This window comes from Halomonas mongoliensis (assembly GCF_052496345.1).
The window spans coordinates 1,516,883-1,625,596 of sequence record NZ_CP199288.1 but is presented as its reverse complement, the minus strand read 5'-3'; the positions used below and the strand labels follow the sequence as shown (position 1 = coordinate 1,625,596).

Here is a 108,714-nt window from a genome sequence, read left to right as displayed (position 1 = left end):
AAGGTGGCCCAGGGGGTGGGCAGTCGAGAGGCGGCGATGAAGCGAATCGTCACTGGGTACCTCGGTATCAGGCCGCGGGCGGTGCCGCAGAATGGGGCAATAGTCTAACAGGAACCGCGGCGGTGCTCACGGCCGCGTAGAGCCTGTCGAGCTTGGCCTCGGTCAAGCCTCGCGTGCGGCGATGCGCTACAATGGCGCCACATTTCCCGTGGATGACCGCCTGCATGGAACTCAAGAACGATCGCTTTCTGCGCGCCCTGGCGCGTCAGCCTGTGGACCGCACGCCGGTATGGATGATGCGCCAGGCTGGCCGCTACCTGCCGGAGTACCGCGCCACCCGCGCCGAAGCCGGCGACTTCATGGACCTCTGCCGCAACCAGGACCTGGCCTGCGAGGTGACCCTGCAGCCCCTGGAGCGCTATCCGCTGGACGCGGCGATCCTCTTCTCGGATATCCTCACCATCCCCGATGCCATGGGCCTGGGGCTCTACTTCGAGACCGGCGAGGGGCCGAAATTCCGCAAGCCGGTGCGCAGCGCCGAGGATGTGGCGGCGCTCAGCGTGCCCGATGCCGAGCGCGACCTGGACTACGTGATGCGGGCGGTCTCCACCATCCGCCGCGAGCTCAACGGCCGGGTGCCGCTGATCGGCTTCTCCGGCAGCCCCTGGACGCTTGCCACCTACATGGTGGAGGGCAGCTCCAGCAAGGACTTCCGCCACGTCAAGACCATGCTCTACGATACGCCTAGCGTGATGCATGACCTGCTCGACACCCTGGCCACCTCGGTCACCGAGTACCTCAATGCCCAGATCCGCGCCGGCGCCCAGGCGGTGCAGATCTTCGACACCTGGGGCGGCGTACTCTCTACCCCGGCCTACCTGGAGTTCTCGCTGCGCTACATGGAGCAGATCGTCGCCGGCCTGATCCGCGAGCACGACGGGCGCAAGGTGCCGGTGATCCTGTTCACCAAGAACGGCGGTCAGTGGCTCGAGGATATCGCCCTGGCGGGCCCCGATGCCGTGGGCCTGGACTGGACGACGGAGTTGTCCGATGCCCGCTCCCGGGTCGGCCACAAGGTGGCCCTGCAGGGCAACCTGGACCCCAATGTGCTGTTCGCACGCCCGGCGGCGATTCGCGCCGAGGTGGCGCGCATCCTCGACAGCTACGGCGAGGGCCCCGGCCATATCTTCAACCTGGGCCACGGCATCAGCCAGTTCACCAACCCGGACAACGTCACCGCCTTCATGGAGGCGCTGCACGAGCTGAGCCCGGCCTACCACCGCCGTATCCAGCATGGCTGACAGGGGTCGCCCGACCTGGCTGAAACGCCTGCATGACCAGCGCCGCCTGTGGGCGGCGCTGGCCGTTGTGGGGGCAGTGGCGATTGCCATCGGCAGCCTGACCCCGGGCAGCCAGATGCCTTCGAACCTGCCCTGGGACAAGCTCAACCACTTCCTCGGCTACGCGGGGCTGGCCGGCCTATTGGGCCTGGCCGGGCTGCGCCTGCCGCTCGCCTTCCTGGCTGCCGTGTTCTACGGCCTCGCCATCGAATACGCCCAGATCCCGGTGCCGGGCCGCAGCGGCGGCGACTGGGCCGATATCCTCGCCAACACCCTCGGCGCCGCCTGCGCGGTGCTGGTGCTGGCCGGGGTGCGGCGAGGGCTGGGTCTGCGCTGAAGGGAGTGGCCGGCGCCCCCGAGATGCCGCGACAGGCTGCCTAGAGGCGTGGCTCCCGGGATGGCGGGGTCTCTGTCTGGTCGCTGGCCATGTCCAGCGAGGGCTCGCGGGGGCGCAGCCGATCGGCCGGGCGCCTTACCCGGGGGCTGCCCACTACGCTGTCGTCGGGGTCCAGGGCGCGGGCATCGCTGGTCCAGGCCGCCTGGGGATCATGCACCGCTGGGCGGCGCTCGTAGGAACGCGTGATCACCGGGCCGGCCCCGGCGGCATTCGCCAGGTGGTGAGGCAGCAGCCACAGCTCGGCGAGCAGGCGCAGGGCCACGGCGGCCAGCAGCCAGAGGCCGCCGCCGAGTGCCAGCGGCGGCCAGGCCTCGGCCCAGCTCAGGGGCGCCAGCCATGGCGTACGCGGGGCGAGCCAGAGGGCGGCACCGGCGACGAGGCCAAGCTGCAGCAGCAGATGACAGAAGAGCAGGGTGCCGCGGGACAGTGGGCGGCGGGGAAACAGGAACTGACGCATCGGGCTCCTCCCGGAAGCACATCGTGGAGATGAGACGTGCCGGCATCCCTGCCGGTCATGGGCGGATGCTACCCCAGATCAAGCTCCCGTGCAGTTTCCCCATGTCAGGACGTCATTCGGGTTGACCGGGTCCGGACGGCTTGCCACTGTTGAGTAAGTAGTGCCGCCGAGGCCCAGGGCCCGGTTTCATGACAACCTGCATCAAGGAGTGGCTATGACGACCTATATCGTGGTGGCAGACGCCGCGCGGGCCAGGATCTTCACCCGCGACGCGCTCAAGCTGGTCGAGCAGGACAGCCTGGTGCATGCGGCCAGCCGGCTGCATGAGGGGGATCTGGTCACCGATCGCGGCGCCGACGTGCACGAGTCGACCTCGGTCACATCGCGTGCTTCCGGCGGCGAGAACACGGCGCGCACCCATGAGGAGCTGATCTTCGCCAAGGAGGTAGCCGAGCGCCTCTACCGGGCGCGGGTCGACAACTCCATGGAGAAGCTGATTCTGGTCGCTCCCCCGCGTTTCCTGGGCCAGCTGCGCGACAAGCTCGACGGCCCCACCACCAAGCTGGTGATCCACTCCCTCTCCAAGGACCTCTCCAAGGCCAGTCTGGAAGACATCCAGGAGGCGGTCAGCGATATGCGTTGACCCCGCTCCCCGGCGCACCCCTACCGGCGGGCCCGGCCATCATGGCCGGGCCCGCTGCCGTTCCGCTCCTGCGGGCTCAGGGCACCGGCGGCAGGTCGATCTGGTCGCTGCGCGTCACCCCTTCGGTCATCTGCCGGCAGAGCTTGAGGAACTCGCGCATGCCGGTGGCCATGTACTTGTGGCGGTGCCAGATGAAGGCGAACTGGCGGCTCAGGTCCAGCTCCGGCGTGGGGATCGCCACCAGGCTGCCGCGGCGGAAGGCGTCGCGCAGCGCCAGCTTGGAGACGCAGCCGATGCCGAGCCCCGACTCCACGGCGCGCTTGATCCCCTCGGTGTGCTCCAGCTCCAGCAGAACATTGAAGCGGCCGCGGCGGTGTCGAGCGGCCTGCTCCAGGGTCAGGCGGGTGCCCGAGCCCTCCTCGCGCATGATCCAGGCCTCGCGCAGCAGCCGTTCCAGCGCCACCGGACCGCTCCCTGCCAGGGGGTGGTCCGGTGAGCAGAATACCGCCAGCTCATCCTCTACCCAGGGTTGGGTCGTCACGTCCTCCGCTTCGCAGTGCCCCTCGATCAGCCCGAGGTCCAGCTCATGGTGGCGAACCCCCTCGATGATGGCGCGGGTGTTGCGCACCGCCAGCCGCACGCGACTGCCGGGAAAGCGCTGCATGAAGTCGCCGATCAGCAGGGTGGCCAGGTAGTTGCCGATGGTCAGGGTGGCACCCACATCCAGGGTGCCGACCCCCTGCTGGCCGCGCAGCAGCTCCTCGATCTCCTCGGCGCGATCCAGCAGGGCCACCGCCTTGGGCAGCAGCTGGAAGCCCAGGGCATTGAGCTTGAGGCGCTTGCCGATGCGATCCAGCAGCTGGCAGTCGAACTGGCGCTCCAGTTCGGCCAGGGCCGTGCTGGTAGCGGACTGGGAGAGCGACAGGACCCGGGCGGCCCGGGAGACGCTCTCGTGCTGGGCGACGGCGACGAAGACCTCCAGCTGGCGCAGGGTGAAACGCATGGGGCTGAGCTCCTGTGATCTATATCAAGGACGCGGATAAGTCTTATCCATACAATCCATTTAACAGATAACGCCCCTTCTCTTAGAATTCAATGCAAATATCCATTGCCCATCTATTCCTTTTGGGAATATGTGGCCTGCGCTATCTCAAGGAGTCGGCATGAGCAAGTTCGCCCTGGAAGAGGTCCTGAGCGTTCACCACTGGAACGACACCCTCTTCAGCTTCCGTACCACCCGCGACCGCGGCCTGCGCTTCAAGAATGGCCAGTTCGTGATGATCGGACTGGAGGTCGACGGCAAGCCGCTGATGCGGGCCTACTCCATCGCCAGCCCCAACTACGAGGATCACCTCGAGTTCTTCAGCATCAAGGTGCCGGACGGCCCGCTTACCTCGCGTCTTCAGCACCTCAAGGTGGGCGATCAGATCATGGTGAGCCGCAAACCCACCGGCACCCTGGTGACCGACGACCTGCTGCCGGGGCGTAACCTGTACTTCCTGTCGACAGGCACGGGGCTCGCTCCCTTCATGAGCCTGATCCAGGACCCGGAGGTGTACGAGCGCTTCGAGAAGGTGGTGCTGGTGCACGGCGTGCGCAGCGTCAGCGAGCTGGCCTATGCCGACTTCATCCAGCAGGAGCTGCCTGCCCACGAGTACCTGGGCGAAGAGATCGCCGAGAAGCTGGTCTACTACCCCACGGTAACCCGGGAGGCGTTCCACACCATGGGGCGTCTCACCGACCATATCCGCACCGGCAAGCTCTTCGAGGATACCGGCCTTGCGCCCATGGACTCCAAGCAGGACCGCGCCATGATCTGCGGCAGCCCGGCGATGCTCGACGAGACCAGCGCCCTGCTCGACGACCTGGGCTTCAAGATCTCCCCGCGCATGGGCGATCCTGGCGACTACGTCATCGAGCGCGCCTTCGTCGAGAAATAAGCTGGAAGCTTGAAGAGCGCCGCTTCGCGGCTGGAAGCTGGAAGAAAAACCGCCCCCATGGCTCTTGCCACGGGGGCGGTGTCATTAAGGCTGTCTTCCAGCTGTCAGACCGCGTCCTTGCCCGTCTCGCCGGTACGGATGCGGATCACCTGCTCCAGCGGGGTGACGAAGATCTTGCCGTCGCCGATCTTGCCGGTATTGGCGACCTGGGTGATGGCGTCGATCACCTTCTCGGCCATGTCGTCGTCCACGGCCACCTCCAGCTTCACCTTGGGCAGGAAATCGACCACGTACTCGGCGCCGCGGTAGAGCTCGGTGTGCCCCTTCTGGCGGCCGAATCCCTTGACCTCGGTGACGGTGATGCCCTGAACCCCGATCTCGGAGAGGGACTCCCTCACGTCGTCCAGCTTGAAGGGCTTGATGATGGCGGTCACCAGTTTCATGGTCGAATTCCTCGTCTGTTCGCAGCGGTGGCCGGGCCACCCGAGTGTGCCTGATTGCTCTCTAGCATACACCGCGGCGAGCAGGATGAAAAAAGGCCCCCGAAGGGGCCAGGAGGAGCACGCCAGCTCACTCGGTGGGCGTTGCCGTCACTTACTTCTTGGCGACGCTGAACTCGGGGTAGGCCTCCAGACCGCATTCGGCCAGGTCGACGCCCTCGTACTCTTCTTCCTCGCTGACGCGGATGCCCATTACTGCCTTGAGGATCAGCCAGACGATCAGGCTCGCCGCGAAGACCCAGGCGAAGATGGCGATGATGCCGAGGAGCTGGGCACCGAAGGTGGCGTCGCCGTTGGTCAGAGGCACCGCCAGCAGGCCCCAGATGCCGACCACGCCGTGCACCGAGATGGCGCCGACCGGGTCGTCGATCTTCAGCTTGTCCAGGCCCACGATGGAGGCCACCACGATGGCGCCGCCCACGGCGCCGATCAGGGCGGCACTCAAAGCGGAGGGGGCCAGCGGCTCGGCGGTGATGGCCACCAGGCCGGCCAGGGCGCCGTTGAGGGTCATGGTCAGGTCGGCCTTGCGGAACCAGATCTTGGCCAGGATCAGGGCGGCGATCACGCCGCCGGCGGCCGCGGCGTTGGTGTTGACCAGCACCTGGGCGACGTTGTTGGCGGAGTCCACGTCGGAGACTTTCAGCTCGGAGCCGCCGTTGAAGCCGAACCAGCCCATCCACAGGATGAAGGTGCCCAGGGTGGCCAGCGGCAGGTTGGCGCCGGGGATGGCGTAGATGCTGCCGTCCTTGCCGTACTTGCCCTTGCGGGGGCCGAGGATCAGCACGCCGGCGAGAGCCGCGGCCGCACCGGCCATGTGGACGATGCCGGAGCCGGCGAAGTCGGAGAAGCCGGCGGCGTCGAGCCAGCCTTCGCCCCAGGTCCAGTAGCCGGAGACCGGGTAGATGAAGCCGGTCATCACCACGGCGAAGGCCAGGAAGGCCCACAGCTTCATGCGCTCGGCCACGGCACCGGAGACGATGGACATGGCGGTGGCCACGAAGACGACCTGGAAGAAATAGTCGGCCCGCATGGAGTAGTAGGGGGCGTCATCGCCGCCGGCCAGCACCGCATCGACGCTGTTCTCGCCGCCCAGCAGGAAGCCCAGGTTGGGCAGGAAGCCCCCCTCGGCGCTGGAGTACATGATGTAGTAGCCCACCAGCAGGTACATGGTGCAGGCGATGGCGAACAGGGCGATGTTCTTGGTGAGGATCTCGGCGGTGTTCTTGGAGCGCACCAGGCCAGCCTCGAGCATCGAGAAGCCGGCGGCCATCCACATCACCAGCACGCCGCAGATCAGAAAGTAGAAGGTATCGAGCGCATAGCTCAGCTCTGTCAGTTCACTCATGGCAGTCTCTCCAGAGGCAGGAAACGATCAGACGGCGTCGGGGCCGCGTTCACCGGTGCGGATGCGAATCACGTCCTCCAGCGGCGTGACGAAGACCTTGCCGTCGCCGATCTTGCCGCTGTTGGCCGCGCTGCAGATGGCATCGAGCACCGTCTCCAGGCGAGAGTCATCCACGGCGACCTCGACCTTGACCTTCGGCAGGAAGTCGACGACGTACTCGGCGCCGCGATAGAGCTCGGTGTGGCCCTTCTGGCGGCCGAAGCCCTTGACCTCGGTGACGGTGATGCCTTGAACGCCGTTGTCGGCCAGCGCCTCGCGGACGTCGTCGAGCTTGAACGGCTTGATGATGGCGGTGATGAGTTTCATCCCTTGTCTCCCCGGTTGCGTTGGGTATCGGCGCGGTGGCCGCATGCCCTGACATGGCCATAATCGTGCCATCGACACTTTGCAGTCTTTTAAATCAAATGGTTGGGGTCGCTTTCGAGGCTGGTCGGACGAGGTGGTTGCAGCGCAGCAAAGGCTTCTGCACCGTCTTGGTGCCGGCTGTCGGTGCAGGCGCGCCATCCTGGCGCAGCGGTGGGGCATGCGCTCGCGGCGGGGCATGCGTATCCTGTAGCCGGCATTCCCACGTTCAGGAGAGACCCATGGTGAGCCATGACCGTATCGGCCGACTGGCCCAGCAGATCGGTGAGCGCCTGCAGGGCGCGTCCCAGGCGCCGGAAGAGGTGCAGAAGGGCATTCAGCAGGTGGTGCGCGGCGCCTTCGACCGCCTGGAGCTGGTGTCCCGGGAGGACTTCGACATCCTGATGGATGTGCTGCAGCGCACCCGGGCCCGGGTCGAGGCCCTGGAGCAGCAGGTCGCCGGGCTCGAGGCGCTGCTGGAGCAGCGCACCGGCGAGGCGCCGACCGACGCCCCGGCGGCCGCCGCCGAGGGCGACACGCCCCGCCCCGAGGAGGACGCCGGCGGCGGCGAAGCCGGCCGCTGATCCGACGCCGGGCAGGGGGGCCGGCTCTGGACTAGCCTTGGGGGCATGACTCCAGGCGAGGGAGCGCCCATGACGCTGGCGATCGTCCATACCCGAGCGGGCCTCGGCCTCGAGGCCCCCGAGGTCCAGGTGGAGGTCCACCTGGCCAACGGCCTGCCGGGGGTGACCCTGGTGGGCCTGCCCGAAACCGCCGTGAAGGAGAGCCGCGAGCGGGTGCGCAGCGCCCTGGTCAACGCCGGCTTCGACTACCCCCTGCGTCGCATCACCCTCAACCTGGCCCCCGCCGACCTGCCCAAGGAGGGCGGGCGCTTCGACCTGCCCATCGCCCTGGGGCTGCTGCTGGCTTCGGGCCAGCTCCCCCCCGATGCGCTGAAGGCCACCGAGAGCGTCGGCGAGCTGGCGCTGGATGGGCGCCTGCGCCCGGTTCACGGCGTACTGCCCCTGGCCATGGCCACCCGCCGGGCCGGCCGGCGACTCATCGTGCCTCGGGCCAACGCCGATGAGGCGGCACTGGCCGGCGATCTCGAGGTGCTCCCCGCCGACCACCTGCTGGAGGTGGTTGGCCATCTGCTGGGGCGAGCGCCCATTGCGCCGCACCGGCTCTCCCGCCCGCCCGAGGCGTCGGTGGCGCTCCCCGACCTGGCCGAGGTGCGCGGCCAGCACCAGGCGCGCCGCGCCCTGGAGGTGGCCGCCGCGGGTTCCCATAACCTGCTGCTGGCCGGCCCTCCCGGCACCGGCAAGACCATGCTGGCCAGCCGCCTGCCGGGCATCCTGCCGCCGCTTACGGACGAGGAGGCGCTGGAGGTGGCGGCGGTGCGCTCGGTGAGCGGCCTGCCCCTGGCCGCGGAGTGGGGCCGCCGCCCCTTCCGGTCGCCCCATCACACCGCCAGCGCCGTGGCCCTGGTGGGCGGCGGGGCCAAGCCCCGCCCCGGCGAGATCTCGCTGGCCCACCACGGGGTGCTCTTCCTCGACGAGCTGCCGGAGTTCTCCCGCCATGTGCTGGAGGTGATGCGCGAGCCCATGGAGTCGGGGCGGATCCATATCGCCCGGGCCAGCCATGAGCGCCGCTATCCGGCCCGCTTCATGCTGGTGGCGGCCATGAACCCCTGCCCCTGCGGCCATCTGGGCGATCCGCGCCAGGCCTGCCACTGCACCGCGGCCCAGATCCAGCGCTACCAGGCGCGCCTCTCGGGGCCGCTGCTCGATCGCATCGACCTGCAGGTGGAGGTGCCGGCGCTGCCGCCGGAGCAGCTCACGGCGGCGGCCGAGAGCGAACCCTCGGCGGCGGTGCGGGCCCGGGTGGTGGCGGCCCGGGAGCGGCAGCTGGCGCGGGGTGCCCTCAATGCCCACCTGGCCGGGCGGGAGCTGGAGGCGGCCTGCGGCCTCGCCGCCGCCGATCGCGCCTGGCTGGCCGGTGTGCTGGAGCGGCTCAAGCTCTCGGCCCGGGCCTACCACCGGGTGCTGCGGGTGGCGCTGACCCTGGCGGACCTGGCCGGCGAACCGAAGCCGGCCCGGGAGCAGCTGATCGAGGCGGTGGGCTACCGCCAGCTGGATCGGCTGCTCAAGGGGTAGGCAGGGGCTGGCCTAGAGCGCCGTGGCGTCCAGGGCGCCCTGCAGGCTCTCCTCCCACTGGGGCGAGTCGCTGCCGGGGCGGCGCAGCACCAGGGTCAGCCGGTAGGGCAAGAGCTCCCGGTCCGAGAGCCGCAGCCGCGGTCCGTCGGCCATCAGCCGACTCTCCAGCCGCCACTGATTATCGCCGGCGCCGTCGCCCATGCTATCGCTCCAGTCGAGCACCTGGGGGCCGTCGCTCACCGCCAGCAGCGCCCGGGTCAGGCTCTCCAGGAAGCGCTCCTGGCCGATGCTGAGCTCCCCGTTGACCTCCGGGGCGGCCAGCAGCAGCACCTGGTCGCCGGGCGGTTTCGGCAGGGGAGGCGCCTCCATGACCCGATCGGCGGCGCGCTCGCCCAGGTTGAACATTGCCTGGCGCAGTGTCTCGGGGCGGTCGGGGGCCGCGGCGCAGCCGGCGAGCAGCAGAGGCGCGAGGAGCAGGGGGGCAAGCAGCGGGCGTGGCGTGCGGCTGGCGTTCATGGGGAGTCGGTCTCCGGGTGGGCAGCGACAGGCGCCAGGTCGTCGATAAAGCGGTCCAGGCTCTCGAAGAGCGCCAGGCGGATCGGCTCGGCCTCGTTGACCAGGTGGTGGCGCGCCTCGGGGTGGCGGTGAATCTCGGCATTGGGAAACTTGTGGGCCAGCACGCCCAGATTCCACTCCCAGTCCACCGTCAGGTCCTGCTCCCCCTGGAGAATCAGGGTGCGCACCGGGTTGGGAGGCAGCGCCAGCAGGCGCGGCATCCAGCGGCGCATGGCGCTGACCCAGTCCACGGCGACCCGGTCGGCCTGGAGGGGATCCTTGTCGCGCAGGAAGGCGGCGAACTCCTCGTCGGTGGAGTTGGGTCGGAACTTGCGCGGGACGGAGCTCAGGAAGGGACCGGCCAGCAGGTGCAGCCAGCTGGCCTGGCGCCAGCCCCAAGGACGCACCAGAGGGGCCAGCAGCGCCAGCCCCGCCCAGTGGCTGTCCTCGCCGCGGGTGAGGGCGTCGGTGGCGAGGATGGCCGCCCCGGTGCTCTGGCCGACGCCCAGCCAGGGGCGCGGGGCCAGCTCCTCCTGCTGCAGGTGGGTCTGCAGCGCCTCCAGGCAGCCGCCGTAGTCGGCGAAGTCCTTGATCGAGGCGCGGGCCCCGCTGGAGAGGCCGTGGCCGGGCAGGTCCCAGAGGACCACCCGCCAGCGGCGCTCCAGCAGGCGTTCCAGCAGATGACGATAGAGGCCCAGGTGGTCGAAGTAGCCGTGCACCACGAAGGCGGTGCCCACCGGCTCGGCGGGGCTCCAGACCTGGGTCCAGAGGCGGAAGCCCTGGGCATCCACATAGCCCACGTAGAGGCCGACATGCTCGGCCAGCAAGGGGGCCAGGCCATAGTGGCCCAGGTAGCGTTCCAGGTGGTCGCCGCCGGGCACCGCATCGAGTGATTCGATCAGCCGAACCGGGCCCAGCGCCTGTAGGGGGGTGAAGTCGCTCATCGTGTCCTCCGCGGCGCCCGGCTATGCTAGCGTCAAGCCAGGCGGTGCACCACGAGCAAGCCACGCCTGCCCGGTCTCACCTTATCTTTTGGTCTAGCTGGCCGCCTTACCGAGGCTTTTCGGGTTTACACATGGAAGTATTTTCCACAAAATCGAGGCCAGAGCAGTCACACAACCCCTGTCCCGGCAGACTGGCACGCGACACGCCGGCTGCCAAGCACGAGGAGATCCACCATGACCCAACGTGTTACCCGCCATCGCCTCCAGGTGGCCGCCGAGCTGGACCGCTTCATCAATGAGCAGGCGCTTCCCGGTACCGGCGTAGATGCCGAGGCGTTCTGGGCCGGCGTCGATGCCCTCTTCCATGATCTGACCCCGAAGAACCGCGAACTGCTCGCTGAGCGTGAGCGTCTGCAGGAGCAGCTCGACGGCTGGCACCGCGAGAACCCCGGCCCGGTGGGTGACATGGCGGCCTATCGCGCCTTCCTGAAGGAGATCGGCTATCTGGCCGAGGCCCCGGCCAGGGTCGAGGTGACCACCGGCAACGTGGATCGCGAGATCGCCGTCCAGGCCGGTCCCCAGCTGGTGGTGCCGGTGAGCAACGCCCGCTATGCGCTGAACGCCGCCAATGCGCGCTGGGGCAGCCTCTACGACGCCCTCTACGGCACCGATGCCATCTCCGAGGAGGACGGCGCCGAGAAGGGCACCAGCTTCAATCCCAAGCGCGGCGAGAAGGTGATCGCCTACGCCCGCGGCCTGCTGGACCGCGCCGCGCCGCTGGCCACCGGCTCCCACCGCGACGCCGTCAAGTACGCCCTGCGTGACGGCCATCTGGTGGTGACCCTGGAGGGCGGCCGCGAGACCGGTCTCAAGGAGCCCGGCAAGCTGGTGGGCTATACCGGCGAGGCGGCGACCCCCGAGTCGGTGCTGCTGGTCAATCACGGCCTGCACCTGGAGATCCAGATCGACCCGAGCCACCCCATCGGCAAGACCGACCCGGCCGGCGTCAAGGATCTGGTCGTCGAGGCGGCGCTGACCACCATCATGGACTGTGAGGACTCCGTGGCCGCGGTGGACGCCGAGGACAAGGTGGGCGTCTACGCCAACTGGCTGGGCCTGATGAAGGGTGACCTGGAGGAGCAGGTGGAGAAGGGCGGCAAGACCATCACCCGCCGCCTGCACGCCGATCGCCAGTTCACCACTCCGGACGGCGGCAGCCTGACCCTGCCCGGCCGCTCGCTGATGTTCGTGCGCAACGTCGGCCACCTGATGACCAACCCGGCGGTGCTCGACGCCGAGGGCAATGAGCTGCCCGAGGGCATCCTCGACGGCATCGTCACCGGTCTGATCGCCCTGCACGACCTGAAGAAGGGCGAGGGTGAACCGCGCAACTCCCGCGAGGGCTCCGTCTACATCGTCAAGCCGAAGATGCACGGTCCGAAGGAAGTGGCCTTCTCCAACGAGCTCTTCGGCCGCGTCGAGGACCTGCTGGGCATGGCCCGCGATACCCTCAAGATGGGCATCATGGACGAGGAGCGCCGCACCACGGTGAACCTCAAGGCGTGCATCAACGAGGCCGCCTCCCGCGTGGTCTTCATCAACACCGGCTTCCTGGACCGCACCGGCGACGAGATGCACACCGCCATGGAGGCGGGCCCGATGATCCGCAAGGGCGACATGAAGGGCGCCGCCTGGATCCAGGCCTACGAGAAGAACAACGTCCAGATCGGCCTGGCCTGCGGCCTGCGCGGCCGCGCCCAGATCGGCAAGGGCATGTGGGCCATGCCGGACCTGATGGCCGCCATGCTGGAGCAGAAGATCGGCCATCCCAAGGCCGGCGCCAACACCGCCTGGGTGCCGTCGCCCACCGCGGCCACGCTTCACGCCCTGCACTACCATCAGGTGGACGTCACCGGCATCCAGCGCGAGCTGGAGGCCCAGGGCGAGCCGGACTACCTGGACGAGCTGCTCAGCGTGCCGGTGGCCGCCGAGGCCAGCTGGTCCGACGAGGAGATCCAGCAGGAGCTCGACAACAACTGCCAGGGCATTCTCGGCTACGTGGTGCGCTGGGTGGAGCACGGCGTGGGCTGCTCCAAGGTGCCGGACATCCACGACGTGGGCCTGATGGAGGACCGCGCCACCCTGCGGATCTCCAGCCAGCACATCGCCAACTGGCTGCACCACGGCGTGGTCGACGCCGCCCGGGTCCAGGAGACCCTGGAGCGCATGGCCAAGGTGGTGGACGAGCAGAACGCGAACGATCCGGCCTACACGCCGATGAGCGCCGACTACCAGGGCTCCAGCGCCTTCCAGGCGGCCAGCGACCTGATCTTCAAGGGCCGCGTGCAGCCCTCCGGCTACACCGAGCCGCTCCTGCACCACTGGCGCGCCGTGCACAAGGCCAAGTAAACCAGAGGCCAGGCAAGCCAGCGCGGTGTCACCGCTGAACCAGAAGCGCCCCGGGTACCTGCCCGGGGCGCTTTCGGTTATGTTGACGCCAGCGTCAATTCGCCCCATTCACTGCAAGGAGCCCGCCGATGACCGTGATGACCGCCGCCACCATCGAGGATTTTCTCGACGAGGTGTTTCCCCAGCGTATCGGTACCATCGAGGCCGTGGACCATATGCGCGCCACCATGAGCCTGGCCATCGATGACGAGCACCTGCGCCCCGGCGCCAGCGTCTCCGGCCCCACCCTGATGGGGCTGGCCGACGTCTGCCTCTACGTGGCGATCCTGGCCCAGATCGGCCCCGAGCCCATGGCGGTCACCAGCGACCTGCACTGCCGCTTCCTGCGCCGTCCCCGGGGCGACCGCGACATCATCGCCACCGCGCGCATCCTCAAGCTGGGTCGCCGCCTGGCGGTGGGCGAGGTGCAGCTCTTCTCCGCCGGCGACGAGCAGCCGGTGGCGCTGGTGACCGCCACCTATGCCCTGCCCGACCGGGACTGAGCCGGCTCAGGCCCGCGGGGCGCGCAGCACGGCAGCGGCCAGGGCCAGCCAGCCGGCGATCAGCAGCACCCCGCCCAAGGGGGTGATCATGCCCAGACCGCCGGCGCCGGTCAGCGCCATGGCGTAGAGCGAGCCCGAGAAGAGCCCCATGCCGGCCGCCCATAGCCCCATGGCCAGCCGCTGCCCGGCCAGGGGCATCGCGGCGCGCCAGGCCAGCACGGCGAGCAGCGCCAGGGTGTGCCACGCCTGATAGCGCACCCCGGTCTCGAAGGCCGCCACCAGGCGCGGCGTCAGGGTTCCCTCCAGGGCGTGGGCGCCGAAGGCCCCCGCCATGACCACCAGGGCGCCCGACAGTGCCGCCCCCAGCCACCAGCCTCTATCCTGCATGTCTGCTCCTCCCGTTGCGTCCAGGGTCGCTACCGTACCCCGGCCGGGCGGACTCGGCTACAATGGATGCCCGCGATTGGCGCCCGCCCGGCGGGCCCCGCGGTCCATGACGACAGCAACGACAAGCGCAGAGAGAACGCCATGCAGATCCAGCTCAATGGCGAGGCGCATACCCTGGCGCCCGACCTCACGCCGGCCCCGACGATCGCCGCGCTGATCGAGTCCCTGGGACTCGCCGGCCGCCGCATCGCCGTGGAGGTGAACGAGGAGATCGTGCCCCGCAGCGAACACGCCGCCACTCGCCTGGCCGAGGGCGATCGGGTCGAGGTGGTGCACGCCATCGGGGGCGGCTGAGCATCCCGCGCCCCCACACCGTGAAGACAATCACAGTAAGGCAGACTCGATGACAGACTTCTTCCAGGACCAGCCCCTGCGCGTCGCCGGGCGCGAATTCTCCTCCCGCCTGCTGGTCGGCACCGGCAAGTACAGGGACTTCGACGAGACCGGCGAGGCGATCGCCGCCTCCGGCGCCGAGGTGGTCACCTTCGCCGTACGGCGCACCAACCTGGGCCAGGAGGCGGGGGAGCCCAACCTGCTGGACGTGGTGCCGCCGGAGCGCTTCACCCTGCTGCCCAACACCGCCGGCTGCTACACGGCGAAGGACGCGGTGCGCACCTGCAAGCTGGCCCGGGAGCTGCTCGACGGCCACAGCCTGGTGAAGCTCGAGGTGCTGGGGGACGACTCGACCCTCTATCCCAACGTGGTGGAGACCCTGGCCGCCGCCGAGGCGCTGATCAAGGACGGCTTCGACGTCATGGTCTATACCAGCGACGACCCCATCGTGGCCCGTGAGCTGGAGCGTCTGGGCTGCTGCGCCATCATGCCGCTGGGCTCGCTGATCGGCTCCGGCCACGGCATCCAGAACCCCCACAACATCCGCCTGATCATCGAGCAGGCCAGCGTGCCGGTGCTGGTGGATGCCGGCATCGGCACCGCCTCCGATGCCGCCATGGCCATGGAGCTGGGCTGCGACGGCGTGCTGATGAACACCGCCATCGCCCATGCCCGCCAGCCGGTGCTGATGGCCAGCGCCATGAAGAAGGCGGTGGAGGCGGGGCGCGAGGCCTTCCTGGCCGGGCGCATGCCGCGCCGCCAGAGCGCCGACCCCTCTTCGCCCTTCGCCGGCCGCATCAACGGCTGAGCTCCCGAGACCCGACAAGAGCCCCATGATCCATGAGTGACCAATCCCGCGACGATACCGCCACCACCGGGCCGGAAGGGCCCGATGCCCCCCTGCACCGCCGCGGCATCAAGAGCTATGTGCTGCGCGCCGGGCGCATGACCCAGGCCCAGACCCGGGGCCTCGAGGAGGTGTGGCCGCGGCTGGGGCTGACCCTGGCCGAGGGCCGCCAGGACCTGGATGCCCTGTTCGGGCGCCGCGCGCCGCGGGTGGTGGAGATCGGCTTTGGCATGGGGGCCTCCCTGGTGGAGCAGGCGGAGACCCACCCCGATACCGACTTCATCGGCATCGAGGTGCACGCCCCCGGCGTGGGCAAGCTGCTTGACGAGGCCGACAAGCGCGGCCTCACCAACCTGCGGGTCTATCGGGAGGATGCGCTGCGGGTGCTCGAGGAGTGCCTGCCCGAGGGAAGCCTCGAGACCCTGCAGCTCTTTTTCCCCGACCCCTGGCCGAAGAAGAAGCACCACAAGCGGCGCATCGTGCAGCCCGCCTTCGTCGAGCTGGTGCGCACCCGGCTCAGGGTCGGCGGCACCTTCCACATGGCCACCGACTGGGAGGCCTACGCCGAGTGGATGGCCGAGGTGATGGACGCCGCCCCGGGCTATGCCAATACCGCGGCGCCGGAGACCGCCCCCTATGTGCCGCGGCCCGAGTTCCGTCCGCTGACCAAGTTCGAGGCCCGCGGCGAGAAGCTGGGCCACGGCGTCTGGGACCTGATCTACCGCCGCGCCGACTGATCACGCCCCTCCCACGCTCCTCGAAGCCCCCGCCCATGCGGGGGCTTCGTTGCTTCTGCGATACAAAAAGATTCTTCGCAGACTGGCGTGACATTGCCCAGTAGGAGCTCGGGTTCCCCGAGCGAATGGCGCCGCAGGCGCCCCGGCGGTATTGCAGGCGCTGGTGCCTGCCGCCGGAAGTCCTTCGGCCTCCATTCGTCGAAGCGTCGAACCGCCACCAAAAAAAGCCGCCCTCGATGGGGCGGCGGCAAGACCCTGGGGTGGTAAGGAGCAGCAATGAGGAGGGACCCTCCAGACCAAAAAAAGCCGCCCTGGTGAGGGCGGCGGCAAGACCGTGACTAGCAATGAGGAGGGAGAAACCATGGCAGGTGACTGGCGGTACCTGCGATGGCCGTGGCGGCTCATCAACGCCACTGGAAACAAGAGTAATCATTCTCATTTGCGGCGTCAACAGTAATGCGAATATTTTTTATTTGCGTTTGTCCTGGCGGCGCCCTTAGCCGGCCAGGCGCAGCCAGAGGGGCAGGGTGGCCATGGCCAGCAGGGTCTGGGCGGTGATCAGGGCCGCCATCATCTCGGCGTCGCCGCCCAGCTGGCGGGCGAGGATATAGGCGGAGGTGGCGGTGGGCAGGGCGGCAAACAGCAGTGCCACGTCGCGGCTCACCGGGTCGAGCCCCAGCGCCAGGGCGAGCAGCAGTACCAGGGCGGGCATCAGCCCCAGCTTGATGGCGTTGGTGGCCCAGATGCCGCGGTCGAGGCGCAGCAGCGCCTCCGGGCGCAGCGCCACCCCTACCGCCACCAGGCCCAGCGGCAGGGCGGCGCGCCCCAGCAGCTCCACGGTATCCGCGCTCCAGCCGGGGAGGCCGATGCCGCTCACGTTCAGGCCGATGCCGATCAGGCAGCCGAGGATCAGCGGGTTGCGGGTCAGTGCGGTCAGGCTCTTGCCGAGGCTGCCGGCCCCCAGGGTGCCGGCGGCGATAAAGCTCGCCACGCACATGACGTTGACCACCGGTACCATCAGCGCCACGGCCACCGCCGCCACGGTGGCACCTGGGGCACCGTGAAGCGCTGCGGCACCGGCCACCCCCACATAGGTGTTGAAGCGTAGCGCCCCCTGGAAGGCCGAGGTGAAGGCGGCAGGCTCGAGGCCCAGCCAGCCTCGCAGCCTCCAGAGCAGGGCGCCGAAGAGTCCCATGGCGCCGAGCAGCGCCAGGGCGACCCGGCCCACCGGCACCTGGCTGACGTCGGCGGTGGCCAGGGTCGAGACCAGCATGGCGGGAAACAGCAGGAAATAGATCAGCCGCTCCAGCTGCGGCCAGAAGTCCCCTCCCGGCTGGCGCAGGCGGCCCAGCACGGCGCCCAGCAGGATCAGCAGGAAAAGGGGGCCCAGTGCATTTGCCACGCCCGTCATCGCGATCTCCTTGGTCGAGTTGCCCTGCGACATCCTTGCGCACTCTGCCACAGGCGAATGCTGATAAGCTTAACCCGACATTTCCTTTAGTGAATGCCCTCACACGCTGCCATGACAACGCCTGCCTCCACCGAACCGGCCGTTTCACGCCCGCCGCTGCTGCGGCTGCTGGTGCTCTTTACCCTGGGGACCGTGGCCGTGGCGCTCTGGTATCTGGCCAGCTACAGTCTTCGCGGAGACGACAATATTCTCTGGTATCCGGAGGAGGGTGGCTGCGACCTGGCCCAGGGTGCCTGTCGGGCACCCCTTGGGGAGCGAGGAAGCCTGACGCTGGACCTGGGCGCCGACGGTGAGATCCGCGCCCTGGAGGTCCTGCCGATGACGGTGGCCCTGGAGGGCATCGAGGCGGAGGCGGTGGTGGTGGACTTCGTCGGCCGCGACATGGACATGGGGCTGCATCGCTATCCGCTGACGCGGCAGGACGATGGCCTGTTTCGCGGCGACGGGCAGATTCCGATCTGTACCGAGCAGGTCATGCCCTGGCGGGCACGAGTCATCGTGAGCCAAGGCGAGGAGCGCCTGGGCAGTGGATTCAACTTCGACGTGGAGAGAAGTCAGCTATGAAACGACAGGGGCTGCTGGCGGGTATCGCGCTGCTGGTACTGATGCTGGGGGTGGCAGGCTATGGCCTCTTCCAGCAGCAGATGAACACCGGCGGCAGTGGCAACGGACTCAGTGGTGGCCCCATCGAGCTGCCTTCCACCCGGGGTGACTTCTCCCTGACCCAGCTCGAAGAGGACCAGGTGGCGGTGGTCTTCTTCGGCTATACCTACTGTCCCGACGTCTGCCCCATGAGCCTGGCCGTGGTGCGCCAGGCGCTGGCCGAGCTGGACGAGGCGGAGCGCGAGCGGGTGGTGCCGCTGATGATCTCCGTGGACCCCGAGCGCGACACCATCGAGCGCCTGGCGGAGTACACCGGCTATTTCGGCGAGGCCTTTATCGGCGCCACCGGCAGCGAGGCCGAGCTCGAGGAGCTGGCCGGTCGCTACGGCGCGGTGTGGCGGCGAGTCGAGACCCCGGAGTCGGCCATGGGCTACACCATCGACCACAGCTCCTCGCTCTACCTGGTGGATCGCGATGGCGACATCCTGCGGCGCGTGCTCTATTCGCCGGCCCCCCACGCCCTGCTCTCCGCCCTGGACGAAGCGCTGTGACCCGCCAGGTCCGCGTCAGCTGAACCTGCGACCCCGCCTCAGCGCGGGGTCGCTGCTTCCTGGAGCCGGTCGATCATGCCCATCAGGGCGCGAACCTGGGTGCCGTCGCGGCTGTCATGGAGCGGGTCGAGCTGCCAGGTGCTCTCCGCAAAGCCCCACCAGTCCCAGCACCCCTGGGGGTTGGCCAGGCTGGTCTCGGCCTGGGGGTAGAGCACGACCCTGTCGTTGGCGGCGGCCCACTCGTTGAGGCCGCTGTGGCGCACGAAGAGCTCGCCGATCTGCTCGGCGCCCATGGCGCAGCCGTGGAGGGCCACGGTGAGCTCACAGCCGCCCTCGTGGCAGGCATCGGGCACGAAGAGATAGCCCGAATCATCCAGCCCCTTGACCGCGAAGTCGCGCTGATCGAAGTGGATCAGCTCGCCTGACCCTTGCCCGTCCCCTCCTCCGTCGTGCAGCCAGTTCATCGCCTCGTCGGCGATCTCCAGCCCGCAGCTCAGCAGGTGGGTGCCACCGCCCTGTCGGCAGTCGCCCAGCTCCGTGGCCGGGGGTGGGGTGTCGCGGTGGCCGATGGGCCAGCCGTGGCCGATGCCCTCGCTCTCGACGAAGCGCAGCTGCTCATCCGGCGCTTCCAGCCAGGTGCCGAGCTGCTCGGCCAGGGCCGCCCCCAGGGCCGGGGCCACGGTCTCGTCGGCGCTGCCGTGCCAGACGAAGGCGCGCAGCGCTGAAAGCGCCTCGGCGCTGCCGGCGCGATCGAGCTCCCGGTAGCCCGCCAGGCGCTGCTCCAGTTCGGCGAGGTCGGGGGGGCCGAGCCGGGTGGTCATGCACTGGCCCAGGGCGCGGCGCAGAGTCCCCTGAGCGCAGGACCAGGGGCCCGCCCCCAGCACGGCCAGGCCGCTGAAGCGCTCCGGCCAGGCCACCGCCAGCTGGGTGGCCATGTAGCCCCCGGAAGAGACGCCGATCACGCTGGTATCGGCCCGGGAGAGGTCAAGGGCGGGCAGGTCGGGAAGGCGGTCGGCGGCCGCCGGCGACGCGATGACCGCCAGCATCACGCCGGCGGCCAGGAAACGAGGTGGGGTCATGGGGCGCAATCAGTCGGTGGTGACGTCGAGCAGCTCGACGCGGAAGATCAGGGTCTCATGGGGACCGATGGGGCCCTGGCCCTGGGCGCCATAGCCCAGCTCGGCGGGAATCACGATCTCCCAGCTGTCACCGACGCTCATCAGCTGCAGGGCCTCCTGCCAGCCGTCGATCACCTGATTGACGCGAAAGCTGACCGGCTCGCCGCGCTCATAGGAGCTGTCGAAGACGGTGCCGTCGATCAGGGTGCCCTCGTAGTGCACCTCGACGCCGTCCTCGGGGCCCGGGGAGGCGCCGTCGCCGGACTCCAGCACGCGATACTGAAGACCCGACGCGGTGACCTCGACGCCCTCCGCCTCGGCGTTGGCGGCCAGGTAGGCCTCACCTTCGGCGCGGTTGGTCTCGGCCCTCTGCTCGGCCTCGGCCTGCCGGGCGGCCATGGCCTCCTGCTGGAAGCGCATCAGCGCCTCGGCCATCTCCTCGTCGCTCATCGCCAGCTCGCCGCCGGCGAAGACGTCCTGGACCGCCTGGGTGAAGGCGTCGACGTCCAGATCGCGCACGTCCTGCTGGATGCTCTGCCCCAGGGTCACGCCGAGGCTGTAGCCGAGGCGCGCCTCATCGGTTTCCGGGGCGGCCAGCGCCAGGGGGGCAGCGCCCAGCAGGGCGGTCAGGGAAGCGGTGGTCAGCAGTCTCTTCATGAACGAGCCTTGTGGTTAGGCGCTTGGCGCCATCGATGTGTGGAGATCATGGGACTCCGGTGGAACCTTGCCGGTTCCCCGGCACGGGGCCCGGGAACCGGCGCGGCTATCATACCACCAGGGTCGGGCAGTGGGCGGAGCCGGCCACCCGCTGGGCCACGCTGCCCAGCAGCAGGCTCTTGTCGCCGTTGGTGCCCTGGGAGCCGATCACGATCAGGTCGCACTCCCGCTTGCGGGCGAAGCGCACTATGGTGCGCGAGGGGCGCCCCCCCTTGACGAAGGCGCGCAGCTTCTCCGCGGGCACCCCCAGCTCCAGGGCGTGGGCCTTGGCCTGAACGGCGATCTCGGTGGCGTACTCCTTGAGGGCGTCGTCGGGGATCTCCAGCTTGTCCGGGCGCACCATGGAGAGCGACGCCTCAAGCAGGCTGTGATGCTTGAAGACGCACAGGACGTAGAGCTCCGAGCCGGTCAGCAGCGCCAGGCCGACGCCCTTCTCGAGGGCCTTCAGGGCCCCCTTGGAACCGTCCACCGGTACCAGTATCCGATTGAACATCGTCAATGCCTCCTTGGATCAGCGGAACGCCAGGTCGCGCAGGAACAGGGCGATCTGCGGGAACATGATGATCAGTACCGCCGCCAGCACCAGCATGAAGACGAAGGGCGGCGTGCCGCGGATCACCTCCCAGTAGGGGCGCTTGAAGATGGCGATGGCGGTGAAGATATCGCACCCGAAGGGGGGCGTCGCCGAGCCTATCGCCACCTGCAGGGTGATCAGCACGCCGACATGCACCGGGTCGAGGCCGGAAGCGGCGATGGCCGGGGCGAAGATCGGCGTCAGCACCAGGATCACCACGATGGGGTCCACGAACATGCAGGCCACGAAGAAGGCGATGGAGATGGCGATCAGCACGCCCACCGGGCCGGCCTCGTTGATGCCCACGGCGCCGAGCACCGCCTGGGGGATCTGGGCGAAGGAGATGATCCAGGAGAAGCCGTTGCCCACCGCCACCAGAATGAAGACCACGGCGGTGATCAGGCCGGTGGACTTGGCGATGGCGTAGATGTGGTGCAGCTTCAGCGAGCGGAAGACCGCGAACTCCAGGATCACCGCGTAGAGCACGCAGGCCGCGGCGGCCTCGGTGGGGCTGAAGATACCGCCGTAGATGCCGCCCACGATCAGCACCGGGAAGCCCAGCGGCCAGAGGGCATCCTTGACCGCCACGGCGCGCTCTTTCCAGCTGGAGCGCGGCTCGGTAGGGACCTTATTGATGTAGGCGTAGGCGATGCAGTAGGCGGAGAACATGGCCAGGATCAGCAGGCCCGGGCCGATGCCGGCAATGAACAGCTCGCCGATGGAGGTGCCGGAGATGACCCCGTAGATGATCATGCCGATGCTGGGCGGGATCAGGAAGGCGATATCGCTAGAGTTGATGATCAGCGCCAGGGTGAAGGGGTCCTTGTAGCCCGCCTTGAGCATGCGCGGGCGCAGCGGCGAGCCCACCGCCACCACGGTGGCCTGGGTAGAGCCGGAGACGGCGCCGAACAGGGTGCAGGAAGCCGCCGTGGAGACCGCCAGCCCCCCCTTGATATGGCCGACGAAGCTCATGACCATATTGATCAGGCGGTTGGCCGACTGGCCTCGGGTCATGATGTCGGCGGCCAGGATGAACATGGGCACGGCGATCAGCGCCGTGGGGCGGATGCCGCCCATCATCTGCTGGATCAGGGTTTCCATCTGGCCCAGGCCGCCGAAGGTCATGTAGAAACCAACGAAGGCCGCCGTGGCCAGGGGAATCATCATCGGGAACCCGAGCAGCAGGAGCACGATCATGATGGAGAGAATAATGGCTGTCATGGGAATGTGCCTCGCTCGGGATCAGACTTCCGTTTCCGTGTCCTTGTAACCGTCCACCACGTGGGTCGAGAGGTAGACGTCACGGGAGGTCAGGTTCTTGATGGCGGTCAGCAGGTACTGGATCCCGGTGATTGCGAAGCCGATGGGCACCCAGACGTACATGATCCATACCGGCATGCTCAGGGAGGGCAGCACCCGCCCGCGGGAGTAGACGGTGTTGATATAGCCGATCGAGTAGTAGCAGAGCACGAACATCACCAGGGCGGTGAACAGGCAGATGAAGATCATCATCCAGCGGCGCCCGCCGGTAGGCACAGCGTCATAGATGGCCGACATGCGGATATGGCGCCCATGGCGGGCCGCATAGCCGATGCCGGCGAAGGTGATCATCACGATCAGGATGCGATTGATCTCCTCGGAGAAGTGCAGGCTCTCGCCGAGGATAAAGCGGCTCAAGACGTTGGCGATGGTGTTCACCGCCATCAGGATGACCCCCATGGCGAGGATCACCGCCTCGATGCGGCTGATCCAGGTATCGATGGGGCCAAGGGGGCCGGGAAGGGTCGAGCGATAGTTCTTCTCGGCAATGTCGTCTTCGTTCATTTCCATGTCGGCTGACTCCTGTCGTTCCCCGTGCGTTGTGTCGCGTCGCGAGCGCCTGTGGGGCGCCTCTTCCCCTGAGGTTAACGCCTGGGGTGTGGCGTTGCTGCGCTGGCTTCAACGCTGCATGGCCGGATGCAGCGGGCCGCTGCGCCATCCGAAGAGAAGGGGGGCAGCCTTTCGGCCACCCCCCGGTGTGATGCAGCAGGCACTAGCGGCCGGCTCAGTCGTTGGACATCACGGCTTCCAGGTCGGCGTGGAACTGGTCGAGCAGTTCACGACCGCGGTCGCCGGTCATCTCGATGAAGCGCTCCTCGACCTGGGGCGCACGGGCGCGGAAGGCCTCGATCTGCTCCTCGGTCAGGCGGGTCACGGTGACCTCGTCGGAAGACTCCTGAATCCTGGCCAGGGAGTCATCGGCCAGGCCCGAGATGTGCTCGATGATCACCTCGTAGGCGTGGTCGGAGGCATCACGGACCAGCTGCTGCTCCTCCTCGGAGAGCCCGTTGAAGAAGTCCTGGTTGGCCATCATGGCGGTGGTGAACCAGCCGTGGCCGGTATAGACCAGGTTCGGGGAGACCTCGTAGAGACCGCCGGACTCGATCCAGAAGATGGGGTTCTCCTGGCCGTCGAGGATGCCGGTCTGCAGGCCGCCGTAGACCTCACCCCAGGGCAGCGGGGTGGGGCTGGCGCCGAAGGCGCGGTAGGTGGCGGAGAGCAGCGGGTTGGTCATGGTGCGGATGTTCTTGCCGCGCAGCTCTTCCGGCGTGGTGAAGGGCTCGTCCAGGGTGACGACCATCTCGCCTTCCGGGTACATCTTGAGCAGCTCCAGGCCCTGCTCGGCGTAGAGCTCCGGGAACATCTCGTTGATGGCCACGCTGGTGTTGAAGAACTCGATGACGGTCTCTTCATCGGTGGGCAGCAGGTAGGGCACGAAGAAGATCTGCGCCTCGGGGATCAGCGAGCCGGTAAAGCCGGGCGACTGGTTGACGAACTGCAGGATGCCCGCCTGGGTCTGCTCCATGATGTCGTCGGACTCGCCCAGCTCGCCGAAGCGGAAGATCTGGACGGTATTATCGGAGTTCTCTTCGATATAGTCCTTGAAGGCGTGGGCGAAGACGTCCTGGACGTCGTCCTGATACTCCTCGTGGGCGTAGCGCCAGTTGGCGGAATGGGCCGCCGCGGACATCCCGAAAAGCAGGGCGCCAACGGTGGCCGTGGTCATCAGCTTGGTTGCCTTCATTCTTGTAGTCCCCTCACGATTTACCTGGTCAATATCGGGTGAAATTGACAGCGTCATGGCAGGCGACTCGCCTGCCCGAGTAAATTCAGGCTAGCGTGGGCCCGGGGGAGGGTCAAGCTGAGCTATCAGCGTTGCGAGCGTTGAAAGGTCGGGTTTTTTCTGTGATGTCAGGCGCGAAGCGAGCACTTTTTCGGCATCCGAGCCGCCGGTCGTGCAGAGCGGAAAACCCTCCGAGGTGGCGAGCCGCTCCAGCCGGCTCAGCGTCTCCCGCTCGGCCTGCAGTTCGGCGTGCTTGAGGGTCTCGCGCAGCTCGGCCACGCCGCCGGCGGTGGCCGCCTCGGCCTTGAGACGGCGGCGCAGGGCGCGCAGGGGGGCGGTGACCTCCTGCTGCCAGGCCAGGGCGGCGGGCAGCGCCGCCTCGAGTGCCCGGGAGGGCCTGGCGCCGTGCCGCAGCAGCCAGCAGCGCCAGAGCAGCTCGCAGACGTCCACGCCGGCCTCGTCCTGGAGCCGCAGGCAGGCCGCCTCTACCCCGGGCCTGGCGTAGAGGGCCAGGGCGAACTCCCATAGGGGGTGGTCAAGCAGGCGAGCCCGCAGAACGGCCATCATTTCGGTAGAATCAGCGCTCATCATTTCCGCCGCCGCTTTCACGGCGGCCCTGTACGCCCGTGGAGCCCGCATGATCGCACTGCGCCAAGTTTCCCTGCAACGCGGCACCCAGGCCCTGCTGGAGGGCGCCGACCTGACCCTGCACGCCGGCCACAAGGCGGGGATCGTCGGCCCCAACGGCGCCGGCAAGTCGAGCCTCTTCAAGCTGCTGCTCGGCGAGCTGGCCCCGGACCGCGGCGAGGTCGAGATGAGCGGCGGCCAGCGCATCGCCCATATGGCCCAGGAGGTGGAGGCCCTGGAGCGCGCCATCGTCGACTACGTGCTGGATGGCGACCGGGAGCTGCGTGCCACCGAGGCGGCCCTCGCCGCGGCCCGGGAGGCCCATGACGCCCATCGTGAGGCGGAGCTGCACGGCGTCATCGAGGCCCTGAACGGCTACAGCGCCCCGGCCCGGGCGGCCCAGCTGCTGGTGGGGCTGGGCTTCAGCCAGGCGGACCTGGCGCGTCCGCTGTCGGACTTCTCCGGCGGCTGGCGGATGCGGGTCAACCTGGCGCGTACCCTCTTCATGCCTTCGGACCTGCTGCTGCTCGACGAGCCCACCAACCACCTGGACCTGGACGCCCTGCTGTGGCTGGAGCAGTGGCTGACCCGCTATCCCGGCACCCTGCTGCTGATCTCCCACGACCGGGACTTCCTCGATGCGGTGTGTGACCACATCGTCCACTTCGACCGCCAGAGCCTGGTGCTCTACCGCGGCAACTACTCCACCTTCGAGCGCACCCGGGCCGAGAAGCTCGCCCTGCAGCAGGCCGAGGCGGCCAAGCAGCAGGCCAGGCGCGAGGAGATCGAGCGCTTCGTGGCGCGCTTCCGGGCCAAGGCCACCAAGGCGCGCCAGGCCCAGAGCCGCCTGAAGATGCTGGAGCGCATGGGGGATATCGCCGTGGCCCACGCCGACTCCCCCTTCCACTTCACCATTCCTGCCGCCGACAAGGCCTCCCACCCGCTGCTGGTGCTGGACGAGGCGCGGCTCGGCTATCGCGACGAGGCGGGGGAGGAGAAGGTCCAGCTCGACCAGGTCAAGCTGACCCTGCTGCCCGGACAGCGCATCGGCCTGCTGGGGCCCAACGGCGCCGGCAAGTCGACCCTGATCAAGTCGCTGACCGGCGAGCTGCCGCTGCTGGGCGGGGCGCGGGTTCCCGGCGAGCACCTGGCCATCGGCTACTTCGCCCAGCACCAGCTGGAGGGGCTCGACCTCGCCTCGACCCCCTTCATGCACGTGCAGCGGCTCTCACCGAAGGCCAGCGAGCAGGAGATCCGCAACTTCCTGGGCGGCTTCGGCTTCCAGGGCGATGACGCCTTCGGTGAGGTGGGGCGCTTCTCCGGTGGCGAGAAGGCGCGCCTGGCGCTGGCCCTGGTGGCCTGGCAGAAGCCCAACCTGCTGCTCCTCGACGAGCCCACCAACCACCTGGACCTGGAGATGCGCGAGGCGCTCACCGAGGCCCTGGCGGCCTTCGAGGGCACGGTGATCATCGTCTCCCACGACCGCCACCTGCTGCGCGCCACCGTGGACGAGTTCTGGCGGGTGGCCGACCATCGGGTCGAGCCCTTCGACGGCGACCTGGAGGACTACCGGGCCTGGCTCAAGGCGCGCCTCGAGGGGGAGCGGCGCGAGGCCCGGGCCGAGAAGGGAGAGCGCCAGGCCGAGAGCGCGGCGCCGAAAGAGGATCGCAAGGCAGCCCGGCGCGCCGCCGCCGAGCTGCGCGAGAAGCTGCGCCCGCTCAAGAAGCAGCGCGACCGCGCCGAGCAGGCCATGGAGAAGGTCCAGGCGGAGCTCGCCGCGGTGGAAGAGACCCTGGGCAACGCCGAGCTCTATACCGATGCCGGGCGCAAGGAGGAGCTTACCGCCGCCCTAGCCCGCCAGGGCGAGCTCAAGTCGCGCCTGGATGGCCTTGAAGCTGAGTGGCTTTCCGCCGAGGAGGCGCTGGAGGCCATGGAGGCGGAGCTCAGCGGTAGCTGAGGTAGCGTGCGTCAAGCACCGCCGGGCAAGCGCGAAAGCGACATATACCCCGGGTTGCTGGCGCAAGCGAAGCGACGTCCGGCGCTCGCCAGGGATGGCGAGCGAGGGTCACTCGTGAGGGATTATGTTGTGACCCGACGGACAGGTCGCGAGCGCAGAGCCAGGGTTTCAACCCGGGGGCGCGACTCGTGCTTGCCCGGCGGGCATGGGCTGTGCGGCCGTACCCTCAGCTCTCCAGCAGAAAGGTCACCGGTCCGTCATTGACCAGCGAGACCTGCATGTTGGCGGCGAACTCGCCGCTCTCCACCTTCGGCCAGGCCGCCTCGGCCCGCGCCAGCAGGAGGTGGAAGAGGCGGTCGCCCTCGGCGGGCGGCGCGGCGCTGGAGAAGCTGGGCCTGAGCCCCTTGCGGGTGTCGGCGGCCAGGGTGAACTGGGAGACCAGCAGCAGCCCGCCGTCGACCTGCTGCAGGTTGAGGTTCATCTTGTCGTCGGCATCGGCGAAGACCCGGTAGTGCAAGAGCTTGTGCAGCAGCCGGTCCACGGCGGCCTCGTCGTCCCCCTTCTCCACGCCCACCAGGGCCAGCAGCCCGTGGTCGATGGCGCCCACGGTGCTCCCCTCCACGGCCACGCTGGCCCGGGTGACCCGCTGAATCAGTGCCTTCATCTCTGTGCTCCCTCGCTGTCACTGGCGGCTCGCTCTCGAGCGGCGCCAAGGGTAGCACGTTCCAGGCCCGGCTCAGCGCCGCCCCAGCAGGGCGTCCCGGAAGTCATCCCGCAGCGGCTGGTCGCCGAGCCAGAGCCCGAACAGGGCGCTGGCCAGGGCCGGGTCGTCACCGGTATAGAGCGTCTCGCCGTTGAGGGCCAGGGAGAGGGTGTCGTGGTGCCAGGTCAGGGCGTAACGGTCGCCGGGCTCGACGCTGCGGTAGGCCCGAGTGAAGGCGTTGAGCGCCGGCAGCAGCTCCCGGTAGGCGGTCTCTCCCAGGCGCTCGCGGACGCTGTCGCGGGTGACGCCGGCGAAGTCCTCGGCGGCGATGGCGTGGAAGTACTCCAGCTCCAGGCGCCTGGGTACGGTGGCCAGGGGCGCCGGCTCGGCGGTCTCCGGGGCCTGGTAGTAGGCCCCGGCGTAGGCGGTCCAGATCAGGTAGCGGAACAGCCCGTGGCCCACCAGGGCCAGGGGCTGGCCGTCGAGGTCCAGCTGGGTGGCGAAGCGTGCGCCACGCACCTCCACGCTCTCGGCGGCAGGCGCCAGAGGAGCGACGAGCAGGAGCAGGGCGGTCGCCAGGGTAGCAAGGGAAAGGGGCACGGGGTGAACCTCCACGCGGGGATCGGGTATTGTGCAGACCGATATTTTGCGTGAAGGTTCTGTATAGGTATCTACCAGGCGCGGCAGAGCATGATGTCGCAGTGGGGCTCGGCCAGCAGCTGTTCGGTGATATGGCTCTGGCGCCCCAGCTGGCCGCGGCTGCCCAGGGCCAGCAGGTCCGGGGGCTGGCGGCGCAGCCGGGTCATCAGCACCTCCAGGGGGTCGCCCTGCTCCAGCACCAGCTCCAGCTCCGGCACGTCGTCGAGCTCGGCCATCAGCTGCTCGGTCTCGCGCTCGAGCTGGGTGCGCAGCCGCGCCACCTCGCGGTCCCGCCAGCGGGCGTAGTCGCCGTCGGAGCCCAGCTCGCGCTCGCCGGGAATGTCCCAGGCGTGGAGCAGGGTGAGGCGCGCCTCGGGGAAGCGCTTGAGGGTCTCGCGCAGGGTGTGGCGGGAGGTCAGCGAGAAGTCCACCGGGACCAGGATGTCGCGCCACTCCTGGCTGGCCAGGTGGCTCACCGTGAGCACCGGGCAGGGGGCGCTGCGCAGCACCCGGGCCAGGGTGGTGCCGGCGACGAGATCGGGCTGGCCGCGCTTGCGGTGGGCGCCCAGCACGATCATGTCCACGCTGCGCTCATGGGCCTCGCGGATGATCTCGGCATAGGGGGAGCCTGCCACGGTCTGCAGCAGCACCTGGGGCTCCGGCAGGGCGTAGTCCTCGCGGATATCGGTCAGCATCGCCTGCATGTCCTCGACCACGGCCTCCTCCAGGTCGCGGAGCACCCGGCGCGGCAGATAGGGGTCGAGGACGTGGATCACGTCCAGGCGGGCGCCCTGCTCGCCGGCCAGGCGGAGGGCCCGGGCGAAGGCGGCACGGTTCTCGGCCGAGAGGTCACAGGCGAACAGCAGGGTCTGAGTCATGGTGGCGGTCTCCGCTTCCCGTAAGTGGGACCTTCAGGATGGGAGGCCGACGCTCCCCCTGCAAGGGGCAGGCGCCGGAAAGGCGCTACCACCAGGCGTGGAAGTGGTGAACCGGGCCGCGCCCTTGACCCACATCAAGGCGCCGGCTCGCCTCCAGCGCCGCACCGAGCCAGCGCTTGGCCCGGGTCACCGCCTCGGGGAGGTCATCGCCCAGGGCCAGGCGGGCGGTGATCGCCGATGAGAGGGTGCAGCCGGTGCCGTGCAGGTTGGCGGTATCCACCCGGGCCCCCTCCACCCAGAGCGCCGCGTCGGCGGTGATCAGCAGATCGGGGCACTCCTCGCCGGCGAGGTGGCCGCCCTTGAGGAGGGTGGCGCCGGCGCCCAGGGCGCGCAGCGCCGGGGCCAGGGCGACCATGCTCTCCCGGTCGTTCGGCTCCGGAGCGCCGAGCAGCACCGCGGCCTCCGGCAGGTTGGGGGTGATCAGGTCGGCCAGCGGTACCAGCACCTCGCGCACCGCACGGATGCCGGCGTCGTCCACCAGGATATCGCCGCTCTTGGCCACCATTACCGGGTCGAGCACCACCCAGCGCGGCCGGCGCCGGGTCAGCGCCTCGCGAATCACCTCGGCCACCTCCCGGCTTGCCACCATGCCGATCTTCACCGCGTCGATGCGCACGTCGTCGAGCAGGGTCTCGAGCTGGGTGGCGATGAACTCCGCCGGCACCGGGTGCACGCCGCTGACGCCGCGGGTGTTCTGGGCGGTCAGGGCGGTGATCACGCTGCTACCATAGGCGCCCAGCGCCGAGAAGGTCTTGAGGTCGGCCTGGATGCCGGCGCCGCCGCTGGGGTCGGAGCCGGCGATGGTCAGCGCATTGGGTATCGCGGGTCTGGCAGTCGATGAGGAGTCGTTCATGGCATTACCTGGCAGGATGAGTTCATGCTGAGTCTGTTTCTGGTGGCCCTGGTCAGCGCCACCCTGCTCCCCGGCGGCTCCGAGGTCTGGCTGGCACGCCTCTGGTGCCTGGGCGAGCCGGCCCTGATGCTGTGGGCGGTGGCTACCGCCGGCAACACCCTGGGCAGCCTGATCAACGTCTGGATGGGGCGCTATGCGCGCCGCTTCCAGGACCGGCGCTGGTTTCCCGCCTCCCCGGCGGGGCTGGCCCGGGCCGAGCGCTGGTACTTCCGCTTCGGCGAGTGGAGCCTGCTCTTCTCCTGGGCGCCGGTGGTGGGTGACCCGCTCACCGTGCTGGCCGGCGTCTTCCGGCTCCCCTGGTGGCGGGCCATCCTGCTGATCACCCTGGCCAAGGGGGGGCGCTATGCCCTGGTGCTGCTGCTCGCCCACCAGTGGCTGGCGCCCCTCTGCCAATAAACCGTCCCCGGGCCAGTAGGCCGCTGAGGGGCCACCCTACATGATCGAGGGCAGCCAGGTGGCGAGCCCCGGCATCAGCGCCAGCGCCAGCAGCATGCAGAGCTGCATGGCGATAAAGGGGATCACCCCCCGGTAGATCGCCGAGGTGGGCACCGAGGCCGGCGTCACCCCGCGCAGGTAGAAGAGCGCGAACCCGAAGGGCGGCGTCAGGAAGGAGGTCTGCAGGTTCACCGCGATCATGATGCCGAGCCAGATCGGGTCGACCCCCATGGCCAGCAGCACCGGCCCCACGATGGGCACCACCACGAAGGTGATCTCGATGAAGTCGAGGATGAAGCCGAGCAGGAAGATCACCACCATCACCACCAGGGTGGCGCCCACCACGCCGCCGGGCAGCGCCTCGAACAGCTCGGTGACCAGCTCCTCGCCGCCGAAGGCGCGGAACACCAGCGAGAAGAGCGCGGCGCCGATCAGGATCAGGAACACCATGCTGGTGACCTGGGCGGTGGACTGCACCACCTCCCGCAGCACGGGCAGGTTCAGGCGACGGTTCACCAGGGCCAGCAGGAAAGCGCCGAAGGCCCCCACCGCCGAGGCCTCGGTGGGGGTAGCGAAGCCGCCCAGGATCGAGCCCAGCACGGCGACGATCAGCAGTACCGGCGGCACCAGCCCCTTGAGCAGCAGCGGCCAGAGGCTGCCGGTGTGGCCCAGCTCCTTCATCAGGGAGTCGCGGTTGGCGGGCGGTGCGGCCTCGGGCTTCACCCAGGCGGTGATCACCAGGTAGAGGATATAGGCGCCCACCAGCAGCAGGCCCGGCACCAGGGCGCCGATGAAGAGGTCGCCCACCGAGAGGGTGCGCGGGCTCCAGACCCCCATGGAGAGCTGGGCCTGCTGGTAGGCGTTGTTGAGCACGTCGCCCAGCAGCACCAGGGCAATGGAGGGCGGGATGATCTGGCCCAGGGTGCCGGTGGCGCAGATGCTGCCGGTGGCAAGCGACGGCGCGTAGCCGCGCTTGAGCATGGTGGGCAGCGAGAGCAGACCCATGGTCACCACGGTGGCGCCGACGATGCCGGTGGAGGCCGCCAGCAGCATGCCTACCAGCACCACGGCGATGCCCAGGCCGCCGCGCAGGGCGCCGAAGGCCAGCGACATGGCGTCGAGCAGGGTCTCGGCGATGCGCGACTTCTCCAGCAGCACCCCCATCAGCACGAAGAGCGGCACCGCCAGCAGCGTCTGGTTGGTCATGATGCCGTAGAGGCGATTGGGCATGGCGCCCAGGTAGCGGGTCTCGAAGGGCACCGGCACGCCCATCTGGATCAGCGCATAGCCGATGCCGGCGAAGATCAGGGCGGTGCCGGCCAGCGACAGCGCCACCGGGTAGCCCAGCATCAGCACGCCGCAGACGGCGGCGAATATCACCAGCGGCATGAACTCGAGGAGAGTGGCCAGCATTACAGGAGTTCCTCATGCTGCGGGGTGTCGTTGGGCAGGCGGTGACGGATGATCAGTACCTGGCGGATCAGCTGGGCGATGCCCTGGATCAGCAGCAGCGCCATCATCACCAGGATCAGGGTCTTGAGCAGGTAGACGCCGGGAATGCCGCCGTCCGGCGAGCGCTCGAGGATGGCCCAGCTGCTGCGTACATAGGCGAAGCTGCCGATGGCGATGAAGAGCACCACCGGGATCAGCAGGAAGAGGGTGCCGAAGAGGTCCACCCAGGCGCGGCCCCGGGCGGTGAGTCGCCGATAGAAGATATCCACACGCACATGGCCGTCGCGGCGCAGGGTCCAGGCGGCCCCCAGCATGAAGACGGCGGCATGCATGTACATTACCGACTCCTGCATCACGGTGCTGTGGATGCTGAAGACGTAGCGCATCACCACGATGGCGAACTGCACCAGCATCATGATGATGACCAGCCAGGCGACGGCGGTGCCGACGCGGTCGGTCAAGGCGTCCAGGCCCCGTAGCAGGGCCGGTTCGCGGGCGGGGGTGGTCATGGGAGCTCTCGTGCTGAAGCGGAAACGACGGGCATCATCGCCGATTAGACGCTGATCGTCATCCCCGTGGCCTCAACGGCGCCTAGGCGTCCTCGTTTCTCAGCCTGGCGGTAATGACCTGCAGGCAGGCGGGGGGGAGCTGAAGGTCCACGGCGATCGGCAGATGGTCCGAGAAGAGGTGATCCAGCACCCGTACCTCGGCGGCCTCCAGGGAGTTGGAGAGCAGGATGTGGTCCAGCGCCCGACGCGGCTGCCAGGAGGGGTAGCTGAGCAGTGGGCGTACGGGATGCAGCGGCAGCGAGGCGCAGAAGCGCTGATGGCCGTGGAGCTGCTCCGGCGTGCAGTTGAGGTCACCCATCACCACCACGTGGCGCAGGGGCTGGATGATCTCGGAGAGGTAGTCGAGCTGGCGCACCCGGGTGCGGTGCCCCAGGGCCAGGTGGGCCACGAAGAGGTGCAGCGCATCGGGGCCGTCACCGAAGCGGGCGTGGATGGCGCCGCGCCCCGGCAGGGTGCCGGGCAGGCGGTGCTCCTCGATGCGGTCCGGCGTCAGCCGCGACAGCAGCCCGTTGCTGTGCTGGGCGATGCGGCCCAGGTTGCGGTTGAGCTGCTGGAAGTGGTGGGGAAAGCCCCCGCGGCTGGCCAGATACTCCACCTGGTTGACGTTGCTGGAGCGGAAGCTGCCGCCGTCGACCTCCTGGAGACCGACGATATCGAAGCGCCCCAGCACCTCGCTGACCATGTCCAGACGCCGCAGGCGCTTGGGATGGGGGAGCAGGTGCTGCCAGCTGCGGGTCAGGTAGTGGTGGTAGGCCGAGGTCTGGATGCCCACCTGCATGTTGAAGGTGAGCAGCTTCAGGTGGCCGCCCTCCAGGGGCGGCGTCCTTGCCTCGGCCAGGTGCGACATCTCAGCTGTCACCACGCTCTTCGCGCACCTTCTCGATCAGGGCGTCGGCAATCTGCGGCATGTTGGAGAGGCTGCCGGCGCTGCTCGGGGTGACCAGGTAGCGGCCGTCGATGATCAGGGCCGGCACGCCCATCAGGCGCATGGCGCGCAGCCGCGAGTGTGCCTGGTTGACCTTGCTCTTCACCGCGAAGGAGTTCAGCGCCTGCTGTGCCTCCTCCTCGCTGACGCCGTAGCCGCTGAAGAAGGCGGCCAGCTCGCCCGCCTCGGTCAGGCGGCGGTTCTGCTGGTGGATGGCCGCAAAGAAGTCGGCGTGGACCGCCTCCGCGATGCCCAGCTCCTCGGCGGCATAGTAGGCCGCCGCATGCTTGTTCCAGTCGCCGCCCATGGTGCCGGGCAGGTGCACCACGCTGACGTCGTCATCCAGGGTCTCGTACCAGGGGGTCACATGCTCCTGGAGGTTGTAGCAGTGGGGGCAGCCGTACCAGAACGCCTCGGTGACCTCGATCTGGCCTTCGGCGACGCGGGTCTCCACGGGCTGCGGCAGCACCTCGTAGTGCTGGCCCTCGACCAGCGGGGAGGCGGTGGCCAGGGTCGACAGGCCGAGGCCGGCCAGGGCAAACAGCAGGGGCTTGAACATCGTTGACTCTCTCCTTGAATGGCGTCGTCCCGGGGCGGGCGTCGCTGCCTTTGAGCGCACCTTTCGCCGAGGGTTCCCGCAGCGCTGCGGGTGGGCCGGGTCAGTACAGATACGGCTCGGTACAGATACGACAAGGGCGGCCTCGGGGCCGCCCTGGCGTGTCGCTGATGCGGTGGCGATGCTCGCCTCGCGTCAGGCTCAGTGCAGGCCGTAAAGGTAGTTGGCGACGGCTTCCATGTCGGCATCGCTCATCTTGGCGGCGATATCGCGCATCATGTTGGCCGGGTCGTTGGCCCGCTCGCCGGCGGCGAAGTCCTGCAGGGTAGAGACGGTGTAGTCCACGAACTGGCCGGAGAGGGCCGGGTAGGCCGCGCTGCCGATGCCCACGCCGGTGGGGCTGTGGCAGGCCGCACAGGCCGGGATGCCCTTGGAGAGGTCGCCGGCACGGTAGAGCTCCTCGCCGCGGGCGAGCTGCTCGGCGTTGTCCGGGTCGACCTGGCCCAGGTTGGCGTCCTGCTGGGCGTAGAACTTGGCGACGTCCCAGGCGTCCTGGTCGGAGAAGTTGTCGACCTGCCCGGCCATCTCGGGCACCAGGCGGTGGCCGTCACGGATATCCATGATCTGCTTGGCCGTATAGGAGGCCTGCTGCCCTGCCAGGTGCGGGAAGGCCGAGGCGGGGCTGACGCCCGTCGGGCCGTGACAGGCGGCGCAGGTCTGAGCCTTCTCGCGGCCCGCCGCCGCATCGGCGTCGGCCTCCAGGTCGGCGTGGGCGGCGCCGACGGCGCCCATGGTAATTGCCAGGCTTGCCAGTAACTTTCTCATCGCTAATCCACTATGCCGTTACGTTGTTGACCGGTACGTACCCTGGGTGCCGCCCGGATCGCGAGGCCGCTCGACCCCTGCCAAGGTGCCGGTGGTTCGCGGACGTCGAGGGCGCGGTGGTACACTAGCGTGCCCCGGGTCGCAGACAAAAGACACTGCATTATACCGAATCACCCCGGCCGCGGGAATGCAAGCCGCGCCCCGTCCCCCTTCGACCATCGTCAGGATGTCATCGCCATGGCGCGACTCAACTACCAGACCGCCCGTTTTCTCATCAGTGCTCCCACCCTGGCCCAGTGCCCCGCCGACAGCGGCGCCGAGGTCGCCTTCGCCGGGCGCTCCAATGCCGGCAAGTCCAGCGCCATCAATGCCCTGACTCGCCAGAAGGCCCTGGCGCGGACCTCCAAGACGCCGGGGCGCACCCAGCTGATCAACCACTTCTCCCTGGGCGAGAACGCCGAGCTGCGCCTGGTGGACCTGCCCGGCTACGGCTACGCCAAGGTGCCGGAGAAGGTGAAGCTGGAGTGGCAGCGCCATCTTTCCGACTATCTGCAGCGGCGCGCCTCCCTGCGCGGCCTGGTGCTGGTGATGGACGTGCGTCACCCGCTGACCGAGTTCGACCAGACCATGCTGGGCTGGGCCGATGACCAGGAGATGCCGGTGCATATCCTGCTGACCAAGGCCGACAAGCTCAAGCGCGGCGCGGCGGCCAGCGCCCTGCAGCAGGTGCGTAGCCGGCTGCGGGAGTGGGAGGACCTGGTCAGCATCCAGCTCTTCTCGGCCCTCAAGGGCCAGGGCATCGATACCCTGGAGCAGCGCCTGGACGCCTGGCTGCTGGACTAGTCTCCGGCACCTTTCGCTATCGGAGCATGTCGTTATCGCTGCCTTTCCAGCCAGCGGATCAGCGCCGGCAGCTCGCGCACATGGTCCAGGCGGTGGATGCCGCCGGGGAGCGGGCGGTCGTCGGGGCCGATCCAGGCCGCCTGCATGCCCAGCCGCCGGGCGGCCAGGGCGTCGTCCTCCCAGTGGTCCCCCACGTGCAGCGCCCGTGACGGGGTGGTGCCGAGCCTGGCCAGGGCGGCCAGGAAGGGGCGCGGGTCGGGCTTGGGAGCGAGCAGCTCGCCGGCGGCGATGGCCACCGGGAAGTGGCGCCCCAGGGGCAGGCGGGCGATCTCCACGTTGCCGTTGGTGATGCTGGCCAGCCGGTAGCGCCGCCCCAGCGCCTCGAGCAGCGCCTCCACTTCCTCGAAGGGTACCACCTCGTGGCGCAGCGCCATGAAGCGCTCCATGGCGCGCCTGGCCCAGTGCGCGGCCTGCTCCGGGGGCAGGCCGTAGGCCTCCAGCAGCTCGCCGAGCGCCCGGTGGCGCAGCCAGGTGAAGTCGCCGCGGCGCAGCGGGTGCTCGGCGGCGAGGCGCAGGCGATGGGCGATAAAGGCCTCCAGGGGGAAGCGCTCGGCGAAGCGGCCGGCGGCGTCCGCCGGTGGCGCTCCGCCACCCTGCTCGCCGAGCCGCCCCTCCCGCCATTCGTTCAGCGCCTGATCCAGCCAGGCGTAGTGCCCGGTCTCGGTGCGCTGCATCACCCCGCCGTTGTCCCACAGGGTGTCGTCCAGGTCGAAGGTGATCGCCTCGAGTCTCATGTCGGGGCCTCGTCGTCGCGGCCGCGCGCCCGGCGTGCCCTGGGGTGGGCGGCGTCGTAGCTGGCGGCCAGGTGCTGCCAGTCCAGGCGCGTATAGACCTGGGTGGTGGAGAGGTTGGCGTGGCCGAGCAGCTCCTGGACGGCGCGCAGGTCCTGGCTCGACTCCAGCAGGTGGCTGGCGAAGGAGTGGCGCAGGCGGTGGGGGTGCAGGTGCTCGTCGAGGCCGCGGCGGCGGGCGACCAGGGCCAGGCGCTGCTGAATGGCGCGATGGCCGAGGCGGGCGCCCCGGGCGCCGACGAAGAGCGCCGCCTCGCCGGGGGCGGCCAGGGTGCCCCGCACCACGAGCCAGAGGTCCAGCGCCTGAAGGGCGCGGCGACCCAGGGGCACCTGGCGGGGCTTGCCGCCCTTGCCCTTCACCCGCACCCGCTCCGGCTGAAGGTCGCCGAGATCGAGGCCGGCCAGCTCGGCCAGGCGCAGGCCACAGGAGTAGAAGAGCTCCAGCATCGCCTGGTCGCGCACCGCCAGGGGGGAGCCGTCGTGGGGGGTGTCCAGGAACCGGGAGAGACGATCCACGTCCACCGGGCTCGGCAGGTGGCGGGGCTGGCGCGGGGCGCGCACCAGGGCGACCGGGTTGTGGTCGAGCAGGCCGCGCCCCACCAGGTGGTCGGCCAGCCGCGAGAGCGCCGAGCGGCGCCGGGCCAGGCTGCGCGGCGCCAGGCCCCGGGCGCGCTCGCTGCCCAGGAAGCGGCGCACCAGGCCGACATCCAGCGCCGGCCACGCCTCGACCCCCTGGGCCTCGAGGAAGGCCAGCAGGGCGGCCAGGTCGCGGCGGTAGGCGTCCAGGGTGGCGGGGCTCGCCGTGGGGGCGAGCCCCGCCAGGAAGGCGTCGACCTCGCCGGTAAGGGAAGCTGCGGCGCCTCGTTCAGCCATGGTGCGACACCTAGCGCACCAGCAGCCGGGCCACCACGTCCCCGACGTACTCGGTGAACAGGGTGTCCATGCTGGCCCGGTAGTGGTCGGCGTCGGGGCTGGCCAGCACCAGGTAGCCCAGGGGCTCGCCCAGGGTCAGCCGGGTGATGGCGCAGGAGCCGGAGCGGCGCGGTGCGGTGGCGTGGGGCAGCAGCCGCTTCCAGTCGGTGGGGGTGAGCCGGGCGCAGCGGCTGGTGCGGCCGTCGAGCAGCGCCGCCAGGCGAGAGCCGGCGTGTTCGTCGAGCACCTGGCGGGGCGCCTGGGGCGGCCGGGGCTCGGCGTCGGTGAGGCTGGCGGGGCACCAGAGCGCCACCGCCGGGGTGGCGAAGTGCTCGCTGAACTGGCTGGCCAGGGCCTGGCCCAGGGCGTCGTTGTCCTCGGCCTCCAGCAGCGCCAGCACCAGCGCCCGGGTACGCCGGTACTGGGCCTCGTTGTGGCGGGCCGACTCCAGCAGCTGCTCAAGGCGCCATTCGGCCTGCTCGGCCCGGGTGCGCAGGTCGTGGACCAGGCGCTCCAGCAGCGAGGTGGCGCCGCGTGCCTCGGGATGGGGCACCTTGAGCTGCTGGAGCAGCCCCTCGCGCCCGACGAAGAAGTCCGGGTGGGTGGCCAGCCATTCGGCCACCCGGTCCGGGTCGAGGGTCTTGCGCGGTTCGGGAACGGCTCGTGACATCACAACTCCTCGGGCGGTGGTTCCTGGCGGGTCAGAACAGGACGATGCGTCCGTCGAAGACCCGTTCGGCGGGGCCGGTCATGGCCAGGGGCGTGCCGGGGCCTTCCCACTCGATGGAGAGGTCGCCCCCGGGCAGGTGCACGGTAACCGGGCTCGTCAGCAGCCCCTGGCGGATGCCGCTGGCCACGGCCGCGCAGGCGCCGGTGCCGCAGGCCAGGGTCTCGCCGCTGCCCCGTTCGAATACCCTGAGACGGATCTCATGGGGCGACACCACCTGCATGAAGCCGACGTTGACCCGCTTCGGAAAGCGGGGGTGGGCCTCGATGGCGGGCCCAAGGCGCTCCACCGGGGCGCTCTCGACGTCCTCGACGCGGAGCACCGCATGGGGGTTGCCCATGGAGACGACGCCGATCTCGAGGCGCTCGCCGTTCACTTCCAGGGCGTGCAGCGGGCGATCCTCGGCGGCGTCGCAGGGCTCAGGCGTGAAGGGCAGGGCCTCGGGGGCGAAGCGCGGCTCGCCCATGTCGACGCGGATGCGGCCGTCGTCCTCCACCAGCAGCACCAGGGGGCCACCGGCGGTCTCCACCCGGATCTCGTGCTTGTGGGTGAGGCGCTGATCGCGGACGAAGCGGGCGAAGCAGCGGGCGCCGTTGCCGCAGTTCTCCACTTCGCTGCCGTCGGCGTTGAAGATGCGGTAGCGGAAGTCCAGGTCTGGATCCCGGGGCGGCTCGACGATCAGCAGCTGATCGAAGCCGACGCCGAAGCGCCGGTCGGCCAGGCGACGGATCTGCTCCTCCTGCAGGCGCGCCCGCTGGGTGACCAGGTCGACCACCATGAAGTCGTTGCCGAGGCCATGCATCTTGGTGAAGTGCAGCAGCATCAGTCGGCGTCCTCCGGCAGCAGCGCCTCGCCGGCCCACAGCTCCTCCAGGCGCTCGCGGCGGCGCACCAGATGGGCTCGGTCGCCGTCCACCATCACCTCGGCGGGGCGCGGGCGGCTGTTGTAGTTGGAGGCCATCACGAAGCCGTAGGCCCCGGCGGAGCGCACCGCCAGCAGGTCGCCCGGGGCGATGGCGAGCGTACGCTCCTTGCCCAGGAAGTCGCCGGTCTCGCACACCGGGCCCACCACATCATAGGTGGCGCTCTCCCGGGGGCGGCGGGTATCCACCGGCAGGATCGCCTGCCATGCCTGGTAGAGGGCGGGGCGGATCAGGTCGTTCATGCCGGCATCGATGATGGCGAAGTTCTTGGTCTCGCCGGGCTTGAGGAACTCCACCCGGGTCAGCAGCACCCCGGCATTGGCGGCGATGGAGCGGCCCGGCTCGAAGAGCAGGGTCAGCCGCTCGCTGCCCTCCCAGGCGGCGAGGCGCTCGAGCAGGGCGGAGGCGTAGTCGAAGGGGGCCGGCGGGCGCTCGTCCCGGTAGGGCACGCCGAGCCCGCCGCCCAGGTCCAGGTGCTCCACCTCGATGCCGCGGCCGCGCAGGGTCTCGAGCAGCACCAGCAGGCGGTCCAGGGCGTCCAGGAAGGGGGCGATCTCGGTGAGCTGGGAGCCGATATGGCAGTCAAGGCCGGCCACCTTCACATGGGGCAGGCTCGCGGCCAGCTCGTAGACGGCCAGGGCCTCGTCCACCGGGATGCCGAACTTGTTGTCCTTGAGCCCGGTGGAGATGTAGGGGTGGGTGCCGGCGTCCACGTCCGGATTGACCCGCAGCGATACCGGCGCCACCTTGCCGAGGCGCCCGGCCACCTCATTGAGGCGTTCGAGTTCGGGGCGCGACTCCACGTTGAAGCACTTTATGCCCACCTCCAGGGCCCGGGCCATCTCGGCCTCCTGCTTGGCGACGCCGGAGAAGACCACCCGGGCGGGGTCGCCACCGGCGGCCAGCACCCGCTCCAGCTCGCCGACGGAGACGATATCGAAGCCGGCGCCCATGCGGGCCAGCAGCCCCAGCACGGCCAGGTTGGAGTTGGCCTTCACCGCATAGCAGATCAGGTGGGGGTGGTCGCCCAGGGCTTCGGTATAGGCGCGGAAGTGCCGCGCCAGGGTGGCCCGGGAGTAGACGTAGCAGGGCGTGCCGAACTGCTCGGCGATACGGGTGAGGGGCACCTCCTCCCCGTAGAGCACGCCGTCGCGGTAGTTGAAGTGATCCATGGCTTAACCGTTCTCGTTGTCCTGGGGAGCCGCCTCAGGGGCGTCGTGGCGCTCGGCGGCCCGCTCGTCGTCGGGCAGGGTGAGGGGGCCCTTCTGGCCGCAGCCGGCGAGGCCCAGGGCCAGCGCCAGGGCCAGCATCGGGGCCAGGGAAGCGGAGAGGCGGCGCATCAGGCGCCGGCTCCCGGGGTGCTCGCGAGAGCGGCCAGGGCGTCTCGGGCGCGCTGGGCGGCGGCGCGCACCTGGTCCGGGGCGGTGCCGCCGATATGATTGCGGGCCGCCACCGAGCCCTCCAGGGTCAGCACCTCGAAGACGTCCGCCTCGATGACGTCGGAGAACTGCCGAAGCTCCTCGAGGCTCATCTCGGAGAGATCCTTCTGCTGCTTCAGGCCGTAGGCCACGGAGAGGCCGACGATCTCGTGGGCGTCGCGGAAGGCGACGCCCTTGCGCACCAGGTAGTCGGCCAGGTCGGTGGCGGTGGAGAAGCCGCGACGGGCTGCCTCGGCCATCTGGGGCTTCTTCGGCTCGATGGCGGGCACCATGTCGGCGAACGCCTTGAGGCAGTCCTTGACGGTATCTACGGCGTCGAACAGCGGCTCCTTGTCCTCCTGGTTGTCCTTGTTGTAGGCCAGCGGCTGGGACTTCATCAGGGTCAGCAGGCCCATCAGGTGGCCGTAGACCCGACCCGACTTGCCGCGCACCAGCTCAGGTACGTCCGGGTTCTTCTTCTGCGGCATGATGGAGGAGCCGGTGCAGAAGCGGTCGGGCAGGTCGATGAAGTCGAACTGGGCGCTGGTCCAGAGCACCAGTTCCTCGCTCATCCGCGACAGGTGCATCAGCAGCAGGCTGGCGAAGGCGGTGAACTCGATGGCGAAGTCGCGATCGCTCACCGCGTCCAGGCTGTTCTCGGCGGGGCGCTCGAAGCCCAGCAGCTCGGCGGTGACGTGGCGGTCGATGGGGTAGGTGGTGCCGGCCAGGGCCGCGGCCCCCAGGGGCATCACATTGACTCGCTTGCGGCAGTCCAGCAGGCGCTCGTGATCCCGGGCCAGCATCTCCTGCCAGGCCAGCAGGTGGTGGCCGAAGGTCACCGGCTGGGCGGTCTGCAGGTGGGTAAAGCCGGGCATGATGGTATCGGCCTCGCGGTCGGCCAGCTCGATCAGCCCGTGGCGCAGGCGGCCGAGCTCGGCGGCGACCTGGTCGATCTCGTCGCGCAGGAAGAGGCGGATATCGGTGGCCACCTGGTCGTTGCGGGAGCGGCCGGTGTGCAGCTTCTTGCCGGTGATGCCGATCTTGTCGGTGAGTCGCGCCTCGATGTTCATATGCACGTCCTCCAGGGCCACCGACCACTGGAACTCGCCGCGCTCGATCTCGTCGCGGATCTCGGTGAGCCCCTCGACGATGGCGTCACGCTCCGCGTCGCTCAGCACGCCGACCCGGGCCAGCATGGTGGCGTGGGCCACGGAGCCCTGGATGTCGTGGAAGGCGAGGCGCCGGTCGAAGTTGACCGAGGCGGTGAAGCGGGCGACGAAGGCGTCGGTGGGCTCGCTGAAGCGGCCGCCCCAGGACTGGTTGGTGCCGTTGGTGGTGGAATCTGCGCTCATCGGGCTTGGCATCCTGCGTGACTGATTGCGGTGAAACGGGCCGCGAGGGCGGCCCGGCGCCGCCGTGGCGGCACCTCTGGACATGCCCGGCAGTGTACCAGAGTCCATCGGCCTGGCGAGCGGCGGACCCGCCGGGGCCGGCGCCGATTTCTCCTGCCCCGCCGGGTGCTTTATGATGGCAGCCTATATGCTGTGAAGAACGCCATTAGCACCGGGCGCCGGCACCGCTGGACGCCGGCAGGGGAACCGGGACAGGGAGAACCTCGTGCAAGCCATCAACAAGCTGCGTATCGCCACCCGCAAGAGTCAACTGGCCCTGTGGCAGGCCGAACACGTTCGCGACCGCCTCATGGAGATTCATCCCGGCCTCGAGGTCGAGCTGGTGGCCATGTCCACCCGCGGGGACAAGATCCTCGACACGCCCCTGGCCAAGGTGGGCGGCAAGGGGCTGTTCGTGAAGGAGCTCGAGGAGGCCATGCTCGACGGCCGCGCCGATATCGCCGTGCACTCCATGAAGGACGTGCCCATGCACTTTCCCGAGGGGCTCGGCCTCTCGGTGATCTTCGCCGGCGCCGAGGCCACCGACGCCTTCGTCTCCAACCACTACAAGAGCCTCGACGAGCTGCCCGAAGGGGCGCGCATCGGCACCTCCAGCCTGCGCCGGGGCCTGCAGATGCAGGAGGCGCGCCCGGACTTCGAGATTCTCTCCCTGCGCGGCAACGTCCAGACCCGCCTGGCCAAGCTCGACGCCGGGGAGTTCGATGCGATCATCCTGGCCACCTCCGGCCTGAAGCGCCTGGGCCTCGACGACCGCATCGCCATGGAGCTGCCCCCCGAGGTCTGCCTGCCGGCCTGCGGCCAGGGCGCGCTGGGCATCGAGTGCCGCCTGCACGACCCCGAGCTGATCGGCCTGCTGGCGCCCCTGGACGATCCCGATACCGCCACCCGGGTGCGCGCCGAGCGCGCCATGAACACCCGCCTGGAGGGCGGCTGCCAGGTGCCCATCGGCGGCCATGCCATCTTCGAGAACGACGGCCAGACTCTCTGGCTGCGCGCCCTGGTGGGCACCCCGGACGGTACCCGAGTGCTGCGCGCCGAGGGGCGCGGCTCCATCCATGAGCCGGAGGCGCTGGGCATCCGCGTCGCCGAGGAGCTGCTGGAGATGGGCGCCGGCGAGATTCTCGCCGAGGTCTACGGCGCCGGCTGATGGGGGCCCAGCCGGTCGTGATCACCCGCCCCGGTGAGCGGGGCGACGTGCTGGCGGCGGCCATCGAGGCTCGCGGCCTGCCGGTGGCGCGCCTCGAGTCGATGCGCGTCGAGGCGCTGCCCGAGACCCCGGCGCAGCGCGCCGCCTGGCTCGATTTCGACCAGTTCCGGCGGGTGGTGGTGGTGAGTCCCTTCGCCGCCGAGTGCCTGGAAGCGGCGCTGGACCGCTACTGGCCCCAGCTTCCCGTCGGCATCGACTACTATGCGGTGGGCGCGGCCACCGCCGAGGCGCTGCACCGGCGCCTCGGCGTACGCGTCCATGTGCCGCCGGCGGAGGCCGGCGAGGACACCAGCGAGGCGCTGCTGCGCCTGGGCTCCCTGCGGCGGCTCGACGACGAGAAGGTCCTGCTGGTGGCCGGTGAGGGGGGGCGCACCCTGCTGGCCGAAACGCTTACCGAGCGCGGCGCCCGGGTCACGCGCCTGGCGGTCTATCGCCGCACCCCTCTCCCTCCTTCCCCCGACATGCAGCACCGCCTGGCCCGGGGCGACTTTCGCGCCCTGGTGGTCAGCAGCGGTGAAATCCTCGAACATCTGGCAAGATGGTGCACGGGCGCCGCCTTGAACCAACCGCTAATCGTTTCCAGCACCCGGTTGGCTACACTGGCCGGCAAGCTGGGGTTCCGTGCCCCCGTCGTGGCGTCCGGCGCCACGCCGGCTGCGCTGACGGCGGCGTTGGCCACCGCCTGTGACCCTCAGGAAGCCGATGTCGATCAAGACGATCTCGAAAAGGGCTAGCGACAAGATGAGCAAGCAACCACAAGAGCAGGACGAACAGAAGGCGTCTGACGGCGCGCAATCGGCGACCTCGGGAGGCGACGCCGGCAAGGGCGGCCACCAGGGGCGGCGACGCTCCCGGCGTTACGACAAGGCGAACCCGGGCGCTGCAGCCCAGGGCAAGCCCGAGACGACCGCCCAGGCCGCCAGCAGGGCGGAGAGCGCCGGTTCAGGCGCGGCTCCTGCCGGCGAGAGCGGCGCCAAGGCGGCCGAGAGCAAGCCCGAGCCTGCCGCCCAGCCGAGCAGCGGCGCTGCCGGCAAGCCTGCCGGCGAGAAGGGCGGCGCTGACAAGGGCGGTGCCGACAAGGGAAGCCCCGCGCCGAAGCCGGCCCCGGGCAGCGACAAGCCGGCCGCCACGCCTCCGGCCGGCGGTGGCGGGGCCTCTCGCCCGACCGGCGGCGGTGACGGTGGCAAGGGCGGCAAGGCGGGTCTCGCCGCTATCGTGCTGGTGATCCTTCTGGCCGTCGGCGTGGTGCTCTTCGGCTGGCAGGCCTGGCAGAAGCTCGACGCCCAGCAGGCGCGCATCGCCGAGCTTGAAAGCGCTACCGGCCAGTTCGCCAGCGCCTCCGAGCAGTTTGCCAGCGCCGCCGACCTGGCGGACCTGGCGCAGCGTCTGGAAGAGGGCGAAAGCGAGCGCGACGCCGCCCTGGACAGCGCCCTCGAAGGCCTGCAGGGCGAGTTCGCCAGCTACCGCGGGGAGGTCAACCAGACCCTCGACCGGGTGCTCGACGAGCTCTCCAGCGAGCAGGAGACCGACGAGCGCGACTGGCTCCACGCCGAGGCCGCCTACCTGCTGCGCCTGGCCAACCAGCGCCTGCAGCTGGAGCGCGACGTCATGGGGGCCGCGGCCCTGCTGCGCACCGCCGATGACCGCCTGCGCGAAGCGGACAATCCCGCCCTGGTGCCGGTGCGCCGCGAGATCGCCAGCGAACTGGCCGCCCTGGAGGCCGTGCCGCGGGTCGACCGCACCGGCCTGTGGCTGGCCCTGGACGCTCAGCAGCGCCAGATCGCCGGCCAGCCGCTCTCCCAGGAGATCGAGGAGCTGGCGGCGCGCTCCGGCATCGAGGAGGCGCCCACCGGCACCTGGCAGCAGCAGCTCTCCCGCTTCGGCCAGGAGCTCAAGGACCTGGTCACCATTCGCCACCATGATGCCGAACTGGAGGCGCTGATCACCCCCGAGCAGGAGTCCTACCTGCGCCAGAGCGTGCGCCTGGTGATCGAGCAGTCCCAGCTGGCGCTGCTCAAGGAGGAGCAGGAGCTCTTCGAGGCGAGCCTCGACAAGGCCCTGACTCTGATCGAGGGCTACTACGACACCTCCGCCTCCGGCGTGCAGTCGGTCGTCGAGCGCCTGGGGGAGCTCAAGGCTGCTGCGATTCGCCCGGAGCTGCCGGACATCAGCGGCTCCCAGCAGGCCCTGGCCACCTTCATCGAGCGCCGCTTCGAGTCGCGCCGGGGAGATGACGCATGAGAAAGCTGATCCTACTTGTCGTTCTGGGCCTGGCGCTCGGCGCGCTCTTCGGCCAGCTGATGATGGCGGTGCCCGGCTACTGGCTGGTGCGGGTCGGCGACACCTCCTTCCAGACCTCCTTCTGGTTCGGCCTGGTCATCCTGCTGGCCGGTTTCCTGGTGCTGCACTTCGTCCTGCGCCTGCTGGTGCATCTGCTCCATCCGGTCTCCAACTTCAAGACGTGGAACGGCCGCGCCCGCAACCGCAACGCCATGAAGCGTACCGTGCGCGGCCTGGTGGCCCTGGCCGAGGGGCGCTGGAAGAAAGCGGAGAAGTCCCTGGTCAAGGCCGCCGACGACTCCAGCACGCCGCTGGTCAACTACCTCTCCGCGGCCCTGGCGGCCCACTACCAGGGCCGTTTCGACCAGGCCGATACCCTGCTCAAGCGGGCGCATCTGAGCACCGAGGGGGCCGACACCGCGGTAGGCCTGATGCAGGCCCAGCTGCTGCTGGACCGCCAGCAGTACGAGGAGGCTCTCGCCATCCTCACTCGCCTGGACCGCCAGCTGCCCAACCACCCCCAGGTGCTCAAGCAGCTCAAGCAGGCCTACCTCAGCGTCAGCGATTGGGATGGCCTGCGCCGCCTGATGCCGCGGCTGGGTGCCCAGCAGCTGATCTCCCGGGAGGAGCGCGACCAGCTCGAGCAGCGCGCCTACCGCGAGCTGATCGTGCGCGAGGCCCGCGAAGGCACCGATATCGAGAAGGTGCGCGGCCTGTGGGCCGACATGCCCGACCACCTGCGCGGCAATATCGAGCTGATCGTGCTCTACGCCGAGGCGCTGGTGCGCGGCGGCCAGGAGCCCATCGCCGAGCGGCTGCTGCGCCACTCCCTCAAGGAGGGCTGGGACAGCCGCCTGGTGCTGCGCTACGGTCTGCTCGACGTGGACGCCGCCCGTCAGCTGGTCACCGCCGAGAAGTGGCTGCAGGAGCGGCCCAACGATCCGGACCTGCTGCTCACCCTGGGTCGCCTGTCGCTGCGCAACGCCTACTGGGGCAAGGCCCAGGAGTACTTCGAGGCGAGCCAGCGCCAGCGCCCCAGCGGCGTGGTCTGTGCCGAGCTGGCCAGGCTCTATGCCAACCTGGGCGAGCACAACAAGAGCCAGCTCTTCTACCGCCAGAGCGTTGAGCTGCTCGACAAGTCGCTGCCCTCCCTGCCCCAGCCCCGTGAGGACAAGGACGTGCTGGCCGAGAAGACGCCCTCTCACGCCAGGAGCAAGGGCAAGGATGACGGCAAGGCCGCCGGTGGTCAGCCGCAGGAAGCGAAAAGCGGTGCCGCCGCGGAGAAGGTCAGCGCCGCCGAGAAGACCGAGAAGAAAGCCGACGAGAAGAAGTCGGCCTGAGGCCAGGCGGCCCCGGCCGCCTCGCCATCATTCAGTAAGGGGGCGCCATCCGGCGCCCCCTTCGCGCTTCTGGCGAGGCATCCTACGGCCTGCATTCGCCCAGCAACGCCAGGCTCCCTCTGAGCACGTCTTGCCGCACAGGCTCACGCCGAAGTGCGATGAACCAAAAAAGCGGGGCTGCCGATGGCAGCCCCGCTTGGGTATTGAGGAGAGAGCCGGCGGCTCAGTCCTCGTCGTCGAAGTCCCCCTTGAACTCGGGGTTGGGCTTCGAGCGAGGGTCCTCGGAGCCGGCTCGGCTGCTCTCGCCGGAGCGGGGCTGGCCGCCGGGGCGCCCGTCGATATCGAAGGGCTGCTGCATGACGCGCAGATTGGCCGGGGGCGCCTCGCCCTCCTTGCCGACACCGAAGTAGAGAGTGGTGTGGGGGAAGGGAATCTCGATGCCCTTGGCGTCGAAGTGCAGCTTGACCAGGCGGTTGAAGGCGCGGCCGGTGGCCCACTGGGTGCCCGGGGTGGTCTTGATGCGTACCCGGATGTTCACCGAGCTGTCTGCCAGGGCGACGACGCCGGCCACCTCCAGGGGGGCGAGGATGTTCATCTTGTGCTCCTCGTCGGCCGCCAGCTCGTCGAAGGCCTCGCGCATGGCCACGATGGCGTCATCGATGCTCTCGCGGTAGGCGATGCCGTACTCGCCCACGTGGTAGCCGAACTCGCGCATGTAGTTGGAGACGGTGTCCACGCTGGAGAAGGGCACGATATGGTAGGTGCCGTTGAGGTCGCGGATGCCCACCGAGCGGATGCTCAGTCGCTCGGCGGTGCCGGTGATGCCGCCTACCGTGACTACATCGCCGGTGTTCATGGCGTTCTCCACCTGGATGAAGATGCCGGTGATGATGTCCTGGACCAGCTTCTGGGCGCCGAAACCGATGGCCAGGCCCAGCACACCGGCACCGGCGATCAGCGGGCCGATATTGATGCCGATCTCCGCCAGCACGATCATGGCGGTGATGGTGACCAGGGCGATGGCCAGGGCGTTGCGGAACAGGGTCAGCAGCGTCTTGGCCCGGGCGTCGGGCTCGCCGGTGCCGGTATCGGGGTTGAGCTTGTGCTCGATCAGGCTGGCCAGCGACAGCCAGAGTCCGATGGCGAAGGCCAGGATCACCGCCACGCTGACCAGCTTGCCCACCAGGCCGCTGCCCGCCTCGGAGGCGTACCAGGCGGCCAGGTCGAAGGCGCCCCAGGCGTCCAGCACCAGCATGATCACCAGCACCACGATGACGGTGCGGATCAGCCGCAGGGCGTTGGGTACATAGCTGTTGAGGCGCGGCTCCAGCAGCGGCAGCTTGAGACGCAGGTCATCGGAGAGCCGGATGCGCCGGCCGATGGTCTGGGTCAGGAAGCTGGAGACCAGCAGGCCCACCACCACGGCGGCGATGGTCTTCAGGGTGGCGAAGAGCACGAAGGGCAGGGCGTCCACCGGGCGCGTTAGGGTCACCGTCAGCACCATGACGAAGTAGGCCAGGGCGAAGAGGTGCCAGGTGCGCGCAAAGAGCTGCAGCGAGATGCGGCTGGCGGTCATGGTGGTCTGCGCCGCCTTGGCGTTGATGGCATCGCGCAGGCGCCGGCGGTTCTTGAGCACCACGATCACCGCGTAGAGGAAGGCCCCCACCATGATCAGGGTGCCCAGGCCCTGGCCCACGGCCGGCGAGACATAGGCGTTGACCAGGGGCACCACCACCATCAGGCCGTAGCCCACCAGGCCGATCAGGCGGGCGATCCAGCGGTTCCAGTAGGAGGCCTCTTCCGCGGAGATCGGCAGCAGGCGAAGCCCCTCGTAGCGGGAGGCGAACAGCATGCGCACCGCCGCCTTGAGCAGCTCGATCACCAGGAAGGCGTTGAGGAAGAGCGAGGCGCGGGTGGAGAGCTCGCCGGTCTCGCCGATGGCGAAGGTGGCGATCAGGTTGCCGCCCAGGTAGGCGAAGGCGACGATCAGCACATCGACCACCGCGGCCAGCGCCACGCAGATCACCAGGCGTAGCACCGGCGTCAGCCCCTCGCCGTTCTGTGACCACTGGCTGACGCCGGTGAACAGGGGCCGGGCCAGGCGGCGGAAGGCCATGAACAGCACGAAGGTGGCGAGGATCACCAGGCCCAGGTTGATGGCGGCGCTGGTGAAGGCCTCCACGTCGAAGGTGCTCTCCAGGTCGCTGTCGAACATGCCGCCGATGGCACCGACGATGGCCGTGAACTGGCTGCCGATATCGCTGGCCACGTGGCTGGTGATCTCGGCCAGCTGGCGGGGGAGGGATAGCTGGGCCTGCTCCGGCGGCGGCTCGGCGGCCGTGGCATCGGCGGCGCCGCGCAGCTGGTCGATCAGCTGCTGGCGGCTCTGCTCGTTCTCGAGCAGGTCGGCCAGGGCGGCATTGGCCGAGGGTTGGCCGTCCGGTGCGGCGGGCTGGGCCTGCGCCGGCCCGGCGAGCGCCAGCAGGGCGATCAGCAGCCAGCCGAGCATCAGGGGTAGGGCTCGCATGGGATTCACGCTGTGACCTCCGTCTCGTGCGTGTGGAAGATGCTTGTTGAATAGAACCTGGGATGTTGCCTGCGGCTCATGATACGGACTTTGCCCCATGACCACGAGCCGCCCTTGTTACCATTCCGTTGCCATGTAGAAGGGCTGTATACCCATGTGGGTGGGGTGTCCCGGGCTCAGAATCCGGGAATCGTCCAGCGCTCCGGGCATTCGGCGGCAGGATAGAGGCGCTGGGCAGTGGCGGGGGTGCTCCGCTCGACCAGCGCTCTCCTGCCGGCGTCGAGGGCGGTCATCAGCGCCTCACCGGGGTGGCGCACCGTCAGCAGGGACAGCCCCTCGCGGTGTGTCACTGCTCCGCACGCCCCGAGCCGCGCCAGCAGGGGTGCGAGCCTTTCCCCCTTGTGGTCCACCACCAGTCGCAGGCGCTGAGCCTCCATCTCGAGCAGGTTGGCATTGAGCCCCTGCTCGGCCAGGGCGGCGAGGGCCTCGGCCATCAGGCCCGCCTCGATAAAGCCCGCCTCGCGGGGACTGACCTCCAGCAGCACCTGGTCGTCGCGCAGGATCAGGGCGGGCCGGCGGTCGCCGTCCCCCGGTGCCGGGCCGATGGTGCTGGGTGGGGCCTCGGGCTCCAGGAAGGAGCGTACCGTCAGCGGAATGCCGGCGCGCTGCAGCGGCGCCAGGGTTCGCGGGTGGATCACCTTGGCGCCGTGCCAGGTCTGCTCCAGGGCCTCGGCGTAGCTGATCTGCCGGATCTGGCGGGCGTTGGGGAAGCGCCGCGGGTCGGCGTTGAAGAGTCCCGGCACGTCCTTCCAGACGGTCAGCGCCTCGGCGCCCAGGGCCTCGGCGAGGATGGCCGCGCTGAAGTCCGAGCCTTCACGCCCCAGGGTGGTCATGGCGCCCCCTGGGGTGGCGCCGATAAAGCCCTGGGTCAGCAGCAGCTCGTCGCACTCGGCGGCAAGGGAGGCGATACGCTCGCGGGTGGCCGCCCAGTCGATCTCGGCGGCCTGGTGGCGGTCGTCGGTGATGATCAGCGAGCGGGCGTCGCACCAGCGGGTCGCCACGCCTTTCTCGTTGAGCCAGGCGGACAGCAGGGTGGTGGAGAGCAGCTCGCCCATGCCCACGGTCTGGTCGTAGTGGAAGGGGTAGGGGGCCTCGCGGTGGGCGGCATGGGCGGCATCCAGTTCGGCCAGCCGCTGCTCCAGGGCGTCCGCCACGGGGGAGTCCGGGCCGAAGAGGTCCTCGGCTACGGCCAGGTGGTCGTGGCGAATCGATTCGAGCCACCGGTGATAGTCCGCCGCGTCATCGCGACGGGCCGCCGCGTCATCGCGACGGGCCGCCGCGAGGAGCGCCTCCAGGGCGTTGGTGGTCTTGCCCATGGCCGAGACCACCAGGGCCCGGGGGCGCTCGCGCTCATCTGCCAGCAGCGCCGACAGGCGGCGAATGGCCTCGGCGTCCTGGATCGAGGCGCCGCCAAACTTGTAGACCCTGCATCTTGCGACCTGCGTCATCACGCACTCCCTCCACGATGGCTTTCCTCCACCTTAGAGGCCGGGGCCGCCGCGGGAAAGGGCGGCTTTCGCGCCTTGCGCTCCGGGCAGCAAGGCGTGCGAGTGCCAGAACGAAGTGAAGCCCCGCGAGGGGGCTTCAGGGTGGTGCGGGCCGTGCGGCAGTCGGCTCAGCTGAGCCGCTGCATATAGTCCACGTAGCCGAAGGTCCTGACCGTGCGCACCTCGCGGCTCGCCTCGTCGATGCGGCAGATCGACGGCAGGCGGATGCCGTTGAAGGTGGTGGTCTTGACCATGGTGTAGTGGGCCATGTCGGTGAACACCAGGCGGTCGCCGATCTCGAGCGGCGCATCGAAGGAGTAGTCGCCGATCACGTCGCCGGCGAGGCAGGTCATGCCCCCCAGGCGGTAGGTGTGGGCCTTCTCGTTCGGTTCGCCGCCGCCGATGATGTGCGGGCGGTAGGGCATCTCCAGCACGTCGGGCATGTGCGCGGTGGCGGAGGTGTCGAGGATGGCGATGGGGCCCTGGTTCTCGACGATATCCAGCACCGTGCAGACCAGGTAGCCGGTGTTGAGCGCGATCGCCTCGCCCGGCTCCAGATAGACGGTCAGGTGCGGATGGCGCTCCCGGAAACCGCGAATCACCCTCACCAGGCGCTCGACGTCGTAGTCGGCGCGGGTGATATGGTGGCCGCCGCCGAAGTTGACCCACTTGAGGCCGGCGAGGTAGTGGCCGAAGCGCTCCTCGAAGGCCGCCAGGGTCGACTCCAGGTCGTCGCTGTTCTGCTCGCACAGGGTGTGGAAGTGCAGCCCCTCGAGCCCCTCCATCACCTCCGGGGTGAGGTCGGCCGCCCTTGTACCGAGCCGGGAGCCCGGCGCGCAGGGGTCGTAGAGCGGCACCGAGCCGGTGGAGTGCTCAGGATTGACCCGCATGCCGCAGGAGACTCGGCGGGGCGCGCCCGCGATGGTCTCGCGGAAGCGCCGCCACTGGCCCGGGGAGTTGAAGCTGAGGTGGTCGGCGTAGCGCAGCACCACCGCCATCTCCTCCTCGGTGAAGGCCGGCGAGTAGCAGTGCACCTCGCCGCCGAAGGTCTCCGCCCCCAGGCGCGCCTCGTCCTGGCCGCTGGACGTGGTGCCCACCAGGTACTGGCGCACCAGCGGGAAGGTGTCCCACATGGCGAAGCCCTTCAGGGCCAGCAGGATGCGCGCGCCGCTGCGCTCCTGAACCTGGCCGAGCAGCTCCAGGTTCTTGCGCAGCAGGGCGTCTTCCACCACATAGGCCGGTGAGGGGCAGGCCTGGACATTAAAGTCCAGGCCCTGCTCGCGTGCGTTCGCCATGGCTCAGGCCAGGGGGTCGTGGTCGGGGTCGAGCTCGACCACCTGCCAGGGCAGGCCCATCTCGCCGATGCGCGCCATGAAGGGGTCGGGGTCGAGCTGCTCGACGTTGAAGACGCCCGCGCCCTTCCAGACCCCTTCCAGCATCAGCATGGCGCCGGTCACCGCCGGCACGCCGGTGGTGTAGGAGATCGCCTGGGACTTGACCTCCTCGTAGCACTTCTCGTGGTCGCAGATGTTGTAGATGTACACCTTGCGACGCTTACCGTCCTTGATGCCGTCGGCGATGATGCCGATGTTGGTCTTGCCCTTGGTGCGCGGGCCCAGCGAGGCCGGGTCGGGGAGCACCGCCTTGAGGAACTCCAGCGGGGCGATCTCGGTGCCGTTCACCGTGATCGGCTCGATGCTGGTCATGCCGACGTTCTCGAGCACCTTGAGGTGGGTGATGTACTTGTCGGAGAAGGTCATCCAGAAGCGGATGCGCTCCAGGCCCTTGATGTTCTGGCACAGGGACTCGAGCTCCTCGTGGTAGAGGAGGTAGATGTCCTTCTCGCCGATGCCGTCGAAGTCGAACTTGCGCTTCACCGCCAGCGGGTCGGTCTCTTTCCACTCGCCCTGCTCCCAGTAGCGACCCTTCGCGGTGATCTCGCGAATGTTGATCTCCGGGTTGAAGTTGGTGGCGAAGGGGTAGCCGTGGTCGCCGCCGTTGGCGTCCAGGATGTCGATGCGGTGGATCTCGTCGAAGAGGTTCTTCTGGGCGTAGGCGCAGTAGATGTTGGTCATGCCCGGATCGAAGCCGCAGCCCAGGGTGGCCATGTTGCCCGCCTCGGCGTAGCGATCCTGGAAGGCCCACTGCTCCTTGTACTCGAACTTCGCCTCGTCGGGATGCTCGTAGTTGGCGGTGTCGAGGTAGGGCACGCCGGTCTTCAGGCAGGCCTCCATGATGGTCAGGTCCTGATAGGGCAGGGCCACGTGGATCAGCACGTCGGGCTTGAAGGACTCGATCAGCGCGACCAGGTCATCGACGCTGTCGGCGTCTACCTGGGCGGTCTGGATCGGGCGATCCAGCTGGGCGGCGATCGCCTTGCATTTCGCTTCGTTGCGGCTGGCCAGCAGGATCTCGCTGAAGACCTCGGGATGCTGGGCGCACTTGTGGGTCACGACGCCGCCGACGCCGCCGGCGCCGATAATCAGGACTTTGCTCATGGGGTTTCGAATCCAGATCGGGAAATGTCAACAGTGGTAGGGTCTTATCGGTAGTGAAGCGCCTCGGCGCCCCCGACCCGATGCCACCCCGGTCTTGGCCTCGCCCGGCTCCCCGCAGGGGGGTAGACGAGTGGGCGCTGATAATGGCGCCCCCTGAGGCTGGTATCAAGTGGTTTTCGCGTCAAGGGCGCGACCAAAGTCGCAACAGGGGCTGCGGCGACCCGCCTGCGCTCGCGGTGGGGCGCCGCCGGAGGCCCCGGGGTGGTGGCATAAGGGAGTCGGCTAGAGGCAGAAACGAAAAAAGCACCCGTAGGTGCTTGATTCGTCGACTTGTTTGGTGGAGGCGGCGGGAATTGAACCCGCGTCCGCCAGCACTCGCCCATTGGCTCTACATGCTTAGATTCCGTTATTTGATTTAACGCCTCTGGCTCCAACGGTCAGGATCCAGCGACGCGATTCCTCTTAGATTTAGCAACCGGCATGAGGACGCTACCGATTGCGATCCCATCAGTCTTGGCTCATATCCCCTCGGCGATGAATGGGCACATCGCGTTGGGGCCGGACAAGAAGCTAACAGCGTTTAAGCTGCCAGCGCGCCCTGAGCGTAGTTGTCGTCGTTTGCGACTATTTAGTCGTGATGTTGGATTTACGAGATACATCACGCTCTCGGCATGCACCGCAGGGGTTGTCACCGGCGTCGAAACCATGTCGCCCCCTTGATCGCGCATCCTATCAGGATGTGCAGCCTTATGACAGCCTACCCCCGGTTTTGTTCCCGCATCACGCGTCCCTTCTGGCGCTGCCAGTCGCGGTCCTTCTCGGTGGCTCGCTTGTCGTGCAGCTTCTTGCCCGTCACCAGGGCCAGCTCGCACTTCACGCGATTGCCTTTCCAGTAGAGCTTGAGGGGCACGCAGGTATGCCCCTTGTCCTGGGTGCGCGAGAAGATCCTGGCGATCTCCTTCCTGTGCAGCAGCAGCTTGCGGGTGCGCGTCGGGTCGGCCACCTCGTGGGTGCTGGCGGTGTTGAGCGGCATGATATGGCTGCCCAGCAGCCAGGCCTCGCCGTCCTTGACCAGGATGTAGGTGTCGGTGAGCTGGGCCTTGCCGGCGCGCAGGCTCTTCACCTCCCAGCCGGCCAGCACCAGGCCTGCCTCGAACACCTCATCGATGTGATATTCGAAGCGCGCCTTCTTGTTCAAGGCGATGACGTTGCTGCCGGGGCCCTTGCCCTTGCCTTTCTTGTTGGCCATGAAACCTCGTGTCTGTCCGTGCCCGTGGCGGCTTTCCCTTCGATATGGGGGGAAGCGTGATACCATTCAAGGCCTGAAATAACGGCTCATGATACGCCCTGGGCACTGTGAAGTCAGCGGAGAGCTCAATGCCAACGGTCAACCGAACCGCCATGGTGCGACACACCCCCCAGCAGATGTTCGATCTGGTCAACGACTTCGAGCGCTATCCGGAGTTCCTGCCCGGCTGTCGGCGTGCACGCCTGATCGAGCGGGATGACTCCCACCTGATCGGCGAGATGACCCTGGGTCGGGCCGGCATCGAGCAGAGCATTGCCACCCGCAACGACCTGATCGAGCCGGAGCGCATCGAGATGTCGCTGGTCAGCGGCCCCTTCAAGCGCCTGCGCGGGCGCTGGATGTTCATCCCCATGGGAGAGAACGCCTGCAAGGTGTGCCTGGAGATGGAGTTCGAGTTTGCCAGCCGGCTGCTCGGCATGGCCTTCGGCAAGCTGTTCCAGCAGGTGGCGGGCCAGCTGGTGGAGGCCTTCACCCGCCGCGCCGATGACCTCTACGGGCGCTGAGCCATGGCCGAAATCCCGATCGAGATCGCCTTTGCCCTGCCCGAGCGGCAGGCCGTGGTGGCGCTGAATGTGCCTCTGGGCACCACGGCCAGCGAGGCGGTCGCCCTGGCCGACCTCCCCGCACGCTTTCCCGACTTGCCGGCCGAGACCCTTGCCGGGGCCGACCTGGGCATCTTCGGAAAGCGGCTGCGCGAGCCTCAGGCGCACCGCCTGCGTGCCGGCGATCGCGTCGAGCTCTATCGTCCACTGCTCATCGACCCCAAACGGGCGCGGCTGGCCCGGGCGGCCGAAAAGCGCTGACGCCTCGCCCGGGAGGGGCGAGGCGTCAGGGGAGCCGGACGTGATGTCTCAGAAGCCCTGGGCTGGCTCGCCGCCCATGGGCACGGTAGCGCCCCCTTCCGGCTGCGGTTCCTGGGTGGGCGTGGTCTCGAGGGGCTCGGCGCCCTCCACCTGGGGGCCGGCGCCTTCGATGGAGCGCAGCTCGATGTCACGCTCCAGGTCGCCCTCGCGCTGGATGTCCGCCAGCCGGTTGCCATCGAAGGTCAGGGTGACCCGGCGGCGCTCCACGCCGCCGTAGGCCTCGTCGAGGCGGAACACATAGTCCCACTGGTTCGAGTCGAAGGGAGCCTCCAACAGCGGACGGCCCATCACATAGACCACGTCGTCGCGGGTCATGCCGGGGCGCAGCTGTTCCACCATGTCGGCGGTCACCAGGTTGCCCTGGGGGATGTCGCGCTTGTAGACCCCGAAGTAGCTGCAGCCGCTGACCATCAGCAGAGCGGCCGAAAGGGTGACGATTCTTGTCAACTTTTGCATTTGCGCCTGTTCTTCACTATCGTGGTTTCGGTCGATAATACCCGACCCTACCTGATACTGCGAAGAGCGACCATGGCCGACCAGAACCATGAACTACGCAAGGCCGGTCTGAAGGTGACCCTGCCCCGCGTAAAGATCCTGCAGATTCTCGAGAACGCTCAGGGTGAACATCACATGAGCGCCGAAGATGTCTACAAGACCCTGCTGGACGCGGGTGAAGACGTAGGCCTGGCCACCGTGTACCGCGTGCTGACCCAGTTCGAGTCCGCGGGGCTCGTGGTGCGCCACAACTTCGACGGCGGCCACGCCGTCTTCGAGATCTCCCAGGAGGACCACCACGACCATATGGTGTGCCTTGAGAGCGGTGAGATCATCGAGTTCTTCGATGAGACCATCGAGCGGCGCCAGCAGGAGATCGCCGAGGAGCACGGCTTCGAGCTGGTGGACCACGCCCTGGTGCTCTACGTGCGCCCGCGTGGCTCCAGCGTGACCCGCCAGGATGGCACGTCAAGGAAGTAGCGCCACCTCGCCCCTTGCCAGAGCGTGAAACGGCCCCGATCCATGATCGGGGCCGTTTGGTCGTGGCCGCCATGCGGGCCCAGGTGGTGGGGTATGCGAGGTCCCTCAGTGGTGGGGGCGCTGGCTGGCGTCGAGCATCTCCCGGGCGTGGGCCAGGGTCTGATCCGACAGGTTGACGCCGCCCAGCATGCGCGCCAGTTCGCCCACCCGCCCGGCCTCATCGAGCAGCGCCATGCGGGTCAGGGTGGTGTTTCGCTTGGCGCGCTTCTCGATATGCAGGTGCTGATGGGCCTGGGCGGCCACCTGGGGCAGGTGGGTCACGGTCATCACCTGGCCCTGTTCGCCCAGCCGGCGCAGCAGCTGGCCGACGATCTCGGCGGTGGCGCCGGAGACGCCTACGTCCACCTCGTCGAAGACCAGGCTCGGGATGGTGGAGTGGCGCGCGGCGACTACCTGGATGGCCAGGCTGATGCGGGAGAGCTCGCCGCCCGAGGCGACCCGGGCCAGGGGGCGTGCCGGCTGGCCGGGGTTGGCGCTGATCAGGAAGCGGACGCCCTCCAGGCCTTCGGCGGCCGGTGTCTCCCGCGTCACCAGCTCGGCCTCGAAGCGCGCCTTGCCCATGGCCAGGAAGGCGAGCTGCTCCTGCACCGCCTGACCGAAGCGAGCGGCCGCCTGGCGGCGTGCCTCGCCGACCTGGCGGGCCTGCTCCCGCCACCGCTCGCGCAGGGCGTCCACCTCGGCTTCCAGGGCCTCCAGGCTCTCCTCGCCGCCCTCCAGCCCCGCCAGCTCGTCATGCAGCTGGCGATGGCGCTCGGTGAGCTCTTCCGGCATCACATGGTGCTTGCGGGCCAGGCGGTGCACCTCCCCCAGGCGCTCCTCCACCCGGGCCAGGCGCTCCGGGTCGAGCTCGGTGGCAGCGGCGAAGTGGTGCAGCTCCCGGGCCGCCTCCTCCACCTGGATGCGCGCCTCGCTCAGCATGCCGAGCGTCTCGGCCAGGCGGCCGCGATCGCTGCCCGGCAGCGCCGAGAGGCGGTTGATGGCCTGGGTCAGCAGCGTCATGGCGCCGCCCTCGTCGCTGTCGCAGCACTCGGCGGCGAACTGCGCCTCGCGCAGGCGCTCCTCGGCGTGGGCCAGCGCCTCCTGCTCCTCCTCCAGCGCCTTGAGCTCCCCTTCTGCCAGGGCCAGCTGGTCAAGCTCCTCGACCTGGTAACGCACCAGCTGGCGGCGGGCGGCGAGCTCGTCGCCGTCCTCGGCCAGCCGCTTGAGGCGGCGGCGCGCGGCCTGCCAGGCGCGGAAGGTCTCGGCCATCTCGCCTACCGCCTCCCGGTGACCCGCGAAGTCGTCGAGCAGGCGCAGGTGCGTCTCCTCGCGGAGCAGCGCCTGGTGCGCGTGCTGGCCGTGGATCTCGATCAGCCGTTCGCCCAGCGCCTTGAGGTCGCCCACGGTGGCGGGCTGGCCGTTGATCCAGGCCTTGGAGCGGCCGTTGGCGGCGACCACGCGTCGCAGCAGGCAGTCGTCGTCGGGGAGCTCCCTGGCGGCCAGCCAGGCGCGGGCCTCGGGGAGCTGGCGGATATCGAAGCGGGCGGAGAGGTCGGCGCGCTCACGGCCGTGGCGGACGCTGGTAGCGTCGGCGCGCTCGCCCAGGCAGAGGCCCAGGGCCCCGAGAAGGATCGACTTGCCGGCGCCGGTCTCGCCGGTGATGGCGGTCATGCCGCCACCGAGCTCCAGCTCCAGGTGGTCGACGATGGCGAAGTCGCGAATGGCAAGCTCTGTCAGCATGGTGCCTCCCGGGAAGTCTGCGGCCCTGGCCGGGCAACTGGGTATCCATCCAATATGTGTGCGTTTATACAGTAGTCGAGGTTGGCCAGCAATGCACGTGCGCCACCCGCCTTGAGTTCCGCGCGCCTGTCCCCATATACCCGGCAGCCCCTTGCGAACCGTCATTCAATGCCGAGTCGGCGGCCCGTGCCGCCGCCTACCCGATCAGGAGAGACCCATGGCCAAAGACCCACAGACCCCGCTGGACGATGAGCTGGCCCGCCGCGAGCAGGAGGCCGACGCGCAGCCGGTGGAGGGGGAGCTGGAAGAGGCCCTCGAGGCGGCCGAGCAGGCCGAGACCGAGGTGAGCGACAACCCCGAGGCCGAGCTGCTGGCCGCCCGGGTCGAGGAGCTGGAGCAGGGCCTGGCCGACGCCAAGGACCAGGCGCTGCGCGCCGCCGCCGAGGCCCAGAACGTGCGTCGCCGCGCCGAGCAGGAGGCCGAGAAGGCCCGCAAGTTCGCCCTGGAGAAGTTCGTCAAGGAGCTGCTGCCGGTGGTGGACAGCCTGGAGAAGGCCCTCGAGGCCATGGCGGACGAGGCCACCGAGGCTCACCGCGAGGGCGTCTCCATGACCCTCAAGATGCAGCTCGATGCCATGGCCAAGTTCGGCGTCGAGGCGGTGGAGCCCGCCGGCGAGCCCTTCGACCCCCAGCTCCACGAGGCGATGGCCATGGTGCCCAACCCGGAGCTGGAGCCCAATACCGTCATGGAAGTGATGCAGAAGGGCTACCTGCTCAACGGTCGCCTGGTGCGCCCGGCCATGGTGGTGGTCAGCCAGGCCGCCGGTTGAGCAATGAATTCCGGCCGCTGGACTTGAAATGGTGACGGCGGCCCCCAGATAGACGTCAACTCCGCGGCCCAGGCCGCTGAACACGACTCCCGGATACAACCGCAACCACTTCGAGGATTTCCTATGGGACGCATCATCGGAATCGACCTTGGTACCACCAACTCCTGCGTGGCCGTGCTGGACGGCGACAGCGCCAAGGTGATCGAGAATGCCGAAGGCGGCCGCACCACGCCTTCCATCATCGCCTACACCGAGGATGGCGAGATCCTGGTGGGCCAGTCGGCCAAGCGCCAGGCGGTCACCAACCCGACCAACACCCTCTACGCCATCAAGCGCCTGATCGGCCGTCGCTTCAAGGACGAGGTCGTCCAGAAGGACATCAAGATGGTGCCCTACACCATCTCCGAGGCCGACAACGGTGACGCCTGGGTGGAAGTGAAGGGCAAGAAGCTGGCGCCGCCCCAGGTCAGCGCCGAAGTGCTGAAGAAGATGAAGAAGACCGCCGAGGACTACCTGGGTGAGCCCGTCACCGAGGCGGTCATCACCGTGCCGGCCTACTTCAACGACAGCCAGCGTCAGGCCACCAAGGACGCCGGCCGTATCGCCGGCCTCGAGGTCAAGCGCATCATCAACGAGCCCACCGCGGCGGCGCTGGCCTACGGCATGGACAAGTCCCGGGGCGACAAGACCATCGCGGTCTATGATCTGGGCGGCGGCACCTTCGACATCTCCATCATCGAGGTGGCGGACGTCGACGGCGAGACCCAGTTCGAGGTGCTGGCCACCAACGGCGACACCTTCCTGGGTGGCGAAGACTTCGACATGCACCTGATCAACTACCTGGTCGATCAGTTCAAGGCCGACAGCGGCATCGACCTCTCCGGCGACAACCTGGCCATGCAGCGCCTGAAGGAAGCCGCCGAGAAGGCCAAGATCGAGCTCTCCAGCGCCCAGCAGACCGACGTCAACCTGCCCTACATCACCGCCGACCAGACCGGTCCCAAGCACCTCAACGTCAAGGTGACCCGGGCCAAGCTGGAGTCGCTGGTGGAGGATCTGGTGCAGCGCTCCCTGGCGCCCTGCAAGATCGCCCTGAAGGATGCCGGCCTCTCGGCTTCCGAGATCGACGACGTCATCCTGGTCGGTGGCCAGACCCGCATGCCCCTGGTGCAGCAGAAGGCGGCCGAGTTCTTCGGCAAGGAAGCGCGCAAGGACGTCAACCCGGACGAGGCGGTGGCCGTGGGCGCTGCCATCCAGGGCGGCGTGCTGGGCGGCGACGTCAAGGACGTGCTGCTGCTCGACGTGACCCCGCTGACCCTCGGCATCGAGACCCTGGGCGGCGTGATGACACCGCTGATCGAGAAGAACACCACCATCCCGACCAAGAAGACCCAGACCTTCTCGACCGCGGATGACAACCAGACCGCCGTGACCATCCATGTGCTGCAGGGCGAGCGCAAGCAGGCGGGCGGCAACAAGTCGCTGGGCCGCTTCGACCTGGCCGACATTCCGCCGGCGCCCCGCGGCGTGCCGCAGATCGAGGTCGCCTTCGACCTGGACGCCAACGGCATCCTGAACGTCTCCGCCAAGGACAAGGCCACCGGCAAGGAGCAGTCCATCGTCATCAAGGCCTCCAGCGGCCTCTCCGACGACGAGATCGAGCAGATGGTCCGCGACGCCGAGGCCCACGCCGACGAGGACAAGAAGTTCGAGGAGCTGGTCCAGCTGCGTAACCAGGCCGACGGCATGATCCATGCTGCACGCAAGACCGTCCAGGAAGCCGGCGATCAGGCCAGCGACGAGGAGAAGGAAGCCATCGAGAGCGCCGCCAAGGAGCTCGAGGAGGCGATCAAGGGCGACGACAAGGATGACATCCAGGCCAAGCTCGACAAGCTGACCGAGGCCTCCGGCAACCTGGCCCAGAAGATGTATGCGGCCCAGGCCGAAGCGGCCCAGCAGGGCGGTGGCGAAGGCCAGGAAGCCGGCGCCAAGCAGGAAGATGACGTGGTCGATGCCGAGTACGAAGAGGTCAACGACGACCAGAAGAAGCAGTAAACCACGCATCTGAACTGCGCATATAAGCCATGGATGACACCAGCGCGGGGGCCTGACTCCCGCGTTGGTGTTTCCGAGGGACCGCGACGGAGGCGGACAGACCCATGTCCAAACGTGACTATTACGAGGTGCTGGGCGTAGAGCGTGGCGCCGACACCAAAGAGATCAAGAAGGCCTACCGGCGGCTCGCCCAGAAGTTTCACCCCGACCGCAACCCGGATGACGAGACGTCGGCGGAGAAGTTTCGCGAGGTGTCCGAGGCCTACGAGGTGCTCTCCGACGGCGAGAAGCGCGCCGCCTATGACCAGTTCGGCCATGCCGGCGTGGACGGTCAGGCCGGCGGCTTCGGGGGCGGCGGGTTCGGCGGGGGAGGCCCCGGCGGCTTCAGCGATATCTTCGGCGATGTCTTCGGCGACATCTTCGGCGGTGGCGGCGGGCGTCGTAACCCCAATGCCCCGGCCCGGGGCAGCGACCTGCGCTACAACCTCGAGCTCGACCTCGAGAGCGCCGTGGCCGGCACCACCGTGGATATCCGCGTGCCGCGCCACGTGGAGTGCGAGCGTTGCGACGGCTCAGGCGCCGAGCCGGGCTCCAGCAAGGAGACCTGCCCGACCTGCCACGGCCACGGCCAGGTGCGCATGCAGCAGGGCTTCTTCGCCGTGCAGCAGACCTGCCCGACCTGCCACGGCTCCGGGCAGCACATCAAGGTGCCCTGCCACAAGTGCAACGGCGAGGGCCGGGTGCGCGAGACCCGCACCCTGTCGGTGAAGATTCCCGCCGGGGTGGATACCGGCGACCGCATTCGCCTCAACGGCGAGGGCGAGGCCGGTATGAACGGCGGCCCGCCCGGGGATCTCTACGTCCAGGTGCACATCAAGCCGCACCATATCTTCCAGCGCGACGGCAAGCACCTGCACTGCGAGGTGCCGATCAACTTCGTCGACGCCGCCCTCGGTGGCGAGCTGGAGGTGCCGACCCTGGACGGCCGGGTCAAGCTGAAGATCCCGGCGGAGACCCAGACCGGCAAGCTCTTCCGCCTGCGCGGCAAGGGCGTCAAGCCGGTGCGCGGCGGCGCCCCCGGCGACCTGCTGTGCAAGGTGGTGGTGGAGACCCCGGTGAAGCTCAACGAGGAGCAGAAGGAGCTGCTGCGCCAGTTCCAGGAGAGCCTCGGCGGCACCAACAGCGCCCACCACTCGCCCAAGAAGAGCGGCTTCTTCGACGGCGTGAAGAAATTCTTCGAGGATATGAAGCCCTGACGCTATCACCTTAGCGGCATCACGCCTCGCAGCGCCAGACGGGCCCCGGCATCGCCAGATGCCGGGGCCCGTCGCGTTCATGGCCGCCTCAGCGCTGCAGGTGATCCAGCCGCCAGGCTGTGTCTCGATAGACCTGGCGCTACGTTATCACGGCGGCTGCTATCGAATGCGGGGCAGCGTGTAGAGGCGCCCGCTTGGCTTCGACGGTGCGGCGGCATAGTCTGGTGGCTCGATGAAACTGCCAGGAGATCTGCGATGCCCATTTCACGCGCCGAGCTGCCCGCCGAGGATGCGGCGGCCCTGATCGACCAGCTCTGCGAGCGCTGGTCCGATGCCAAGGCGATCGATCGCGCAAGCGACCCGGTCCGGATCGATTTCGCCAGCGGCAGCTGCTACCTCCAGGCCCAGCCGGACAAGCTGCTGGTGGTGGTGGAGGCGGTCGATGACGAGGCTCACAACCAGCTGGAGGGGGAGGTGGACAATACCCTGGACGCTCTCAAGGGCGTCGAGCTCGATATTGTCTGGGAGGCCTGACCCATGGAATCAGGCGTAATCGGTGCAAGGGCGCAGATCGCCACCGAGTCCGGCGAGAAGCTGATCCGGCGGCTCTGCAAGCACTGGGCCCATAAGCTCGAGGTCCACTACACCGAGCGGGAGGGCCGGGTGCGCTTCGAGGGCGGTAGCTGCCGGATGCTGGCCGAGCCCGGTGCCCTGACGGTGGTGATCGAGGCGCAGGATGCACAGCGGCGCGAGCGCCTGGAAGAAGTGGTCGCCAGCCACCTCGAACGCATGGCCGGCGGTGAGCCGCTCGATATCGCCTGGATCCGTTGAGCCAGTCGGTCTCGGCCCGCAGCGCCCACCTGGGCATGCTGCTCTGGGCGTCGTTGGTGGGGCTCTCCTTTCCCGCCGTGGGGCTGATGAACGAGCTGCCGCCGCTTTCGCTCACCGCCCTGCGCTTCTTTATCGCCTGCGCCGGCCTCTGGTGGCTGGCCAGGCGCTCGCCGGACTTCCTGCCCGCGCCGGGCCTGCTGCCCCTCTACGCCCTGATGGGGCTCTGCCTGGCCGGCTTCTTCGGGGCCATGTTCTGGGCCGCCCACCACGCCACGGCCCTCTCCATGGCGACCCTGCATGTGAGCGTGCCGCTGCTGGCCTTCCTGCTGGGGCTGGGCCTTGGGGTGGAGCGGTCTGGCTGGCGGCTGCCGAGCATTCTCGCCCTGGGAGCGCTGGGGGCCCTGGGTCTGGCCGTCGCCGAGGGGAGCCAGCAGGGTGGCGGGCCGGCCTTCGGTCGCGGCGAGGCGGTGTTCTTCCTCGGCTGCATCGCCACGGCCTGCTATCCGGTGCTCAGCCGCTGGGGGCTGGCCAGCGGGCGGCTGCCGGAGTCGGCGGCGGTGCGCACCTTCTGGAGCCTGGGGGCGGGCGGCGTGCTGATCGGCCTGGCCGGGCTCGCCGTGGAGCCGGTGGGGCGGCTGGCGGCCATGACGGCCCTGGATCTCGCCCTGCTGGTCTATCTGGGGCTCTGCTCCAGCGCGCTCACCTTCTGGCTGATGCAGCGGGCCACCGCGGCGCTGACGCCGGGGGCGGTCACCGCCTACGGCTATCTGGTGCCCTTCGTCTCCATGCTGCTGCTGTTCGTGCAGTCGCCGGACCGCATCGGCTGGGTCTGGCTGCCGGGCAGCCTGGCCGTGCTGCTGGCCATGGGGCTGCTGATGCGCGGTGACGGCAGGGCGGGCGGCTGACGGGGTCTCGCCTCTGGTATACTGCCGCCCATTCCCGAACCGCTACCGCTTTCACAGGAGTCCACATGACCCGTATCGCCATCGTCGGTGTCGCCGGCCGCATGGGCCGCACCCTGGTCAACGCCGTCCAGCAGGATGACGGAGCCACCCTGGCCGGCGGCATCGTCGAGCCGGGCAGCTCGCTGGTGGGTGCCGATCTCGGCGAGCTGGCCGGCGCCGGCCGGGTGGGCGTGGCCGCCGTGGATTCGCTTGCGGCCATCGTCGACGACTTCGACGTGCTGATCGACTTCACCGCACCCCGGGTGACGCTTTCCAACCTGGCCTTCTGTGCGGCCCACGGCAAGCGCATGGTGATCGGTACCACCGGCCTCTCCGATGACGAGCTTGCCGAGCTCGACGGCTTCCGCGAGCGGCTGCCCTTCGTCTTCGCGCCCAATATGAGCGTGGGGGTCAACCTGACCCTGAAGCTGCTGGAGACCGCCGCCAGGGCCCTGGGCGACGAGGGCTACGACATCGAGGTGATCGAGGCCCACCATCGCCACAAGGTGGACGCGCCCTCCGGCACCGCGCTGAAGATGGGCGAGGTGGTGGCCGAGAGCCTGGGGCGCACCCTCAAGGAGCACGGCGTCTTCGAACGCGTCGGCCAGTGCGGGCCGCGCACCGACAAGGAGATCGGCTTCGCCACGGTGCGCGCCGGCGACATCGTCGGCGAGCACACCGTGATGTTCGCCACCGAGGGCGAGCGCATCGAGATCACCCACAAGGCCTCGAGCCGCATGACCTTCGCCAAGGGAGCGGTGCGCGCGGCGCGCTGGGTGGCCGACCAGGACAAGGGGCGCTACTCCATGCAGGATGTGTTGGGTCTCACAGGCTCGGTCTGACAGTTCGTGTCTGACAACCGTGTCTGACAGACCGTGTCTGAAGTGGCCGGGCCTGGACTGGCCGGGCCTGGACTGGCCGGGGCGCCTCGACCAAAGGGGTAGTCGAGGGGCGGCAGATCCTGTAATATCCCCAAAATTTTGGCCGGGCGCCTGGGCGAGAGCCCTGACACAGCGCTTGTTGCTTCGGCCCCCAGTGTTCTGATGTTCTGAGCGAATCAGTTCCGAGCGAATGACAACAAGCGGGATGAAACCGGTCTCAATCGGCTTTCGTCCCGCTTTTTTGCGGGCGTGCCACCGGTAGCACTATTCCTGACGAGCTGTTGTTACATGGCTGTCGTTACATAAAGATGGGAGGACGTTGCATTGAACAGACCCGCGATACTGGCCCTGGAAGACGGAAGCGTATTTCACGGCACGGCGATCGGCGCCGATGGACAGACCAGCGGTGAGGTGGTGTTCAATACGGCCATGACCGGCTATCAGGAGATCCTGACCGATCCCTCCTACACCCGCCAGATCGTCACCCTGACCTACCCCCATATCGGCAACACCGGCGTCAACGCCGAGGACGTGGAGTCCGGGGGCATCGCCGCCGCGGGCCTGGTGATCCGCGACCTGCCGCTGCTGGCCAGCAACTTCCGCTGCGAGCAGACGCTCTCCGACTACCTCAAGAGCCAGAACGTGCTGGGCATCGCCGATATCGATACCCGCCGCCTGACCCGCATCCTGCGCGACAAGGGCTCCCAGAACGGCGCCATCCTGGCCGGCGCCGAGGCCGAGGGCGAGGACGCCGTGGAGCGTGCCCTGGCCGCCGCCCGCGCCTTCCCGGGCCTCAAGGGCATGGACCTGGCCAAGGTGGTCTCCTGCCAGGCGCCCTACAAGTGGAGCGAAGGCGAGTGGAGCCTGGGCGAAGGCTACGCCGATACCACCCAGGGCGAGCGTCCCTACCATGTGGTGGCCTACGACTTCGGCGTCAAGCGCAACATCCTGCGCATGCTCGCCTCCCGCGGCTGCCGCCTCACCGTGGTGCCGGCCCAGACCCCGGCCGCCGAGGTGCTGGCCATGAACCCGGACGGCGTCTTCCTGGCCAACGGCCCCGGCGACCCCGAGCCCTGCGACTACGCCATCAAGGCGATCCAGGAGATCCTCGAGACCGAGCTTCCGATCTTCGGCATCTGCCTGGGCCACCAGCTGCTGGCCCTGGCCAGCGGGGCGAAGACCGTGAAGATGAGCCACGGCCACCACGGCGCCAACCACCCGGTGCAGGATCTCGACAGCGGCAAGGTGATGATCACCAGCCAGAACCACGGTTTCGCCGCCGACGAGGCGAGCCTGCCGGCCAACGTGCGCGCCACCCATCGCTCGCTGTTCGACGGCACCCTGCAGGGGATCGAGCGTACCGACCGCCCGGCCTTCAGCTTCCAAGGGCATCCGGAAGCCATGCCCGGCCCCCAGGACGTGGCGCCGCTGTTCGGCCGGTTCATCGAGATGATGAAGGCCCGCCAGGCCTGAGCCCGGCGCAGTAGCCCGAGACACGTCGCCCCTCGTCACCACATTCTGCGGGAAGCACCATGCCCAAGCGTACAGACATCCAGAGCATCCTGATCATCGGCGCCGGCCCCATCGTCATCGGCCAGGCCTGCGAATTCGACTACTCCGGCGCCCAGGCCTGCAAGGCGCTGCGCGAGGAGGGCTACCGGGTCATCCTGGTGAACTCCAACCCGGCCACCATCATGACCGACCCGGCCATGGCCGATGCCACCTACATCGAGCCGATCACCTGGCAGGCGGTGGAGAAGATCATCGAGGCCGAGCGCCCCGACGCCATCCTGCCCACCATGGGCGGCCAGACCGCGCTCAACTGCGCCCTGGACCTGGACAAGCACGGCGTGCTCGAGAAGCACGGCGTGGAGATGATCGGTGCCAACGCCGACGCCATCAACAAGGCCGAGGACCGCGACCTCTTCGACCAGGCCATGAAGCGCATCGGCCTTCAGTGCCCCAAGGCCGAGGTGGCCCACAGCATGGAGGAGGCCTGGCGCATCCAGTCCACTCTGGGCTTCCCGGTGATCATCCGCCCCTCCTACACCATGGGCGGCTCCGGCGGCGGCGTGGCCTACAACAAGGAGGAGTTCGAGGAGATCTGCACCCGCGGCTTCGAGCTCTCCAACAACCACGAGCTGCTGATTGACGAGTCGCTGCTGGGCTGGAAGGAGTACGAGATGGAGGTCGTTCGTGACAAGAACGACAACTGCATCATCGTCTGCTCCATCGAGAACTTCGACCCCATGGGCGTGCACACCGGTGACTCCATCACCGTGGCCCCGGCCCAGACGCTGACCGACAAGGAGTACCAGATCATGCGCGACGCATCGCTTGCGGTGCTGCGCGAGATCGGCGTCGAGACCGGCGGCTCCAACGTCCAGTTCGGCGTGGACCCGGATACCGGCCGCATGGTGGTCATCGAGATGAACCCGCGGGTGTCGCGCTCCTCGGCGCTGGCCTCCAAGGCCACCGGCTTCCCGATCGCCAAGATCGCCGCCAAGCTGGCGGTGGGCTATACCCTGGATGAGCTTTCGAACGATATTACCGGCGGGCGCACCCCGGCGTCGTTCGAGCCGGCCATCGACTACGTGGTCACCAAGATCCCGCGCTTCACCTTCGAGAAGTTCCCCCAGGCCAACGACCGCCTGACCACCCAGATGAAGTCGGTGGGCGAGGTGATGGCGATCGGGCGCACCTTCCAGGAGTCGCTGCAGAAGGCGCTGCGCGGCCTGGAGACCGGCAACGACGGCCTCGACCCCAAGTTTCCCGATTTCAAGCCCGGCGACTTCTCCGCCGAGGCCATGGCGCACATCAAGGCCGAGCTGCAGGCCGCCGGCGCCGATCGCATCTTCTACGTGGCCGACGCCATGCGCGCCGGCATGAGCCGCGACGAGATCTTCGCGCTGACCAAGATCGACCCCTGGTTCCTGGTCCAGCTCGAGGACCTGGTCGCCACCGAGGCCGAGGTGTCCCGGCGTTCGCTCTCCGAGCTCGACGCCCGGGAGCTGTTCCGCCTCAAGCGCAAGGGCTTCTCTGATGCTCGTCTGGCGAGCCTGCTCGGCGTCTCCGAGAAGGAGTTCCGCAAGACCCGCCAGAAGGCCGGCATCCGCCCGGTCTACAAGCGCGTCGACACCTGTGCCGCCGAGTTCGCCTCGGATACCGCCTACATGTACTCCACCTACGAGGAGGAGTGCGAGGCGGAGGTCTCCGGTCGCCAGAAGATCATGGTGCTGGGCGGTGGCCCCAACCGCATCGGCCAGGGCATCGAGTTCGACTACTGCTGCGTCCACGCCGCCTTCGCCATGCACGACGACGGCTATGAGACCATCATGGTCAACTGCAACCCGGAGACCGTCTCCACCGACTACGACACCAGTGATCGCCTCTACTTCGAGCCGGTGACCCTGGAGGACGTGCTGGAGATCGCCGACAAGGAGCAGCCGGTCGGCGTCATCGTGCAGTTCGGCGGCCAGACCCCGCTGAAGCTCGCCCGGGAGCTGGAGGCCGCCGGCGTGCCGATCATCGGCACCACCCCCGACGCCATCGACCGCGCCGAGGACCGCGAGCGCTTCCAGCAGATGATCGACAAGCTGGGCCTCAAGCAGCCGCCCAACGCTACCGCGCGCAGCTTCGAGGAGGCCTTTGCCAAGGCCGAGACCATCGGCTACCCGCTGGTGGTGCGCCCGAGCTACGTGCTGGGCGGTCGCGCCATGGAGATCGTCTACTCCGCCGACGAGCTGGAGAACTACATGACCCACGCGGTCAAGGTCTCCAACGACTCCCCGGTGCTGCTCGACCACTTCCTCAATGCCGCCGTGGAGATCGACATCGATGCGGTCTCCGACGGCAAGCAGGTGGTGATCGGCGGCATCATGCAGCACATCGAGCAGGCCGGCGTGCACTCCGGCGACTCCGCTTGTTCGCTGCCGCCCTACTCGCTGCCCGCCGAGGTGCAGGACGAGATGCGCGAGCAGGTGCGCCAGATGGCCGTGGAGCTGGGCGTCAAGGGCCTGATGAACGTGCAGCTGGCCTGGCAGGACGGCGAGATCTACGTCATCGAGGTCAACCCCCGGGCCTCGCGCACCGTGCCCTTCGTCTCCAAGTGCATCGGCACTTCCCTGGCCCAGATCGCCGCGCGCTGCATGGCCGGCACCAGCCTCGAGGCGCAGGGCTTCACTCGGGAGATCGTGCCGCACTTCTTCAGCGTCAAGGAGGCGGTCTTCCCGTTCAACAAGTTCCCGGGCGTCGATCCCATCCTGTCGCCGGAGATGAAGTCCACCGGCGAGGTGATGGGCAGCGGTGACACCTTCGCCGAGGCCTTCTACAAGGCGCAGCTGGGCGCCGGCGAGGCGATTCCTGCGCTGACCGGCGAGCGCAAGGCGTTCCTCTCGGTGCGCGAGCCGGACAAGGCGGGTGTTATCGAGGTGGCCCGTTCTCTGGTAACATTGGGCTTCACGCTGTGCGCGACCCGCGGTACCGCCGCTGCCCTTGAGGCCGCCGGACTCGACGTCGAGGTCGTGAACAAGGTCTTCGAAGGCCGCCCGCATATCGTCGATCTGCTCAAGAACGACGACATCGCCTATATCGTCAATACCACCGAGGGTCGCCAGGCGATCCAGGACTCCTCGGTGATCCGCCGCACCGCGCTTGCCCGCAAGGTTCCCTACGCCACCACGCTGGCGGGGGCCAACGCCGTTTGCATGGCGCTTGAATACGGCAACGAGATCACGGTGCGGCGGCTTCAGGAACTGCATGCAGGAGCTGCACAATGAACAAGGTCCCGATGACCGTTGCCGGAGAGGCGCGCCTGCGCAAGGAGCTCGAGCAGCTCAAGGGCGAGGCGCGTCCGAAGGTGATCGCCGCCATCGCCGAGGCTCGTGAGCACGGGGATCTCAAGGAGAACGCCGAATACCATGCTGCCCGGGAGCAGCAGGGCTTCATCGAGGGGCGCATCCAGGAGATCGAGGGCAAGCTCGGCAGCGCCCAGGTGATCGACGTCACCAAGCTGCCGCGTACCGGCAAGGTGATCTTCGGCGTCACCGTGGAGCTGCTCAACCTCGATACCGACGATGAGGTGACCTACCGCATCGTCGGCGAGGACGAGGCCGACATCAAGCAGGGGCTGATCTCGGTGACCTCGCCCATCGCCCGCGCCCTGATCGGCAAGGAGGAGGGCGACGTGGTGGTGGTCAAGACCCCCGGCGGCAACGTCGAGTACGAGATCGCCGGCGTCGAGCACTTGTAGGCGCCGAGCCTGTAGGAGCCCGATTCATCGGCGGTGCGACGCTTCGCCGAATGGCGCCGGCAGGCGCCCCCGCTGCTGCGCAGCGGATCGCTCAGCGGAGCTGAGCTCCTACAAAGTGCCAATTAAAAGGCCCGCGGCAGTGTGAACTGTGCCGCGGGCCTTTTGCTTTCTAGGCTGGGTAGGGCTCGGCGCTCAGTGCCGGCCGTGGTGCCCCTCGAAGCGCTGCACGTTGGAGAGCTTCGGGTTGGCCTGGGGATTGCGGCGATAGAGCAGCGCCATCTTGCCGATCTTCTGCACCAGCTCGGCGCCGCTGGCGGTGACCAGCTCGTCGAGGATGGCGGCGCGGTCGTCGCGTTCCGGCAGGGCCAGCTTGACCTTGATCAGCTCGTGGTCGGAGAGGGCTCGCCCCAGCTCCGCGAGGACCCCTTCGGAGATGCCGTTCTCGGAGACCGTCACCACCGGGTTCAGGTGGTGGCCGATGCTGCGAAATGCTTTCTTTTGTGCCTGTGACAAGCTCATGGTATCTTGCGTCTTCCCGGTTGCGCGCAGCCATCCATGGTACGCGGAAAATGCCATGGGCGAAACGTCGCGCAGTGAAAGCACGGGGCATTCGGCCAGCGTCGAAGTGGCCGGTCAGCACTCTTCAGTTCTGCGTGCCACTCCCGCACTCCGCTCGACCGCCTGTCTGTCCCTTCACCCGTCCCCTTACCACAGGTGATGCCGTGGCGCGTTCCCGCACTTCATCTCCCGCTTCCGGCAAGGCGCCGGCCAGCAAGAGTGCCGCCAGCAAGGCCAGCCCATCCAGCAAGACCAGCAAGGGCTGGCTGAAGGAGCACTTCGACGACCAGTACGTGCAGCGCTCCTGGCAGGACGGCTATCGCTCCCGGGCCAGCTACAAGCTGCTCGAGCTGGACGACAAGGATCGCCTCTTCAAGCCCGGCATGACGGTGATCGACCTGGGAGCGGCCCCCGGGGGCTGGAGCCAGGTGGCCGCCGAGAAGGTGGGGCCGGAGGGGGTGGTGATCGCCTCGGATATCCTCGAGATGGACGCCCTGGCCGGCGTCGACTTCATCCAGGGCGATTTCACCGAGGAGAGCGTGCTCGAGGCGATCCTGGCGGCGCTGGGCGAGCGGCCGGTGGACCTGGTGATGTCCGACATGGCGCCCAACATGAGCGGCATGGCCGCCATCGACCAGCCCCAGGCGATGTACCTGGTGGAGCTGGCGCTGGACCTGGCCGGCCAGACCCTGCGCCCCGGCGGTACCTTCCTGGCCAAGGTGTTCCAGGGCGAGGGGTTCGATGAATACCTGAAGACCCTGCGCGAGCGCTTCACCCGGGTGGTGACGCGCAAGCCGGAAGCCTCCCGGGCGCGCTCCCGGGAGGTCTACCTGCTGGCCCAGGGGTTTCGCGGCTGAGCGAGCGCTCGGCTCGGATAACGTGGCGGCAGGCGCAATCAATAGCCCCAGACTAATGGGCTGATTGCCGGACAGCAGGCGCCAAAGTGTGTCACAGTGCCCCCTGCGGTGGACCGTCCGGGATGGGCGGTGGCTGAACGCGGCGGGCTTCTGTAGTGTCCTATACAGAGCGTATACAAGGCGCCAGGCCATGGCGGCCGACAGATTTCTGACATTGAGGGTAGTCCCTTGAACGATATGGCGAAGAACCTGATCCTCTGGTTGGTCATCGCGGCGGTGCTGCTGACGGTGTTCAACAACTTCAGCGTCGACAGCTCCCCCCAGTCGATGAACTACTCCCAGTTCGTCCAGCAGGTGCAGAACCAGCAGGTGCGTAGCGTCACCATCGACGGCTACCGGATCTCCGGCGAGCGCACCGACGGCTCGTCGTTCCAGACCATCCGCCCCGCGGCGGAGGATCCCAAGCTGATCGATGACCTGCTCTCCAACAATGTGACCGTGGTGGGCAAGGAGCCGGAGCAGCAGAGCCTGTGGAGCCGGCTGCTGATCGCCAGTTTCCCGATCCTGCTGATCCTGGCCATCTTCATGTTCTTCATGCGCCAGATGCAGGGCGGCGGGGCCGGCAAGGGCGGCCCCATGAGCTTCGGCAAGTCCAAGGCCAAGCTGCTCTCCCAGGACCAGATCAAGACCACCTTCGCCGACGTGGCGGGCTGCGACGAGGCCAAGGAGGAGGTCGAGGAGCTGGTCGACTTCCTGCGCGACCCCACCAAGTTCCAGCGCCTGGGCGGGACCATTCCCCGCGGGGTGCTGATGGTGGGCCCGCCGGGTACCGGCAAGACCCTGCTCGCCAAGTCCATCGCCGGCGAGGCCAAGGTGCCCTTCTTCTCGATCTCCGGCTCCGACTTCGTCGAGATGTTCGTGGGTGTGGGTGCCTCTCGCGTGCGCGACATGTTCGAGCAGGCCAAGAAGCAGGCGCCCTGCATCATCTTCATCGATGAAATCGACGCCGTGGGCCGCTCCCGCGGGGTCGGCATGGGCGGCGGCAACGACGAGCGCGAGCAGACCCTCAACCAGCTGCTGGTGGAGATGGACGGCTTCGAGGCCAACGAGGGCATCATCGTCATCGCCGCCACCAACCGCCCCGACGTGCTGGACCCGGCGCTGCTGCGTCCGGGCCGCTTCGACCGCCAGGTGGTGGTGCCGCTGCCCGATATCCGCGGCCGCGAGCACATCCTCAACGTGCACCTGCGCAAGGTGCCGCTGGCCGACGACGTCAAGCCGTCGCTGATCGCCCGCGGTACCCCGGGCTTCTCCGGCGCCGACCTGGCCAACCTGGTCAACGAGGCCGCCCTGTTCGCCGCCCGTCGCAACAAGCGCCTGGTGGGTATGGAGGAGCTGGAGCTCGCCAAGGACAAGATCATGATGGGCGCCGAGCGCCGCTCCATGGTCATGACCGAGAAGGAGAAGCTCAACACCGCCTACCACGAGTCGGGCCACGCCATCATCGGCCTGGTGATGCCGGAGCATGACCCGGTCTACAAGGTGACCATCATCCCTCGCGGCCGCGCCCTGGGCGTGACCATGTTCCTGCCCGAGCAGGATCGCTACAGCCTGTCGCGCCAGCAGATTCTCAGCCAGATCTGCTCGCTGTTCGGCGGCCGCATCGCCGAGGAGATGACCCTGGGGCCCAACGGAGTCACCACCGGCGCCTCCAACGATATCAAGCGTGCCACCGAGCTGGCCCACAGCATGGTCGCCAAGTGGGGCCTCTCCGAGGAGATGGGCCCGATCATGTACGACGAGGACGAGTCCCACCAGTTCCTCGGCGGCCCGGGCCAGGGCGGCGGCAAGATGAAGTCCGGCGAGACCATCTCCAAGCTCGACAAGGAGGTGCGCAAGGTCATCGACGACTGCTACGAGCAGGCGCGTGTCATCCTCGAGGAGAACCGCGACAAGCTCGACGCCATGGCCGAGGCGCTGATGAAGTATGAGACCATCGACGCCGACCAGCTCAAGGACATCATGGAGGGCCGCGATCCGCGTCCGCCCAAGGACTGGGAGGACGGTGACTCCTCCGGCCCCGGCGCGCCGGTGACCGAGGCGCCCGAGGCCGAGGCGGCTCCGGAAGCCCCCGACGAGGCCGACGGTGGCGAGGAGGATGACGACGAGCCCCGTCGCCGGCCCTCCGACCCGCTGGGCGGCCCGGCCGGCTCCTGAGCCCGCTGCGTTCCTCCCTGCCAGGCGCCCCACTTGGGGCGCCTGCGTTTTTCTGAGTCCTGCAAGGCGGCAAGCTCCGCAACGCCTCCCGCAACCTCTCCCATAACAGCCCGACGCTTCGAGTGATGATGACTTCCACCTCTGCCTTCCTGACCTGCGGCCGCCATCGGCTGGACCTCTCCTTCCCGAGGGTGATGGGGATCCTCAATGTCACCCCCGACTCCTTCTCCGACGGCGGCCGCCATGTGGCCCTGGATGACGCCCTGCGCCATGCCGAGCGGATGCTGGCCGAGGGGGCGGCGATCATCGACGTGGGCGGCGAGTCGACCCGGCCCGGCGCCGAGCCCGTCTCGCCCGCGGCGGAGCTCGACCGGGTGGCGCCGGTGGTGGAGGCCCTGGTGCGCGAGCTCGATGCCCTGGTCTCGGTGGATACCAGCTGCCCCGAGGTGATGCGAGAGGTGGCCGGCCTGGGGGCGGGCTTGCTCAATGACGTGCGCTCCCTGGACCGCGAGGGTGCCCTGGCGGCGGCCATCGGCACCGGTCTGCCGGTCTGCCTGATGCATCGTCAGGGCGAGCCCCGCGACATGCAGCAGGCGCCCCGCTATGATGTGCCTATCGAAGAGGCCGTGGTCGACTACCTCGCCGAGCGGGTGGCCGCCTGTGAGGCCGCCGGGCTGCGCCGCGAGCGCCTGCTGGTGGATCCGGGCTTCGGCTTCGGCAAGACCGTGGAACACAACCTGCGCCTGCTCAACCGCATGGAGCGCCTGGCCGAACTCGAGTTGCCGCTGCTCGTCGGCATGTCCCGCAAGAGCATGATCGGCAAGGTGCTCGAGCGCCCGGTGGAGGAGCGCCTGCCCGGCGGCCTGGCGCTGAGCGCCCTGGCGGTGGAGCGCGGCGCACGAATCCTGCGCGTTCACGATGTGGCCCCCAGCGTGGATGCGGTGAACATGACCTGGGCCGTTCTCAAGGAAGGATGCTGAATGACACGACGCTACTTCGGCACCGACGGTATCCGCGGTACCGTCGGTGAACCGCCGATCACCGCCGACTTCATGCTCAAGCTGGGCTGGGCCACCGGCCGGGTGCTGGTGGCACGCCACGGCCAGCGGCGCCCCCGGGTGCTGATCGGCAAGGACACGCGGATCTCCGGTTACATGTTCGAGTCGGCCCTGGAGGCGGGGCTCTCCGCCGCCGGCGTCGACGTGGCCCTGCTCGGCCCCATGCCGACCCCGGGCATCGCCTACCTGACCCGTACCTTCCGTGCCGATGCCGGCATCGTCATCTCCGCCTCCCACAACGCCTTCCCCGACAACGGCATCAAGTTCTTCTCCACCGCCGGTGCCAAGCTGGGCGATGAGCTGGAGGAGGAGATCGAGGCGATGCTGGAGGAGCCGCTGACCACGGTGGCGGCGGACAAGCTGGGCAAGGCGACCCGCATCAATGATGCCGACGGGCGCTATATCGAGTTCTGCAAGTCCACCATTCCCGACCGGGTCAGCCTGAACGGCCTCAAGGTCGTGCTGGACTGCGCCCATGGCGCCACCTACCACATCGCGCCCAGCGTGTTCCGGGAGCTGGGCGCCGAGGTGGGCCTGGTCGGGGCGAGCCCTGACGGCCTCAATATCAACCAGGGTGTCGGCTCGACCCATCCCGCGGCGCTGCGCGCGGCGGTGATCCAGCAGGGGGCCGATCTCGGCGTGGCCTTCGACGGCGACGGGGACCGCGTCCTGCTGGTGGACAGCGACGGCCGGGAGATCGACGGTGACGACATCCTCTACCTGATCGCCCGGGATCGTCACGCCCGGGGCGAGCTGGGCGGTGGCGTGGTGGGCACCCTGATGTCCAACTTCGGCCTGGCGGCGGCCCTGGAGCAGCTGGGGGTTCCCTTCGAGCGGGCCAAGGTGGGCGACCGCTACGTGATGGAGCGCCTGGCGGCCAACGGCTGGCAGCTGGGCGGTGAGTCCTCGGGGCACATCGTCTGCGGCCATGTCCAGACCACCGGCGACGGCATCGTCTCGGCGCTGCAGGTGCTGGCGATCATGGTGCGCGAGGAGAAGCCGCTGCAGCGCCTGCTGGCGGGGCTTGAGAAGGCGCCCCAGGCGCTGGTCAATGTACGCCTCACCCCGGGCAGCGACGCTCGGGCGGTGATGGAGATGCCGGCGCTGCAGGCGGCGGTGGCGGAGGTCGAGACCGAGCTGGGCGACGAGGGCCGGGTGCTGCTGCGTCCCTCGGGTACCGAGCCGCTGATCCGCGTCATGGTCGAGGGGCGGCCGCACCTCGACGTCGATGGCCTGGCGCGCCGCCTGGCCGGCGAGGTCGAGGCGCTGCTTGCCTGAGCCTGATACCCGGACTCGGGAGTCGTCCTGCGGTTGTCTTGACAGGGCCGCTCCTATACCATTTCGCAGCCTTTTTGAAGAGGACACGCCATGCGTACCCCGCTGCTTGCCGGCAACTGGAAGATGAACGGCTCGGCCGACCTGGTCGAGGCGTTTGGTCGTGCCTTTGCCGAGGCGGAGCTGCCGAAGGGGCTCGAGGTAGTGATTTTTCCGCCGTTTCCCTACCTGGAGGCGGCGCAGCGCGTCTTTGCCGGCACGCCGTTGCGCCTCGGTGCCCAGACCCTCAATCCGCTCCACTCCGGCGCCCATACCGGCGAGGTGAGCGGGCGGATGCTCTGTGAATTCGGGGTGCGCTATGCCCTGGTGGGGCACTCCGAGCGTCGCCAGCTCTACCGCGAGGGCGACGAGCAGGTCTTCGACCGGCTGCTGGCCGCCCTCAGCGTCGGCCTCACGCCGGTGCTCTGCGTGGGCGAGACCCTCGAGGAGCGCGACGCCGGGCGTACCATGGAGGTGGTGCTGCGCCAGGTGGGTTTCGCCATGTCGCGCCTGGAGCCCGAGCAGCGCCGGCTGATCGTCATCGCCTACGAGCCGGTATGGGCCATTGGCACCGGCCGTACCGCCACGCCGGAGCAGGCCCAGGAGGTGATGGCCGCCATTCGCGCCTATCAGGCGGAGTATGACCGCGAGCTGGCCGCCGAACTGCGGCTGCTCTACGGGGGGAGCATGAATGCTGGCAACGCCGCCGAGCTGCTCGCCCAACCCGATATCGACGGCGGCCTGGTGGGCGGTGCCTCGCTCAAGGTCGACGATTTTCTAGCCATCTGTCAGTCAGCAGGTTGATTCCATGCAAGTTGCCATTCTCATGATCCATGTGGCGATCGCCATCGCCCTGGTCGTCCTTATCCTGCTGCAGCAGGGCAAGGGCGCCGAAGCCGGTGCCGCCTTCGGTGGCGGTGCCTCCCAGACCGTATTCGGCTCCCGCGGCAGCGGTGGCTTCCTGTCGAAGTTCACCGCTATCCTGGCGGCCGCTTTCTTCGCCACCTCCCTGACTCTGGCCTACTACGCCTCCCAGGCGGGCCAGGCGCCGGAGGCCGGTATTCCCGATTCGCGGCTGATCGAGCAGCAGCGCGGCATTCCAACCCTTGACGACACCCCCTCGGGTATGGATAATGCAGCGCCAGTGCTGGAGGGAAGCGACGACTAGGTCGCTTGGTAGTTTCCAGCCTCCCCTGATGCCGAAGTGGTGGAATTGGTAGACACGCTATCTTGAGGGGGTAGTGACCTTACGGTCGTGCGGGTTCAAGTCCCGCCTTCGGCACCATCTGATACACCGCCTTGCCGTCGGCAAGGAGAGGTCCTTCAGAAAGCAGGATTGGCATAGCGGTGAAGCTCCCTTGACGAAAGTCTCGGCGATGCGTAGAATCACCGACCTAGATTGATGCGGGGTGGAGCAGTCTGGTAGCTCGTCGGGCTCATAACCCGAAGGTCGTCGGTTCAAATCCGGCCCCCGCTACCATCTTCCGGTCAGGCGCCTTTCGAGCCGCAGCAGCAAGCTGGGGGGTCGAGCAGAAGGGGCAGCCAGATCTGCCGGAGTGGTCTAAAGGTTTCATGTAAAAGCCCCTTCCTGTGAAGGGGCTTTTTGTTAGCAGCTTGCCCAGGGCGCCAGGCGCCGGGGCACTGTTCCGGGCAACGCCAATCAGCCACCTGACTTTCCTGTTCACTCCCGGCCAGGTGCCTGATGCAACGGCTGTAGGAGCGATATTTCCGTGGCTATCAAGGATGCTGCACTTCACGCAATGATCGAACCCGTGGTGACCGCCATGGGCTTCGAGCTGTGGGGCATCGACTATCAGTCCCAGGGCAAGCACTCACGCCTGGTGATCTATATCGATCACGAGAACGGCGTCAGCGTCGATGACTGCGCCGATATCAGCCGTCAGGTAAGCGCCGTGTTCGACGTCGAGGATCCGATTCGCGGCGAGTATCGCCTCGAGGTCTCCTCGCCGGGGATGGATCGTCCGCTCTATACCCTCGACCACTTCAGCCGCTACCGCGGCCACGAGGTAGCGCTCAAGCTGCGCGTGCCCTTCGAGGGGCGGCGCAAGTTCCAGGGGCTGCTGGCCGGCGTCGAGGGCGACGAGGTGCTGCTGCAGCTGGACGGCGAGGAGTACTGCTTCCCCATCGACAGCATCGATCAGGCCCAGGTGGTACCGAGGTTCGATGATCAGGATTGACGATCCGGCCGCCGCTTGGCACGGCGCAATGAGCGTGAGGCTCGAGGACAGGTTTTCTGGCGAGGCAATGGCATGAGTAAAGAGATTCTGGCGGTCGTTGACGCGATCTCCAACGAGAAGGGAGTCCCCCGCGAGGTGATCTTCGAGGCCGTCGAGGCGGCCCTGGCCAGCGCGTCCCGCAAGCGCTTCGAGGACGAAGAGGCCAGCGTGCGGGTGCATATCGATCGCCGTACCGGTGAGTACGAGACCTTCCGCCGCTGGACGGTGGTGGAGGACGACGACTTCGACGGCCCCGACCACGAGATCAAGCTCTCCTTCGCCGAGCGTCGTGACCCGCCTCTGGGGCTGGGTGACGTGGTGGAGGAGAAGATCGAGAACGCCGACTTCGGTCGTATCGCCGCCCAGACCGCCAAGCAGGTGATCGTGCAGAAGGTGCGCGAGGCCGAGCGGGCCGAGGTGGTGCGCCTCTACGCCGAGCGCGAGGGCGAGCTGGTCTCCGGCATCGTCAAGAAGACCACCCGCGACGGCCTGATCATCGACCTGGGCGAGAACGCCGAGGCGTTCCTGCCCCGCGGCGAGATGATCCCCGGCGAACGCTATCGCATGAACGAGCGGGTGCGCGCCCTGCTGACCAAGGTCGACCCGGAGGCGCGTGGCGCCCAGCTGATCCTGTCGCGGACCTGCCCGGAACTGATCATCGAGCTGTTCAAGATCGAGGTGCCGGAGATCGCCGAGCAGCTCATCGAGATCAAGGGCGCCGCGCGCGATCCGGGCTCCCGGGCCAAGATCGCGGTCAAGACCAACGACCGCCGCATCGACCCGGTAGGCGCCTGCGTCGGCATGCGCGGCTCCCGGGTCCAGGCGGTCTCCTCGGAGCTGCAGAACGAGCGCGTCGACATCGTGCTGTGGGACGACAACCCCGCCCAGCTGGTGATCAACGCCATGGCGCCGGCGGACGTCGCCTCCATCCTGGTGGATGAGGATGCCCACGCCATGGACGTGGCCGTTGCCGAGGACAACCTGGCCCAGGCCATCGGCCGCAGCGGCCAGAACGTGCGCCTGGCCTCTGAGCTCACCGGCTGGCGGATCAACGTCATGACCGAGGACGAGGCCGAGGCCAAGCGCGAGCAGGAGATCGACAGCCTAGTCGAGCACTTCATCCAGCACCTGGATATCGACGATGAGGTCGCCCGCCTGCTGGTGGAGGAGGGCTTCACCTCCCTGGAGGAGATCGCCTACGTGCCGGTGGAGGAGATGCTCGAGATCGAGGAGTTCGACGAGGAGACCATCGAGGAGCTGCGCGCCCGGGCCAAGGATGAGCTGCTCAACCTGGCCATCGCCTCCGAGGAGGAGCTCGACGGCGCCCAGCCGGCCGAGGACCTGCTCGAGATGGAGGGTATGGAGCGCCACCTGGCCTTTATCCTGGCCAGCCGGGGGATCGTCACCATGGAGGATCTCGCCGAGCAGTCCGTCGATGACCTGCTGGACATCGAGGGAGTGGACGAGGAGCGCGCCGCGGCACTGATCATGACCGCCCGTGCGCCCTGGTTTGAAAGCGAATAGTTCGAAGGCGCAGCGCGCAACAGGCGTATGACGCCCGGTGGATGCCGGGCCGCAGCATTCGAAGCGAACAGATTTGGGGTCACGGGCTCAGGAGGGTCGTAATGTCAGACATGACCGTTAAGGATTTTGCAGCAAAGGTGGGGCGCGATGTGCCTCGTCTGCTGGAACAGATGAAAGAAGCCGGACTCGAGCACAAGTCCGAGAGCGATGCCGTGTCCGAGGAGGACAAGCGTCAGCTGCTCGACTACCTCACCAAGAGTCACGGCGGTGACACCAGCGCGGCGGCGCCCAAGAACCGCATCACCCTGACGCGCAAGACCCGCAGCCGGATCAAGACCGGCGAGCGCGGCAAGACCATCGAGGTGCAGGTTCGCAAGAAGCGCACCTACGTGAAGCGGGAGGAGCCGGCCGCCGAGGAAACCAAGGTCGAGGATACCGGTCCGCGCCAGCTGGTCGGCGACATGGCCGACTCCCAGCAGGCCCAGGCCGAGCAGGAGGCCCGTGAGGCCGAAGCGGCCAAGGCGCGCGCGGCGGAAGAGGCCGCCCGCGAGGCGGCGGCCAAGCTGGAGGCCGAGAAGGTGCCCGAGGTGCCGGACATCCCGGTGCCGGAGCTGGTCGAGCAGCCGGCCGGCGACGAGCCGCCCGCACCGCCCAAGGAGGGTCGCACCGACCGTCGCACCGCGCCGCCCAAGAAGGCCGCGGCCAAGAAGGGGCGGCACGAGCGTGACGACGACGATCGCGACGAGCGTCGTCGCGGCGGCGGCAAGAAGGCCAAGCGCGCCGAGCGTCGCGGTGGCCGCCGCGGTGGCTCCCAGGGTGGCGGCAAGCACGGCTTCCAGAAGCCGACCCAGCCGATCGTCCGCGAGGTCTCGATCCCCGAGTCGATCAGCGTCGCCGACCTGGCCGACAAGATGTCGATCAAGGCCAACGAGGTCATCAAGGCCATGTTCACCATGGGTGCGGCGGTGACCATCAACCAGACCATCGACCAGGACACCGCGGCCATCGTGGTCGAGGAGATGGGCCACAAGCCCAAGCTGGTCAAGGACGATGCCCTGGAGACCGAGGTCCTCGAGGGAATCTCCTACGAGGGCGAGGAGCTGACCCGGGACCCGGTCGTCACCGTCATGGGTCACGTCGACCACGGCAAGACCTCGCTGCTCGACTATATCCGCAAGGCCAAGGTGGCGACCGGTGAGGCCGGCGGCATCACCCAGCACATCGGCGCCTACCACGTCGATGCGGCCAAGGTGAACGGCTCCCACGGTGTCACCTTCCTGGATACCCCCGGCCACGCGGCCTTTACCGCCATGCGTGCCCGCGGTGCCAAGGCCACCGACGTGGTCATCCTGGTGGTGGCGGCCGATGACGGCGTCATGCCCCAGACCATCGAGGCGGTGGAGCACTCCAAGGCGGCCGGCGTGCCGATGGTGGTGGCGGTCAACAAAATCGACAAGCCGGCGGCGGACCCGGACCGGGTCAAGAACGAGCTCTCCCAGCACGGCGTCATCTCCGAGGAGTGGGGCGGCGACACCCAGTTCGTCCACGTTTCCGCCAAGAGCGGCGAGGGCATCGACGAGCTGCTGGAAGCGGTCCTGCTGGTCTCCGAGGTGCTCGAGCTCAAGGCCGTGCCGGAAGCGCCCGGCAAGGGCGTGGTGGTCGAGTCCCGCCTGGACAAGGGCCGCGGCCCGGTGGCCACCGTGCTGGTCCAGAACGGCACCCTGAAGAAGGGCGACATCGTCCTGGCCGGCCTGCACTATGGCCGCGTGCGGGCCCTGACCAACGAGCTGGGCAAGCAGGTCGACGAGGCCGGTCCCGCCATGCCGGTGGAGATCCAGGGCCTCGGCGGCACCCCGGACGCCGGTGACGACTTCATGGTGGTGGCCGACGAGAAGAAGGCCCGCGAGGTCGCCAACTTCCGTCAGGGCAAGTACCGCGAGGTGCGCCTGGCCCGCCAGCAGAAGGCCAAGCTGGAGAACATGTTCAGCCAGATGGGGCAGGACGAGGTGGCCAAGGTCAACATCGTGCTCAAGGCCGATGTGCAGGGCTCCCTGGAGGCGATCAAGGGCGCTCTCGAGGAGCTCTCCACCGACGAAGTGCAGGTGGCCGTGGTCTCCTCTGGCGTCGGCGGCATCACCGGCACCGACGCCAACCTGGCGCTGGCCTCCGAGGCCATCGTGGTCGGCTTCAACGTGCGTGCCGACGCCGCTGCCCGCGAGATCATCGAGCGGGAAGGCCTGGACCTGCGCTACTACAGCGTCATCTACCAGCTGATCGACGAGGTCAAGCAGGCGATGACCGGCATGCTGGCGCCGGAGTGGAAGGAGGAGATCGTCGGCGTGGCCGAGGTCCGCGACGTCTTCCGCGCGCCCAAGATCGGCGCCGTGGCCGGCTGCATGGTGGTCGAGGGCACCGTCTTCCGCAACAAGAAGATCCGCGTGCTGCGCGACAACGTGGTCATCTACGAAGGCGAGCTCGAGTCGCTGCGCCGCTTCAAGGACGACGTCCAGGAAGTGCGCAACGGCATGGAGTGCGGCATCGGCGTGAAGAACTACAATGACGTCCAGGTCGGCGACAAGATCGAGGTCTTCGATCAGGTCAAGGTCGAGCGGACGCTCTGAGCGTCAGGAGCCAAGCATGCGCGAGTTCAAGCGGACCGACCGGGTAGCCGACCAGCTCCAGAAGGAGCTGGCGGTGCTCATCCAGCGCGAGGTCAAGGACCCGCGCCTGGGCATGGTCACGGTCAGCGGCGTCGAGGTCAGCCGTGACCTCGGCTACGCCGATGTCCATGTGACCCTGCTGGGTGAGGACACCCCGGAGCGGATCAAGGAGAACCTCAAGGTTCTCAAGCAGGCCGCCGGCTTCCTGCGCGGGCAGATTGCCAAGCGCATCAAGCTGCGTCACGTGCCGGAGCTGCGTTTCCACTACGACGAGAGCGTGGTGCGCGGCCAGCGCCTCTCCTCGCTGATCGAGGAGGCGGTACAGAGCGACCGCGCCCGCTCCGGCGAGCAGGGCGACGACGAAGGCGGCGACGGGGACGAGAGCCGCTGATGGCGCGTCGTCGTCGCGGCCTGCCGGTCAACGGGGTGCTGCTGCTGGACAAGCCCGGCGGCATGTCCAGCAACCACGCCCTGCAGCGGGCCCGGCGGCTCTTCCAGGCCCAGAAGGCCGGTCATACCGGTACCCTGGACCCCATGGCCACCGGCCTGCTGCCGGTCTGCTTCGGCGAGGCCACCAAGTTCTCGGCCCACCTGCTGGCGGCGGACAAGGTCTACCGCACCCGGGTGGAGCTGGGGGCGGTGACCGACACCGGCGACGCCGAGGGTGAGATCATCGAGCGCTGTACGGTGCCCGCACTCACCGCGGCCGACGTGGAGGGCGTGCTCGAGCGCTTTCGCGGCGAGATCGAGCAGATCCCGCCGATGTATTCAGCGCTCAAGCACCAGGGGCGCAAGCTCTACGAGCTGGCCCGGGAGGGCAAGTCGATCGAGCGTGCAGCCCGGCGCGTGACGGTGTATGATGCCCGGCTTCTCGCCTTCGAGGGCCACGCCTTCGAGCTGGAGGTGAAGGTCAGCAAGGGCACCTATGTGCGCACCCTGGCCGAGGATATCGCTCGGGCCCTGGGCAGCGGCGGGCATATCAGCATGCTGCGACGCCTGGCCACCGGCCCCTTCGACGGCGACAGCCTGGGGGGGGAGGGAATGCTGAGCCTGGAGGCCCTCGAGGCGCTGCCCGACCAGGCCGCCCGGGAGGCCGTGCTGCTGCCGGTGGACGTGCTGGTCGAGCACCTGCCGCGGCTCGAGGTCGATGCGGCGGCGGCGCAGCGGCTGACCCACGGCCAGTCCGCTCGCCTCGATGCCGCAGGCATGGCGGTGGGCGAGACGCCAAGACTCTACTGCGACGGGGCCTTCCTGGGCCTCGGCGCGGTGACGTCGCCACAGGAGGTGGCGCCGAAACGGCTGCTGAGCACCGCAGCCGATTGAAGGGAGCAACGCCGAGACTGCAAATATGCGTGGTCTCACACACTCATCATTCAGGCATATTGCTTACTGGAGAGACAGATGGCACTGACAGCCGAGCAGAAGTCCGCAATCGTCAGCGAATTCGGTCGTGGCGACAACGACACCGGTTCCCCCGAAGTGCAGGTAGCCCTGCTGAGCGCCAACATCGATGGCCTGCAGGACCACTTCAAGACCAACAAGCAGGATCACCACTCCCGTCGTGGCCTGATCCGCATGGTCAACCAGCGCCGCAAGCTGCTGGACTACCTGAAGCGCAAGGACTTCGAGCGCTATCAGGCGCTTATCCAGCGTCTCGGCCTGCGTCGCTAAAGTAAAGGGTAATTCGCTACTGCGCTCGATAGCCTGGCCGCCGGCGGTGCCGGTGCGCCGGCCCGATCGCCCTCCTCATGTAGCGGGCTACACTCCGGGAGCTGCGCTCCGGCGGCGACCAGCCTCTCATCGCTCGCAACGCGAATTCCTCCTTTCCTTGTTCTCGACGTGTCAACGGGCAGTCCCCTCAGGGGGCTGCCCGTTTTGCGTCTGGTGGGTGGAAATGTCGCTATCCGGTGGCCGCGGGGCGCGTCAACCCCTAAAATGGTCGCCGAGTCGAAACGACCCCAACACAGAAAAGTAGATATGAAGGAAGTCGCCGTGAATCCGGTCAAGAAGACATTTCAGTACGGTCGCAGCACCGTCACCCTGGAAACCGGGCGCATCGCCCGCCAGGCCTCCGGTGCCGTCATGGTCACCATGGACGACACCGTGGTGCTCTGCACCGTGGTGGCCCGCAAGGAAGCCAACCCCAACCAGCCGTTCTTCCCGCTCTCCGTGCACTACCAGGAGAAGACCTATGCGGTCGGCAAGATTCCCGGCGGCTTCTTCAAGCGCGAGGGGCGTCCCACCGAGAAGGAAACCCTCACCTCGCGGCTGATCGATCGCCCGATCCGCCCGCTCTTCCCCAAGGGGTTCATGAACGAGGTGCAGGTGGTCTGCTCGGTGCTCTCCACCGACCGCAACCATGACCCGGACATCGCTGCCATGCTCGGCACCTCCGCGGCCCTGGCCATCTCCGGGGTGCCCTTCAACGGCCCCATCGCCGCGGCCCGCGTCGGCTTCGACGAGGAGAAGGGCTACTTCCTCAACCCCACCGTCGAGGAGCTCGTCGGCTCCGAGCTCAACATGGTGGTGGCCGGCACCGAGAAGGCGGTGCTGATGGTGGAGTCCGAGGCCGCCGAGCTGCTCGAGGACGAGATGCTGGGCGCCGTGCTCTACGGCCACCAGGAGATGCAGGTGGCCATCCAGGCCATCAATGAGCTGACCGCCGAGGCGGGCAAGCCGAAGTGGGAGTGGCAGGCCCCGGCGGAGAACACCGAGCTCAAGGCCGCCGTGGCCGGCGCCTTCGAGGCCAGGGTGGGTGAGGCCTATCGCATCACCGACAAGATGGCCCGCCAGGATGCGCTCTCCGCGCTCAAGGCCGAGGCGGTCGAGCAGCTGGCCGGTGAGGAAGAGGGCAAGTTCGACGCCGATGAGGTCAAGGGCGCCTTCGCCGGCCTCGAGAAGCGGGTGGTGCGCTCCCGGGTGGTCAAGGGCGAGCCGCGCATCGACGGCCGCGACCACAAGACGGTGCGTCCGCTGGCCATCGAGGTGGGCGCCCTGCCCAAGACTCACGGCTCGGCGATCTTCACCCGTGGCGAGACCCAGGCCATCGTGGTGGCGACCCTCGGCACCCTGCGCGACTCCCAGCTGATCGAGTCCCTGGAGGGGGAGCGCAAGGATCGCTTCATGCTCCACTACAACTTCCCCCCCTACAGCGTGGGCGAGGCCGGCTTCATGGGCGGCCCCAAGCGTCGCGAGATCGGCCACGGCCGCCTGGCGCGCCGGGGCGTGCAGGCCATGCTGCCCGATGAGGCGGAGTTCCCCTACACCATCCGCGTGGTCTCCGAGATCACCGAGTCCAACGGCTCCAGCTCCATGGCGTCCGTGTGCGGTGCCTCCCTGGCGCTGATGGACGCCGGCGTGCCGATGAAGGCGCCGGTGGCGGGCATCGCCATGGGCCTGGTGAAGGATGACGACGGCTTTGCCGTGCTCACCGACATCCTGGGCGACGAGGACCACCTCGGCGACATGGACTTCAAGGTGGCCGGCACCAGCGAGGGCGTCACCGCCCTGCAGATGGACATCAAGATCGAGGGCATCAACGAGGAGATCATGGAGCAGGCGCTCCAGCAGGCCCTGGAGGCCCGCCTGAGCATCCTCGAGCAGATGAACGCCGTGATCGGCCAGAGCCGCGCCGAGGTCTCCGAGAATGCGCCCTCCATGGCCACCATCAAGATCGACCCGGAGAAGATCCGCGACGTCATCGGCAAGGGCGGCTCCACCATCCGCAAGATCTGCGAGGATACCGGCGCCTCCATCGATCTGGACGACGACGGCACCGTGCGCATCTACGCCGAGGACAAGAAGGCGGCCAAGGCGGCCATCGACACCGTCCTGGCGATCACCGCCGAGGCGGAGATCGGCAAGCTCTACCGCGGCAAGGTGGTGCGTATCGCCGACTTCGGCGCCTTCGTCAACATCATGCCCGGCACCGACGGCCTGGTGCACATCTCCCAGATCGTGCCCGAGCGGGTCAACGACGTGCGCGACTTCCTCAACGAGGGCGACGAGCCCGTCGTCAAGGTGCTCGATATCGATAACCGCAACCGGGTGAAGCTCACCATCAAGGAGATCACCCCGGAAGAGAAGGCGGCGTTCGAGGCCGAGGAGGCCGCCGAGCCCGAGCTGTAAACCGCCTTCGGCGAGCTGAAAGCCGGAAGCTTGAAGCTGGAAGACAAACCGCCCCCATGGCCTGGCCATGGGGGCGGTTTTCTATGCGAAGTAGCGTAGTAGGCCGAAAAAGACGTGCCCCGGGAGCCGGTCCCGGGGCACGCTGTAGAGCTTCTAGCTTCTAGCTTCTAGCTTATCGCTCGATGGCGAGCGCCACCCCTTGCCCACCGCCGATGCACAGCGTCGCCAGGCCCTTCTTGGCGTCCCGGGCGATCATCTCGTGGAGCAGGGTCACCAGGATACGGCAGCCGGAGGCGCCGATCGGGTGGCCCAGCGCGATGGCGCCGCCGTTGACGTTGACCTTGCTGACGTCCCAGCCGAGCTCCTTGTTGACGGAGAGGGCCTGGGCGGCGAAGGCCTCGTTGGCCTCGACCAGGTCCAGGTCATCCAGGCTCCAGCCGGCCTTGTCCAGGCAGCGGCGGGTGGCCGGGGCCGGGCCGATGCCCATGATGGCCGGGTCGACGCCGGCGTTGGAGTAGGCGGCGATGCGCGCCAGGGGCGTAAGGCCGAGCGCCTTGGCCTTCTCGGCGGAGCAGAGCATCACCGCGGCGGCGCCGTCGTTGAGGGAAGAGGCGTTGCCGGCGGTGATGGTGCCGTCCTTCTTGAAGGCGGGACGCATGCCGCCGAGCTTCTCGGCGCTCACCTCGCGGGGGTTCTCGTCGGTGTCGAACACCACCGGGTCGCCCTTGCGCTGGGGGATCTCCACCGGGACGATCTGGCCCTTGAACTTGCCGTCGCGGATGGCGGCGGCGGCCTTCTGCTGGGAGGCGGCGGCGAACTCGTCCATGGCCTCGCGGGTGATGGCGTACTTCTCCGCCAGGTTCTCGGCGGTGATGCCCATATGGTAGTTGTTGAAGGCGTCCCAGAGGCCGTCATGGACCATGGTATCCACGGCCTTCCAGTCGCCCATGCGCTGGCCGTTGCGGGAGTTGGGCAGCACGTGGGGTGAGGCGGACATGTTCTCCTGGCCGCCGGCGATGATCAGCTCGGCGTCGCCGCAGCGGATCGCCTGGGCGGCGAGGTGAAGGGCCTTGAGGCCGGAACCGCACACCTTGTTGATGGTCATGGCGGGAACGGCATCCGGGAGGCCGGCCTTGATGGCGGCCTGGCGCGCCGGGTTCTGGCCGACGCCTGCGGTCAGCACCTGGCCCATCAGCACCTCGTCCACCTGGTCGCCGGCCACGCCGGTGGTGGCGAGCAGGTCCTTGATCACCAGGGCGCCCAGGTCGCTGGCGGGAATGCCGGCCAGGGAGCCGCCGAAGGAGCCGACGGCGGTACGACGTGCGGCAACGATCACCACTTCTTGCATGGGAGAGTTCTCCTGAATGGAAGACGACGGGCTTGCGGCCTTGCCGCTCAGCTAGGGAGGCAGGGCCGGGTCTGTCCAGCATAGGTGACTCTTGTGCGACGCGGCAATGCTTCCATGGGCGCAGGAGGGGAGAAAACGCGGAGCGAGGAGGGGCAGGGTGGCCGGGGAAGGTTAAGGCGAGGCGGCCGGCAGGGTCGCCGGCCGCGGCTCGACGTCAGGATCAGGCCATCTGCACGGGGATGGCGTTGCTGGTGTGGCTGACCGCGTTGCCTTCCTGCAGGTAGACCAGGGCGGGCTGATGGTTCTCCAGCTCGGCATCGCTGTAGTGGGCATAGCTGCAGATGATCACGCGGTCGCCGGGGCCGGCCAGGTGGGCGGCGGCGCCGTTGATGGAGATCACCCTGGAGCCCTCCTCGGCGCGGATGGCGTAGGTGGTGAAGCGCTGGCCATTCTCCACGTTGTAGATCTGGATCTGCTCATTCTCGCGAATGCCGGACATGTCGAGCAGCTCGCCATCGATGGCACAGGAGCCCTCGTAGTTGAGCACGGCGTGGGTGACGCGGGCCATGTGCAGCTTGGCCTTGAGCATGATGGTGTACATGGAAGCGGGTTCCTCCGGGTGTGCCGATTCAGCGCGGCAGGGTAAGGGTCAGGTTGTCGATCAGGCGCGTAGTGCCGAGTCGGGCGGCGACCAGCAGCACGGCCTCGCGGGTGGCGGGCGTCACCGCTCCCAGGTCGACGGCGCGCAGCTCCAGGTAGTCCGGCACGAAGCCGGCCTCCTCCAGGCGCCGGGTGCCAGCGGCCAGCGTGGCCTCGATGTCGGCATCGGCCTCCAGGGCGTCGCGCAGCTCGCAGAGGGTCTGGTAGAGCCGCGGTGCGGTGGCACGCTCCTCGGCGCTCAGGTAGCCGTTGCGGGAGGAGAGCGCCAGGCCGTCCTCGGCACGCACGATGGGCACGCCAAGGATCTCGATGGGGAAGTGCAGGTCGGCCACCATGCGGCGGATCACCGCCAGCTGCTGGTAGTCCTTCTCGCCGAAGCAGGCCAGGTCGGGCTGCACCAGGTTGAAGAGCATGCCGACTATGGTCGAGACGCCGTCGAAGTGGCCGGGGCGCGAGGCGCCGCACAGCCCCTCGGTGACCTCGGGGACCAGAATGCGGGTCTGGGCCTCCAGGGGACGCGAGTAGACCGTGGCGACCTCGGGGGCGAACAGCAGGTCGCAGCCTGCCGCCTCCAGTCGAGCCTGGTCCTCCTCCAGGGTTCGCGGGTAGGCGTCGAGGTCCTCGCCGGCCCCGAACTGCATGGGGTTGACGAAGATGGTGGCGATCACCACCTCGGCCCGCTCCCGGGCCGCTTCCACCAGGGCGAGGTGCCCCGCGTGGAGGTTGCCCATGGTGGGCACCAGGGCGATGCGGTCGCCGCGACGGCGAGCGTCCGCCAGCGCCTCGCGCAGGGCGGGAATCTCTCTGAGAGTGCGCATTGCGGGCTCCGGGGCTAGAAGCAGTGTTCCTCGGCGGGGAAGCGGCGAGCCTTGACGTCCTCGTGGTAGCGCCGGAAGGCGCCGTGGATGTCCTCGGCCTCGGCCATGAAGTTCTTGACGAAGCGCGGCTTGCGGCCCGCCGTGACGTCGAGCATGTCGTGCATCACCAGTATCTGGCCGTCGGTATCGGGGCCGGCACCGATGCCGATCACCGGGACGTCGAGGGCCTCGGTGATGGCGCGGCCCAGGCTCGCCGGCACGCACTCCAGCAGGATGATGGAGGCGCCGGCCTCCACCAGCACCCGGGCGTCCTCGAGGATCTGGGTGGCGCGCTCGGCATCACGCCCCTGCACCTTGTAACCGCCCAGCTGATAGACCGTCTGGGGGGTAAGGCCCAGGTGGGCGCAGACCGGCACGCCGCGGCGGGTCAGCTCGCGGATGCCGTCGGCCATCCAGGCCTCGCCCTCCACCTTGACCATCTCGGCGCCGGCGCGCATCAGCTCGCCGGCGTTCTCCAGCAGGCGTTCGGTACTGGCGTTGCCCATGAAGGGAAGGTCCACCATCAGCAGGCTGGCGCCCTTGCCGCGGGCCACGCAGCGGGTGTGGTAGCAGATCTCCTCCAGGGTCACCGGCAGGGTGCTGGCGTGGCCCTGGAGGACCATCCCTAAGGAGTCGCCGACCAGCAGCACCTCGATGCCGGCATCGCTGGCGGCACGGGCAAAGGAGGCGTCGTAGGCGGTCAGGCAGCTGAAGGACTCACCGGCGCGCTTGAAGGCCTGCAGCGTGCTCAGGGTGACGGTTTTCATGGCGTGCTCTCGTCGTTATGGCGCATCGGGAACGGGCTAGCCGATCCGGCGTGTAACCTGCAATTGTTACCCGAACCCCGGTGGCGTGTCGATAGGTAACACTTGCGGCGATGGGCTCAGGTGCGGGGTAACAGTGCCCTCAGGCCGCTCGTCTCCAGGGTCTCTGCCAGCGCCGCCAGGCGGCGACCATCCGGCAGGATGGCCTGCGGCGCCAGCTCCAGCAGGGGCACCAGCACGAAGGGGCGCCGCGTCATCTCCGGGTGCGGTACCGTCAGGCGGGGCAGTGCCAGGCGGTTGTCATCGAACAGTAGCAGATCCAGGTCCAGGGTGCGGGGCCCCCAGCGGCACTGGCGGATCCGGCGGTGGCGCTGCTCCAGGGCCTGGAGCTGGTCGAGCAGGGCCAGCGGCGAGAGGTGCGTCTCGAGGAGCGCGACGGCGTTGATGTAGTCGGGCTGGTCCTGGGGGCCTACCGGTCGGCTGGCATAGAGTCCCGAGGCCGCGATTTGCCGGGTCAGCGGAAGCCCGTCGAGCTCAGCCAGGGCGCGCTCGACGTGGCCGCGGGGGTCGTCGAGGTTGCTCCCAAGCCCGACCCAGGCCCGATGCTGGCTCATGCGTTGCCGTTGCCGCCGTTGCCGCCGTTGCCGCCGTTGCGAGGCTTGCGGCGGCGGCGCTTGCGCTTGCGCGGGGCGCCGCTGCCGGCGGGATTGGCGCCGGCCTTGTCGAGCAGGCGGCGCTGCTCGTGCTCGTCGGCCTCCTGGAAGGCGGTCCACCAGTCGCCCAGGCCCGGGGCAAGCTCGCCGGCCGCTTCCCGCAGCAGCAGCAGGTCGTAGGCGGCCCGGAAGCGGGGGTGTTCCCGGGTCTGGAAGACGCGGCGGCCGCGGCGCAGGGGCAGGCGCTGCTGCAGGTCCCAGATGTCCCGCATCGGCAGGCTGAAGCGCTTCGGAATGGAGATATGCTGCAGCTGGCGCGAGACCACCTGCTGGGAGGCGGCCTGCAGTGCGGGGATCGGCGGCAGCCCCTGGGCCTCCTGTTCGGCCTGGCGCAGGACCACCGGGCCCCACAGCAGGGCGGCGAACAGGAAGGCCGGGGTGACCGGGCGCTCCTCGGCGATGCGCCGGTCGGTGCTGGCCAGCGCCGCCTCCACCAGGGGCTCGGCCCAGGGCAGCTCCTCCATGGCCTCGGCGGCTTCCGGGAAGAGCATCTCGAAGAGCCCGTAGTGGCGCAGCAGGCGGAAGGTCTCGACGCCGTGGCCGCCCATGAAGAGCTTGAGGATCTCGTCGAACAGCCGGGCCGGCGGGATCTGCAGCAGCAGCGGGGCCAGCTCGTGGATCGGCGCCTCGGTGCTGGGCGCCAGGTGGAAGTCGAGCTTGGCCGCGAAGCGTATCGCACGCAGCATGCGGACCGGGTCCTCCCGATAGCGGGTGGCCGGGTCACCGATCAGGCGTAGGGTGCGCGCCTCGATGTCCGGCACGCCGCCGGCGAAGTCGTGGATCGAGAAGTCGGCGATGCTGTAGTAGAGCGCATTGATGGTGAAGTCGCGGCGCAGGGCATCCTCCTGGATGTTGCCCCAGACGTTGTCGCGCAGCAGCAGACCCTCGTCGGACTGCTGGGCGATATGGTCGCCGTGGTCGTCGCCGGGCTTGCCGCGGAAGGTGGTGACCTCGATCACCTCGCGGCCGAAGCGCACGTGCACGATGCGAAAGCGTCGGCCGATGATCCGCGAGTTGCGGAACAGCGCCTTGACCTCCTCCGGCGTGGCGTCGGTAGCCACGTCGAAGTCCTTGGGCATGCGGCCGAGCAGGGAGTCGCGAATGCAGCCGCCCACCAGATAGGCCTGGTAGCCGGCGTTGTGCAGCCGGTAGAGCACCTTGAGAGCGGCATCGCTGAAGTGCTGGCGCGACACCGGGTGCTCCTGGCGGGGAATGATGCGCAGCTCGGGCGTGCCGGCGGCGGCGCTGTCGGGGCCGAAGAGGGACTTCAGGCGTTCGCCCGGACTCTGCAGGAAACGGGTAAATCCTTTGAACATGCGTCGATATCGACTCGCGGGGCGGAAAAAGGGTGCGAAAGGGATTGAGTGTAGCCGACGCCCGGGACCTTGCATAGCGTGATGCCGGCCGAGGTGGGCCCACAGTAGAAGGGGGAGACCTGTCGGCCTCCCCCTCAAGCGTTCATGCAGCGTCCTTGCTGCTGGTTCTTCTTCGTGATGGCACATCGCCTTGAATACGCACCGCAGTCACCAGGGTAGTGATCAGGCTAGCTGTGTTGTTGTCCTTGTTGGCGCCCCTGGGGGGTGACCGCCTCGTATTCAAAACAATAATCCAACCACGACGGCAGCTAATCTGCCTCCCCCCGGCTTGTTGGTGTTGTTGCCGGGGGTGCATCTTCGACGGCGCTTGTTCTTGTTGTTGGCCGTACCGATGCGTCGCGTCCTGGGTCTTCCGGTACCTTGCGACGGCTTGTTGTTGTTCTTGGGCAAGGGGCCGGGCGTGTCGGCTGTTGTTCTTGTTGGTCGACTGCGCCTGTGCTGCTCTGGCCCGCTGACTTGTTGTTGTTGGCTAGCGGGTCTGGTCACGTCCGGCTGCGGTGTTGTTCTTGTTGTTGCGCTAGGGCAGCGGGTGACACCGGAACTTGTTTTTCTTGCCCAGATATACTGCACCCCGCGTGCCACCTTGTTTTTATTCCATATGGAACAGTGGCTTATGGATATGGTGCGGCCTGTGCTCCGGGCGCTTCTGGAGAAGTGTTACCCGTCAGGCACCATCTGAGCGCACAGGCTGTGTGGGACGGTAACAAATGGGGCAGAGTGGGTAGCCGGTGCCCAGACGACAGCGCCCGCGGCCTTGGCCGCGGGCGCTTGCACTATGGTCGTAGAGCCAGCTACTCGCTCTTGCGCCGGGGGCTCTTCTTGCGGGGAATGCCGAGGCGCTGGCGTCGCTCCCATAGCGACTTGCGGCTGATGCCGAGCTTCTGGGCCAGCTCCGTCTCGCTCATCTGGTCCTGGTGCTCCAGGACGAAGTGCTGGAAGTAGTCCTCCAGGGAGAGGTCATCCTCACCGCCCTCGGCCGTGGCAGGCTTGGCGGGCTCCTCCTGGGCGGGGGCCGGCGGGCGGGCGGCGGGGGCGGCAGCGCTGGGGGGGGAGAGTCCCAGGTCGTCCGGATGGATCAGGTGGCCCTCGGCCAGAATCACGCCGCGCTCCAGGGCGTTCTCCAGCTCGCGCACGTTGCCGGGCCAGGGGTAGTCGTGGATCTCGCGGCGGGCGGCCCGGGAGAGGCGCAGCCCTTCGCGGTCATGGCGCCGGCACGCCTTCTCCAACAGGGTGTCGGCGATCAGCAGGACGTCATCCTCGCGCTCCCGCAGCGGCGGCAGATCGATCTGCATGACGTTGAGCCGGTAGTAGAGGTCGAGGCGGAACTCGCCGGTCTTCGACAGGGCGCGTAGGTCGCGGTGGGTAGCGGCGATCAGGCGCACGTCCACGTGGCGGGTCTCCACCGAGCCTATCTTGCGGATCTCGCCCTCCTGGAGCACGCGCAGCAACCGGGCCTGGGCGTCCAGGGGCAGCTCGCCGATCTCGTCGAGAAAGAGGGTGCCACCGTCGGCGGCCTCCACCAGGCCGGTGCGCGCCGCGCTGGCGCCGGTGAAGGCGCCCTTCTCGTGGCCGAACAGCTCCGACTCGATCAGGGTCTCGGGAATCGCCGCGCAGTTGACGCAGATCAGCGGGGCCTGGGCCCGCCTGCTCTGCTGATGAAGGGCCCGGGCCACCAGCTCCTTGCCGGTGCCGGACTCTCCCTGGATCAGCACGGTGACGTCGGCGGGGGCGGTCTTGCGGATGCGCGAGTAGACCAGCTGCATGGCCGGGCAGTTGCCGATCATCGGCTGGGCCTGGCCGCCGGGCTCGGTGATGTCGGGGGGCTCCGCCCGCCGCGAGGCCTGCAGGTGCAGCACCCGGGCCACGGTCTCGAGCAGCTCGTCGTGGTCGAAGGGTTTGGCCACATAGTCCACCGCGCCCTGCTTCAGGGCATCCACCGCCGAGCGCATGCTGGCGTAGCTGGTCATGATCAGTACGGGGACCGGTGCCGCCCGGGGAATCAGCTCGGTGCCGGGGGCGCCGGGCAGGCGCAGGTCGCTTATCACCAGGTCGAAGCGCTGGGGGTCCAGGGCCAGGGCCTCATCCACCGAGCCAGCCTCCTCGACGCGGTAGTCGTGGCGCTCCAGCAGGCGGCGCAGGGCGCTGCGGATGATGGCTTCATCTTCTACGATCAGGATCCGGCTCATCGCGGTGTCTCACCCTCCTGTGGGTTCAGCGGCAGCCAGAGGCTGATGCGGGTGCCGTGCTCCTGGCCCGGCAGCGGCGACTCGATATCGATCTGGCCGTGGTGCTCGGCGACGATGCTGTAGACCAGCGGCAGGCCGAGCCCGGTGCCCTCCCCGGGCGGCTTGGTGGTGGTGAAGGGCTCGAAGAGGTGGTCGCGGACCCGCTCGTCGATACCGTGCCCCTGATCGGTGACGGTCACTCGAAGCCCGCTCCCCTCCGGGGCCGCCTCGATGATGACGCTGTCGCCGGGCTGGCTGGCGTCGCGGGCGTTGCCGAGCAGGTTGACCATCACCTGAAGCAGCCGCTGGGCGTCGCCCTGTACCCGGGGCGCGTCGGGACAGCGATTCTCGAAGCGCACATCCTCCCCCGAGCGGGCGAGGTGGATCAAGTGGATGGCCTCGTCGACCACCTCGGCCAGGGAGACCGGCGCAAAGGCCTGCCCGCCCAGGTGGCGGCCGCCGTGGGCGAAGCCCACCAGGGAGGAGACGATGCGCGAGACGCGGTCGGTGAGCTGCTGGATCTGGGCGGCGGTGGCCAGCACCTCGGGGTCGTCGGTGTCGTAACGCAGGTTCTGGGCGAGCGACGAGATGCCGGTGATGGGGTTGCCGATCTCGTGGGCGACGCCGGCGGCGAGCTGGCCGATGGAGGCCAGGCGGGCGGCATGTACCAGCTCATCCTCCAGCCACTTCATCTCGCTGTGGTCCTCCACCAGGACCACCAGGCCGCCGGGCTCGCTGTCGTCACCGGCCAGTTCGGCCTTGTGCAGGCTCAGGAAGCGGACGCCGCCTTCCAGGGGCACCGGCTGCTTGTAGAGCTGGTTCTGGGGCTCGGCCAGGATACGCCCCAGCAGCTCGCCCCAGGGCGCGGGGAGGCTGTCGCGGCGGGCGCCGATCACGCTGGCGCCATCGATGCCGCTGAGCTGGGCCAGGGCGTCGTTCCACATCAGCAGCTCGCCATCCTCGCCGAAGGCGCAGAGCCCGATGGGCAGGCGGGTCAGGGTGCGGCGATGGTAGCGGCGCAGGCCGTCCAGCTCCCGGGCCAGGCCGGTGAGCCGCGAGCGGTAGGCCTCCAGGCGGCTCTCCACGAAGTGGATGTCGTCGGTAGCGCCCGGCACGTCGTGCCGGTAGGGCAGGTGGCGGTCGACGATGTCCTGGGCCACCGAGGGCCCCATCAGCCCCGAGAGGTTGGCCTGCAGGCGATCGCGCAGGCGGCGCAGGGCGTAGGGGCGGCCATCCAGGGGCGAGAGGCCCAGGTCATCCAGGGCGCGGTCCACCTCGCGGTGCGCCACCTGCTCGCCCAGGGCCCGGGCCAGGTACGCCTTGAACTCCTCGCCGTTGGTGGCCTCCAGGGGGAGCCGCTTGGGCCGGATCACGGCATCCACCGAGCAGGCCTCGGCGGCGGCACGCTCTCCCTCGGAGGTGGGGGTGGCCAGGGAGACCAGGATGAAGACCAGGGCGTTGCCGGCCAGGGAGACCAGGGTCACCACGAACCACTCCGGCTCGCCGGCCAGCCCCTCGAGCCCGGGGGGGACCAGCAGCAGTGCCGGCAGGCCGGTGAGCAGCGGGAGCCAGAGGCCGAACAGCCACACCAGCAGGCCCACCGACAGGCCGGCCACCATGCCCTTGCGGTTGGCGCCGGGCCAGTAGAGCAGCGCCAGCAGGCCGGGCAGGCACTGGGCCATGCCCACGAAGGCGGCCAGGGCCAGGGTCGAGAGGTCGTGGTGAACGCTGACGGTGCGGTAGAAGAGCCAGCCGCCCAGCACCACGGCCCCGACCAGGGCGCGGCGCAGCCAGAGCAGCCAGCGGTAGAGGTCGAGCTGGGCCTCCGGGGGGTGGGCCACCAGCAGCACGTGGTTGAGGATCATGCCGGCCAGGGCCAGGGCGATCATCACCATGGTGGCGCTGGTGGCGGCGAGCCCGGCGATGAAGGCCAGCGCCTGCACCCAGGGAGCGTCGGACAGCGCGAAGGCCAGGTAGGCGGAGGGCAGCTGCGCCTGGCCGCCGAGGCTCTGCCCGGCCCACAGGATCAGCGGCACCGGCAGCGCCATCAGCAGCAGGAAGAGCGGCAGCGACCAGCTCGCCTGGAGCAGGGTGTGGCGGGTGTGGGTCTCGGTAAAGGTGATATGGAAGATATGCGGCATCAGCAGTGCCGCGGCGAAGAAGAGCAGCAGCAGGGTGCGCCAGTGGGCAGGGTCGGGCTGCACGACGCCGGCCTGGAAGGCCTGGCCGGGCCCGTCGATCCACGCCTGGAGGTCGGCGGGGCCGTCGAAGACCACGAAGAGGGCGAAGGCGCCGAGGCTCAGCATGGCCACCAGCTTGATCAGGGAGGAGAGGGCGAGCACCGCCAGCAGGCTGTCATGGTGGCCATCCACATGACGGCGGCGGGCGCCGAACAGCATGGCAAACAGGGCGATGATGGCGCAGAAGGCCAGCGCCAGCAGCGAGGGCGAGGCGGCGCCGGTCATCAGGAAGATGGCGTCCCCCATGGTCTGCACCTGCAGGGCCAGCAGCGGCATCACCGCCAGCAGGCTGACCAGGGTGATCAGGGTGCCGACCCAGCGCGAGCGGAAGCGGAAGGCGAATAGGTCGGCCAGGGAGGCAAGCTGGTAGGTGCGCACCATACGCTGGATCGGCACCAGCAGCACCGGGGCGAGCAGGAAGGCGCCGGCCACCCCCAGGTAGTAGGCCAGGTAGCCGTAGCCGGAGGTGGAGGCCATCTCCAGGCTGCCGTAGATCGCCCAGGCGCTGGCGTAGACACCCAGCGCCAGGGTGTAGACCACCGGATGGCGGGTGATCCGCGGGCCGATCAGGCCGCGCTCCACGGCCAGGGCGCAGAGAAAGAGCACCAGCAGAAAGCCGATGCCCAGGGCGAGCATGCCGGCCAGGCTAGCGTTCATCGAGCTTCCTCTTCTGTTCCAGCCAGAGGGTCAGGGCGATCAGTACGCCCCAGATCATGAAGGGCCGGTACCAGGCGACCCCCGGGCTGGCCCAGCCGCTCATCATCAGCGGCGAGAGCAGATAGCCGCCGAGGACCAGGAACAGCAGGATGCGGTAGACGTACATGGCATCTCTCAGTCGGGAAGGGCGGCGTCCGCCCCGTGGGTGCGGTGCGGCTCGGCACTCAGCCGTGCCACCTGCCAGTGGGCGATGGCCCAGGCCAGCTGCTCCGCCACCGGCGCCGCGCGGAGTTCGGCCGGCGGGGCCTGGTCCAGGGCCGTCAGCGCGCCATGCAGCAGCGGGCGCACGGCCTCGTCTTCGGTGGGCAGGGCCGGCGCCAGATTCTGCTTGGAGAGCTTCTGCCCATCCTCGCCGAGGATCAGCGGCAGGTGCAGGTAGCGCGGCTCCGGGTAGCTCAGGGCGTGCTGCAGCTGGCGCTGCCAGGGGGTGTTGTCGAGCAGATCGAAGCCGCGCACCACGTCGCTGATGCCCTGGTCGGCGTCGTCCACCACTACCGCCAGCTGGTAGGCCCAGAGCCCATCCTTGCGCTTGAGCACCACGTCGCCGAGGTCGGCCGGGTCGAAGCACTGCTCGCCGAACAGCCGGTCCTGCCACACCACCGGGCGCAGGCCCAGGTCGCTGCGCAGCCGCCAGGCCACCGGCCTGCCGGGCTCGCGCACGCCCTGACGGCACCAGCCGGGATAAACGGGGTAGTCGCGCCACTGCTTTCGCGAGCAGCTGCAGGGGTAGGCCAGGCCCTGGTCGACCAGCCGCGTCAGGGCGGCCTGGTAGGCGTCATGGCGATCGTGCTGCCAGAGCGCCGGCCCGTCCCAGTGCAGGCCGAAGGCCTCGAGCTGGCGCTGGATGGCATCGGCGGCCCCGGCGGGGCAGCGTGGCGGGTCGATGTCCTCGATGCGCAGCCGCCACTCGCCGCCGGCGCGGCGGGCATCCAGGTAGCTGGCCAGGGCGGCTACCAGCGAGCCGAAGTGCAGCGGGCCCGAGGGGGTCGGGGCGAAGCGTCCGCGATAGAACGTCATGCAGGGCTCCGGTTGTCAGACACGCAAACGGGCACCCTGAGGTGCCCGTTGCAGCGCGATGGAAAAGGCATCGGCACGCCGACTCAGCCGCCCAGCTGCTTTTCCTTGAGCTCGGCCAGCGTCTTGCAGTCGACGCAGAGGGTGGCCGTGGGGCGGGCCTCCAGGCGACGGATGCCGATCTCGACGCCGCAGGCCTCGCAGAAACCGTAGTCGTCCTCGTCGATCTTCTCGAGGGTTTCATTGATCTTCTTGAGCAGCTTGCGCTCGCGATCCCGGGTGCGCAGCTCCAGGCTGAAGCCCTCTTCCTGGGTGGCGCGGTCGGCCGGGTCGGCGTAGTTGTTCGCCTCTTCCTGCAGGTGACGTACGGTGCGGTCCACCTCTTCCATGAGCTCCTGCTTCCAGCCCAGCAGGATCTGTCGGAAGTGCTCCAGCTGCTGCTCGTTCATGTACTCTTCACCCGCCGCCGGCTCGTAGGGGGTGAACTTCTTGGGAGCTTCCGCTTTCTTGTCGGCTACTGGCATGGGACTGCCTCGTTACTTGAGTGACTGCTGATCAATACCCGCCGTGATGCAAGGTATCTCACGCCAAAGGCATGCTTGTTTAGCGGAAAAACCGAGGCTTTGCAACCTCATGCCCCCCGCCGGCTGCGAACCTGCCACCAAAGTCGCTACACTGGCACGTTTCGAGGCGATGACCGTTCGACCACGGCGGGGAGTCCGCGCTCCCCGTGCGTAGGATTATTCCTCCGGCAGGCATGATGTCATGCCCGCCGACAGCTGACAGGAGTCTTGCCATGGCGTGGAGTCCACGCATCGACCGGGTCGCTCCCTTCCGGGTGATGAGCCTGCTGGAGACCGCCCAGGCCCGTGAGGCCGCGGGCCACGACGTGATCCATCTGGAGGTGGGCGAGCCCGACTTCGCGACCCCCGAGTCGGTGGTGGCGGCCGGCCAGGCGGCGCTGTCGGCGGGGCATACCCGCTACACCCCGGCGGCGGGGCTGCCGGCCCTGCGCGAGGCGATCGCCGGCCACTATGCCGAGTACTTCGGTGCCGAGGTGGACCCGCGGCGCATCCTGGTCACGCCGGGGGCCTCCGGGGCGCTGCTGCTGGCCAGCCAGCTGCTGGCCGGCCCCGGCGATCGCGTGCTGATGGCCGATCCCAACTACCCCTGCAATCGCCACTTCATGGCTCTGGCCGGGGCCGAGGTGGATGCCGTACCGGTGGGCCCCGAGAGCGGCTGGCAGCTGGATGCGGGCCTGATCGAGGCCCACTGGCGCGATGCCACCCGCCTGGCGATGCTGGCCACCCCCTCCAACCCCACCGGCCATATGCTGGATGCCGACCGGCTCGCGGCGGTGGCGGAGACCGTGGCGGCCAGGGGCGGGCACCTGCTGGTGGACGAGATCTACCAGGGGCTCTGCTTCGATCTCGAGCCGCTCTCGGTGGCCTCGCTCACCCCGGACGCCTTCGTGGTCAACAGCTTCTCCAAGTACTTCGGCATGACCGGCTGGCGACTGGGCTGGCTGTTGGCGCCGGAGGCGGCGGTGGAGCCGCTGACCCGGCTGGCCCAGAACGTCTTCCTGGCCGCCCCTACCCTCGCCCAGCATGCGGCGCTGGCGGCCTTCACCCCCGAGTGTCGCGGGATTCTCGAGGCCCGTCGCAGTGAGCTGGCGCGCCGTCGGGACGCCCTGCTGGCGGCCCTGGCGCCCCTGGGGCTTGCGCCCTCGCTGCCGCCCCAGGGCGCCTTCTACCTGTGGCTCGACATCTCCCGCTACAGCCACGACAGCCAGGCCTTCTGCCGGCGCCTGCTGGAGGAGGAGAACGTGGCGATCACGCCGGGGGTCGACTTTGCCCTCGAAGGGGGCGAGCACCATGTGCGCATCGCCTTTACCACCGGGGTCGAGCGCCTGGAGGAGGCGGTGAGCCGCCTCGCACGCTTCCTGGCCAGGCGGTAGGCGGATGGAGTATCCCGACCTGGTGCCGGGCACCCTGCTGCGGCGCTACAAGCGCTTTCTGGCCGACGTGCGCCTCGACGACGGCCGCGAGGTGGTGGCCCACTGCCCCAATACCGGCTCCATGCGGGCCGTGAACGTGCCGGGCTGCCGGGTGTGGCTCTCGCCCAGCGACAACCCGAAGCGCAAGCTGGCCTGGACCTGGGAGCTGATCGAGCTGCCCCAGCCCGATGGCGGCGTGGCGCTCGCCTCGGTGCAGACCGGGCGGGCCAACCGCATCGTCGAGGAGGCGCTTCGCGAAGGGCGGGTGGTGGAGCTGGCCGGCTATGCCGAGCTGAAGGCCGAGGTAAGGGTGTCGATTGGCGACGAGAAGGCATCGCGCCTCGATTTCCGCCTCGATGACCCCGAGCGCGGCAGCGCCTTCGTGGAGGTCAAGCAGGTGACGCTCCGGGAGGCCGACGGCCACGGCTACTTTCCGGACGCGGTGAGCGAGCGGGGCAGAAGGCACCTGGAGGTGCTGTCGGCGCTGGCCGAGCGCGGTGAGCGGGCGGTGCTGCTCTTCTGCGTGGCCCATGAGGCCATCCCCGACGTGGCGCCGGCCGAGCACCTCGACCCGGCCTATGCGGCGGCGCTGAGGGCGGCGGCGGCAAGCGGCGTGGAGGTGCTGGCGCGGCGCTGCGAGGTGGGGCGCCGCGGTGAGACACCGGTGGCGATTCGCCTCGGGCCGGTGCTGCCGGTGGCCCTCGAGCGACGTTTCAACGACTGATCGCCGGCGCCGGGCAGGCCCGGCGGAGACTCAGCGGTCGATGTAGAAGCGCTGGATAAAGCTGACCCGGGCCGGTTCGGCGTTGCGGTCGTGGAGCACTTCCAGGTCGAAGCGCATGGGCTCGTCGTCGTGGATGCGGAAGACCGCCACCTGGGAGGGGGCGTCGCCACTGCGCAGGGTGCGGAAGCTCAGTGGGGCGCTCGGATCGCTGCTGTTGAGTCCGCCTACCGTGCCGTTGACGCTGACCGGCAGGGCGCGGGTGGTGCCATCCTCGCGCTCTTCGAGCACGCTGACGTTGAGCAGCGCCATCACCTGGCTGCGCTGGATATTGTGTTCCCGTGCCACCTCTTCTGGCAGGAAGCTGGTGTTCACCGCGCTGTAGTGGATCTGATAGTTGCCGACCTGCTCATACTGCTGGGCGACGGCGGTGCCCGCCAGCAGCATCATGCCGGCGGCGAGCAGCCCGCTCAGGAAGCCTTGCCTCATCGTGAACCCTCTTGTGCCGTTGCCGGGTCAACCGCGGGCGACCCGGAAGATCGCGATTTCGCCGAACAGGTTGGGCCACAGCCGCGAGGTCCAGTGGCCCTCGTGGTCGCCGATGCCCACCGCTCGGTCGACGATAATGAGACCCTTGTCCCGGCAGAGTTGTTCAAAGTCGTTGAAGGTCGAGAGGTGGATGTTGGGGGTGTCGTACCAGGCGTGGGGCAGCGACTTGGAGACCGGCATGTAGCCGCGAATGCCCAGGTGCACCCGATGGCGCCAGTAGGCGAAGTTGGGGAAGGTGATGATCGCCTCACTGGCCACCCGCAGCATCTCGTCCAGAGCGCGGTCGGGGCGACGCAGGGCCTGCAGGGCCTGGGTCATGACCACCAGGTCGCAGGCGTCATCCTCGAAGTTGGAAAGCCCCTCGTCGAGGTTCTGCTCGATGACGTTGACGCCCCGGGCGACGCAGGCCGTGATGCCGTCGGGGTCGATCTCCAGACCGTAGCCGGTGACGTTCTTGTCCCGGGCCAGGGCCGCCAGCAGGGAGCCGTCGCCGCAGGCCAGGTCGAGGATATGGGCGCCCTCGGGGATCCAGTCGTGGATCAGCTTGAAGTCGGGCCGGTTCATCATGGGCGGGTCTCCAGGCCGATGTCGCGGGCGACGCGATCCATGAAGGCGGCGAACACCGCCTGGTAGCGAGGCTCCGGCATCAGGAAGGCATCGTGGCCATGGGTCGAGTCGATATTGGCATAGCTGACCGCCTTGCCGGCGCGCACCATGGCGTTGACCAGCTCCCGGGAGCGCGAGGGCGGGAAGCGCCAGTCGGTGGTGAAGCTGACCACCAGGAAGGGGCACTGCGCCGGGGCCAGGGCCCGGGCCAGGTCGCCCTCGTGGGCCGCGGCCGGGTCGAAGTAGTCCAGGGCCTTGGTCATCAGCAGGTAGGTGTTGGCGTCGAAGGAGGTGGAGAAGGTGTCTCCCTGGTAGCGCAGGTAGGACTCCACCTGGAACTCCACGTCGAAGCCGAAGTTGAGGTCGTCGCTGCGCAGGTCGCGGCCGAACTTGCTGCCCATGGCATCTTCGGAGAGGTAGGTGATATGCCCCACCATGCGCGCCAGCTTGAGGCCGCGCCGCGGCACGGTGCCGTGCTCGGCGTACCAGCCGTCGTGGAAGTCGGGGTCCGAGCGAATGGCCTGGCGGGCCACCTCGTTGAAGGCGATGTTCTGGGCCGACAGCTTGGGGGTGGCGGCGATCACCGCGGCGCTGGCGACCCGCTCGGGGTAGGCCAGGGCCCACTGCAGCGCCTGCATGCCGCCGAGGCTGCCGCCGATCACCGCGGCGAAGCGCTCGATCCCCAGGCGGTCGGCCAGCCGGGCCTGGCTGTTGACCCAGTCGCTGACCGTCATCATCGGGAACTCCGGCCCCCACAGCCGGCCGCTCTCGGGATTCTCGCGATTGGGGCCGGTGCTGCCGTGGCAGCCGCCCAGGTTGTTGAGCGAGACCACGAAGAAGCGCTCGGTATCGATGGACTTGCCGGGGCCGATATGGGTATCCCACCAGCCCGGCTTGCGCTCGTCGGCGCTGTGGTAGCCGGCGGCGTGATGATGCCCGGAGAGGGCGTGGCAGATCAGCACCGCGTTGGAGCGCTCGGCGTTCAGGGTGCCGTAGGTCTCGTAGACGAGGTCGTAGGCCGGCAGCGTCCTGCCGCAGGCCAAGGCCAGGGGGTCGTCGAAGTGCGCCGTTTGCGGCGTCACCAGGCCGACCGAGTCACCAGGGAGCTCGGGCATCAGTGGTTCCGTGTCCAGTCGTTGTGGTGGGGCTGAATGGGCGCGTCGGGCATCACAGCCCGACCAGGGCGCCGGCCACGCCGGCGGCGCGGGTCAGCGAGCCCACCACGATACCATCGATCATGCTGATGGCGATGAACGCCACGATGGGCGAGAGGTCGATCATGCCCAGGGGCGGGATCACCTTGCGCAGCGGGGCCATGATCGGCTCCACCAGCTGCATCACCAGCAGCGCCCCCGGATGGCTGGCGTTGGGCGCCACCCAGCTGAGGATGATCATCACGATCAGCGCGAAGAAGTAGATCTTCAGGATGGCATTGGCCAGCGCCGCCACGGCGCCGATGGCCACGCCGGCAATCGGCGCCATGCCGAAGCCGGCGATCTGCAGGATGATGACGATGCTGACCGCCTTGATCACGAAGCCGGCGGCTAGGGTGGCCATGTCGAAGCGACCCATCACCGGGCCCAGGAAGCCCTGGAAGGGGCGCACCGCCGGCTGGGTAATCTTCACTACCGTCTGGCTGATGGGGTTGTAGTAGTCGGCCTGTGACGCCTGCAGCAGGAAACGCAGCATCAGCAGGAAGATGTACAGGTTGACCAGGGTGTTGACCAGCAGCAGGCCGGCATTGCCCATGAGGATTCCTCCATGTCGTGGCTGGCCGCATCGGGCGGCCAGCCGGTAGCGGTGTGTGCTAGCGCTTGCCGAGCTCGGCGGCCATCTCGCGGGCGCGTTCGGCGCACTCTTCCATGGCCTCGGCCATCAGCTGGCGCAGGCCACCCTGCTCGAGGCGTGACACGGCGCGCTCGGTGGTGCCGCCCGGCGACATCACGTTGCGGCGCAGCTCCTCCGGCGGCTTGTCGCTGGCCATCGCCATCTTAGCGGCACCCAGGGCGGTCTGCATGGCCAGCCGGCGGGCGGTCTCGGCGGGCAGGCCGAGCCTGACGCCGGCCTCCTCCATGGCCTCGAACATCAGGAAGAAGTAGGCAGGCCCGCTGCCGGAGACGGCGGTGACGGCGTCGAGCAGGGGCTCCTCCTCGACCCAGGCCACCAGGCCCACGGCCTCCATCAGCTCGGTTGCAAGCGTGCGCTGCTCATCGCTGACCTTGGCGTTGGCGTAGAGACCGGAGGCGCCGGCGCCCACCAGGGCCGGGGTGTTGGGCATGCAGCGCACGATGGCCAGGTCGCCGCCGAGCCAGGCTTCCAGGGTCTCGGCGTCCAGGCCAGCGGCCACCGAGATGAGCAGCGGACGGCGCTGCTGCACCACGCTGGCGAGCCCCTCGCACACCTCTTTCATGATCTGGGGCTTTACCGCCAGCACCACCACGTCGGCCTGGGCCACGGCGGCGACGTTATCGGTATTGGTGTGGATGCCGTAGCGCTCATGGACCGGCGCCAGGAAGGCGTCGCTGGGCGAGGTGGCGGTGATCGAGGAGGGGGAGTGGCCGCTCTCGATCATTCCGCCGATGATGGCGCTGGCCATGTTGCCGGCGCCGATGAAGGTGACTCTGGTGGCCATGGGGGGTGTCCTGTATCGCTCGACGATGGGGCGCCGCGGGGTATCCGGCGGCGGCGTTGTTCGTTGGTGGCTCAGCGGGGCGGCTCGCGCTCCCCGAAGATGGCGGTGCCGACGCGTACCAGGGTAGCGCCTTCCCGCACGGCGGCTTCGAGGTCGCCGGTCATGCCCATGGAGAGGGTATCCAGCGGGGCCTCGGGGAAGCGCTCACGCAGCGCCTCCAGGGCCTCGCGCAGGCGGGCGAAGGGCTTCCGCTGGGCTTCCCGGTCCTCGGCGGGGGCCGGGATCGCCATCAGGCCGCGCAGGCGCAGGCGCGGCATCGAGAGCACCGCTTCGGCCAGCGCCGGCAGCTCGGCCAGGCTGGCGCCGGACTTGGTGGCCTCGTCGCTGATATTGACCTGCAGGCAGACCTCCAGCGGTGGCAATCCTTCGGGGCGTTGATCGTTGAGGCGCCGTGCAATCTTCTCGCGGTCTACGCTATGTACCCAGGCGAAGTGTTCGGCGATGTCGCGGGTCTTGTTGGACTGCAGCGGGCCGATGAAATGCCAGACGATGCCGTCGAGGTCGGCCAGCGCCGCCTGCTTCTCCAGGGCTTCCTGGACGTAGTTCTCGCCGAACTCGCGCTGGCCGAGGTGCCAGGCCTCGCGCACCAGTGCCGCCGGCTTGGTCTTGCTGACCGCCAGCAGGCTGGCCTCGGTGGCCGGGCGACCGGCGTCGTTCAGGGCCTCGGCCAGTCGAGTGCGCACGGCGGCCAGGGACTCGGCGAGCGGACTGTGAGCAGAAGAGGCCGTCATGTGGCAAGCTCTGTCATACTGTTCATTACAAGATGTCACCAGGGCTTCGGGAGCAAGGGAAAACGCATGGATATTACCGAACTGCTGGCGTTCTCGGCAAAACAGAAGGCCTCGGACCTGCACCTGTCGGCGGGCCTGCCGCCGATGATCCGAGTCGATGGCGATATACGCCGCCTGAACGTGCCGGCCATGGAGGACCGCGAGGTCCGCAAGCTGATCTACGACATCATGGCCGACCGCCAGCGCCGTGACTACGAGGAGTTCTACGAAACCGACTTCTCCTTCGAGGTGCCGGGCGTGTCGCGCTTCCGTGTCAACGTCTTCAACCATGCCCGTGGCGCGGGGGCGGTGTTCCGGACCATCCCCTCCGAGGTGCTGACCCTGGAGGATCTGGGGCTCGGGCAGGTGTTCCGTCAGCTCTCCATGCTGCCCCGGGGCCTGGTGCTGGTGACCGGCCCCACCGGCTCGGGCAAGAGCACCACGCTGGCGGCGATGATCGACTACGTCAACGACAACCGCTACGAGCATATCCTGACCATCGAGGACCCGGTGGAATTCGTCCACCGCAGCAAGCGCTGCCTGATCAACCAGCGCGAGGTGCACCGCGATACCCACGGTTTTGCTCCGGCCCTGCGCAGCGCCCTGCGCGAGGACCCGGACGTGATCCTGGTCGGCGAGATGCGCGACCTGGAGACCATTCGCCTGGCGCTGACCGCGGCGGAGACCGGTCACCTGGTGTTCGGCACCCTGCACACCACCTCGGCGGCCAAGACCATCGACCGGATCATCGACGTCTTCCCGGGTGATGAGAAGTCCATGGTGCGTTCGATGCTCTCCGAGTCGCTGCAGGCGGTGATCTCCCAGACCCTGCTCAAGCGCATCGGCGGGGGGCGCGTGGCGGCCCATGAGATCCTTGTCGCGACGGCGGCGGTGCGCAACCTGATCCGCGAGGACAAGGTGGCGCAGATCTACTCGGCCATCCAGACCGGCGGCAATCTGGGCATGCAGACCCTGGATGCCTCGCTGGCCAAGCTGGTGGCCGACAACGTGGTGGCTCGCGACGAGGCCCAGGCCAGGGCCAAGGGTGTGCTGCAGAGCCTCTGATACGACAGCGATGACAGGAGCAGGGACATGACGGCGAAAGAGTGGCTCTATCAGCTGCTGGACATCATGGTGCAGAAGGAGGCGTCGGACCTGCTGATCTCGGTCAATGCGCCGCCGACGCTGAAGATGGCCGGCAAGCTCACTCCCATGGGTGACCAGGGGCTCACCGTGGAGCAGGTCAACGAGCTGGTGAGTGCCGCCATTCCCGAGGGGGGGGGGACGGAGCGCTTCCGGGTCGAGCGGGAGGCCAACTTCGCGCTCAGCCTCAAGGGCAAGGGGCGCTTTCGCGTCAGCGCCTTCCAGCAGCGCAACCAGAAGGCCATGGTGATCCGTCGCATCGCCTTCGATATCCCCCACCTGGAGGAGCTCTCGCTGCCGCCGGTGCTGGGGGAGCTGGCCAATATCAAGCGCGGGCTGGTGTTCGTGGTGGGCGGTACAGGCACCGGCAAGTCGACCACCCTGGCCTCGATGATCCAGCAGCGTAACGAGACCCTGGGGGGCCATATCATCAGCGTCGAGGACCCCATCGAGTACGTGCATCCGCACAAGAAGGCGATCATCAACCAGCGCGAGGTGGGTATCGATACCGACTCCTTCGAGGTGGCGCTGAAGAATACCCTGCGCCAGGCGCCGGATGTGATCCTGATCGGCGAGGTGCGAACCCGGGAGACCATGGAGCACGCGCTGACCTTCGCCGAGACCGGCCACCTCTGCCTGGCGACCCTGCACGCCAACAACGCCAACCAGGCGCTGGATCGCATCATCCACTTCTTCCCCCACGAGCGGCACGAGCAGGTCTGGCTGGACCTTTCGCTCAACCTGCGGGCCATCGTGGCCCAGCAGCTGCTCCCCACGGTGGATGGCGGCCGCTGCCCGGCCATCGAAATCATGCTCAAGTCGCCGCTGATCGGCGACCTGGTACGCAAGGGGGAGGTCAACGAGGTCAAGAACGTCATGGCCCGCTCCCGGGATCTGGGCATGCAGACCTTCGACCAGGCGCTCTACGACCTCTTCCGGGCGGGTAGGATCACCGAGGAGGTGGCGCTGGTGCACGCCGATTCGGCCAACGACCTGCGCATGATGATCAAGTACGGCGATGAGGGTAGCGAGGGGCTGGCCCAGGCGCGCAAGGCGGCGAGCCAGCTCTCGCTCAAGCGCGACGAGGACTTCTGATGTGGCGGCTGCCCCCGGCTCAGGGGGCGTAGACCCCGCCCAGCACTCGGGGGCCCGCCGCGCCGGTCACCGAGGGGAGGTTGCCCGGCAGGCCGCGCAGCCTTCGCCAGGCCAGCCAGGCGAAGGCGCCGGCCTCCAGCCAGTCGGCGGGCCAGCCCGAGTCGGCGCTTGAGACAAGCGTGGTGGTGGGCAGCCGGCGGGCCAGCCGGGCCAACAGGTCGCGGTTGTGGGCGCCGCCGCCGCAGGGAATCAGCCGGGCCGGTTCGGGGGCCTGCAGCCGCTCCCGCGCCATCTCCACGGCCAGGGCCACGCTGGCCGCCGTCAGCTCGGCCAGGGTGGCCTGGACGTCCTCGGGACGCTCCCGGCCGCTCAGCCGTTTCTCGAGCCATTCCAGATGAAAGAGCTCGCGGCCCGTGCTGCGCGGCGGGGGCAGGTGAAAGAAGGGCTCCGTCAGCAGCCGGCCGAGCAGGGCCTCGTCGACTCGCCCCGAAGCGGCCCAGGCGCCATCGACGTCGAAGTGGCCGCCGCGGTGGCGTGAGTGCCAGGCGT

Annotated in this window: 109 protein-coding genes, 2 tRNA genes and 1 other RNA gene (2 of these 112 only partly in view); 52 read left to right on the top strand and 60 right to left on the bottom strand. The window is 68.6% G+C overall.

What is annotated here, in order from left to right:
• Window positions 1-53: the 5' portion of a GTP cyclohydrolase II gene (gene ribA / locus ACRYRV_RS07645; RefSeq protein WP_444985504.1), read on the bottom strand. It extends 583 nt beyond the left edge of the window; only the first 53 of its 636 coding nucleotides appear in the window; the start codon lies at window positions 51-53; the stop codon falls past the left edge of the window.
• 171 nt (window positions 54-224) lie between these two features.
• On the opposite strand from ribA, the gene hemE reads away from it, so the two are divergent.
• Window positions 225-1,301 carry a uroporphyrinogen decarboxylase gene (gene hemE / locus ACRYRV_RS07640; RefSeq protein WP_309637411.1) on the top strand — a complete coding sequence of 359 codons (1,077 nt, stop codon included), beginning with the start codon at window positions 225-227 and terminating at the stop codon, window positions 1,299-1,301.
• Window positions 1,294-1,677, top strand: a complete 384-nt coding sequence (locus ACRYRV_RS07635; protein WP_444985505.1) for a VanZ family protein — start codon at window positions 1,294-1,296, stop codon at window positions 1,675-1,677. The genes hemE and ACRYRV_RS07635 overlap by 8 nt, the downstream gene beginning before the upstream one ends.
• 40 nt (window positions 1,678-1,717) lie before the next feature.
• Here the strand turns inward: ACRYRV_RS07635 and ACRYRV_RS07630 are convergent, their stop codons facing one another.
• A complete protein-coding gene (locus tag ACRYRV_RS07630; RefSeq protein WP_444985506.1) occupies window positions 1,718-2,194 on the bottom strand; it encodes a hypothetical protein in 477 nt (158 codons plus the stop codon).
• A gap of 214 nt (window positions 2,195-2,408) precedes the next feature.
• Here ACRYRV_RS07630 and ACRYRV_RS07625 point away from each other — a divergent pair, with 214 nt between their 5' ends.
• A complete protein-coding gene (locus tag ACRYRV_RS07625; protein WP_253447599.1) occupies window positions 2,409-2,837 on the top strand; it encodes a host attachment protein in 429 nt (142 codons plus the stop codon).
• A 76-nt stretch (window positions 2,838-2,913) separates the two neighbouring features.
• On the opposite strand, the gene ACRYRV_RS07620 is transcribed toward ACRYRV_RS07625, so the two are convergent.
• The gene (locus tag ACRYRV_RS07620; RefSeq protein ID WP_253447602.1) at window positions 2,914-3,840 is read right to left on the bottom strand and encodes a LysR family transcriptional regulator; all 927 of its coding nucleotides are present in this window, start codon (window positions 3,838-3,840) and stop codon (window positions 2,914-2,916) included.
• A 160-nt stretch (window positions 3,841-4,000) separates the two neighbouring features.
• Between ACRYRV_RS07620 and ACRYRV_RS07615 the strand changes: the two genes are divergently transcribed.
• Window positions 4,001-4,777 carry a ferredoxin--NADP reductase gene (locus ACRYRV_RS07615; protein WP_444985507.1) on the top strand — a complete coding sequence of 259 codons (777 nt, stop codon included), beginning with the start codon at window positions 4,001-4,003 and terminating at the stop codon, window positions 4,775-4,777.
• A 104-nt stretch (window positions 4,778-4,881) separates the two neighbouring features.
• On the opposite strand, the gene glnK is transcribed toward ACRYRV_RS07615, so the two are convergent.
• The 3 genes from glnK to ACRYRV_RS07600 form a co-directional block, all read right to left on the bottom strand.
• On the bottom strand, window positions 4,882-5,220 hold the full coding sequence (gene glnK / locus ACRYRV_RS07610; RefSeq protein ID WP_110069051.1) for a P-II family nitrogen regulator: 339 nt from the start codon (window positions 5,218-5,220) through the stop codon (window positions 4,882-4,884).
• Between the two features lie 151 nt (window positions 5,221-5,371).
• On the bottom strand, window positions 5,372-6,622 hold the full coding sequence (locus ACRYRV_RS07605; protein WP_253447608.1) for an ammonium transporter: 1,251 nt from the start codon (window positions 6,620-6,622) through the stop codon (window positions 5,372-5,374).
• A gap of 27 nt (window positions 6,623-6,649) precedes the next feature.
• Entirely contained in the window at window positions 6,650-6,988 is a 339-nt protein-coding gene (locus tag ACRYRV_RS07600; RefSeq protein ID WP_253447610.1) for a P-II family nitrogen regulator, read from the bottom strand.
• A 278-nt stretch (window positions 6,989-7,266) separates the two neighbouring features.
• Here ACRYRV_RS07600 and ACRYRV_RS07595 point away from each other — a divergent pair, with 278 nt between their 5' ends.
• Both ACRYRV_RS07595 and ACRYRV_RS07590 read left to right on the top strand, forming a co-directional pair.
• Complete coding sequence (locus ACRYRV_RS07595) at window positions 7,267-7,608, top strand: accessory factor UbiK family protein (protein ID WP_253447613.1); 342 nt, start codon at window positions 7,267-7,269, stop codon at window positions 7,606-7,608.
• A 69-nt stretch (window positions 7,609-7,677) separates the two neighbouring features.
• Window positions 7,678-9,180, top strand: a complete 1,503-nt coding sequence (locus ACRYRV_RS07590) for a YifB family Mg chelatase-like AAA ATPase (RefSeq protein ID WP_444985508.1) — start codon at window positions 7,678-7,680, stop codon at window positions 9,178-9,180.
• Between the two features lie 12 nt (window positions 9,181-9,192).
• On the opposite strand, the gene ACRYRV_RS07585 is transcribed toward ACRYRV_RS07590, so the two are convergent.
• Both ACRYRV_RS07585 and ACRYRV_RS07580 read right to left on the bottom strand, forming a co-directional pair.
• The gene (locus ACRYRV_RS07585; RefSeq protein WP_444985509.1) at window positions 9,193-9,696 is read right to left on the bottom strand and encodes a hypothetical protein; all 504 of its coding nucleotides are present in this window, start codon (window positions 9,694-9,696) and stop codon (window positions 9,193-9,195) included.
• Window positions 9,693-10,679, bottom strand: a complete 987-nt coding sequence (locus ACRYRV_RS07580; RefSeq protein ID WP_309637407.1) for an alpha/beta hydrolase — start codon at window positions 10,677-10,679, stop codon at window positions 9,693-9,695. Before ACRYRV_RS07580 ends, ACRYRV_RS07585 begins: the two co-directional genes overlap by 4 nt.
• Window positions 10,680-10,913: 234 nt before the next feature.
• On the opposite strand from ACRYRV_RS07580, the gene ACRYRV_RS07575 reads away from it, so the two are divergent.
• Complete coding sequence (locus ACRYRV_RS07575; RefSeq protein WP_253447626.1) at window positions 10,914-13,088, top strand: malate synthase G; 2,175 nt, start codon at window positions 10,914-10,916, stop codon at window positions 13,086-13,088.
• Window positions 13,089-13,216: 128 nt separating this feature from the next.
• Complete coding sequence (locus ACRYRV_RS07570; RefSeq protein WP_253447629.1) at window positions 13,217-13,630, top strand: PaaI family thioesterase; 414 nt, start codon at window positions 13,217-13,219, stop codon at window positions 13,628-13,630.
• 6 nt (window positions 13,631-13,636) lie between these two features.
• Here the strand turns inward: ACRYRV_RS07570 and ACRYRV_RS07565 are convergent, their stop codons facing one another.
• Window positions 13,637-14,017 (bottom strand): DUF423 domain-containing protein, encoded by a 381-nt coding sequence (locus tag ACRYRV_RS07565; RefSeq protein WP_444985510.1) that lies wholly within the window; start codon window positions 14,015-14,017, stop codon window positions 13,637-13,639.
• A 141-nt stretch (window positions 14,018-14,158) separates the two neighbouring features.
• Here ACRYRV_RS07565 and thiS point away from each other — a divergent pair, with 141 nt between their 5' ends.
• Genes thiS through trmB form a run of 3 tightly spaced genes read left to right on the top strand, consistent with a single transcriptional unit; the run spans window position 14,159 to window position 15,994 of the window.
• Complete coding sequence (thiS, locus tag ACRYRV_RS07560; protein WP_253451921.1) at window positions 14,159-14,371, top strand: sulfur carrier protein ThiS; 213 nt, start codon at window positions 14,159-14,161, stop codon at window positions 14,369-14,371.
• 49 nt (window positions 14,372-14,420) lie between these two features.
• Window positions 14,421-15,218 (top strand): thiazole synthase, encoded by a 798-nt coding sequence (locus tag ACRYRV_RS07555; RefSeq protein ID WP_253447635.1) that lies wholly within the window; start codon window positions 14,421-14,423, stop codon window positions 15,216-15,218.
• A 32-nt stretch (window positions 15,219-15,250) separates the two neighbouring features.
• Complete coding sequence (gene trmB, locus ACRYRV_RS07550; protein ID WP_444985511.1) at window positions 15,251-15,994, top strand: tRNA (guanosine(46)-N7)-methyltransferase TrmB; 744 nt, start codon at window positions 15,251-15,253, stop codon at window positions 15,992-15,994.
• A 496-nt stretch (window positions 15,995-16,490) separates the two neighbouring features.
• On the opposite strand, the gene ACRYRV_RS07545 is transcribed toward trmB, so the two are convergent.
• Complete coding sequence (locus ACRYRV_RS07545) at window positions 16,491-17,405, bottom strand: AEC family transporter (protein WP_253447641.1); 915 nt, start codon at window positions 17,403-17,405, stop codon at window positions 16,491-16,493.
• A 111-nt stretch (window positions 17,406-17,516) separates the two neighbouring features.
• On the opposite strand from ACRYRV_RS07545, the gene ACRYRV_RS07540 reads away from it, so the two are divergent.
• Window positions 17,517-18,029 (top strand): hypothetical protein, encoded by a 513-nt coding sequence (locus tag ACRYRV_RS07540; protein ID WP_444985512.1) that lies wholly within the window; start codon window positions 17,517-17,519, stop codon window positions 18,027-18,029.
• Complete coding sequence (locus ACRYRV_RS07535) at window positions 18,026-18,619, top strand: SCO family protein (RefSeq protein ID WP_253447647.1); 594 nt, start codon at window positions 18,026-18,028, stop codon at window positions 18,617-18,619. Before ACRYRV_RS07540 ends, ACRYRV_RS07535 begins: the two co-directional genes overlap by 4 nt.
• Before the next feature lie 38 nt (window positions 18,620-18,657).
• Here the strand turns inward: ACRYRV_RS07535 and ACRYRV_RS07530 are convergent, their stop codons facing one another.
• From ACRYRV_RS07530 to ACRYRV_RS07500, 7 genes are all read right to left on the bottom strand, one after another.
• The gene (locus ACRYRV_RS07530) at window positions 18,658-19,698 is read right to left on the bottom strand and encodes a poly(3-hydroxybutyrate) depolymerase (RefSeq protein ID WP_309637402.1); all 1,041 of its coding nucleotides are present in this window, start codon (window positions 19,696-19,698) and stop codon (window positions 18,658-18,660) included.
• Window positions 19,699-19,707: 9 nt separating this feature from the next.
• On the bottom strand, window positions 19,708-20,394 hold the full coding sequence (locus tag ACRYRV_RS07525; RefSeq protein ID WP_253447652.1) for an FKBP-type peptidyl-prolyl cis-trans isomerase: 687 nt from the start codon (window positions 20,392-20,394) through the stop codon (window positions 19,708-19,710).
• Between the two features lie 109 nt (window positions 20,395-20,503).
• Complete coding sequence (locus tag ACRYRV_RS07520) at window positions 20,504-20,947, bottom strand: universal stress protein (RefSeq protein ID WP_253447655.1); 444 nt, start codon at window positions 20,945-20,947, stop codon at window positions 20,504-20,506.
• Window positions 20,948-20,965: 18 nt separating this feature from the next.
• Window positions 20,966-22,249, bottom strand: coding sequence for a TRAP transporter large permease (locus tag ACRYRV_RS07515; RefSeq protein WP_253447658.1), 1,284 nt, complete (start codon window positions 22,247-22,249; stop codon window positions 20,966-20,968).
• A gap of 21 nt (window positions 22,250-22,270) precedes the next feature.
• Complete coding sequence (locus tag ACRYRV_RS07510; protein ID WP_299312743.1) at window positions 22,271-22,858, bottom strand: TRAP transporter small permease; 588 nt, start codon at window positions 22,856-22,858, stop codon at window positions 22,271-22,273.
• A 214-nt stretch (window positions 22,859-23,072) separates the two neighbouring features.
• Window positions 23,073-24,092, bottom strand: a complete 1,020-nt coding sequence (locus tag ACRYRV_RS07505; RefSeq protein ID WP_309637398.1) for a TRAP transporter substrate-binding protein — start codon at window positions 24,090-24,092, stop codon at window positions 23,073-23,075.
• Window positions 24,093-24,182: 90 nt separating this feature from the next.
• Entirely contained in the window at window positions 24,183-24,719 is a 537-nt protein-coding gene (locus tag ACRYRV_RS07500; RefSeq protein ID WP_253447666.1) for a TIGR02444 family protein, read from the bottom strand.
• Between the two features lie 49 nt (window positions 24,720-24,768).
• Here ACRYRV_RS07500 and ACRYRV_RS07495 point away from each other — a divergent pair, with 49 nt between their 5' ends.
• Window positions 24,769-26,715 (top strand): ATP-binding cassette domain-containing protein, encoded by a 1,947-nt coding sequence (locus tag ACRYRV_RS07495; protein ID WP_253447669.1) that lies wholly within the window; start codon window positions 24,769-24,771, stop codon window positions 26,713-26,715.
• 226 nt (window positions 26,716-26,941) lie between these two features.
• On the opposite strand, the gene dtd is transcribed toward ACRYRV_RS07495, so the two are convergent.
• The 4 genes from dtd to thiD all read right to left on the bottom strand — a co-directional run bounded on the left by dtd (window position 26,942) and on the right by thiD (window position 29,848).
• Entirely contained in the window at window positions 26,942-27,379 is a 438-nt protein-coding gene (gene dtd, locus ACRYRV_RS07490) for a D-aminoacyl-tRNA deacylase (RefSeq protein WP_444985514.1), read from the bottom strand.
• A gap of 72 nt (window positions 27,380-27,451) precedes the next feature.
• Complete coding sequence (locus tag ACRYRV_RS07485; RefSeq protein ID WP_253447675.1) at window positions 27,452-28,018, bottom strand: chalcone isomerase family protein; 567 nt, start codon at window positions 28,016-28,018, stop codon at window positions 27,452-27,454.
• Window positions 28,019-28,089: 71 nt separating this feature from the next.
• Complete coding sequence (locus ACRYRV_RS07480; RefSeq protein ID WP_253447678.1) at window positions 28,090-28,935, bottom strand: universal stress protein; 846 nt, start codon at window positions 28,933-28,935, stop codon at window positions 28,090-28,092.
• A gap of 85 nt (window positions 28,936-29,020) precedes the next feature.
• Window positions 29,021-29,848, bottom strand: a complete 828-nt coding sequence (thiD, locus tag ACRYRV_RS07475) for a bifunctional hydroxymethylpyrimidine kinase/phosphomethylpyrimidine kinase (RefSeq protein WP_253447681.1) — start codon at window positions 29,846-29,848, stop codon at window positions 29,021-29,023.
• Window positions 29,849-29,872: 24 nt separating this feature from the next.
• Between thiD and ACRYRV_RS07470 the strand changes: the two genes are divergently transcribed.
• Complete coding sequence (locus ACRYRV_RS07470) at window positions 29,873-30,304, top strand: YqaA family protein (protein WP_253447684.1); 432 nt, start codon at window positions 29,873-29,875, stop codon at window positions 30,302-30,304.
• 36 nt (window positions 30,305-30,340) lie between these two features.
• Here the strand turns inward: ACRYRV_RS07470 and ACRYRV_RS07465 are convergent, their stop codons facing one another.
• The 5 genes from ACRYRV_RS07465 to ACRYRV_RS07445 form a co-directional block, all read right to left on the bottom strand.
• Window positions 30,341-31,756 (bottom strand): TRAP transporter large permease, encoded by a 1,416-nt coding sequence (locus ACRYRV_RS07465; protein ID WP_444985515.1) that lies wholly within the window; start codon window positions 31,754-31,756, stop codon window positions 30,341-30,343.
• A complete protein-coding gene (locus ACRYRV_RS07460; protein ID WP_253447688.1) occupies window positions 31,756-32,304 on the bottom strand; it encodes a TRAP transporter small permease subunit in 549 nt (182 codons plus the stop codon). Before ACRYRV_RS07460 ends, ACRYRV_RS07465 begins: the two co-directional genes overlap by 1 nt.
• Before the next feature lie 82 nt (window positions 32,305-32,386).
• Window positions 32,387-33,211 carry an endonuclease/exonuclease/phosphatase family protein gene (locus tag ACRYRV_RS07455; RefSeq protein WP_253451924.1) on the bottom strand — a complete coding sequence of 275 codons (825 nt, stop codon included), beginning with the start codon at window positions 33,209-33,211 and terminating at the stop codon, window positions 32,387-32,389.
• Window position 33,212: 1 nt separating this feature from the next.
• The gene (locus tag ACRYRV_RS07450) at window positions 33,213-33,848 is read right to left on the bottom strand and encodes a thiol:disulfide interchange protein DsbA/DsbL (protein WP_253447690.1); all 636 of its coding nucleotides are present in this window, start codon (window positions 33,846-33,848) and stop codon (window positions 33,213-33,215) included.
• 198 nt (window positions 33,849-34,046) lie between these two features.
• Entirely contained in the window at window positions 34,047-34,670 is a 624-nt protein-coding gene (locus tag ACRYRV_RS07445; RefSeq protein ID WP_253447692.1) for a c-type cytochrome, read from the bottom strand.
• A 237-nt stretch (window positions 34,671-34,907) separates the two neighbouring features.
• Between ACRYRV_RS07445 and yihA the strand changes: the two genes are divergently transcribed.
• Complete coding sequence (gene yihA / locus ACRYRV_RS07440) at window positions 34,908-35,513, top strand: ribosome biogenesis GTP-binding protein YihA/YsxC (RefSeq protein WP_253447694.1); 606 nt, start codon at window positions 34,908-34,910, stop codon at window positions 35,511-35,513.
• Window positions 35,514-35,545: 32 nt separating this feature from the next.
• Here the strand turns inward: yihA and ACRYRV_RS07435 are convergent, their stop codons facing one another.
• From ACRYRV_RS07435 to argH, 7 genes are read right to left on the bottom strand one after another with little or no spacing between them, the layout of a single operon-like run.
• Window positions 35,546-36,307, bottom strand: a complete 762-nt coding sequence (locus ACRYRV_RS07435) for an HAD family hydrolase (protein ID WP_309637394.1) — start codon at window positions 36,305-36,307, stop codon at window positions 35,546-35,548.
• Entirely contained in the window at window positions 36,304-37,236 is a 933-nt protein-coding gene (locus ACRYRV_RS07430; protein WP_444985516.1) for a tyrosine recombinase XerC, read from the bottom strand. Before ACRYRV_RS07430 ends, ACRYRV_RS07435 begins: the two co-directional genes overlap by 4 nt.
• 10 nt (window positions 37,237-37,246) lie before the next feature.
• Window positions 37,247-37,945 carry a DUF484 family protein gene (locus ACRYRV_RS07425; RefSeq protein ID WP_444985517.1) on the bottom strand — a complete coding sequence of 233 codons (699 nt, stop codon included), beginning with the start codon at window positions 37,943-37,945 and terminating at the stop codon, window positions 37,247-37,249.
• Window positions 37,946-37,976: 31 nt separating this feature from the next.
• Window positions 37,977-38,825 (bottom strand): diaminopimelate epimerase, encoded by an 849-nt coding sequence (dapF, locus tag ACRYRV_RS07420; protein ID WP_309637391.1) that lies wholly within the window; start codon window positions 38,823-38,825, stop codon window positions 37,977-37,979.
• The gene (gene lysA / locus ACRYRV_RS07415; protein ID WP_309637390.1) at window positions 38,825-40,096 is read right to left on the bottom strand and encodes a diaminopimelate decarboxylase; all 1,272 of its coding nucleotides are present in this window, start codon (window positions 40,094-40,096) and stop codon (window positions 38,825-38,827) included. Before lysA ends, dapF begins: the two co-directional genes overlap by 1 nt.
• A gap of 3 nt (window positions 40,097-40,099) precedes the next feature.
• Window positions 40,100-40,264 carry an LPS translocon maturation chaperone LptM gene (lptM, locus tag ACRYRV_RS07410; RefSeq protein WP_374711076.1) on the bottom strand — a complete coding sequence of 55 codons (165 nt, stop codon included), beginning with the start codon at window positions 40,262-40,264 and terminating at the stop codon, window positions 40,100-40,102.
• Window positions 40,264-41,694, bottom strand: a complete 1,431-nt coding sequence (argH, locus tag ACRYRV_RS07405; RefSeq protein ID WP_444985518.1) for an argininosuccinate lyase — start codon at window positions 41,692-41,694, stop codon at window positions 40,264-40,266. Before argH ends, lptM begins: the two co-directional genes overlap by 1 nt.
• A 265-nt stretch (window positions 41,695-41,959) precedes the next feature.
• On the opposite strand from argH, the gene hemC reads away from it, so the two are divergent.
• From hemC to ACRYRV_RS07385, 4 genes are read left to right on the top strand one after another with little or no spacing between them, the layout of a single operon-like run.
• The gene (gene hemC, locus ACRYRV_RS07400) at window positions 41,960-42,901 is read left to right on the top strand and encodes a hydroxymethylbilane synthase (protein WP_253447708.1); all 942 of its coding nucleotides are present in this window, start codon (window positions 41,960-41,962) and stop codon (window positions 42,899-42,901) included.
• Window positions 42,901-43,695 (top strand): uroporphyrinogen-III synthase, encoded by a 795-nt coding sequence (locus ACRYRV_RS07395; protein ID WP_253447710.1) that lies wholly within the window; start codon window positions 42,901-42,903, stop codon window positions 43,693-43,695. Before hemC ends, ACRYRV_RS07395 begins: the two co-directional genes overlap by 1 nt.
• Before the next feature lie 7 nt (window positions 43,696-43,702).
• Window positions 43,703-45,202 carry a uroporphyrinogen-III C-methyltransferase gene (locus ACRYRV_RS07390; protein WP_444985519.1) on the top strand — a complete coding sequence of 500 codons (1,500 nt, stop codon included), beginning with the start codon at window positions 43,703-43,705 and terminating at the stop codon, window positions 45,200-45,202.
• Window positions 45,199-46,581, top strand: coding sequence for a heme biosynthesis HemY N-terminal domain-containing protein (locus ACRYRV_RS07385; protein ID WP_444985520.1), 1,383 nt, complete (start codon window positions 45,199-45,201; stop codon window positions 46,579-46,581). Before ACRYRV_RS07390 ends, ACRYRV_RS07385 begins: the two co-directional genes overlap by 4 nt.
• A 223-nt stretch (window positions 46,582-46,804) precedes the next feature.
• On the opposite strand, the gene ybiO is transcribed toward ACRYRV_RS07385, so the two are convergent.
• From ybiO to smpB, 6 genes are all read right to left on the bottom strand, one after another.
• Window positions 46,805-49,108 (bottom strand): mechanosensitive channel protein, encoded by a 2,304-nt coding sequence (gene ybiO / locus ACRYRV_RS07380; protein WP_444985521.1) that lies wholly within the window; start codon window positions 49,106-49,108, stop codon window positions 46,805-46,807.
• A gap of 176 nt (window positions 49,109-49,284) precedes the next feature.
• The gene (locus tag ACRYRV_RS07375; protein WP_444985522.1) at window positions 49,285-50,616 is read right to left on the bottom strand and encodes an aspartate kinase; all 1,332 of its coding nucleotides are present in this window, start codon (window positions 50,614-50,616) and stop codon (window positions 49,285-49,287) included.
• 167 nt (window positions 50,617-50,783) lie between these two features.
• Window positions 50,784-51,950 carry a carboxynorspermidine decarboxylase gene (gene nspC / locus ACRYRV_RS07370; RefSeq protein ID WP_444985523.1) on the bottom strand — a complete coding sequence of 389 codons (1,167 nt, stop codon included), beginning with the start codon at window positions 51,948-51,950 and terminating at the stop codon, window positions 50,784-50,786.
• 3 nt (window positions 51,951-51,953) lie between these two features.
• Window positions 51,954-53,153, bottom strand: a complete 1,200-nt coding sequence (locus ACRYRV_RS07365; RefSeq protein WP_444985524.1) for a saccharopine dehydrogenase family protein — start codon at window positions 53,151-53,153, stop codon at window positions 51,954-51,956.
• A 335-nt stretch (window positions 53,154-53,488) separates the two neighbouring features.
• Window positions 53,489-53,869, bottom strand: a transfer-messenger RNA (tmRNA) gene (gene ssrA / locus ACRYRV_RS07360).
• A gap of 41 nt (window positions 53,870-53,910) precedes the next feature.
• Window positions 53,911-54,402 (bottom strand): SsrA-binding protein SmpB, encoded by a 492-nt coding sequence (gene smpB / locus ACRYRV_RS07355; protein WP_253447728.1) that lies wholly within the window; start codon window positions 54,400-54,402, stop codon window positions 53,911-53,913.
• A 128-nt stretch (window positions 54,403-54,530) separates the two neighbouring features.
• Between smpB and ACRYRV_RS07350 the strand changes: the two genes are divergently transcribed.
• On the top strand, window positions 54,531-54,965 hold the full coding sequence (locus ACRYRV_RS07350) for a type II toxin-antitoxin system RatA family toxin (RefSeq protein WP_253447731.1): 435 nt from the start codon (window positions 54,531-54,533) through the stop codon (window positions 54,963-54,965).
• A gap of 3 nt (window positions 54,966-54,968) precedes the next feature.
• Window positions 54,969-55,265, top strand: a complete 297-nt coding sequence (locus ACRYRV_RS07345) for an RnfH family protein (protein WP_444985525.1) — start codon at window positions 54,969-54,971, stop codon at window positions 55,263-55,265.
• Window positions 55,266-55,313: 48 nt separating this feature from the next.
• Here ACRYRV_RS07345 and ACRYRV_RS07340 read toward each other — a convergent pair whose 3' ends face one another.
• On the bottom strand, window positions 55,314-55,781 hold the full coding sequence (locus ACRYRV_RS07340) for an outer membrane protein assembly factor BamE (RefSeq protein ID WP_444985526.1): 468 nt from the start codon (window positions 55,779-55,781) through the stop codon (window positions 55,314-55,316).
• 72 nt (window positions 55,782-55,853) lie between these two features.
• Between ACRYRV_RS07340 and fur the strand changes: the two genes are divergently transcribed.
• Window positions 55,854-56,300, top strand: coding sequence for a ferric iron uptake transcriptional regulator (gene fur / locus ACRYRV_RS07335; protein WP_299312239.1), 447 nt, complete (start codon window positions 55,854-55,856; stop codon window positions 56,298-56,300).
• Window positions 56,301-56,405: 105 nt separating this feature from the next.
• On the opposite strand, the gene recN is transcribed toward fur, so the two are convergent.
• Complete coding sequence (gene recN / locus ACRYRV_RS07330) at window positions 56,406-58,079, bottom strand: DNA repair protein RecN (RefSeq protein WP_444985527.1); 1,674 nt, start codon at window positions 58,077-58,079, stop codon at window positions 56,406-56,408.
• A gap of 217 nt (window positions 58,080-58,296) precedes the next feature.
• On the opposite strand from recN, the gene grpE reads away from it, so the two are divergent.
• The 10 genes from grpE to greA all read left to right on the top strand — a co-directional run bounded on the left by grpE (window position 58,297) and on the right by greA (window position 70,126).
• The gene (grpE, locus tag ACRYRV_RS07325) at window positions 58,297-58,908 is read left to right on the top strand and encodes a nucleotide exchange factor GrpE (RefSeq protein ID WP_444985528.1); all 612 of its coding nucleotides are present in this window, start codon (window positions 58,297-58,299) and stop codon (window positions 58,906-58,908) included.
• 123 nt (window positions 58,909-59,031) lie between these two features.
• Window positions 59,032-60,963: a molecular chaperone DnaK gene (dnaK, locus tag ACRYRV_RS07320; RefSeq protein ID WP_253447749.1), complete on the top strand. Its 1,932-nt coding sequence runs from the start codon at window positions 59,032-59,034 to the stop codon at window positions 60,961-60,963.
• 104 nt (window positions 60,964-61,067) lie between these two features.
• On the top strand, window positions 61,068-62,219 hold the full coding sequence (gene dnaJ, locus ACRYRV_RS07315; protein ID WP_444985529.1) for a molecular chaperone DnaJ: 1,152 nt from the start codon (window positions 61,068-61,070) through the stop codon (window positions 62,217-62,219).
• 255 nt (window positions 62,220-62,474) lie between these two features.
• A complete protein-coding gene (locus tag ACRYRV_RS07310; protein WP_253447755.1) occupies window positions 62,475-62,753 on the top strand; it encodes a DUF2218 domain-containing protein in 279 nt (92 codons plus the stop codon).
• 3 nt (window positions 62,754-62,756) lie between these two features.
• Window positions 62,757-63,050, top strand: coding sequence for a DUF2218 domain-containing protein (locus ACRYRV_RS07305; protein WP_444985530.1), 294 nt, complete (start codon window positions 62,757-62,759; stop codon window positions 63,048-63,050).
• The gene (locus ACRYRV_RS07300) at window positions 63,047-63,955 is read left to right on the top strand and encodes a DMT family transporter (RefSeq protein WP_253447761.1); all 909 of its coding nucleotides are present in this window, start codon (window positions 63,047-63,049) and stop codon (window positions 63,953-63,955) included. Before ACRYRV_RS07305 ends, ACRYRV_RS07300 begins: the two co-directional genes overlap by 4 nt.
• Window positions 63,956-64,020: 65 nt before the next feature.
• Window positions 64,021-64,836 (top strand): 4-hydroxy-tetrahydrodipicolinate reductase, encoded by an 816-nt coding sequence (gene dapB, locus ACRYRV_RS07295; protein WP_253447764.1) that lies wholly within the window; start codon window positions 64,021-64,023, stop codon window positions 64,834-64,836.
• Between the two features lie 363 nt (window positions 64,837-65,199).
• A complete protein-coding gene (carA, locus tag ACRYRV_RS07290) occupies window positions 65,200-66,348 on the top strand; it encodes a glutamine-hydrolyzing carbamoyl-phosphate synthase small subunit (protein ID WP_253447767.1) in 1,149 nt (382 codons plus the stop codon).
• A 59-nt stretch (window positions 66,349-66,407) separates the two neighbouring features.
• Window positions 66,408-69,653, top strand: coding sequence for a carbamoyl-phosphate synthase large subunit (gene carB / locus ACRYRV_RS07285; RefSeq protein WP_444985531.1), 3,246 nt, complete (start codon window positions 66,408-66,410; stop codon window positions 69,651-69,653).
• Window positions 69,650-70,126: a transcription elongation factor GreA gene (gene greA, locus ACRYRV_RS07280; RefSeq protein WP_253447774.1), complete on the top strand. Its 477-nt coding sequence runs from the start codon at window positions 69,650-69,652 to the stop codon at window positions 70,124-70,126. Before carB ends, greA begins: the two co-directional genes overlap by 4 nt.
• A gap of 192 nt (window positions 70,127-70,318) precedes the next feature.
• Here greA and yhbY read toward each other — a convergent pair whose 3' ends face one another.
• Window positions 70,319-70,645 carry a ribosome assembly RNA-binding protein YhbY gene (gene yhbY, locus ACRYRV_RS07275; RefSeq protein WP_253447777.1) on the bottom strand — a complete coding sequence of 109 codons (327 nt, stop codon included), beginning with the start codon at window positions 70,643-70,645 and terminating at the stop codon, window positions 70,319-70,321.
• A 203-nt stretch (window positions 70,646-70,848) separates the two neighbouring features.
• On the opposite strand from yhbY, the gene rlmE reads away from it, so the two are divergent.
• The 15 genes from rlmE to pnp all read left to right on the top strand — a co-directional run bounded on the left by rlmE (window position 70,849) and on the right by pnp (window position 86,679).
• Entirely contained in the window at window positions 70,849-71,541 is a 693-nt protein-coding gene (gene rlmE / locus ACRYRV_RS07270; protein WP_301271082.1) for a 23S rRNA (uridine(2552)-2'-O)-methyltransferase RlmE, read from the top strand.
• Window positions 71,542-71,769: 228 nt separating this feature from the next.
• Window positions 71,770-73,758, top strand: coding sequence for an ATP-dependent zinc metalloprotease FtsH (gene ftsH / locus ACRYRV_RS07265; protein WP_444985532.1), 1,989 nt, complete (start codon window positions 71,770-71,772; stop codon window positions 73,756-73,758).
• A 128-nt stretch (window positions 73,759-73,886) separates the two neighbouring features.
• Window positions 73,887-74,738, top strand: a complete 852-nt coding sequence (gene folP, locus ACRYRV_RS07260) for a dihydropteroate synthase (protein WP_444985533.1) — start codon at window positions 73,887-73,889, stop codon at window positions 74,736-74,738.
• Complete coding sequence (glmM, locus tag ACRYRV_RS07255; protein ID WP_253447786.1) at window positions 74,739-76,094, top strand: phosphoglucosamine mutase; 1,356 nt, start codon at window positions 74,739-74,741, stop codon at window positions 76,092-76,094. It begins immediately after the preceding gene.
• A gap of 90 nt (window positions 76,095-76,184) precedes the next feature.
• Entirely contained in the window at window positions 76,185-76,934 is a 750-nt protein-coding gene (tpiA, locus tag ACRYRV_RS07250) for a triose-phosphate isomerase (RefSeq protein ID WP_253447789.1), read from the top strand.
• Window positions 76,935-76,938: 4 nt separating this feature from the next.
• On the top strand, window positions 76,939-77,298 hold the full coding sequence (gene secG / locus ACRYRV_RS07245) for a preprotein translocase subunit SecG (protein WP_253447792.1): 360 nt from the start codon (window positions 76,939-76,941) through the stop codon (window positions 77,296-77,298).
• A gap of 30 nt (window positions 77,299-77,328) precedes the next feature.
• Window positions 77,329-77,415, top strand: a tRNA-Leu gene (locus ACRYRV_RS07240).
• A 118-nt stretch (window positions 77,416-77,533) separates the two neighbouring features.
• Window positions 77,534-77,610 (top strand) — tRNA-Met (locus ACRYRV_RS07235).
• A 250-nt stretch (window positions 77,611-77,860) separates the two neighbouring features.
• Entirely contained in the window at window positions 77,861-78,328 is a 468-nt protein-coding gene (gene rimP, locus ACRYRV_RS07230) for a ribosome maturation factor RimP (RefSeq protein ID WP_253447795.1), read from the top strand.
• A gap of 72 nt (window positions 78,329-78,400) precedes the next feature.
• Entirely contained in the window at window positions 78,401-79,891 is a 1,491-nt protein-coding gene (gene nusA / locus ACRYRV_RS07225; RefSeq protein ID WP_253447798.1) for a transcription termination factor NusA, read from the top strand.
• A 101-nt stretch (window positions 79,892-79,992) separates the two neighbouring features.
• Window positions 79,993-82,512: a translation initiation factor IF-2 gene (infB, locus tag ACRYRV_RS07220; protein ID WP_309637371.1), complete on the top strand. Its 2,520-nt coding sequence runs from the start codon at window positions 79,993-79,995 to the stop codon at window positions 82,510-82,512.
• Window positions 82,513-82,528: 16 nt separating this feature from the next.
• On the top strand, window positions 82,529-82,942 hold the full coding sequence (rbfA, locus tag ACRYRV_RS07215; protein ID WP_444985534.1) for a 30S ribosome-binding factor RbfA: 414 nt from the start codon (window positions 82,529-82,531) through the stop codon (window positions 82,940-82,942).
• Window positions 82,942-83,874 (top strand): tRNA pseudouridine(55) synthase TruB, encoded by a 933-nt coding sequence (truB, locus tag ACRYRV_RS07210; protein WP_253447807.1) that lies wholly within the window; start codon window positions 82,942-82,944, stop codon window positions 83,872-83,874. The genes rbfA and truB overlap by 1 nt, the downstream gene beginning before the upstream one ends.
• Before the next feature lie 78 nt (window positions 83,875-83,952).
• Window positions 83,953-84,222, top strand: a complete 270-nt coding sequence (rpsO, locus tag ACRYRV_RS07205; RefSeq protein ID WP_132042114.1) for a 30S ribosomal protein S15 — start codon at window positions 83,953-83,955, stop codon at window positions 84,220-84,222.
• A gap of 321 nt (window positions 84,223-84,543) precedes the next feature.
• Window positions 84,544-86,679 (top strand): polyribonucleotide nucleotidyltransferase, encoded by a 2,136-nt coding sequence (pnp, locus tag ACRYRV_RS07200; protein ID WP_309637370.1) that lies wholly within the window; start codon window positions 84,544-84,546, stop codon window positions 86,677-86,679.
• A gap of 172 nt (window positions 86,680-86,851) precedes the next feature.
• On the opposite strand, the gene ACRYRV_RS07195 is transcribed toward pnp, so the two are convergent.
• From ACRYRV_RS07195 to dksA, 11 genes are all read right to left on the bottom strand, one after another.
• A complete protein-coding gene (locus tag ACRYRV_RS07195) occupies window positions 86,852-88,027 on the bottom strand; it encodes an acetyl-CoA C-acetyltransferase (protein ID WP_253447813.1) in 1,176 nt (391 codons plus the stop codon).
• A gap of 220 nt (window positions 88,028-88,247) precedes the next feature.
• Complete coding sequence (gene panD / locus ACRYRV_RS07190) at window positions 88,248-88,628, bottom strand: aspartate 1-decarboxylase (RefSeq protein WP_309637369.1); 381 nt, start codon at window positions 88,626-88,628, stop codon at window positions 88,248-88,250.
• A 28-nt stretch (window positions 88,629-88,656) separates the two neighbouring features.
• Entirely contained in the window at window positions 88,657-89,505 is an 849-nt protein-coding gene (gene panC, locus ACRYRV_RS07185) for a pantoate--beta-alanine ligase (RefSeq protein WP_309637368.1), read from the bottom strand.
• Between the two features lie 14 nt (window positions 89,506-89,519).
• A complete protein-coding gene (gene panB, locus ACRYRV_RS07180; protein WP_309637367.1) occupies window positions 89,520-90,311 on the bottom strand; it encodes a 3-methyl-2-oxobutanoate hydroxymethyltransferase in 792 nt (263 codons plus the stop codon).
• Window positions 90,312-90,427: 116 nt separating this feature from the next.
• On the bottom strand, window positions 90,428-90,922 hold the full coding sequence (gene folK, locus ACRYRV_RS07175; RefSeq protein WP_444985535.1) for a 2-amino-4-hydroxy-6-hydroxymethyldihydropteridine diphosphokinase: 495 nt from the start codon (window positions 90,920-90,922) through the stop codon (window positions 90,428-90,430).
• Window positions 90,919-92,337 carry a polynucleotide adenylyltransferase PcnB gene (gene pcnB / locus ACRYRV_RS07170; protein WP_444985536.1) on the bottom strand — a complete coding sequence of 473 codons (1,419 nt, stop codon included), beginning with the start codon at window positions 92,335-92,337 and terminating at the stop codon, window positions 90,919-90,921. Before pcnB ends, folK begins: the two co-directional genes overlap by 4 nt.
• An 851-nt stretch (window positions 92,338-93,188) precedes the next feature.
• A complete protein-coding gene (locus ACRYRV_RS07165; RefSeq protein WP_309637364.1) occupies window positions 93,189-94,583 on the bottom strand; it encodes a sigma-54-dependent transcriptional regulator in 1,395 nt (464 codons plus the stop codon).
• Complete coding sequence (locus ACRYRV_RS07160; protein WP_444985537.1) at window positions 94,580-97,519, bottom strand: ATP-binding protein; 2,940 nt, start codon at window positions 97,517-97,519, stop codon at window positions 94,580-94,582. The genes ACRYRV_RS07165 and ACRYRV_RS07160 overlap by 4 nt, the downstream gene beginning before the upstream one ends.
• The gene (locus ACRYRV_RS07155) at window positions 97,509-97,685 is read right to left on the bottom strand and encodes a hypothetical protein (protein ID WP_309637362.1); all 177 of its coding nucleotides are present in this window, start codon (window positions 97,683-97,685) and stop codon (window positions 97,509-97,511) included. The genes ACRYRV_RS07160 and ACRYRV_RS07155 overlap by 11 nt, the downstream gene beginning before the upstream one ends.
• Before the next feature lie 8 nt (window positions 97,686-97,693).
• Window positions 97,694-98,596: a tRNA glutamyl-Q(34) synthetase GluQRS gene (gene gluQRS, locus ACRYRV_RS07150; protein WP_444985538.1), complete on the bottom strand. Its 903-nt coding sequence runs from the start codon at window positions 98,594-98,596 to the stop codon at window positions 97,694-97,696.
• Between the two features lie 83 nt (window positions 98,597-98,679).
• Window positions 98,680-99,117 carry an RNA polymerase-binding protein DksA gene (gene dksA, locus ACRYRV_RS07145; protein ID WP_253447845.1) on the bottom strand — a complete coding sequence of 146 codons (438 nt, stop codon included), beginning with the start codon at window positions 99,115-99,117 and terminating at the stop codon, window positions 98,680-98,682.
• Between the two features lie 272 nt (window positions 99,118-99,389).
• Between dksA and ACRYRV_RS07140 the strand changes: the two genes are divergently transcribed.
• Window positions 99,390-100,550 carry a pyridoxal phosphate-dependent aminotransferase gene (locus tag ACRYRV_RS07140; protein WP_309637360.1) on the top strand — a complete coding sequence of 387 codons (1,161 nt, stop codon included), beginning with the start codon at window positions 99,390-99,392 and terminating at the stop codon, window positions 100,548-100,550.
• Window positions 100,551-100,554: 4 nt separating this feature from the next.
• On the top strand, window positions 100,555-101,313 hold the full coding sequence (gene sfsA, locus ACRYRV_RS07135; RefSeq protein ID WP_309637359.1) for a DNA/RNA nuclease SfsA: 759 nt from the start codon (window positions 100,555-100,557) through the stop codon (window positions 101,311-101,313).
• A gap of 30 nt (window positions 101,314-101,343) precedes the next feature.
• Here the strand turns inward: sfsA and ACRYRV_RS07130 are convergent, their stop codons facing one another.
• The 6 genes from ACRYRV_RS07130 to ACRYRV_RS07105 form a co-directional block, all read right to left on the bottom strand.
• On the bottom strand, window positions 101,344-101,799 hold the full coding sequence (locus ACRYRV_RS07130; RefSeq protein ID WP_253447853.1) for a DUF4426 domain-containing protein: 456 nt from the start codon (window positions 101,797-101,799) through the stop codon (window positions 101,344-101,346).
• A gap of 27 nt (window positions 101,800-101,826) precedes the next feature.
• The gene (gene metW, locus ACRYRV_RS07125; RefSeq protein WP_253451933.1) at window positions 101,827-102,423 is read right to left on the bottom strand and encodes a methionine biosynthesis protein MetW; all 597 of its coding nucleotides are present in this window, start codon (window positions 102,421-102,423) and stop codon (window positions 101,827-101,829) included.
• A complete protein-coding gene (metX, locus tag ACRYRV_RS07120; RefSeq protein ID WP_253447856.1) occupies window positions 102,423-103,580 on the bottom strand; it encodes a homoserine O-succinyltransferase MetX in 1,158 nt (385 codons plus the stop codon). The genes metW and metX overlap by 1 nt, the downstream gene beginning before the upstream one ends.
• Before the next feature lie 52 nt (window positions 103,581-103,632).
• Window positions 103,633-104,214 (bottom strand): YggT family protein, encoded by a 582-nt coding sequence (locus ACRYRV_RS07115; protein ID WP_253447859.1) that lies wholly within the window; start codon window positions 104,212-104,214, stop codon window positions 103,633-103,635.
• A 58-nt stretch (window positions 104,215-104,272) separates the two neighbouring features.
• A complete protein-coding gene (proC, locus tag ACRYRV_RS07110; protein ID WP_253447862.1) occupies window positions 104,273-105,097 on the bottom strand; it encodes a pyrroline-5-carboxylate reductase in 825 nt (274 codons plus the stop codon).
• Window positions 105,098-105,168: 71 nt separating this feature from the next.
• Window positions 105,169-105,888, bottom strand: a complete 720-nt coding sequence (locus tag ACRYRV_RS07105; RefSeq protein WP_444985539.1) for a YggS family pyridoxal phosphate-dependent enzyme — start codon at window positions 105,886-105,888, stop codon at window positions 105,169-105,171.
• Between the two features lie 66 nt (window positions 105,889-105,954).
• Here ACRYRV_RS07105 and ACRYRV_RS07100 point away from each other — a divergent pair, with 66 nt between their 5' ends.
• Window positions 105,955-106,992, top strand: coding sequence for a type IV pilus twitching motility protein PilT (locus ACRYRV_RS07100; protein WP_309637357.1), 1,038 nt, complete (start codon window positions 105,955-105,957; stop codon window positions 106,990-106,992).
• Between the two features lie 27 nt (window positions 106,993-107,019).
• Window positions 107,020-108,165, top strand: a complete 1,146-nt coding sequence (locus ACRYRV_RS07095) for a PilT/PilU family type 4a pilus ATPase (RefSeq protein WP_444985540.1) — start codon at window positions 107,020-107,022, stop codon at window positions 108,163-108,165.
• Between the two features lie 19 nt (window positions 108,166-108,184).
• Here ACRYRV_RS07095 and ACRYRV_RS07090 read toward each other — a convergent pair whose 3' ends face one another.
• Window positions 108,185-108,714, bottom strand: the 3' end of a protein-coding gene (locus tag ACRYRV_RS07090; RefSeq protein WP_444985541.1) for an anhydro-N-acetylmuramic acid kinase. 610 nt of this gene lie beyond the right edge of the window; 530 of the gene's 1,140 nt are visible here — the last part of the coding sequence; its start codon lies beyond the right edge, outside the window — the gene reads right to left on this strand; the stop codon is at window positions 108,185-108,187.

What these genes read in the sequence shown, in the direction of transcription:
- hemE (WP_309637411.1), top strand. Translation starts at nt 225, where the DNA reads ATGGAACTCAAGAACGATCGCTTTCTGCGCGCCCTGGCGCGTCAGCCT.
- ACRYRV_RS07635 (WP_444985505.1), top strand. Translation starts at nt 1,294, where the DNA reads ATGGCTGACAGGGGTCGCCCGACCTGGCTGAAACGCCTGCATGACCAG.
- ACRYRV_RS07630 (WP_444985506.1), bottom strand. Translation starts at nt 2,194, where the DNA reads ATGCGTCAGTTCCTGTTTCCCCGCCGCCCACTGTCCCGCGGCACCCTG.
- ACRYRV_RS07625 (WP_253447599.1), top strand. Translation starts at nt 2,409, where the DNA reads ATGACGACCTATATCGTGGTGGCAGACGCCGCGCGGGCCAGGATCTTC.
- ACRYRV_RS07620 (WP_253447602.1), bottom strand. Translation starts at nt 3,840, where the DNA reads ATGCGTTTCACCCTGCGCCAGCTGGAGGTCTTCGTCGCCGTCGCCCAG.
- ACRYRV_RS07615 (WP_444985507.1), top strand. Translation starts at nt 4,001, where the DNA reads ATGAGCAAGTTCGCCCTGGAAGAGGTCCTGAGCGTTCACCACTGGAAC.
- glnK (WP_110069051.1), bottom strand. Translation starts at nt 5,220, where the DNA reads ATGAAACTGGTGACCGCCATCATCAAGCCCTTCAAGCTGGACGACGTG.
- ACRYRV_RS07605 (WP_253447608.1), bottom strand. Translation starts at nt 6,622, where the DNA reads ATGAGTGAACTGACAGAGCTGAGCTATGCGCTCGATACCTTCTACTTT.
- ACRYRV_RS07600 (WP_253447610.1), bottom strand. Translation starts at nt 6,988, where the DNA reads ATGAAACTCATCACCGCCATCATCAAGCCGTTCAAGCTCGACGACGTC.
- ACRYRV_RS07595 (WP_253447613.1), top strand. Translation starts at nt 7,267, where the DNA reads ATGGTGAGCCATGACCGTATCGGCCGACTGGCCCAGCAGATCGGTGAG.
- ACRYRV_RS07590 (WP_444985508.1), top strand. Translation starts at nt 7,678, where the DNA reads ATGACGCTGGCGATCGTCCATACCCGAGCGGGCCTCGGCCTCGAGGCC.
- ACRYRV_RS07585 (WP_444985509.1), bottom strand. Translation starts at nt 9,696, where the DNA reads ATGAACGCCAGCCGCACGCCACGCCCGCTGCTTGCCCCCCTGCTCCTC.
- ACRYRV_RS07580 (WP_309637407.1), bottom strand. Translation starts at nt 10,679, where the DNA reads ATGAGCGACTTCACCCCCCTACAGGCGCTGGGCCCGGTTCGGCTGATC.
- ACRYRV_RS07575 (WP_253447626.1), top strand. Translation starts at nt 10,914, where the DNA reads ATGACCCAACGTGTTACCCGCCATCGCCTCCAGGTGGCCGCCGAGCTG.
- ACRYRV_RS07570 (WP_253447629.1), top strand. Translation starts at nt 13,217, where the DNA reads ATGACCGTGATGACCGCCGCCACCATCGAGGATTTTCTCGACGAGGTG.
- ACRYRV_RS07565 (WP_444985510.1), bottom strand. Translation starts at nt 14,017, where the DNA reads ATGCAGGATAGAGGCTGGTGGCTGGGGGCGGCACTGTCGGGCGCCCTG.
- thiS (WP_253451921.1), top strand. Translation starts at nt 14,159, where the DNA reads ATGCAGATCCAGCTCAATGGCGAGGCGCATACCCTGGCGCCCGACCTC.
- ACRYRV_RS07555 (WP_253447635.1), top strand. Translation starts at nt 14,421, where the DNA reads ATGACAGACTTCTTCCAGGACCAGCCCCTGCGCGTCGCCGGGCGCGAA.
- trmB (WP_444985511.1), top strand. Translation starts at nt 15,251, where the DNA reads ATGAGTGACCAATCCCGCGACGATACCGCCACCACCGGGCCGGAAGGG.
- ACRYRV_RS07545 (WP_253447641.1), bottom strand. Translation starts at nt 17,405, where the DNA reads ATGACGGGCGTGGCAAATGCACTGGGCCCCCTTTTCCTGCTGATCCTG.
- ACRYRV_RS07540 (WP_444985512.1), top strand. Translation starts at nt 17,517, where the DNA reads ATGACAACGCCTGCCTCCACCGAACCGGCCGTTTCACGCCCGCCGCTG.
- ACRYRV_RS07535 (WP_253447647.1), top strand. Translation starts at nt 18,026, where the DNA reads ATGAAACGACAGGGGCTGCTGGCGGGTATCGCGCTGCTGGTACTGATG.
- ACRYRV_RS07530 (WP_309637402.1), bottom strand. Translation starts at nt 19,698, where the DNA reads ATGACCCCACCTCGTTTCCTGGCCGCCGGCGTGATGCTGGCGGTCATC.
- ACRYRV_RS07525 (WP_253447652.1), bottom strand. Translation starts at nt 20,394, where the DNA reads ATGAAGAGACTGCTGACCACCGCTTCCCTGACCGCCCTGCTGGGCGCT.
- ACRYRV_RS07520 (WP_253447655.1), bottom strand. Translation starts at nt 20,947, where the DNA reads ATGTTCAATCGGATACTGGTACCGGTGGACGGTTCCAAGGGGGCCCTG.
- ACRYRV_RS07515 (WP_253447658.1), bottom strand. Translation starts at nt 22,249, where the DNA reads ATGACAGCCATTATTCTCTCCATCATGATCGTGCTCCTGCTGCTCGGG.
- ACRYRV_RS07510 (WP_299312743.1), bottom strand. Translation starts at nt 22,858, where the DNA reads ATGGAAATGAACGAAGACGACATTGCCGAGAAGAACTATCGCTCGACC.
- ACRYRV_RS07505 (WP_309637398.1), bottom strand. Translation starts at nt 24,092, where the DNA reads ATGAAGGCAACCAAGCTGATGACCACGGCCACCGTTGGCGCCCTGCTT.
- ACRYRV_RS07500 (WP_253447666.1), bottom strand. Translation starts at nt 24,719, where the DNA reads ATGAGCGCTGATTCTACCGAAATGATGGCCGTTCTGCGGGCTCGCCTG.
- ACRYRV_RS07495 (WP_253447669.1), top strand. Translation starts at nt 24,769, where the DNA reads ATGATCGCACTGCGCCAAGTTTCCCTGCAACGCGGCACCCAGGCCCTG.
- dtd (WP_444985514.1), bottom strand. Translation starts at nt 27,379, where the DNA reads ATGAAGGCACTGATTCAGCGGGTCACCCGGGCCAGCGTGGCCGTGGAG.
- ACRYRV_RS07480 (WP_253447678.1), bottom strand. Translation starts at nt 28,935, where the DNA reads ATGACTCAGACCCTGCTGTTCGCCTGTGACCTCTCGGCCGAGAACCGT.
- thiD (WP_253447681.1), bottom strand. Translation starts at nt 29,848, where the DNA reads ATGAACGACTCCTCATCGACTGCCAGACCCGCGATACCCAATGCGCTG.
- ACRYRV_RS07470 (WP_253447684.1), top strand. Translation starts at nt 29,873, where the DNA reads ATGCTGAGTCTGTTTCTGGTGGCCCTGGTCAGCGCCACCCTGCTCCCC.
- ACRYRV_RS07465 (WP_444985515.1), bottom strand. Translation starts at nt 31,756, where the DNA reads ATGCTGGCCACTCTCCTCGAGTTCATGCCGCTGGTGATATTCGCCGCC.
- ACRYRV_RS07460 (WP_253447688.1), bottom strand. Translation starts at nt 32,304, where the DNA reads ATGACCACCCCCGCCCGCGAACCGGCCCTGCTACGGGGCCTGGACGCC.
- ACRYRV_RS07455 (WP_253451924.1), bottom strand. Translation starts at nt 33,211, where the DNA reads ATGTCGCACCTGGCCGAGGCAAGGACGCCGCCCCTGGAGGGCGGCCAC.
- ACRYRV_RS07450 (WP_253447690.1), bottom strand. Translation starts at nt 33,848, where the DNA reads ATGTTCAAGCCCCTGCTGTTTGCCCTGGCCGGCCTCGGCCTGTCGACC.
- ACRYRV_RS07445 (WP_253447692.1), bottom strand. Translation starts at nt 34,670, where the DNA reads ATGAGAAAGTTACTGGCAAGCCTGGCAATTACCATGGGCGCCGTCGGC.
- yihA (WP_253447694.1), top strand. Translation starts at nt 34,908, where the DNA reads ATGGCGCGACTCAACTACCAGACCGCCCGTTTTCTCATCAGTGCTCCC.
- ACRYRV_RS07435 (WP_309637394.1), bottom strand. Translation starts at nt 36,307, where the DNA reads ATGAGACTCGAGGCGATCACCTTCGACCTGGACGACACCCTGTGGGAC.
- ACRYRV_RS07430 (WP_444985516.1), bottom strand. Translation starts at nt 37,236, where the DNA reads ATGGCTGAACGAGGCGCCGCAGCTTCCCTTACCGGCGAGGTCGACGCC.
- ACRYRV_RS07425 (WP_444985517.1), bottom strand. Translation starts at nt 37,945, where the DNA reads ATGTCACGAGCCGTTCCCGAACCGCGCAAGACCCTCGACCCGGACCGG.
- dapF (WP_309637391.1), bottom strand. Translation starts at nt 38,825, where the DNA reads ATGCTGCTGCACTTCACCAAGATGCATGGCCTCGGCAACGACTTCATG.
- lysA (WP_309637390.1), bottom strand. Translation starts at nt 40,096, where the DNA reads ATGGATCACTTCAACTACCGCGACGGCGTGCTCTACGGGGAGGAGGTG.
- lptM (WP_374711076.1), bottom strand. Translation starts at nt 40,264, where the DNA reads ATGCGCCGCCTCTCCGCTTCCCTGGCCCCGATGCTGGCCCTGGCGCTG.
- argH (WP_444985518.1), bottom strand. Translation starts at nt 41,694, where the DNA reads ATGAGCGCAGATTCCACCACCAACGGCACCAACCAGTCCTGGGGCGGC.
- ACRYRV_RS07395 (WP_253447710.1), top strand. Translation starts at nt 42,901, where the DNA reads ATGGGGGCCCAGCCGGTCGTGATCACCCGCCCCGGTGAGCGGGGCGAC.
- ACRYRV_RS07390 (WP_444985519.1), top strand. Translation starts at nt 43,703, where the DNA reads ATGAGCAAGCAACCACAAGAGCAGGACGAACAGAAGGCGTCTGACGGC.
- ACRYRV_RS07385 (WP_444985520.1), top strand. Translation starts at nt 45,199, where the DNA reads ATGAGAAAGCTGATCCTACTTGTCGTTCTGGGCCTGGCGCTCGGCGCG.
- ybiO (WP_444985521.1), bottom strand. Translation starts at nt 49,108, where the DNA reads ATGCGAGCCCTACCCCTGATGCTCGGCTGGCTGCTGATCGCCCTGCTG.
- ACRYRV_RS07375 (WP_444985522.1), bottom strand. Translation starts at nt 50,616, where the DNA reads ATGACGCAGGTCGCAAGATGCAGGGTCTACAAGTTTGGCGGCGCCTCG.
- nspC (WP_444985523.1), bottom strand. Translation starts at nt 51,950, where the DNA reads ATGGCGAACGCACGCGAGCAGGGCCTGGACTTTAATGTCCAGGCCTGC.
- ACRYRV_RS07365 (WP_444985524.1), bottom strand. Translation starts at nt 53,153, where the DNA reads ATGAGCAAAGTCCTGATTATCGGCGCCGGCGGCGTCGGCGGCGTCGTG.
- smpB (WP_253447728.1), bottom strand. Translation starts at nt 54,402, where the DNA reads ATGGCCAACAAGAAAGGCAAGGGCAAGGGCCCCGGCAGCAACGTCATC.
- ACRYRV_RS07350 (WP_253447731.1), top strand. Translation starts at nt 54,531, where the DNA reads ATGCCAACGGTCAACCGAACCGCCATGGTGCGACACACCCCCCAGCAG.
- ACRYRV_RS07345 (WP_444985525.1), top strand. Translation starts at nt 54,969, where the DNA reads ATGGCCGAAATCCCGATCGAGATCGCCTTTGCCCTGCCCGAGCGGCAG.
- ACRYRV_RS07340 (WP_444985526.1), bottom strand. Translation starts at nt 55,781, where the DNA reads ATGCAAAAGTTGACAAGAATCGTCACCCTTTCGGCCGCTCTGCTGATG.
- fur (WP_299312239.1), top strand. Translation starts at nt 55,854, where the DNA reads ATGGCCGACCAGAACCATGAACTACGCAAGGCCGGTCTGAAGGTGACC.
- recN (WP_444985527.1), bottom strand. Translation starts at nt 58,079, where the DNA reads ATGCTGACAGAGCTTGCCATTCGCGACTTCGCCATCGTCGACCACCTG.
- grpE (WP_444985528.1), top strand. Translation starts at nt 58,297, where the DNA reads ATGGCCAAAGACCCACAGACCCCGCTGGACGATGAGCTGGCCCGCCGC.
- dnaK (WP_253447749.1), top strand. Translation starts at nt 59,032, where the DNA reads ATGGGACGCATCATCGGAATCGACCTTGGTACCACCAACTCCTGCGTG.
- dnaJ (WP_444985529.1), top strand. Translation starts at nt 61,068, where the DNA reads ATGTCCAAACGTGACTATTACGAGGTGCTGGGCGTAGAGCGTGGCGCC.
- ACRYRV_RS07310 (WP_253447755.1), top strand. Translation starts at nt 62,475, where the DNA reads ATGCCCATTTCACGCGCCGAGCTGCCCGCCGAGGATGCGGCGGCCCTG.
- ACRYRV_RS07305 (WP_444985530.1), top strand. Translation starts at nt 62,757, where the DNA reads ATGGAATCAGGCGTAATCGGTGCAAGGGCGCAGATCGCCACCGAGTCC.
- dapB (WP_253447764.1), top strand. Translation starts at nt 64,021, where the DNA reads ATGACCCGTATCGCCATCGTCGGTGTCGCCGGCCGCATGGGCCGCACC.
- carB (WP_444985531.1), top strand. Translation starts at nt 66,408, where the DNA reads ATGCCCAAGCGTACAGACATCCAGAGCATCCTGATCATCGGCGCCGGC.
- greA (WP_253447774.1), top strand. Translation starts at nt 69,650, where the DNA reads ATGAACAAGGTCCCGATGACCGTTGCCGGAGAGGCGCGCCTGCGCAAG.
- yhbY (WP_253447777.1), bottom strand. Translation starts at nt 70,645, where the DNA reads ATGAGCTTGTCACAGGCACAAAAGAAAGCATTTCGCAGCATCGGCCAC.
- folP (WP_444985533.1), top strand. Translation starts at nt 73,887, where the DNA reads ATGACTTCCACCTCTGCCTTCCTGACCTGCGGCCGCCATCGGCTGGAC.
- glmM (WP_253447786.1), top strand. Translation starts at nt 74,739, where the DNA reads ATGACACGACGCTACTTCGGCACCGACGGTATCCGCGGTACCGTCGGT.
- tpiA (WP_253447789.1), top strand. Translation starts at nt 76,185, where the DNA reads ATGCGTACCCCGCTGCTTGCCGGCAACTGGAAGATGAACGGCTCGGCC.
- secG (WP_253447792.1), top strand. Translation starts at nt 76,939, where the DNA reads ATGCAAGTTGCCATTCTCATGATCCATGTGGCGATCGCCATCGCCCTG.
- nusA (WP_253447798.1), top strand. Translation starts at nt 78,401, where the DNA reads ATGAGTAAAGAGATTCTGGCGGTCGTTGACGCGATCTCCAACGAGAAG.
- infB (WP_309637371.1), top strand. Translation starts at nt 79,993, where the DNA reads ATGTCAGACATGACCGTTAAGGATTTTGCAGCAAAGGTGGGGCGCGAT.
- rbfA (WP_444985534.1), top strand. Translation starts at nt 82,529, where the DNA reads ATGCGCGAGTTCAAGCGGACCGACCGGGTAGCCGACCAGCTCCAGAAG.
- truB (WP_253447807.1), top strand. Translation starts at nt 82,942, where the DNA reads ATGGCGCGTCGTCGTCGCGGCCTGCCGGTCAACGGGGTGCTGCTGCTG.
- rpsO (WP_132042114.1), top strand. Translation starts at nt 83,953, where the DNA reads ATGGCACTGACAGCCGAGCAGAAGTCCGCAATCGTCAGCGAATTCGGT.
- ACRYRV_RS07195 (WP_253447813.1), bottom strand. Translation starts at nt 88,027, where the DNA reads ATGCAAGAAGTGGTGATCGTTGCCGCACGTCGTACCGCCGTCGGCTCC.
- panD (WP_309637369.1), bottom strand. Translation starts at nt 88,628, where the DNA reads ATGTACACCATCATGCTCAAGGCCAAGCTGCACATGGCCCGCGTCACC.
- panC (WP_309637368.1), bottom strand. Translation starts at nt 89,505, where the DNA reads ATGCGCACTCTCAGAGAGATTCCCGCCCTGCGCGAGGCGCTGGCGGAC.
- panB (WP_309637367.1), bottom strand. Translation starts at nt 90,311, where the DNA reads ATGAAAACCGTCACCCTGAGCACGCTGCAGGCCTTCAAGCGCGCCGGT.
- folK (WP_444985535.1), bottom strand. Translation starts at nt 90,922, where the DNA reads ATGAGCCAGCATCGGGCCTGGGTCGGGCTTGGGAGCAACCTCGACGAC.
- pcnB (WP_444985536.1), bottom strand. Translation starts at nt 92,337, where the DNA reads ATGTTCAAAGGATTTACCCGTTTCCTGCAGAGTCCGGGCGAACGCCTG.
- ACRYRV_RS07165 (WP_309637364.1), bottom strand. Translation starts at nt 94,583, where the DNA reads ATGAGCCGGATCCTGATCGTAGAAGATGAAGCCATCATCCGCAGCGCC.
- ACRYRV_RS07160 (WP_444985537.1), bottom strand. Translation starts at nt 97,519, where the DNA reads ATGAACGCTAGCCTGGCCGGCATGCTCGCCCTGGGCATCGGCTTTCTG.
- ACRYRV_RS07155 (WP_309637362.1), bottom strand. Translation starts at nt 97,685, where the DNA reads ATGTACGTCTACCGCATCCTGCTGTTCCTGGTCCTCGGCGGCTATCTG.
- gluQRS (WP_444985538.1), bottom strand. Translation starts at nt 98,596, where the DNA reads ATGACGTTCTATCGCGGACGCTTCGCCCCGACCCCCTCGGGCCCGCTG.
- dksA (WP_253447845.1), bottom strand. Translation starts at nt 99,117, where the DNA reads ATGCCAGTAGCCGACAAGAAAGCGGAAGCTCCCAAGAAGTTCACCCCC.
- ACRYRV_RS07140 (WP_309637360.1), top strand. Translation starts at nt 99,390, where the DNA reads ATGGCGTGGAGTCCACGCATCGACCGGGTCGCTCCCTTCCGGGTGATG.
- sfsA (WP_309637359.1), top strand. Translation starts at nt 100,555, where the DNA reads ATGGAGTATCCCGACCTGGTGCCGGGCACCCTGCTGCGGCGCTACAAG.
- ACRYRV_RS07130 (WP_253447853.1), bottom strand. Translation starts at nt 101,799, where the DNA reads ATGAGGCAAGGCTTCCTGAGCGGGCTGCTCGCCGCCGGCATGATGCTG.
- metW (WP_253451933.1), bottom strand. Translation starts at nt 102,423, where the DNA reads ATGAACCGGCCCGACTTCAAGCTGATCCACGACTGGATCCCCGAGGGC.
- metX (WP_253447856.1), bottom strand. Translation starts at nt 103,580, where the DNA reads ATGCCCGAGCTCCCTGGTGACTCGGTCGGCCTGGTGACGCCGCAAACG.
- ACRYRV_RS07115 (WP_253447859.1), bottom strand. Translation starts at nt 104,214, where the DNA reads ATGGGCAATGCCGGCCTGCTGCTGGTCAACACCCTGGTCAACCTGTAC.
- proC (WP_253447862.1), bottom strand. Translation starts at nt 105,097, where the DNA reads ATGGCCACCAGAGTCACCTTCATCGGCGCCGGCAACATGGCCAGCGCC.
- ACRYRV_RS07105 (WP_444985539.1), bottom strand. Translation starts at nt 105,888, where the DNA reads ATGACGGCCTCTTCTGCTCACAGTCCGCTCGCCGAGTCCCTGGCCGCC.
- ACRYRV_RS07100 (WP_309637357.1), top strand. Translation starts at nt 105,955, where the DNA reads ATGGATATTACCGAACTGCTGGCGTTCTCGGCAAAACAGAAGGCCTCG.
- ACRYRV_RS07095 (WP_444985540.1), top strand. Translation starts at nt 107,020, where the DNA reads ATGACGGCGAAAGAGTGGCTCTATCAGCTGCTGGACATCATGGTGCAG.